Source organism: Chromobacterium amazonense (assembly GCF_001855565.1).
Lineage (GTDB): Bacteria > Pseudomonadota > Gammaproteobacteria > Burkholderiales > Chromobacteriaceae > Chromobacterium > Chromobacterium amazonense.
The window spans coordinates 57,077-172,419 of sequence record NZ_MKCR01000003.1 but is presented as its reverse complement, the minus strand read 5'-3'; the positions used below and the strand labels follow the sequence as shown (position 1 = coordinate 172,419).

Here is a 115,343-nt window from a genome sequence, read left to right as displayed (position 1 = left end):
CACTGCTCCGGCAGCAGCGACTGTCGCTCCTGCAGCCGCGCGTGCTCCTCAGCCAGCTGTCGCAAGCGCCGCTCTGCGGCTTCCGCGGCTTCGCGCGACTGCTGCCTGGCCTCTTCGGCCTGCTGTTGCTGCATGTCGAGCCGGGCCTGCAAGCCGCCGTTTTCGCGCTCGCGCTCCAGCACCCGCTCGCGCCACAGCCCCTCGATCTTGGCCGCATCCTGCCGGGCCTGCTGCAACGCGCTTTCCAGCTTTTGCAATTGTTGCTTCATGTCCTTGCGCTCGTCCTCCACCTGCTGATACAGCCTGACGCGCAAGCCTTCCAGCCGGTCATAGGCCAGCGCTTCTTTCCGCTCGGACTCCTCGCGCGCTTCGCGCAGTTGCTGCTCATGCTTTTCTTGCAGCTCAGCCTCGCGGGCATCGGCCTGTTTGCGGAGGGTCGACAGCTCCTGCCGCAAGGCCTCCTGCGCGCTCAGCAATTGCCGGCGTTCTTCCTGCAGCTTCTCCGCGCGCTGGCGCTCCTGACGCAACTCGCCATCCAGCTCCACTTGCCTGGCTGCGCGCAATTCCAGCTCATGGCGCAGCGATTGCAGCTCCGCCTCCGCCAGTTCCTGCTTTTGCAGCAAGCCATCGCGCTCGGCGCGCAGCGCCGCAGCCTCTTCCGCTACCTCTTGACGCACCGTTTCCAACTGCTGATCAGCCTCGTCGCAAGCTTTTTGCCAAACCTGCTCAAAAGCCTCCGCCAGGCTGGGCGGCCAGTCCGACCGACGCGACGAGACCGCCACTCTGGATAAAAACTCCTGCCGCCATTCCTTCAAGGCGTTATTGATGGTGGTGTTGGAGCCGCTGCCCAAGCGGGCGCGCACGTCGGCCACCGTAGGCCAGGCGCCCTCGCCCACCAGCTCGAACGCCGCCTGGCGAATGCGTGCATAGATATCCGCAGCCATGTGCTGTTTACCTGTTTGATGTCTCCCTCAAAGTGTAGCAAATGTAATGAATAAAATATATTACGTATATCATTATTTATTTAATCATATCTTCATTGTTTTTCCGATAATTGTACTTATCGGAAGTTTAAGGCATGGAATGCCTGCCAACAAGCCAACCAAATGCGGCCCAGCCCACCTGTCCTTAATGCCAAAACACGTCTTGCTCCGCCTGCTAAACCGGTAAGCACTGGCAAGCCTTGACCCGGCCCATCACGCCAGCCCTCCCTCACCCTCTATCAAGGAAGACGACATGAGCGAATCGACCAACCTGTCCGCGCCGCCCTACGGCACCGCTCTACAACAGGCGCAAGGCACTGCCGGCCGCACCCAGGATGCCCTATTCCCTGTCAGCTACATCATCACCACTGGCGCCGCCGGAGCGCAGACCCTGAAGCTGACCTTGCTGGTGAATACCGTGGCGGACACGGTAGTGGGTTTTGCCAAAATCACCCAGGTCGTCGCCACGCAAAATCCGTCCGCCACAGCCTATGACGTGTGGGGACAATACACCTACCTCACCGTGATGCCGCCATCGGACGGCCGCATCCTGATCACCGCCCAAGGAAACCATGGCGGCCCGCACGCCAATTCTCCCATCGGCTTCAAGATCGCGCTGCTGCTTGACCGCACTTGGGCGGAGGGTGTCGCCAACTACAGCTACGACGATGGCCAGACCTGGATCAATGTGGAAAATGCGCCAGCCCATCTGAACCGCTCGCTGGAACGCCTGCCGGTCAACCCCTACCCGGATCCAGTCTATACCCCGCTGTACGCGGTTTCCGTCCAAAACGCCGTCGCCAAGAACGACGCGGCCGAAATCAGCCGGCTGCGCGAATCGGCAACCAATCAGCGAGACAGCCTGCTGGCGGCGGCCAATCTCCTCAAAGAGAAGCTGCAGCGCTAAGCCCCAAACTTTGCGAACACCTTGATCCAACCCTATTTCGGGAGCCTTCCCCATGTCCGAAGAACTATTCCTCGTCCGCCTCGCCACCGCCACCTCGGCTTACGGCGCGCCAATACTGAATCTGAATCTGGTGGTCGATACCGCCAACAAGAAGGTCGCCGGCACGGCGAGCGTGTTCCAAAGCACCAATCCGCCAGTGGACTTCAAGGCCAATGTCTGGGGCTATTTTTCCGTCCTGGGCGACCAAGTGATCCTGGTGCTGGACGGCAGCCCCACCAGCCCGATCAGCAAAGTGGCGGAAACCTTCCATCTGCGCGGACACCTGTCCGCAGACTGGCAAAACGGCACCGTCAGCTACAAGTACTTCTATAACGGCGAGTGGCATAACGTCGTCAATCAGCATTTGGCCGCCACCTCCACCGTGGCGGAAGATATTTCCAATACCAGCGCCAATGCCGGCTCCCACTTCCATACGCTCTACGCTTCGGCGCTGACGGAAGCCAGCCGGGCCGATGTCGGCGAGACCAAGGCGCGGCAACTGCTTGCCGCGGCCGAGGCGCAGATCCGCAGCTTGAACGAAGCCCTGGAAAAGCTGGGCAGCCGCTGACCCGCCGCAGCCGCCCCGGCGAGGGCGGTGAACCGCTAGACAGTCCGGGCTCCATGCCCGGACTTCCCGCCAAGGAACGCCCATGTCCGACAGCCAAGAAAAACGCCCTGCCCGCTATCTCAGCCGAGAAGACTTCGAGCGCTACAACCCGGTTCACGTGGTCTGGGAAATCACCCTGGCCTGCGACCTCAAGTGCCTGCATTGCGGCTCCCGCGCCGGCCACCGCCGCCCCAGCGAACTCTCCACGGCGGAATGCCTGCAGGTGATAGACGCGCTGGCGAAACTGGGCACGCGCGAAATCACGCTGATCGGCGGAGAAGCCTATCTGCGCAAGGATTGGACTCAACTGATCCGCGCCATACGCGGCCATGGCATTTATTGCGCCACCCAAACCGGCGGCCGCAATCTGACCCCGGCCAAGCTGCAGGAGGCGGTAGACGCTGGCCTCAATGGCGTGGGCGTCTCGCTGGACGGGCTGGCGCCGCTGCACGACAAATTGCGCAATGTGCCGGGCTCATTCGACAAAGCCAGCGACGCCTTACGGCGCGCCAAGGCGGCCGGCCTGGCCGTCAGCGTCAACACCCAGATCGGAGCGGCCACCATGCCGGACCTCCCCGAGCTGATGGACCACATCATCGAACTCGGCGCCACGCATTGGCAGATTCAATTGACCGTGGCCATGGGCAACGCAGTCGACAACGATGAAGTCTTGCTGCAGCCATACCGCGTGCTGGAGCTGATGCCGCTGCTCGCTCGCTTGTATCAGGAAGGATTGGAACGCGGCCTCTTGATGACCATAGGCAACAACATCGGCTATTACGGCCCTTACGAACACATCTGGCGCGGCTTTGGCGATGACCGCGTGCACTGGGCCGGCTGCGGCGCGGGGCAAACAGTGATGGCGCTGGAAGCGGACGGCACCGTCAAGGGTTGCCCATCTCTGGCCACCGTGGGATTTGCCGGCGGCAATGTCCGCGACATGGCCTTGGAGGACATCTGGCGGCACAGTGAGGGCATTCACTTCGGCCGGCTGCGCTCGGTGGACGATCTGTGGGGCTATTGCCGCGGCTGCTATTACAACGATGTCTGTCGCGGCGGCTGCACCTGGACGTCTCACTCGCTCCTGGGCAAGCCCGGCAACAATCCCTACTGCCACTACCGGGCGCTGGACTTGCAACAGCGCGGCCTGCGCGAACGCATCGTCAAGCTGCAAGACGCCGCGCAGGATTCCTTCGCCGTCGGCCGTTTCGATCTGATCACCGAAGAAATCGCCAGCGGCAAGGTGGTGAGCCAGATCAGCCGCAGCGGCCAAGTCATAGAACTCAGCTGGAAAAACCGCGGCAAGAAAGCGCCGGAAACCGGCCGTCCGCCGGCAAGGCTGACGCTATGCCGCAATTGCAGGCAATACATCCATCAGCACGAAACCACCTGTCCGCACTGCAAGGGTGACGTCATCGCCGCGGAACGCTTGCACCGCCAGAAAATGGCCGAGCGCGATGAAGCCATCCAGCGGCTGCGCAGCCTGCTGGGAGAAGCTTCCTGACGCCATGGCCGGGCGGCGCCCCGCCCGGCGAGCGCCATCCTCTCCGCCACGGCTTGCATTTTCCGGCCGATGCCCTACCATGGCTCGCCATGCTGCCCGACACGTTTCATCCTCCCGTCCCCGGCCCGGCGCAACTGATCCAGGCCCAATCCGACACCCAGGCCGTGCTGACCTGGCTGGCCGAGCACGCCGACAAACCCGCCACGCTAGCTGGCTATCGCAAGGAGGCGGAACGCCTGCTGCTCTGGCTGAATCAGCGCCGGCAAACGCTAGCCCAAATGAAGCGGGAGGACGTGCAGGACTATCGGCGGTTCTTGGCCTCGCCGCATCCGGCCGAACAATGGATAGGCCCGGCCCGGCCGCGCAGCCACCCCCAATGGAAGCCGTTCACCAGGCCGCTGTCGCCGCAGAGCGTCAACCACAGCCTGACCGTGCTGGGCGCGATGTTCTCCTACCTCAACGACGCCGGCTACCTCAACGGCAATCCGTTCAAGCTGCTGCGCCGCCGCGGCGGCAAGAATCAGCGCCAGGAAGTTGAGCGCTTTCTTGATGCCGCGTGCTGGCAGCATCTGCAAGACACGCTGGACGCGCTGCCGCGCAATACGGATAAAGAGACTCGCCATGCCGAGCGCGCGCGCTGGCTGTTCACCCTGCTGTATCTGACCGGCGCGCGCCGCGCCGAAGCAGCCGCGGCGCGCGCCTCGGACTTGGCCAAGCGCCACGGCAACTGGTGGTGGAACGTGCTGGGAAAGGGCGATGTCGCCGCGCGCATCCCCTTATCGGACGAACTGATGACGGCCTTGGCGCGTTATCGGCGCAGCCTGGGCCTGCCGGCGGAGCCGACAAGCGGCGACGACACGCCGCTGGTCTGCCGCATCGGCGCAAAAGGCAGGAGGGAACCCTTGTCGGACAAGGCCATTTATCTGATCTGCAAGGAAATCTTCGCCCAAGCCTTGCGCAGCGCGCCCAGCGAAGAATTGAAAAACCAACTACGCCGCACCTCCACCCACTGGCTGCGGCATACCGCCGCCAGCCATCAGCTGGAAGCCGGCGTCCCGCTGCTCTTGGTCAGCCAAAACCTGCGCCACGCCAGCATCCAAACCACCCGCCGCTACCTGCACAGCGAGGAAGACGCCCGCCACCAGGCAAGCCAGCTGCACAAGCTGCGCCGCCGCGACAAGTAATCCATCCGCATACCCTTCCCTTTCTCCGTCATTCCGCGTACCATCCCGCCTCTTTTATTTTCAAGGAGATGCCCGAATGACGATCCAAACCGCTTCCCGCGCCTGCGGCATCGACTTTGGCACCTCCAATTCCACCGTTGGCTGGCTGCGGCCGGGCCATGACGCCCTGCTGCCTTTGGAAGACGGCAAGATCACGCTGCCGTCGGTGGTGTTTTTCAATTACGAGGAAGATCACGCCTGCTTTGGCCGCGCCGCGCTGGCCGAATACATGGAAGGCTATGAAGGCCGGCTGATGCGTTCGCTGAAAAGCCTGCTCGGCTCCAGCCTGATAGACAGCCAGACCGAAGTGCAAGGCAAGGCCCTGCCGTTCCGCTATCTGCTCAAGCTGTTCATCGCCGAGCTGAAGGCGCGCGCCGAATCCGGTGCCGGCCGCGCTTTCGATCATGTGGTGCTGGGGCGTCCGGTCTATTTTGTCGACGACAACCCTCAAGCGGACAAGCTGGCCGAAGACACGCTGGCCGACATCGCGCGCGAGGTGGGCTTCAAGGACATTTCCTTCCAGCTGGAGCCGATTGCGGCGGCCTTCGACTATGAGTCCACCATCGAGAAAGAAGAACTGGTGCTGATCGTGGACATCGGCGGTGGCACCTCTGACTTCACTTTGATCCGGCTGTCGCCGCAGCGCCGCCACCACGACGAGCGCCGCGGCGACATCCTGGCCACCGGCGGCGTGCATATCGGCGGCACGGACTTCGACCGCCAACTGAGCCTACACGGCGTGATGCCGCTGTTCGGCTTCAAGACCCGGCTGCGCAACAACGCGGAAATGCCGTCCAGCCAGTACTTCAACCTGGCCACCTGGCACACCATCAACTTCGCCTACACCCGCAAGGCCTGGATGGACCTGCAGGACGTGCACCGCGACGCGGCAGATCCGCAAAAGCTGGACCGGCTGTTCAAGCTGATCCAGGAGCGCGCCGGCCACTGGCTGGCGATGGAAGTGGAAGCCGCCAAGATCGCGCTGTCCGACAACGATGCCCATCGTCTGTCGCTGGAGCCGATCGAACGCGGCCTGCATTGCGACCTGGCGCGCGCAGACTTTGAAACCAGCATAGACGCGCTGCTGGACCGCGTCTCCACCACCGTATGCAAGCTCTTGGCCGATGCGGGCCTGACGGCCGAGCAAGTGGACACGGTGTTCTTCACCGGCGGTTCCAGCGGCGTGCCCGCGCTGCTGCCCAATGCCCACCATGTGGAGGGCAATCTGTTCGGCAGCATCGGCAGCGGCCTCGCCATCGAGGCGAAAAAGCGCTACGGCTAAGCCCCCACGCAGACCGGCCAGGCGCGACGGGTTTGGAGTGAACGCCGCCAAGACCGCCCCGGCTGACTAGACGGGGCGGTTTCGCTATACTGCGCGGATACCAACAAGCTTCCGCCCAAGCAAGCGGAATCATCGACGACAGCGCCGGCCATGCCTGAGGCGGCTGATCGAACAATGTGGAAAGAAGCGCGGGATGCCCATTCTCGTTTCTGAAATTTGATTTCAAATCATGGTGTTGTATCGTCAAATGAAAAGAAATGGAGTCCAAGCAACCATGAGTGAATCCACGTTGGAACAAGACGGCGCCGCGCGCCGCCAGCTGCTGCGCGGCGCGGCGCTGGCCGGACTGGCCGCCCTGCTGGCCGCCTGCGGCACCGCGCCCGTCAAAACCAGCCAGCGCCCGCCCTATCGCCCGGGCAAACCTTCGGGCGACACCTCGCTGTCTGGCCTCAGCGCCGATGGCGACGGCCGCGAGATCCTGCTGTACACCATAGGCCTGCTCGATGGCGGCTACCGCTTTGGCGGCAAAAACCCCGAAGCCGGCCTCGACTGCAGCGGCATGGTCAGCTACATCTACCAGAACGCCATAGGCATCAAACTGCCGCACAATGCCGCGCAAATCGCCAATATGGCCAAGCCGATTCCGGACAGCCAGCGCCAGGTTGGCGATCTGGTGTTCTTCAATACGATGAACCGGCCGTTCTCGCACATGGGCATCTATATCGGCGACGGCAAATTCGTCCACGCCCCGCGCACCAACAGCACCATACGCGTAGCCCGGCTGGACAACGTCTATTTCGCTCCGCGCTACGAAGGCGCGCGCACCGTATTGCGCGCCTGACGCGTCTAACGCGCCGCCAGCTGGCGGCGCGCCTCCATTCCCGATGTATATCGGCCGGGGCTATGCTAATCTGCGCTATCCCGCATCACGCAGCGCAGATATCGGCTCATGAAACTGAAATTCAGCAAAATGCACGGCCTGGGCAATGACTTCATGGTCATTGACGGCGTGCGCCAGAACGTCTCCCTCTCGCCCGAACAGATTCGCCGGCTTGGCCACCGCCAGCTGGGCATAGGCTTCGACCAGTTGCTGCTGGTGGAGCCGCCGCGCGAGGCGGGCCATGATTTTCGCTACCGCATCTTCAACAACGACGGCGGCGAGGTGGAGCAATGCGGCAACGGCTCGCGCTGCTTCGTCAAATTCGTCCGCGACGCCGGCCTGACCGACAAGTCCCGCATCACGGTGGAAACCGCGCGCGGCGTGATCGCGCCGGAATATCTGGGCGACGGCCTGGCGCGCGTGGACATGGGCGTGCCGCGCTTCGCCCCTGCCGACCTGCCCTTCCTGGCCGAAGCCGAAGCGCCGACCTACTCGCTGCCGCTGGCCGGCCGCGCCTGCGAAATCGGCATCGTCTCAATGGGCAATCCGCATGCCGTGCAAAGGGTTGATGACGTGGACAGCGCGCCGGTGGCCGAAATCGGCCCGCTGGTGGAAGGCCACTCGTGGTTCCCGCAGCGGGTCAATGCCGGCTTCATGCAGATACTCAATCGCCAGGCCATCAAGTTGCGCGTCTACGAGCGCGGCGCCGGCGAGACCTTGGCCTGCGGCACCGGCGCCTGCGCGGCGGCGGTGTTCGGCATCCGCCAGGGCTGGCTGGACGCGCGCGTCACCGTGCACGCGCGCGGCGGCGATATCGTCATCGAATGGGCCGGCGCAGGCCATCCGGTGATCATGACCGGGCCGGCGGTAACGGTTTTCCAAGGCGAAATCGAACTTTAAGTCCAGCAAAGACACCAATTCATTTCTGCATCACTCAAGGAAAGGGCAAGACAGATGCACAGCGAACAGGTCCTGGCTTTTCTCGACGAACATCCCGAGCTGCTGGCGCAATTGGCCGCGCGTTACGGCCTGCAGCCGGCGCCGCAAAACGGCGAGCGCGTGGTGGTGTCCTTCGCCGAGCGGCAGCTGTTGGAACTGAAAGACCGCAACCGCCAACTGGAGGCGCAGCTGCAACAGCTGATCGAGCGCGGGCATGACAACGACCGCCTGCTGGCAAGGCTACACCGGCTGACGCTGGCGCAACTGGCCGCGCGCGGCGCCAAGGAACGCATCGCCGCGCTGAAGCGCGCGCTGGCGGAAGAATTCCAGCTGGACCGCGTCGCGCTGAAACTGTGGCACCCGGCCGCCGAAGGCGACGACGAGCACTACAATGCGCGCAACGAGGTGCAAGGGTTGGCGCGCAATCTGAATGCTCCGTATTGCGGCCCTTACGTCAACGACGAGGTGATGGGCTGGTTCCCGGCCAAGCCGGTACTGCAATCGTTCGCCCAGGTGGCGCTGCGCGGCGCAGACGGCCAGGCCTTCGGCATCCTGGTGCTGGCCAGCGACGATGCGCAGCGCTTCACCTTCGACATGCATACGCAGTACCTGGCCCAGATCGGAGAATTGGCCTCCGCCGCGCTGCTGTCCGCGCTGGAGGCGGCATGACGGCTACGGCAGGCGGCCTGCTGCTGCTTTGCATCGTCATCCTGTTTTTCCTGCACCTGCTATGGCGGCTGGGCACCAGCCGCAGCGGCAGCGCGCTGGCCTGCTTTGCCGCCGCCTACCTGATCCTGGTTGCCCTGTTGCGGCAGCAAGTCGATACCGCTCTGGTTTCCCCTCTGCTGCTGCCCTTCGTCTATGCCTATGCCTGGTTGGGCGTGACGGCCGTGATGTGGGCCGCGGCGCATATGCGGGTGGACGGACGCGTGCTGAGTTTCCCCGGGCAAGACCGGCGGCTGGCCGCGCTGCTGTGCAGCCAGTTGGCGCTGCATATCGGCGTGCTTGGGCTGTCGCCTTTGCTGAGCCAGCAGCCGCGCGCCATTTATCTGCTGGCGCCGCCGCTGACCATCATAGTCAGCTATCTGGCTTACCGGCTGCAGCTGCTGGCGATGCGCAGGCAGCCGGTGTGCGGCACCAGCTGGATCAGCTGGGGCGCGCTATGCCTGATGATCCCCTTGCTGATGACCTGGCTGAAGGACTGGGCCGTGCCGCTGTTGCTGCACATGACCTAAAGCCATAGCCAGACTTCCACATAGGCATAAAAAAGCGGCGCCGTTCTCACGGCGCCGCTACAGCCCTGCGTTGCAGATCGTTCCAATAACGGTTTTTTTGCGGGTGCATAAACAAAAATAGGCAACGCAAACCGGCTGCTAATGTCATCAGCTTACCACGGCTGACTCGCTAGCGGAAAATCACGATTCCCGCGGGCGCAAGGCCGGCGCAGCAGATGGGTCCGTCCGCGCCCGGGTCAAGGAACTCAACGCAATCCCGCCAAAAATGGCGGCCAAACCGGCCGCATGATACCAGTGCAGCTCCTCGCCAAGCAAAACAATGGACTGTAGCGCGCCAAAGGCCGGCATCAAATACAAAAAGCTGGCCGCCTTGGCGGTGCCGACCATGGCGATGGCACGGTTGTACATCAGATAAGCCACCACCGACGGCAAGGCGCCCAGATACAACAGGCTGGCCCAGCCGGCGCCGTCCAGAGTCGGCAAGCCGCGTTGCGCCAGCTCCATGCCGAACAAGGGCAGCAATACCGCTTCCCCGACCAGCAGCAGCACCGCCATCTGCACCATGGCATCGATCCCCGGCTTCAGCTTGCGCAGGCCCAAGGTATAGATCGCCCAGCACAAGCCGCCGGCCAAGACCAGCAAGTCCCCCGCGCCGAAATGAAACGAGCCTATGGCCAGCAGCTTGCCTTTCAGCACGATCAGCAAGGCGCCGCACAGCGCCAGCGTCATGCCCAGCCACTGCCGGCTGCTCAAGCGCTGGCGGAAATACAGCGAGCCCAGCAGCAGCACCATCACCGGCGTGGCGCTATTCAAAATGACGGCATTGGTGGCTGTGGTGGTTTGCACCGCCCAGTAGACCAAGGTATTGGTCAGGCCGATGCCGAACAGGCCCAGCAGCAGCAAAAGCGGCCATTGTTGGCGCAGCTTGTCCCAGTTGCGCCGCAAGCGGGGCAAGGCGAAGGGCAGCACGCAGCACAGCGCGATGGCCCAGCGCGCGAAGGCCAGGGTGAATGGCCCCACTTGTTGATGCAAGGCGCGGGCGATGATGAAATTGGTAGACCACATCAACATGGTCAGCACCAATAGCAGATAGGCGTTTCGATTGTTTGTTGCGTTGTTCATGGCAATCACTGGAATAAACTGCCAAAATTATACTGAAACAGCGCAACACTATAATTTAATCAAATCCAGACTTGCGATAGTAAATTTCAGAAAATACAGCGGGACTCGTAATTTATTTCATAAAAATTTTCCATCATGAAATATCACGCCCTCGACGCCGCCTTCCGCTGTGCCAACCAATCCATGATGAAGCGCGCGACCGCGCTGGGATCGTTCAGGTCCAGCACCAGGCAAGGCGCATCCAAAGCGCCATCGCTTGCCACGGCGATGATGGAAGGATCGGACTCAAACAGCGGCGGCTTGCCCAGCGCGGGACGATGGATTTCCAGCTTGGGCACCGGCTGCGCCTTATGCCCCTCCAGCAAAACCAGATCGCACGGCGACAGGCGGGATAATTGCTGATCCAGCGTCAGCTCGGCGGCGGTCTCGGCAAACAAGCCGAAGCGATGCGGCGACACCACCATCACTTCGCCAGCGCCCGCCTGGCGATGGCGAAAGCTATCCTTGCCCGGCGTATCCAACTGCAGATCATGGTGGCTGTGCTTGATGACCGACACGGCCAACCCAGCCTCGCGCAGCTTGGGCAGCACCGCCTCCAGCAAGGTGGTCTTGCCGCTGCCGGACGTGCCGCAAATACCCAAAACAATAGAATGATTCGCGCTCATCGTACCGGCTGCTCCCGCAATGGCGCCGCCATGTCAAGGGACAGGCCATCCAGCAGCGTCCGCAGGGCGGACAACAAGGTTGGCGCGTCGGCAGCCGTCACCGGCTGCGCACGGCTGAAGCTGCCGCCCGCCAACACCTTGCCATCCGCTGCATTCTGCAACTGCCACACCGCTTCCAGCGTCACCTGCCGCCCCGGCTGCAGGCTCAGGCGGCGCACATCGAGCACATAGCGCAGTTCGCCGCCGTCCATGCCCGGCTGCGGATACGCATAGACGCTGGCCAGCCCGCTGTGCCGGGACACGCCCAGCGCCAGGTTCTGCGCCAGCAAGCGGTCGAGCGGCGCGCTCCAGCGCGCGAACTCCTGCAGGCTCAGCTCGCCCGCGCCGTTGTCCAGCACCAGCTGCGGCCTATCCAGCGCCGCCGGCAGCGTCACCGGCCCCAGCAGCACGCGCTGTCCCAGCCGCGATGGCGCGGCAGGACCGGACATGGCGTCCAGTCCGTAAAAACGGGCCGGCGGCGTGGCGCAGCCGCCCAATGCCGCCGCCAATAGCGCGGCGAGTATCCAGTTCTTCATCATGGCTGCGCCTCCTTGCCGCGCACCAGTGCCTCGGGATGGCGATCCAGATAATCGGCCAGCGCGCGGAAGCTGCGCGCCGTTTCCTTGACTTCCTGCGCGGCGGAGCGCACGTCCTGCTGCAGCGGCGAGTCGGCCTTCATGGTCTTCTGCGTGGCGTCCAGCGTCTGCTGCAGCTGTTGCAGCGTCTTGTTCAACTGCGGCAGGGTTTCGTTATTCGCCCCTTCGCTCAGCTTCTTCACGCTGTCCAAGGTTTGCCGCATGGCTTTCAGCGACGCTTCCGTCTCCTTGCCGATGCTGTCGAACGGCACCGCGTCTATCTTCTTGACAATGCGTTGCAACACGCGCTGCAGCTCGTCCAGGTCTCCAGGAATGGTGGGCAGCTCGGCCACGCCCCTCCGCACCACCAGCTGGGCCGGCGGCGCGTCGCGGAAGAAGTCCAGCGCCACGTACAGCTGGCCGGTGATCAGATTGCCCGAGCGCAGTTGAGCGCGCACGCCATTGGCCACCAGTTGCTGCGGTGACAGCTTGCCGGACACCCGGCCCCCGTGCGACAGGCTATCCAGCCGGCTCGGATAGATGCGGATGTCAACCGTCATGTCGAAGTCCTTGCGCTCTCGCATGTATTCGACGCCGATGGCGGTGACTTCGCCTATGGTGATGCCGCGGAAGTCGACCGGCGCGCCCACGCTGAGGCCGCGCAGCGATTGATGGAAGCGCAGGCGGAACGGCTGCATTTCGCGATCCGGGTTTTGCAGCGCTTTTTCCCGGCTATCGTGCAGGATGAAATTGCGGTCGGACAAAGGCACGCCGCCATTGTCAGCCAGCGGCGTTTCAAAAGCGATGCCGCCCAGCGCGATGGCCGCCAGCGACTGGGTGCTGACGTTCAAGCCATTGGCGCTGATCGACACATCTACGCCGCTGGCGTGCCAGAAGCGGCTGTTGGCGGTAACGAAGCGGTCATATGGCGCGTTGACGAAAATACCGACTCGGACGAAGCCGCCCTTAGGGTCCAGCTCATACCCCACCACCTGGCCCACCGGCACGCGGCGGAAATACACCGGCGAGCCGGTGTTGAGCGACCCCAGATTGTCGGCGCGCAGATAGAAGGCTTGCCCCGGCAAATCGGCATTGATGATAGGCGGCGTTTCCAGCCCGACAAATTCGTTTTTGCGCACCGCACTCTTGCCGATGTCCATGCCGATATAGGAGCCGGACAGCACCGTGCCAAGGCCGGATACGCTGCCGCCGGATATCCGCGGCCGCACCACCCAGAAGCGGCTGTCTTCAGCCAGATAGTCGGCCGCCTCCTTGCTCAACTGCGCCGTGGCGACGATAGCCTGCCGGTTCGGGCTGAGTTTGACCGACGTCACCTCGCCGATTTCGACATCCTTGTATTTGATGCGGGTCTTGCCGGCTTCTATGCCTTCGGCGTTCTGGAAAGAGATGGTGATGGTCGGGCCGCGCGACAGGATGGCGTGCACCGCCAGCCAGCCGCCTATCAGCGCCGCCACCACGGGAATGAGCCAGATCAGCGACGGCGCCCAGCGATGTCGCTTGACCGGCACCGCCTGCGGCAGTTCCGGCTCGGGAAGGTTTTGCGGATTGTCACTGCTCATCGTATTCCTCTATCGGATCCCAGATCATTCTGGGGTCGAAACTCATCGCCGCCAGCATGGTCAGCACCACCACCGCGCCGAAGGCGATCGCCCCCGGCCCGGCCTTGATGCTGGCCAGCGACTGCCATTGCACCAGCGCCACCATCAGCGCCACCACAAAAATATCCAACATCGACCAGGGGCCGATCAGCTCGATCATGCGATACAGCAGGGTGCGCTGACGCGGCGCCCAGCGCCAGCGCCATTGCACGCTGCACAGCAGCAGCAGCAGCGCCAAAATCTTCAGCAGGGGCACCAGCACGCTGGCGGTGAACACCACCAGCGCCAACGGCCAGGAGTCGTTGTTCCACAAGTAAACCACGCCGCTCATGATGGTGTCGCGCTGCACGCCGGTCAGCGCCGTGGTTTCCATGATGGGCAAGAGATTGGCCGGCAGATAGCAAATCATCGCCGCCAGCAGCAAGGCCCAGCAACGCTGCAAGGCAGAAGGACGGCGCAGATGCAGCGGCGCGCCGCAGCGCGGACAGGCGCTGTCCTGCCCCGGCTTGACCCGGCACAACAGACCGCAGCCATGGCACAGGCAGAGATTGCGCTCGGCCGCGCTGTTCACTCCGTAGCGGCGCATGCCTGATAACGCTCCCATAAGCGATAGGGACGAAAACGGACGGCGCTGGCCGTCATCAATACGATCAGGCCGAAGAAGGCCCACAGGCCTATGCCGGGATGCACATTGGCCAAATGCACCAGTTTGACCAGCGAAACCAGCACCCCCAACAAAAAGACCTCCACCATGCACCAGGGACGCGCCATGCCGTACAAGCGCATGATGACGGCGAAGCCCGGCGGCGCCTTGCCCAGCAGCAAGGGAAGCTGCAGGTACAGCATGCTGCACAGGGCCAGGGCCGGCATGACGATGCCGGTGAACAGCACCAGCAATGCCACCTCCGGCATGTTCTGCCCGTGCAGCGCCAGCGCGGTTTGCCATAGCGTGGCCGCGTTGCGGTTGCCGGCCACCTCCAGCATCAGCACCGGATAGCAGTTAGCGATGGCAAACGCCACCACGCCGGCCAGCAGCAAGGCGCAAGAGGTGGACGGCGCATCCGTGCCCTGCTCGTACAAAGCCGCGCCGCAGCGCGGGCAGCGTATGGTGGCGCGCCCCTCCCCGGCAGGCGGCAGCCGGAGCAGCAGATCGCAATCGTGACATGCGGTCAGGCGCGGCGCGCGAGGAATCATAGCCGCCATTTTTGCTTGCGTTCCGCCGTGAAGCTCCACCAGCTGCGCGCATCGCCGGTTGCCATGTAGTGGCTCAGCGAAATCAGCACATCGAGCACGCAAGGATCCTGGCGCTGGCCTGTGGCGTCGCACAACTGCAGGTACATTTGGTAAGGGTCGCGCCCGAGCAGGTCGGCCGGCGTCTGGATGCCGAGCCGCCGCAGGTCGGCGGCGGTACGCGCGCCGACATTGGGCAGCTGCAGCAACTCCTGCGCCGCGGCAGGCGGCGGACAACGGGATGGATGCATGGAGTGCGGCCGTGGCGTAGTCATTGAGACTACATGATAAAGGAGCGCCCGCCATAGTTCAAAACCGCGAGCGCCTTGACGCGCCGTTTTATGCCGTCAGCCGTGCAAAATGTCCCAGGCCAGCTTGCAGATCAGCACGCTGGTCAGCACCAGGAACAGGATGCGGACGAAACCGGCCCCCTTCTTCATGGCCAGGCGGGTGCCCACCACGGCTCCGGCCATATTCGCGGCGGCCATCGGCAGAGCGTAAGCGAACAGGATATGGCCGCCGATGGCGAACGAAAGCAGCGCCGCCACATTGGTGGTCAGGTTGACCACCTTGGCCGCGGCCGACGCATGCAGAAAATCGAAGGCGAAGAAGCGGATGAACAGAAACATCAGGAAGCTGCCGGTGCCGGGGCCGAACAGGCCGTCGTAGAAGCCGATGGCGCCGCCTATGACCATGCCGACCAGCATCTCGCGCCGACCGATGGCCACCGGCTTGTGCAATTTGCCAAAATCCTTCTTCCACAGCGTGTAAACAGCCATGATCAGCAACAGCGCCAGCACCAGCGGACGGATGATGTCCTTCGGTATCAGCGTCACCACCTGGGCCCCGGCGAAGGCAAACACAAAGGCGGCGGCCGCCGCCGGCAACACCAGGTTCCAAGGCAGGCGGACTCGCCGCAGGTAAGACCGCGCCGCCGACAGCGTGCCGACCGCCGAGGCCAGCTTGTTGGTGCCGAAAATCGTGGCTGGCGCCGCATTCGGCAAGGCGCTGAACAGACCAGGAATCTGGATCAAGCCCCCGCCGCCCACCGCGGCATCGACCAGGCCGGCGAAAAAGGCGACCACGCACAAAAAACTCAAGCTCAACAACATCGTCATTTCTCCTTGGCGCCCATTCTACTCCCGACAATTTCCTCATGCTTGCAATACAATATTGCAATAATCGCAAACTTGAGATCGCCATGAGAACGCTATGGAATTTGCGGGTTTTCTGCGCCGTGGTGGAAGAGAAAAGTTTCGTCGCCGCCGCGCGCCGGCTGGGCACGTCTCCCAGCAGCGCCACGCGCGCGCTGCAAACCCTGGAAGATGAGCTGGGAACTATGCTGCTGGCTCGCTCAAGCAAGCTGGTGGAGCTGACCATGGCCGGCGAAGCGTATTACCCGCTGGCGCGGCAGATGCTGGACCTGCAGCGGCAGGCGGAGGAGGAGCTGAGCCAGCAGGCCAGCTCGCCGCGCGGCCTGCTGCGATTCTCCGCGCCGGAATCGCTGGGCCGCGAGATATTGCCGCGCACGCTGGCCAAGCTGGCCGAAGCGCACCCCGGCCTGCGCTTCGAAGTGCTGTACAGCGACGCGATACTGGAGCCGATACGCGACAAATTGGATTTTTCCATACGCGGCGCCTTCCCTGCGGCCAGCGAGTTGATCGGCTATCCGCTATGGCGCTACCGGCGCCATCTTTATGCCAGTCCGGAATATATTGCGCGTCACGGCGCGCCCAGCCACCCGCGCGAGCTGCCGCAACACCGGGTGCTGATGCACAGCGCGCCGCGCGTGCTCAAGGCGTGGAATTTTGTCTGCGGCGATGAAACGGTCAGCCTGAACCTCAACGCCTGGCACCGCAGCAATTCCGGCAATGGCGTGCTGGACGCCGCGCGCGGAGGCCTGGGCATTGCCCGGCTCGGCGACTGGCTGGCCGAGCCGCTGGTGGCGCGCGGCGAGCTCATCCGGCTCTGCCCGGCCTTCCGCATCGTCTCAAGCCAGGGCGACGATCCGCAGATGCACGCCGTCTTCGCCAGCCGCAACATGCCGCGCAAGGCCAGGCTGCTGCTGGAAGCGCTGCGCGCCGAAGCGACTGCGGCCGGCCTGAGCCGCCCGCCTTCGTTCTGGAAATAAAAAAGCCCCGCCGGAAGCGTAATGCCGTTCACTTAAGGATTTTCGGGCGACTTTTCTGGCCTTGAGAGCACAGGAATCCACAAAAAAAGCACCGCTTCCCATGCATGGAGACGGTGCTTTTCTCTTAAGTGAACGGCATTACCGCCGGAAGCGGGGCTTACTGCTTGCAAAGTGCGGTCAGTTGCTGTCGCTCAGCGACTGCTTGCCAGCAGTGACCGGATACTTCTCGCGCAGGGTCTTCAAATAAGCGCCCAGTTGACCATCGGCGCTGACCTGGCCCAGCTGGCCGCCCAGCTGGGCGCGCTCGGCATCGCTGATAGCCGGCGCGGCAATCACCTTGTTTACGCGATAGATCACATACTCGCCGGTATCGTGGCGCACGCCGGCAAAGCCGGGCAGCTTGGCCGCGCCCACCGCGAATACGGCGCGCATATCGGCCTGCGGCAGGCTGGGCGCGCGGCGGGACACCGTTTGCGCCGGCGTCCATTGCTGCGCGTCGATGTTCTTGCCGGCCTTCAGCTCGGCCAGCAGGGCCTGGCCCTTCTTGTCGGCCAGCTTGGCGCCGTCGCGGGCGATCAACTCGCCCTTGATCTGGTCGCGGACTTCCGATATCGGCAACTGACGCTCCGGCTGATGTTCGGCGACGCGCGCCACCACCAGACGGCCGCCGCCGACATCCACCACCTCGCTGTTATGCTTCTTCTTAAGCACGTCGTCGCTGAACACGGCCTGCAGCAGCTTGGGATTGCCCAGCAGATCGTCCTGAGCGGGCTGATTGCGCTGAATCCAGCCGGAATGCTTGACCTCCAGCTTCAACGCGTCCACCACGCCCTTCAGCGAATCCGCCTGCTGGTAGGAAACCTCGTTCAGCTTGTCGGATTGCTCGCGGAACAGCGCGGCCGCCTTCTGCTTCTGCAGCTTGTCGATGATGGCGCCCTTCACCTGATCCAGCGTCTGGCTTTTGACCTCGTCCAGCTTGATGATGTGGAAGCCGTACTCGGTTTCCACCAGATCGCTGATCTGCCCCGGCTTCATGGCGAATACCGCGTCATCGAACGGCTTGACCATCACGCCGCGGGCATTGAAGCCGAGGTCGCCGCCCTTCTCGGCCGAACCCGGATCCTGCGATTTGGCCTTGGCGATTTCGGCAAACTTGGACGGGTTGGCGCGCACTTCCTTCAGGATGGCTTCCGCCTCGGCCTTGATCTTGGCCTTCTGTTCCGGCTTGGCGCTCTTATCCACCGCCAACAGGATGTGCGAGGCGCGGCGCTGTTCGCCGGCCAAGTCCGCCTTGTGCTGGTCGTAATACTTCTGCACGTCGGCATCGCTGATCTTGATGCCCTGCGCCACGGCGTCCTGCGACAACAACACGTAGTCCAGCTTCACCTGCTCGGCGCTGCGGAAGCGCTTGGCATTGGCGTCGTAGAAGGCCTTGATCGCGGCGTCATCGGTCTTCACCTCGGCGGCGAAGTCGGACGGCTTGATCAGCAAGGCCTGCAGCTCGCGGCCTTCGCCCAGCAGAGCGGCCACATGGTTGACGACGACGTCGGGAACGAACTGGGTGCCGGCAACGCTGTCCAGTTGACTGCGCACCAGCAGGTCGCGGCTGATTTCCGCCTCGAAGGCCTCGGCCGACGGGTAGCGGCTCTTCAGGAATTCGCTATAGCGGCTCGGACTGAACTGGCCGTTTTCCTGGAAGATGGGGATGGCCGCGATGAATTTGCGCAACTGATCCGGGCTGATGGTGCCGCCATGATCGCGCGCGTCGGCCAGCAGCAGTTCGCGGCGAATCATGTTTTCCAGCATGGCCTGGCGGGTAGCCGGATCGCTGGCTTGACCCTCGAGCGCGCGATCGAGGTCGCGCTTGTAGATCTTGGTGCTGCCCACTTTGACCAGATAAGGGTCATCGGTCGCGCCGGTGTAGCTGCTGACGCCGAAGCCGACGAAGGTCAGGGCCACGGCGCCCAGGATCACTTGAATAACGGTTTTGTTGTTCTGGACAAACTCGAACATGGCAATTGGCTCTAGCCATCCCTTAAAAAAAAAGGTGAACGGGCTGAACCGGTTCACCTTCTTCGTGTATTTGGCGGAGCGGACGGGACTCGAACCCGCGACCCCCGGCGTGACAGGCCGGTATTCTAACCAACTGAACTACCGCTCCGAGCTTTGGTGGGCGTTGACGGAGTCGAACCGCCGACATTCTGCTTGTAAGGCAGACGCTCTACCAACTGAGCTAAACGCCCTTACTTCGCCACCGCCTCAAGACGACGGCGAAGCCGCGATTATAGCGCGTCTTTCAGTGCCTTGCCAGCACGAAACTTCGGAGAACGTGCAGCCGGGATCTTGATGGTTTCGCCGGTCTTCGGATTGCGGCCGCTGCGCTCGGCGCGCTCGCCCACATAGAAGGTGCCAAAGCCCACCAGAGTCACGGTATCGCCCTTCTTCAAGGCATCGGTAACGGCAGCAACCATGCCGTCCAGTGCCTTGGCGGCAGCAGCCTTGGAAATGTCGGCCTCTGCGGCGATGGCGTCAATCAGTTCAGACTTGTTCACGTAAGTCCCCTTTCGTCGTTCTTCGGTCTACGTAATTCGGATAAAAACGCTTGCTTTATAGCAAGCCGGAAATCCTTGTGTCAAGCGGCTTCCACGGGTGTTTTGCTATTCAGCAAGTCCATTTGCAAGTTGCGAAATCCGAGGATATTCACAGCCTCGCTAAGGTCATGATTCTTAATGCTTCAAAACCGAGAGTCCGCCGCTGGCGTCCTGTGCCGGGGGAATCTCGCCAGATTGTTCCTCTTGCGACAATTCTTCCGGTTGACGCTCCAATGCCAGCGCGAGAACCTCGTCAATCCACTTGACAGGGTGGATTTCCAGCTTCTGCTTGATGTTAGCCGGAATCTCCGCCAAGTCTTTTTCGTTGCCTTTGGGAATCAGCACGTGGCGAATGCCGCCGCGATGAGCCGCCAACAACTTCTCCTTCAAACCGCCGATCGGCAGCACCTCGCCGCGCAGCGTGATTTCGCCCGTCATCGCCACATCGGCGCGCACCGGAATGCCGGTCAACACCGAAACGATGGCCGTCGTCATCGCAATGCCCGCGCTTGGGCCATCCTTGGGCGTCGCGCCTTCCGGCACGTGGATGTGCATGTCGCACTTCTCGTAGAAGTCCGGCTTGACGCCCAGGCTGCGCGCCCTGCTGCGCACTACGCTCATCGCCGCCGTAATCGACTCCTGCATCACCTCGCCCAGCTGGCCGGTGCGCACGATGCTGCCTTTACCCGGCAGCGATACCGCCTCGATGGTCAGCAATTCGCCGCCCACTTCGGTCCAGGCCAGGCCGGTCACTTGGCCGATGCGGTTTTCCTCTTCGGCCAAGCCGTAGTCGAAACGCTTCACGCCCAGATACTTGTCCAGATTCTTGGCCGACACCGTAACCTTGCCAGTCTTGCCCGGCTTGAGCAAGGCCCCCGTCACCACCTTGCGGCAGATCTTGGCGATTTCGCGATCCAGACTGCGCACGCCGGCCTCACGGGTATAGTAGCGCACGATGTCGCGGATGGCAGACTCCTGCACCAGCAACTCGCCTTCGCGCACGCCGTTGGCCTCGATCTGCTTCGGCAGCAGGTACTTCAGCGCGATATTGACCTTCTCGTCTTCTGTGTAGCCTGACAAGCGGATGATTTCCATCCGATCCAGCAAGGCGGGCGGAATGTTCAGCGAGTTGGCGGTGGCGACGAACATCACGTCGGACAGGTCGAACTCGACTTCGGCGTAATGGTCGATAAACGCGTGGTTCTGCTCCGGATCCAGCACTTCCAGCAGCGCCGAGGACGGATCGCCGCGGAAGTCCGCGCCCATCTTGTCCACTTCGTCCAACAGGAACAGCGGGTTCTTGACGCCGACCTTGGACATATTCTGCAACACCTTGCCCGGCATGGAGCCGATATAGGTGCGGCGGTGGCCACGGATCTCGGATTCGTCGCGCACGCCGCCTAGCGCCATGCGCACGAATTTGCGATTGGTGGCGCGGGCCAAAGACTGCCCCAGCGAGGTCTTGCCGACGCCCGGAGGACCGACCAGGCAAAGGATGGGCGCCTTCAGGCGATCGACGCGCTGCTGCACCGCCAGATACTCCAGAATGCGCTCCTTGACCTTCTCCAGGCCGAAGTGATCCTCATCCAGCACTTCCTCGGCCTTGGCCACGTCTTTGCTGATCTTGGTCTTCTTCTTCCACGGCAGCTCGAGCAGCGTGTCGATGTAGTTGCGGACCACGGTGGCCTCGGCCGACATCGGCGACATCATTTTCAGCTTTTTCAGCTCGGACTGCGCTTTTTCGCGCCCTTCCTTGCTCATGCCGGCCACTTTGATGCGGCGCTCCAGCTCGTCCAGGTCGCTGGCCTCGTCCATTTCGCCCAGCTCTTTCTGGATGGCCTTGACCTGCTCGTTCAGGTAGTACTCGCGCTGGCTCTTTTCCATCTGGCGCTTCACGCGGCCGCGGATGCGTTTCTCCACCTGCAGGATGTCGATTTCGCCTTCCAGCTGCGACATCAGGTGCTCGAGGCGGGTCTGCACATCGAACATCTCCAGCACTTCCTGCTTCTGCTCCAGCTTCAGCGGCAGGTGGGCGATGATGCTGTCGGCCATGCGGCCGGCGCGATCGATCCCAGCCAGCGAGTTCAGCACCTCCGGCGGGATCTTTTTGTTCAGCTTGACGTACTGTTCGAACTGGGCGAGCAGGGCGCGGCGCATCGCCTCGGTCTCGTTGGTTTCCTCCAGCTCGCTGGACAGCGGCGTGAATTCTGCGACGAAGCAGCCGTCCTCCTCGCCCACCTGCTTGATGGTGGCGCGCTGACGGCCTTCGACCAGCACCTTGACGGTGCCGTCGGGCAGTTTGAGCATCTGCAGCACCGCTGCGATGGTGCCCACGCTATATAGATCTTCGGCTGACGGTTCGTCCTTGGACGCCGAGCGCTGGGCCACCAGCAGGATCTGCTTGCCCTCGTCCATCGCCAGCTCCAGCGCGCGAATGGACTTGGCTCGACCGACGAACAGCGGGATGACCATGTGCGGGAAGACCACCACATCGCGCAAGGGCAGCAGCGGCAGCGTGGTCTCTTCTCTGATTTCTGCGGGTTGCGGCATATCACCTAACCTTAGCTTGGGAATACAATGCTTGGGAAATGGGGCTCGATACCAAAATATCAACACCCCATACTAAAACAGATTACGACGGTGGCAAATAAAAAACCGCCCTGCCGGGCGGTTCAGTCATTCAGGCCAGGCCCTCAGGCGGATTGTGCCACACCGCCGCCCTCGCGGTAGATGAAAAGCGGCTTGTCGCCCTTTTCGATCACCTTCTCGTCGACGACGACTTTTTCCACGTCCTGCATGGACGGCAGCTCGTACATCGTATCCAGCAACGCGCGCTCCAGAATGGAACGCAGGCCGCGTGCGCCGGTCTTGCGAGCGAGCGCCTGCTTGGCGATGACGCGCAGCGCGGACGGACGGACTTCCAGGTCCACCGATTCCAGCGAGAACAGCTTCTGATACTGCTTGATCAGCGCGTTTTTCGGCTGGGTCAGAATGGAAACCAGCGCCTCCTCGTCCAGCTCCTCCAGCGTGGCGACCACCGGCAGACGGCCGATCAGCTCGGGAATCAGGCCGAAACGGATGATGTCCTGCGGCTCCACCTCCTGGAACACCTTGGTCAGGCTCTTGCCATCGTCCTTGGAGGAGACTTCGGCGCCGAAGCCGATGCCGCCCTTCTCGGAGCGCTGGCGGATGATCTTGTCCAGACCATCGAAAGCCCCGCCGCAGATGAACAGGATGTTGGTGGTGTCCACCTGGATGAATTCCTGGTTTGGATGCTTGCGGCCGCCTTGCGGCGGAACCGAGGCCACCGTGCCCTCGATCAGCTTCAGCAGCGCCTGCTGCACGCCCTCGCCCGATACGTCGCGGGTAATGGACGGGTTTTCCGACTTGCGAGAGATCTTGTCGATCTCGTCGATGTAGACGATGCCGCGCTGGGCCTTATCTACGTCATAGTCGCACTTCTGCAGCAGCTTCTGGATGATGTGCTCGACATCCTCGCCCACATAGCCCGCCTCGGTCAGCGTGGTGGCGTCGGCGATGACGAAAGGCACATCCAACAGGCGCGCCAGCGATTGGGCCAGCAGGGTCTTGCCCGAGCCGGTCGGACCGATCAAGAGGATATTGCTCTTGGCCAGCTCGACGTCGTCCTTGCCGCCCTTGTTGTAGAGACGCTTGTAGTGGTTGTACACCGCCACCGACAGAGTCTTCTTGGCGAAGTCCTGCCCGATGATGTACTGGTCCAGGTCCGCGCGAATCTCCTGCGGCGTCGGCAGCGGACGCTCGGCGGAAGCTCCGCCCAGCGTCTCTATGCTGCCGCCCTTTTCCAGCTCCTCGCGGATGATGTCGTTGCACAGCTCGACGCATTCATTGCAAATGAACACCTGCGGTCCGGCGATCAGCCGTTGCACCTCGTGCTGGCTCTTTCCGCAGAAAGAGCAGTAGAGGAGCTTTTCGTTGCTGTTTTTGTCAGCCATTAGCCCATTCCACTACTTAGGCCGTCACATCCCGACGGGAAGACAGCACTTTATCGATCATGCCGTAGGCGCGAGCCTCTTCCGCCGACATGAAATTGTCGCGTTCGGTGTCGGACTGCACGCGTTCCAGCGTCTGGCCGGAGTGCTTGGCCAGCAACTCGTTCATTTTGGCCTTCACCTTGACCAGCTCGCGGGCATGGATCTCGATGTCGGTCACCTGGCCGGACAGGCCGCCGCCGTACAGCAGCGGCTGATGGATCATCACCCGGCTGTTTTCCAGCGCGAAACGCTTGCCATGGGTGCCCGCGGCAAGCAGGAAGGCGCCCATGCTGGCCGCCTGCCCGATGCACAGGGTGGAAACATCCGGCTTGATGAAGTTCATCGTATCGTAGATCGACATGCCGGCGGTAATGGAGCCGCCCGGCGAGTTGATGTAGAAGTGAATGTCCTTGTCCGGATTCTCCGATTCCAGGAACAGCATCTGCGCCACAACCAGGTTGGCCGACTCGTCGGTGACGGGGCCGACCAGGAAGACGATACGCTCTTTCAGGAGGCGCGAGTAGATGTCATAGGCGCGCTCGCCGCGACCACTCTGCTCCACCACCATGGGCACCAGGCCCAGACCTTGCGGTTCCATCATTGATTTCATCGGCCACTCCACTTGGTTATCAGGCTTGGCTGCCCATCAGTTCGTCGAAGGACAGCTCCTTCGATACTACATTGGCCTGAGACAGCACAAATTCAACCACGTTGTCTTCCAGAACCATGGAAGTCGGGCCTTCCAGGCGGTCTGCGCTCTCATAGTACCAGGCCAGCACGTCTTCCGGCTGCTCGTAGCTGTCGGCGAACTCGGTGATCATGGCGCGAACTTGCTCCGGCTTGGCTTCCAGCTTGTTGGCTTCCACCATTTCGGACAGGATCAGGCCCAGCTTGACGCGACGCTCGGCCTGGGCGGCGAACAGTTCCGGCGGGAACGGCATATCCTTGACGTTCATGCCGCGCTGTTGCATGTCGCGACGGGCCTGCTCGACCAGTCGGCCGATTTCCAGGCTCACCAGCGCCTTGGGCAGCTCGATTTCGGTCGCGTCGATCAGGGCCTGCATCACGTTTTCCTTGGTGCGAGCCTGCAGACGGCGCTTCACTTCGCGCTCGACGTTCTTGCGGATTTCGGCGCGCATCTTTTCCACGTCGCCTTCGGCGATGCCCAGCGCTTTGGCGAAGTCGGCGTCCACTTCCGGCAGCACGGCTTCGGCGACGTTCTTCACCAGGATTTCGAACACGGCGGTTTTGCCAGCCACGTCCTTGCCGTGGTAGTCAGCCGGGAAGCTCACTTCCACGCTCTTGATGTCGCCTTCCTTGGCGCCGATCACGCCGGCTTCGAACTCGGCCAGCATCTGGCCTTGGCCCAGCACGAACGGGAAGTTCTCGGCGGAGCCGCCTTCGAAGGCCACGCCATCGATGACGCCCTTGAAGTCGATGATCACGCGGTCGCCGTTGGCGGCTTCACGCTCTACGCGGTTGAAGCGGGTGCGCTGCTTGCGCAGGATGTCGATGGTCTTTTCGATTTCGGCATCGCCCACGGTGACGGTCGGCTTTTCGATTTCCTTGCCGGCCAGCTCGCCTACCTTCACTTCCGGGTAGACTTCAAAAGTGGCGGCGAACTTGAAGTTTTCCTTGTCTTCGCCAGCGGCAACCGGCTCGAAGCGCGGATAGCCGGCCACGCGCAGTTTCTGCTCGGTCACGGCTTGGTAGAAGCCTTGCTGCACCTGCTCACCCATCACTTCTTCACGCACCTGGGCGCCGTAGTTCATTTCCACGATCTTCAGCGGAGCCTTGCCCGGGCGGAAACCTTGGATCTTGGCGCCGCGAGCCACGCGCTTCAGGCGTTCGGCCACTTGCGTTTCGATGGCGGCCATCGGCAGGGCGATGTTCATGCGGCGCTCAAGATTGCTCAGAGTTTCCAGCTGTACTTGCATGTTGATTCCTTAGAGTGTGACAGGTTGTAGTCATCTGGGACGGTACGACGCCCAGCCAAGCTCGCTTCCGGCGCGGCCGGCAAGCGTGGACTCGGGCGCTGCGTGGAGTTACACCACGCACCCAACGAAACGGACAGTATATCACGCGTCGCGGGCTTGTCTGCTGCTTCACGGGCAGAGCCTGCCCGGATTGGCCTTTAACGCGCAGGACTGGGATTCTTTCCGCCAAGCAATGTTTTGCGGTTGCCGATTGATATTGCAAGGGATTTTTCTAGCGCTGCGCGATGGCCGGCAGCGTCTGATATCATGGGCAGGCATGCAGATTGCCATTTTCATCGGTAAAAATATTCTTAAGGAATGGCAACAATACTCGGCGGGCAATGTCTCCGCCGCCCATCTTGAAAGCTCAGGCCATGAAAATACTCGCGCGCGCCGCGCTGACCGTCGCCCTTTTCATCCATGCCGTCGGCGCGGCTGCCGGCGTCGTCACTTTCAGTCCGCAGGGCGAAGTGAAGGAAGTCAGCCAGATCCGGGCCACCTTTTCTTCCAGCATGATCGCGCTGGGCAATAGCGCGGCGCCGGCGCCGTTTGCCTGGAGCTGCGGCCTGAGAGGCAAAGGCCACTGGGTAGACGACAAGACCTGGGCGCTGGACCTCCCGGAAACCCCGCCCGCCAATACCGACTGCCGTTTCTCGCTGAAACCCGGCCTCAAGGATCAGCGAGGCGATCCCGTCAGCGGGCCGGCCTTCCGCTTCTTCACCGGGCCAGCGGTCATCAACCAAAGCTGGCCGGACAACGGACGCATTGAAGAAGACCAGGCTTTTGTGCTGCGCTTCAACGCGCCCGATGCGCAGCCGTCCTCGCTGTACTGCCAATCCTCCAGCCTGCCGGAACGCATCCCGGCTCGGCCGCTTTCCGCGCCGGACCGCGCAGCGCTGCTCAAGCACCTGAAACTGGAAAAAGACGCGGCGCGCATCCTGACCGTGCGCTGCGGCCAACGCCTGGCGCCGGACAGCAAACTGTCTCTGATCCATCTTCGCGGCGCCGGCAAGCCGGACAAACTGGACTTTCAGGTCCGCCCAGCCTTCAGCGCCGGCATGCGCTGCCAGCGCGAAAACGCCAAAGGCCCTTGCATCCCGTTCAAGGCCATCGAGCTGAACTTCAGCTCGCCGGTTCCGGAAAAGCTGGCCATGGCCGTGCGGCTGTCCGGCGGCGGCGCCGAGCGCGCGCCGCTGGCGCAAGAGAGCGGCAAGGGCGAGCCGGTGGACAGCATCCGCTTCGCGCCGCCCTTCCCGCCGCTGAAAACGCTGACGCTGACCTTGCCCAAGGACTTCCGCGACGAAATCGGCCGGCCGCTGCTCAACGCCGGCCGCTTCCCGCTGGCGATCAAGCTCGGCGATTATCCGCCGCTGGCCAAGTTCGCCGCCGCGCCGTTCGGCATCATCGAATCCGGCGCGGACGCCGCGCTGCCGATCACCCTGCGCGGCGTGGAGCCGAACCTGGGCATCAAGGCCGTGCAACTGGGCGGCCAGGCGCTGCGGCTCTCTCGCGACGCGGACATCATGAGCTGGCTGGCCAAGGTGCAACGCTACCATGAAAGCTATCTGCCTGCCGGCAAGGACAAGACGATAGAAAGCCGTCGCGTGTCGCTATTGAATAAGAACCGCGACGCCGCGCCGCTGAAACTGCCGGCGCAGCCGGACAAGAACGGCAAATGGCCATTCGAGGTGGTGGGCATTCCGCTGCCCAAGCCCGGCCTCTACGTGGTGGAAGTGTCGTCCCGCCTGCTGGGCAAGTCGCTGCTGGGCGCCGACAAGCCGATGTATGTGCGCACCGCCGCCCTCGTCACCAATATGGCGGTGCACCTGAAGCGATCCAGCGAGAACGCCTCGGTGTGGGTCACCACGCTGGACAAGGGCAAGCCGGTGCCGGACGCCAAAATCAGCGTCTACGACTGCAAGGGCGAGGCGCTGTGGTCCGGCAAGACCGACAAGAACGGCATCGCCAGCATCGGCAAGCAGCTGAACGGCGGCGAATGCTCGTCCGACGAAGAGCTGTCCGGCCTGTTCGTCACCGCGCGCGCCAAGGATGCGCAGGGCAACGAGGACGTGTCCTTCGTCCGTTCCGGCTGGAACCGCGGCATCGAATCCTGGCGCTTCCCCTTCCCCACGCAATGGAACGACAGCCCATCCATCCTGGCCCACACCATCCTGGACCGCCCGCTGTTCCGCGCCGGCGAAACGGTGTCGATGAAGCATCTGCTGCGGGTGCAGGCCGGCAAGGGCCTGGCCCAGCTGAAGCCCAACCAGCTGCCGCAACAGCTGCGCATCGTCCACGACGGCAGCGGCGATGAAGTCAATCTGCCGCTGACCTGGCGCAACGGCCGCTACGCCGAAAGCAGTTTCGCGCTGCCGAAAGAAGCCAAGCTCGGCGAATACACGCTGTACCTGGAACGCAAAGGCGCCCGCGGCCCGGACGACAAGGCCAAGCCGTCCAGTCCCGAGCTGGACGGCTACTCGCTGCGCAGCGGCAGTTTCCGCGTCGAGGAATTCCGTCTGCCGGTGATGACTGGCCGCATCTTCACCGCCAAGGGCGCCAACATCGGCGCCAAGCAGGTGCCGCTGAACGTGTCGATGTCCTGGGGCAACGGCGGTCCGGCCAAGGACTGGCCGGTGGAAGTCAGCGCGATGCTGGCCGACGCCTACACCCGCATCAAGGCCTACGACGGCTTCAGCTTCTCGCCGCCGCAGCGCAGCCGCGAAAACAGCGAGGGCTCGCTGGACGGCAAGGTGGTGCTGGACAAGGCTGCGCTGAAGCTGGACGCCAACGGCAACGGCAAGGTGGCCGTCGACAAGCTGCCCAGGCTGGACCGCCGCTACGACCTGGCGACCGAAGCCGCCTACCGCGACCCCAACGGCGAAACCCAGACCATCACCCGCCGCATCCCGCTGTGGCCGGCGGCGCTGCAGGTGGGCGTCAGCGTGGACAGCTGGATCACCGCCGGCCGCGCGCTGCAGCTGAAGGCTGTGGTGCTAGACACCGCCGGCAAGCCCATCGCCAACAAGGACGTCAAGGTCACGCTGCGCGAGCACCGCTATCTGTCCAGCCGCAAGCGGCTGGTCGGCGGCTTTTACGCCTGGGACCACAACGAGGAAACCGACGACAAGGGCAAGGTGTGCAGCGGCGCCACCGACGCCCGCGGCCTGGTGTTCTGCGACATCAATCTCAAGGACGCTGGCGACATGGAGCTGATCGCGGAGGCCAAGGATGACCAGGGCAACGTCGCCCAGGCCGCGCAATCGGTTTGGGTGAGCAAGCACGACGAGCTGTGGTTCGACGTCGACAACAACGACCGCATCGACATCCTGCCGGAGAAAACCAGCTACCTGCCCGGCGAAACCGCCCGCTTCCAGGTGCGCATGCCCTTCCGCAAGGTCACCGCCTGGCTGGCCATCGAGCGCGAGGGCATTCTGGAAACCCGCGTGGTGGAACTGGAAGGCAAGGACCCGACGGTAGAGCTGAAAATCGGCCCCGACTGGACGCCCAACGTCTACGTGTCGGTGCTGGCCGTGCGCGGCCGCGTGCGCGACGTGCCGTGGTACTCGTTCTTCACCTGGGGCTGGAAGAGCCCGTCGGAATGGTGGGACGCCTACTGGAACGAAGGCGGCGACTACGCGCCGCCGACCGCGATGGTGGACCTGTCGCGCCCGGCCTTCAAATACGGCATCGCCGAAATACAAGTTGGCGACGCCGCCAAGCGGCTGAGCGTCGAAGTGACGCCGGCCAAGAAGAGCTACGGCATCCGCGAGACCGCCGAAGTCACCGTCAAGGTCAAGCTGCCCAACGGCAAACCGGCGCCGGCCGGCACCGAAGTAGCCTTCGCCGCCGTCGACGAAGCGCTGCTGGAGTTGCAGCCCAACCATAGCTGGGAGCTGATGCAGGCGATGTACCAACGCCACAGCTACGGCGTGGAAACCGCCACCGCCCAACTGGAAGTCGTGGGCAAGCGCCATTACGGCCGCAAATCGCTGCCGCCGGGCGGCGGCGGCGGCAAGGCGCCGACGCGCGAGCTGCTGGACACCCTGCTGCTGTGGCAGCCCGGCGTGAAGCTGGACGCCAACGGCAGCGCCCGGATCAAGGTGCCGATCAACGACGCCCTAACCCGCTTCCGCCTGGTGGCGGTGGCCGATGTCGGCAATGACATGTTCGGCACCGGCGAAGCCGGCTTCAACGTGACGCAAGACCTGCAGCTGAGCTCCGGCATTCCGCCGCTGGCGCGCGAGGGCGACCAATTCCAGGCCGGCGTCACCGTGCGCAACGGCGGCGAAAAGCCGCTGAAGGTCAAGGTATCCGCCGCCGCGTCCGGCTTCCCGGCGCTGCCGGCCAGGGAGGTCAGCCTGCCGGTGGGCGAGGCCCGGCTGGTCAGCTGGAACGTGACGGTGCCGGAAGGCCTGAAAGAGGCCCAATGGACCTTCGCCGCCCAGCAGGTGGACGGCAAGGCCGCCGACAAGCTGGCGGTCAAGCAACAGATCGACCCGGCGGTGCCGGTGACGGTGGAACAAGCCACGCTGCAACGCGTGTCGCCCGAGCTGGCCATCCCGGTGGCGCCGCCGCCGGGCGCGCTGCCGGGCCGCGGCGGCATCCGCGTCAGCCTGCAGGCCAAGCTGGGCAACAGCCTGCCCGGCGTGCGCCGCTGGTTCGAGGACTATCCCTACGCCTGCCTGGAACAGCGCAGCTCCATCGCCATCGGCCTGTCCGACCGCAAGCGCTGGGACCAACTGATGAGCGAACTGCCGCTGTATCTGGACGGCAACGGCCTGGCCGCCTACTTCCCCCTGGGCGAAGGCGCGCCGGACCGCGGCAGCGACGTGCTGACCAGCTATCTGCTGTCCGTCGCCAGCGAGGCCGGCATGACGATCCCGGAAGCGCCGCGCGGCAAGATGCTGGACGGCCTGTCAGCCTTCGTCGAAGGCAAGCTGAAGCGCGACCTGCCCAGCAGCCGCCAGGACGCCGACGCGCGCCGCCTCGCTGCGATGGACGCGCTGTCGCGCTACGGCCGCTTCCGCCCGGCGATGCTGGACGTGCTGGACCTGAACCCGCAGAAAATGGGCACCGCGATGCTGGTGGACTGGCTGTCTCTGCTGAACCGCGCGGCGGACATCCCGCAGCGCGCCGGTCGCATTTCCGAGGCCTCCAATCTGCTGCGCGCCCGCCTGACCTATCAGGGCACCAAGATGGGCTTCAGCACGGAGGCCAACGACAACGCCTGGTGGCTGATGGGCAACAGCGACGTCAACGCCGCCAAGCTGCTGCTGGCCGCCCGCAAGCTGCCGGACTGGCAGGCCGACATGCCGCGCCTGCTGACCGGCCTGCTCGCCCGCCAGCAGAAGGGCCACTGGGGCACCACCACCGCCAACCTGTGGGGCTCGCTGGCCACCGCGCAGTTCTCGCGCCAGTTCGAAACCGCGCCGGTGACGGGCCAGACCCGCGCCGTCCTCGGCAAGGCCAGCCTGAACCTGTCTTGGCCGCAGGAAGGCGTCAAGCAACTGGGCCTGCTGCCATGGCTGTCTTCCGCCGGCAGCTTGCAGCTCAAGCACGCCGGCTCCGGCTCGCCATGGGCCACCATCCAGGCCGAAGCCGCCATCCCGCTGAAAACCGCGCGCTACGCCGGCTACAGCATCAAGAAGACGTTGACGCCGGTAAGTCAGAAGGTGAACGGCCAATACCAGCCCGGCGACGTGGCCAAGGTGACGCTGACGATCCAGGCGCAGAGCGATATGAGCTGGGTGGTGGTGGACGACCCGATCCCGGCCGGCGCCACCATACAAGGCAGCGGCCTGGGCCGCGACTCCGCCATCGACGCCAAGTCCGGCAACGGCGGCGACTACGCCGACTACATCGAACGCCGCTTCGCCGGCTACCGCGCTTATTACAGCTATGTGCCGCGCGGCGAGCTGAAGGTGGAATACACCATGCGCCTGAACAACCCGGGCGTCTTCAAGCTGCCGCCGACACGCGTCGAGGCGATGTATGCGCCTGAGGTGTTCGGCATGCTGCCGAATCCGCCGTTCAAAGTCGTGGATGATGGGAAATGATGCCGCGCCCCACCTCTCTCTATCTGTGGGGGCCGCGTCTTCAGCCTAATAAGCCGGGCCTGCTTTCAGCCCTGCCCGGTTTGGGACGGACGGGCATGCAGGAAGGCATTTTGCCAAATTGCTAGGAGCTGTTGACGTTTACTGAGCGGTCGCGCCGGGATGCATTTTGCGCCGAATCGAGGCGTTTCGCGCGCCTCTGCCAGCGCGGAACTACGAAGAGTCGGCGCGAAGGGCGCCCAGCCCTTCAGGTTTGCTTTAAAACGAATTGAAATTGCAATATGGATTTTGCAAAATGTCCTAACAGCCACTACTGGCCTGGCGGCATGGGGAGATCATCCGCAAGCCAGAGGGCTCAAGGCAGACAGGAAACGCCGGCGTTTTATCGTTAACCACCATTATGGATTTGCTGCTGCCGCTCAGCCGCCCCGACCATGCCGCACCGCCTCACAAGATCGCCGCTCTGCCGCTTGCTCAACCTTACCGCTTGTGCGGCATGCGCGTTCCTGACTGCTTTATCCGCTCACGGAGCGAACGAATCGACGCTAAGATGCGCGCCATCCGGCGCGCTCTACGACTACCGCTGGGCCTTGCTGAAATTAGCGCTGGATCATACCCGGCCCACGGGCAGCCCCTATCAGATCGACCAGGTGGACAGCTCGCGGACTACGCAATCTCGCCTGATGGCGATGATGCAGGCCGGGGCGCTGGATGTGATGGCCTTGCCGCCCAACCCGGAGCGGGAAGCGAATATGCGGCCGATCCGCGTCGACATCCTGCGCGGCATGCTGGGCTATCGCGTATTGCTGATCCGCAAGTCCGACGCGGCATGGTTCCAACGCCTGCAGCCGGTCGATCTGAAAGGAAAAATCAAGCTCGGCTTCAACAGCCAGTGGGCGGATCTGGCCATTCTGCAGGCCAATGGCTTCCAGGTGGTGGCCAGCCCCGGTTACGAGGGCTTGTTCGCCATGCTGGATGCCCGCCGCTTCGATGCCTTTCCGCGCGGCCTCAATGAATTCTCCAAAGAGTTGACGCAGTACGGCTCGCGCTATCCCGAGCTGGCCGTGGACAAAACCTATGCCTTCTTCACGCCCTATCCGGTGTATTTCTGGGTGCGCCGCGGCAATGAGGCCTTGGCTAGGCAAATAGAAAACGGTCTGAACCTGGCGCTGCGCGATGGCTCTTTCAAGAAACTCTTCATCCAATACCATCAGCAGGAAATAGGCCTGCTGAAGCGAGAAAATCGCCGCGTGCTGTTCCTGAACAATCCCATGCTGCCGCGCCAGGGGGCGGATCAAGATTACAGCTGGTGGCTGCCTAAATCCGTCAAGATAGAGCGTTTGCCTTAACAACCGGCCCTTTCAGCGCGTCTTGGCCCAGGTTTTATACGCAGGGTCAAGGATTTGTCAGCCGGCATCCCGCCGCATCCCGTATCATGCCAAGCACACCTTAATCTCTGCGTTAGGCATGGCACGTTCATACCCTTGCTGGCTTCAGCCGCTGCGCCCAAGCCGGGCGTCGCTTTTTTCCTTGGCTATTGGCGCCTCGCCGCGTCCATGGCCTATCTGCGCGCTTTGCCTGGCGCTGCTGTCCGCGCCCGCCTGGAGCCAACCGTCCTTCAAGGAGGTCAAGGCCGCTTGGCAGCCATCCGATGTCGTGCTGCTTGACCGCCATGGCCAAACGCTTCAGCGCTTGCGCGTCGACAAACAGGCGCGGCGCCAGGACTGGGTCAGCCTGGCCGACACCTCGCCGGCGTTCCGCCAGGCGCTGGTGATGTCCGAAGACAAGCGTTTCTACCAACACAGCGGGGTGGACTGGTCCGGTGCGGCGGCGGCGGCCTGGACCAATCTGTGGAACACCCGCACCCGCGGCGCCTCCACCCTGACCATGCAACTGGCCGGCCTGCTGGACGACGATCTGAAGGTGAGCAAGGGTGGCCGCAGCCTGTGGCAGAAAATGGGCCAAACCTGGTCCGCAGCCTGGCTGGAGCGGCACTGGACCAAGGCGGAAATCCTGGAGGCGTATCTGAATCTGGTGGGCTTTCGCGGCGAGCTGGTGGGACTATCCGCCCTGTCGTCCACGCTATTCGGCAAACTGCCCGTCGGGCTGAATCTGGAAGAGTCGGCCATTGCGGTGGCGCTGATCCGCGCGCCGAATGCCGCCTCGGACCGGGTGGCGGCGCGCGCCTGCCGCATTCTGCAAGACATGGGCCGCAAGCCGGACTGCAACGTGGTAACCGTGCGCGCCGCCCAGGCGCTGGCCAAGAGCCGCGCCGCCAATCCGCTGGCGGAACAGGACGCGCCGCACTTTGCGCGCAAGCTGCTGCAGACGCGGGGCTACGCCGCAGGCAGCCGCATCGCGACCACGCTGGACCTGCCCTTGCAGCGCTTCGCCGCCGCCGCGCTGCGCCGCCATCTGGCGGCGTTGTCGCAGCGCAATGTGCAGGACGGCGCTCTGGTGGTGCTGGACAACCGCAGCGGCGACATCCTGGCCTGGGTCGGCTCCAGCGGACGCGGCCTGTCCAACGCATCCGAGGTGGACGGCGTGACCGCGCTGCGCCAGGCCGGCTCCACGCTGAAACCCTTCCTGTATCAGCTGGCGCTGGAAAAGCATTACCTGACCGCCGCCTCGCTGCTGGACGACAGCCCGCTGGACCTGCAGACCGGCGCGGGGCTGTACGCGCCGCAAAATTATTCCAAGGACTTCAAGGGCCTGGTGCCGGTGCGCAGCGCGCTGGCGTCATCGCTGAACATCCCGGCGGTGCGGACGATTGAGATGGTCACGCCTAACGCCGCGCGCGACCGGCTGGTGAAGCTGGGCTTCTCCACCCTGACCGAGGACGGCGACTACTACGGCTACAGCCTGGCGCTGGGCGCGGCCGACATCCGCCTGTTGGACCTGGCCAATGCCTACCGAACGCTGGCCAACCAGGGCCTGGCCAGCCCGCCGCGCTGGACCTTGGCCGACGCCAAAGCCAAGCCGGTCCGACAATTGGATGCCGCCAGCAGCTTCATCATTGCCGACATCCTGTCCGACCGCGCCGCGCGCGCGTTGACTTTCGGCCTGGAAAGCGCTTTGTCGACGCGCTACTGGAGCGCGGTGAAAACCGGCACCAGCAAGGACATGCGCGACAACTGGGCCGTGGGTTTCTCGCGCCGCTTCACCGTTGCGGCATGGGTGGGCAACGCCAGCGGCGAGCCGATGTGGGATGTTTCCGGCATGCATGGCGCGGCGCCGGTGTGGCAGGCGGTGCTGGACCGCGCCCAGCAATCGGCCCCGGCATCCGCGCCGCCGGCCGCGCCGCCAGGCTTGGTCCAGCAACGCGTGCGCTATCAGGGCGAGGTGGCGGCCAGCCGACTGGAATGGTTCCTCGCCGGGACCGAACGCTCGCTGATCGTGCCGCAGCGCGGCAGCGTAGCCAACCTGGCGCCCGGCATCGTCGCGCCGGTGGAGGGCAGCGTCTTCGCGCTCGATCCGGACATCCCGCCGGCCAATCAGCGCATGGTGCTGCGCGCGCGCGGCGTCAGCAATCCGCAATGGTGGCTGGACGGCAAGCGGCTGGGCAAGGGCACGGCTTTGCCGTGGTTCCCGTGGCCGGGCCGCCACCGGCTGGAATTGCGCGGCGGCGACGGCAAAATGGTGGAGACGGTGAGGTTTGAAGTGCGCGGCGCCTCCTTGCGGCCCAAACCGCGCTGAGGCGCCACGGATTACGGTTTGGCCTTGCGTTGCCGCAGCGCCTGCATCAGTTGATCGGCGCGCAGGGCCGCGGCCGTCTTCTGCTGCTCGGTCAACGCCTGGTAATCCTTGGTTTTCAGGAACCAGTCGGCGCTGAGCGCATCGCCGGCGCGCCGCGCCACCACATTCCAGGCGGCGGCTTCTTCCGGCTGTTTTTCCAGCAAATAGCTTTCCGAGATCATCGCCGCGGCATGCGCGTTGCCAGCCGCATAGGCTTGCTGCAAGACCTCTCTGGCCTCCTCTCGATAATGGAAGCCAGACTCGTAGTCCGGCTCGCGCGGATGGCCATCGAGTTGGAACAGATAGCGCTCCGCCAGGTGGGTCAGCGCTTGCGGATCGCCATGGCGCGCCTGCTCGCGCAGCTCGGCCAGCGACATGCGGTAATAGCGTGCATCGATCTGATAACCGAGCTTGCGCAGCTGCTGCTTGCGCGCCTTTTCCTCCGCGCTTTCCTGCGCCGCGGCGGGACGCTGTCCGGCTGATGGCATCGCGGGATCGCCGCCCACCGCGAAGCTGAAACCGTCCGCCGCAGACTTGGCGTCGCCCTGGCCTGCCGCCCCCGCCGTCCCGTTCCGCAGCTCGGCGCCGGCATGCGCCGCCAGGGCCGGCTGGCCGCCGGCCCCTGCGGAGTGAACGGGCAGCCAGAACCATGCCGCCGCGGCCGCTGTCCCGGCGGCCGCAATCAACAGTAAGGTTGCCCTTTTCATCGTCAGATCCGCGTCATGCAGCTATTGAAGCCATTGGCGTAGCCATAGCGGGAGTAGTAGTCGCGCTGCGACGGGGTGCCATGCTCCTGGTAATCCGCCGCATCGCGCGCCGAGGCCACCGCGTTCTCGATGAAGCTGGGGTAGCGCAGGCTGGTTTCGGCATATTTGGCGAAAGTGCCGCCCACGTAATCGGCCTGCAGCTCCTGCATCGGCGGCCGGCGTTCTATCCCGCGAGTGAATTGAACCGAATGGCCCCACTCATGCGCCAGGATGAACTTGGCCACGTAATTGCCGTAGCTGTTTTCCTGCTGCTGCAGGAAGCCAGTGCCAACGCTGATGGTATACGGGCCGCAGGCCATGGCGCTGCTCTCCGGCTCGCCGCAAGCATTTTGGTCCACATACACCGTGGGCCTGGCGTAACTACCCAGAAAACCGCGAATCTCGCCGGCGCTGGCCTGGATGTAGCTGTTGTTCACCGGCATCGCCTGCGCGCCTTGGCCTGCCAGAGCCGCCCCGAGAACGAACAGTCGGATGAATCGATGGGTCATGATCTCTTTCTCCTTGTTGTGTGGTGCCACGGAGATTTATTTATGCAATATGGATATTGAAATTTGAAAGAATCAATTCTGCTAAACACCCAAATTTATATTCATATAGCATATATTGGCCTTATCGCCTTCTCCCCCTCGGAGCCTACCCGGAAATCGCCACCCAAAAACCAGAGCGAGCCTCCTCACGGCGCTCGCTTTGTTTGTCCACACCGGGCCGCAGGCTCAGGAGGCTTGGCCAGTGGCTGCCAGCACGATCTCGCGGATGCACACCCGTTGCGGCTGGCCGTAAGCGTAGGCAATGGCCTGGGCGACATCGTCTGCCGCCAGCACGCCGCCCATCTGCCGCTTCCACTCCTGATAACCGGCCTTGATCGCCTCGTCGGTGGTATGGCCCAGCAGCTCGGTCTCCACCGCGCCCGGCGCGATGGTGATGACCCGAACGCCCTGCCCGGATACTTCCTCGCGCAGGTTTTCCGAGATCGCATGCACGGCGAATTTGGTGCCGCAATAGGCTACGTGGCTGGGAAAGGTCTTGCGGCCGGCAATCGAGCTGATATTGATGATGGTGCCGCGGCCGCGCGCCTGCATGCCGGCCAGCACCGCATGGATGCCGTTGAGCAGGCCCTTGACGTTGACGTCCAGCATGCGCTGCCATTCGTCCGGATCCTGCTGCGCCATCGCGCCCAGCAACATCACGCCTGCATTGTTGACGATGGCGTCTACCGGACCGTACTTGGCCTCCGCCTCCGCCAACGCTCGCCGCATGGCCGCGCGGTCAGTCACGTCCACCTGGCGGCACAGGGCATTCGGCAGCGCCAAGGCTTCGAGCCGCTCCACGCGGCGGGCCAACAGCAACAGCGGATGCCCTGCCTGAGCGAACAGTTTGGCAGTAGCGGCGCCGATGCCGGAGCTGGCGCCGGTGATCACGATCAGGGGTTTGGTCATGGATGGTCTCCTTCCATAAAAAAAAACGATGCAGAGTTAATGAACGGCAGTATAGTGAGCCTATATCGCCCTGAAAAATGATAAAAACCACTATCAGCCATCGTATTTTTCTATGGATATTCGCCAACTGAAGGCTTTTGTCGCCGTATTCGAAGAGCGCAGCATCACATTGGCGGCGCAACGGCTATTCGTCACCCAGCCCACGCTATCGGTCACCATCCGCCAGCTGGAAGAGGAACTGGGAACCGCATTGTTTGAGCGCCTGCCTCGCGGCGTTGCCGTCAGCGAGCATGCCAGGCTGCTGTACCCGCAAGCGCGGCGGATGCTGGCGCAAGCCGACGCCTTATCGAGAATGTTCCGCCAGACGCGAGACTGCCTGCCCTTGCGCGTGGGCATCGATCCAGACATCAGCCGCAGCCAGCTGGAAAGCTTGCTCGCGCGAATCGCCGCGGCGAAACCGGGGATTCTGGCCGAGGTGGTGGAAGGCTGCGATGGAGACGTCAGGCTGGCCGCGGAGGATGGCCGTTGCGAAGACGAGCTTTTCCAGCCGCTATGGGAAGAGGATTTCGTGCTGGCAGTGCCGCCTGGGCACGTCTTGGCTGCCTGCGCCGAAGCAGACCCGGCGCTGCTGAATGAGCCGGACTGGATCATCTGCCCCGGCCACCCCAGCCATCAACGGTTGCTGGACTTGCACACCGCCGCCGCGCCATCCCTGGCGGCGGCGGCCCGCGCCGGCAGCCTGAGACTGGCCGCTCACATGGCGGCCGCGGGGATGGGCGTGGCGCTGCTGCCCGCCTCGCTGGCGGCAGACCATCCCGGCCTGCGAGCGCTGCCGCTGGCCGGCGCGCGGCCTACGCGGCGAGTCGGCCTATGCTACCCGGCGCAAGCGCTGGAGCTGCCCGCGCTGCAGGCATTGCAGGAAAATTTGGAGGCTTACAGCGGCAGCGGCGAGGCGAGGCCGTAGTTATAGATCAGCATCGAGGCGGTGAACAGCATGACGAAACCGATCAGGCAATCCAGCACGCGCCAGCTGACCGGTTTTTCGAACAACGGCGCCAGCTTGCCGGCAAACAGGCCGATGATGCCGAACCACAGCACGGAGGCGCACAGGCTGCCCAGCAGGAAGGACAGATTGGCCTCTTCGCCGTAAACCGTGGATACGCCGCCGATCAGGACAACGGTATCCAGCCAGACATAAGGATTCAGCAGCGTCACCACCAGGATGGTGCGAATGGCGCGTTTGCGGTCGCGCTCCACGCTGCCCGCCAGCGACATGCCGCCGGCGCCGTAAGCGGCGCGAAAGGATTTGAAGCCCAGCCAGAGGATGAAGGCCGCGCCGCCCCAGGTCACCACGCTGAGAAAGCCCGGGATGCCGGCCACCACCTTGCCCATGCCCAGCACGCCGCTGGCAATCAAGAGAATATCCGCGACAATGCAGATGGCGATGATGGGCAGCACATGGCTTCGCCCTATGCCTTGGCGCAGCACGTAGGCGTTTTGCGGGCCGATGCCGACGATCTGGCTGAAAGAGATGCCCAGCGCGGAGAGAAAAACACTGAAATTGAACATAGCCTGCTCCTGAAACATTTGCAGGCAGATTAACCGCAGACAGATAATTAAGTAAAACTAATAAAAATCATGATACATAAGCAGGATTAATATTGTGCACATCCATGCCGCACAGATTCCAGTCTCGCACCCACCCCGGCAACTCATGTGCCGCCAAAGGCGGCGAAATGCCGTAGCCCTGCCCGTCATGGCAGCCTATCTCCTGTAGCCGTTGCCAGATGGCCCGGCTCTCCACGCCCTCCACCACCAGCTTGCGGCCGGTATAGTGCGCGAATGACAGCATGCTGCGGATGATGGCTTCATTGCCGGGCATGTCCAGCAGCAGGCGGACGAAACGCTGGTCAATCTTGATGGTGTCGAAGGGCAGTTGCTGCAAATGCACCAGCGACGACGCGCCGGTGCCGAAATCGTCCAAGGCGATGGACAGGCCCAGATCGCGGCACCGCTCCAGCTTGGCCGTGATTTGCTCCGCCTCCTGCTGGGTGACGCTTTCCAGCACCTCCAGCTCCAGAAAACCATCGGGCAGAGGATGGCTTTCCAGCAGCGCGTTGAGTAGAGGCAGAAAGTCGTCGTGCTTCAGCGTGGCGGCGGAAAGATTGACGCTGACCGGTATCGACTGCCCCTGGCTGCGCCACTCGCTGGCCTGGCGCACGGCTTCGCGCAGCACCCACCAGTCCAGCTCCCGCATCAAACCGCTGTTCTCGATGGCCGGGAAGAATTCGCCGGGCAACACGAAGCGGCCATCGCGCACCCAGCGCACCAGCGCTTCCGCGCCTTCGATGCGGTTGGTCTGCAAATTGATCTTGGGTTGGAAGTAAAGCCTTAGCTCGCCGCGCGGCACCGCCATGGCGAAGGCGCTGCGCATGGCGTGCAGGCGGTGGATTTCCTCGTCCAGCGCCGCGTCGTAGTGGCGGCAATGTCCGCCGCCCTGCTCCTTGGCGCGATTCAGCGCCAGATTGGCCCGCCGCAGCAGAGTGGCGGGATCGCACGGCCCGGCCGGGCTGACCGCCACCCCGACGCTGCAACGCGCCTCCACCGTCACGCCCATGACTTCTGCAGGCAGCGGCAGCTGCCGCAACACCGCGTCCACCAGCGCCTGGACGCGGTCTACGCGCTCGGTGCAGGCCATGAAGCGAGACGCCCCCACGCGGCCAACGTGTCCGAATGGATAGATGGCGTCGCGCAGCCTGCGCGCCATCTCGCACAGCACCATGTCGCCGCCGTCGTAGCCTAGCCTGGCGTTGATATCGTGAAAGCCCTCCACCGCGACCGCCAGCACCGCTACCTGGCTGCCGCCATGCCTGGCGCCCAGGAGACGGCCGATCAGATCCTGCATCTGGTTGCGGTTGGGCAGCCCGGTCAAGGCATCATGGCGGCTGAGAAAATCGAGTTCGGTTTCGATGCGCTGGCTGCGCTCCAGCGCTTCATGCCGCTCCAGCGCGCGGCCGATCTCACGCGCCATCACGTCGAACAGGGCGAGTCGGGTTTGATCGAAGAAACCACAGCGCCGGGAATGCAGCGCCAATACGCCGATGACCTGCTGCCGCGCCAGCAGCGGCGCCACCAGCAAACTGCCCTCGTCCAGACCGCCAAGCCCATCGCGCCAGCCATTCAGGCCGGGATCATTCCTCACATCGTTGCTGACTTGCAGCGCGCGGCTGCGAACAGCCCGGACCGCGGGATTCGCTTCATGCCCGGCATCCAGCCGGACAAAAGAGAACATTTCCTCGCCTGGCGTGCTCCAGCCTTGGTGCGCCAGAGCGGTCATCTGCAACTCGCCCCCATCCAGCATGCCCACCCAGGCGATATTGAAGGACGATTCCTGCACGCATACATCGCATACCGACTGAAGCATCACTCGGCGATCCACGCTGTCGGCCAGCGCCAGCGTGACGCCGCTCAAGGTGGAATACAAGGCCGATATCGACTGCAGATGCTGCTGGCAGGAAGCCGATTCTTGCTGGATGCCCCGCTGGTAACCATGAGTTTTCAGCATCTGATCCAGCAGGATGCGCTTGCGCAACAGCCTGGCGGCCTCGGCGGAGGCCTCGGCGGGCAGCGGCGCTTGCGCCAGGCTGGCGAGCAGATGGGCCTGCACCCGCTCATACAGGCCGGACAGCCAATCCAGGCCGATGCCCAGCCGGCAGTACGCTTCGCCGGCCTGGCTGAGCTGGCGGGCCCGCGCTTCGTCCAAAGGATGGCGCAGCAGCTTTTCCCAATCCTGCAATAAGCGCTCCACCGCCGCATCCAGGCAGCCTGCCTGTTGCAGCAGCAGCTCCGACTCGCGCTCGCTCTTCAGCAGATGCCAATACAGTTCCTTGGCCAGCAAGGGCCGTCGCGCCAGGCAAAGCTCGGCGTAGCGCGGCAATTGCGCCAGGTGTTCGGCCCGGATGCCGATAAAACGGCACATCCCCGCCAGGAGTGCCTTGTCGTCCGTCTGCATCTTCACATTCCGCGCCTGATTTGCATCAGGTCCGCCCTTGCCCGCATCCATCGCTGCAATCATGACAACCCGCCCATGAGCGAGCTTTTTCTTGTATTGTGTTGCGGCGTCCCGATTCTGCGGCAGGCGGCAAGCCCATGGCGCGCAATCGAGATGCCGAAACCGGAACATGCCACGGCGCTGGCTTTTAAGCAAGTCCAGCGGCATTGTTAAGCGGTATTATTAATCGGATTTTTTCTCATACCTCTTAGATGAGCGACCCTTGCTAGATCCAAGACAACTGCAGACCCTGGCGGCGGTGGCGGAAACCGGCGGATTCGACAAGGCTGCGAAAAAGCTGTTCCTGACCCAATCCGCCGTGTCGCAACGCATACGCCAGCTAGAAGAACTGCTGGGGCAACCCGTTCTCACCCGCACAGTGCCGGCGGAAGCGACCGAAACCGGCCGCCAGCTGCTGCAGCATTATCAGCAGCTGCTGCTGATGGAAGACCAGCTGTTGCAAAAACTCAACCCCGCCACCCGCCAGCGCGAATTCACCACGCTGGCGGTGGGCGTCAATGCCGACAGCCTGGCCACCTGGTATATGCAGGCGGTGGCGCCGGTATTGTCGGAGCGGGACCTGCTGCTCGACATCGTGGTGGACGACCAGGACCACACCCACGAATTGATGCGCACCGGCCACGTGATAGGCTGCGTCGGCACGCGCCCGGTGCCCATCCAGGGCGGCATCCAACATTATCTGGGCGCGATGCGCTACCTATGCCTGGCTACGCCGTCCTTCGCCGCCCGCTACTTCCCCGACGGCGTCGACCATGCCGCGCTGGCGCGCGCGCCCTCCATCCTGTTCAGCCGCAAGGACGCGGTGCAGGGCCAGTTTCTCCGCCAAGCGGCCGGCTACGATGGCAGCTTCCCCAGCTTCACCATCCCATCGGCGCAAGGCTTCGTGGAGCTGACGCGCCAAGGTCTGGCCTATTGCCTGCTGCCGGAGCTGCTGCTGGAAGACGACTTGGCCAGCGGCAAACTGATAGACCTGTTCCCAGGCCAATACATAGACATTCCGCTGTATTGGCATCACTGGCGCGTGGAGTCGCAGCTGTCGCACGCCCTGACCGAAGCGATGCTGGACTATTGCGGACAATACTTGCGCCAAGACAAAGTGAAACAAGCCGAGCAATAGCAGAATCCATTCGACAACACGCTTGGAATTGGCGCGGCACGCTTGCATTGACAAGGCCTCCGCCCTGTCGCATCATCCGACGCCGACCTGGTTTTATGGAGGCAGCATGACCAGCAATCAGCATGTACCCAGCAATGAACAGTGGGCAGAACTGGAAATGGCAGCGCGTCTGGCCGCGAAACAGGCTTACGCGCCCTACAGCAAGTTCTCCGTCGGCGCCGCCATCCTCGATGGCAACGGCAAAATCCACATCGGCTGCAATGTGGAAAACGCCTCCTACGGCCTGACCAATTGCGCAGAACGCACCGCCGTTTACGCCGCGCGCGCCAATCAAGGCATGCAGGAAGTGGCTGCCGTGTGCATCTACACGCCTACCGACACGCCCACTCCGCCCTGCGGCGCCTGCCGCCAGGTGCTGAACGAATTCGGCCCGACCATGCGGGTGCGCGCCATCTGCGATGGCGACGAGATGATAGACACCACGCTGGACCTGCTGCTGCCAGGCGCCTTCGGCCCCAAGAACCTGCAGGAGCCGGCAGCCTGACTATCAAACGGCCGCGTCGCTCGCAAAACAAAACGGAAACCCGAAGGTTTCCGTTTTTTCTTTCATGCTTAGCGCCCCGACAGCATGGCCTGGGCCACCGCCTCGGCGATCTTGATACCGTCCACGCCCGCCGACAGAATGCCGCCGGCGTAGCCGGCGCCCTCGCCTGCCGGAAACAGCCCCTTGACGTTGAGGCTCTGGTAATCGTCGCCGCGCGTGATGCGCAGCGGCGAGCTGGTGCGGGTCTCCAGACCGGTCAGCACCGCATCGTACAGATCATAACCGCGGATCTGGCGCGCGAAATGCGGAATCGCCTCGCGCATGGCCTCCACGCAGAAATCCGGCAGAATGCGCGACAGATCCGTCATGGTCACGCCCGGCTTGTACGACGGCTCCACCTCGCCGAGCTTGGTGGACGGCTTGCCGGCCATGAAGTCGCCCAATAGCTGCGCCGGCGCGAAGTAGTCGCCGCCGCCCAGGTCGTAGGCCTTGCTCTCCAACTCGCGCTGGAAATCCAGACCGGCGAGAGGGCCGCCCGGGTAATCGACTTCCGGCGAGATGCTGACCACGAAGCCGGAATTGGCGTTGCGCTCGTTGCGCGAATACTGGCTCATGCCGTTGGTCACCACGCGTTTCTCTTCCGAGGTGGCCGCCACCACGGTGCCGCCCGGGCACATGCAGAAGCTGTACACCGCGCGGCCGTTGCTGGCGTGGTGCACCAGCTTGTAGTCGGCGGCGCCCAGAATCGGATGGCCGGCATACTTGCCCCAGCGCGCCTGGTCTATCAGCGATTGCGGGTGTTCTATGCGCACACCGATGGAAAACGGCTTGGCTTCCATATACACACCTCGCTTTTCCAGCATCTGGAAGGTGTCGCGCGCGCTGTGGCCCAGGGCCAGCACCACGTAATCGCTGAGCACCTCGCCGCCATCGGCCAGCTTCACGCCGCGGATGCGGCCGTTTTCCAGAATCACGTCGTCGACGCGCTGCTCGAAGCGGATTTCGCCGCCCAGGGCGATGATCTCGGCGCGCATGTTCTCCACCATGCTGACCAAGCGGAAGGTGCCGATATGCGGACGGGCCAAATAAAGGATCTCTTCCGGCGCGCCGGCCTTGACGAACTCGGCCAACACCTTGCGGCCCAGGTGGCGCGGGTCTTTGATCTGGCTGTACAGCTTGCCGTCGGAGAAAGTGCCGGCGCCGCCTTCGCCGTATTGCACGTTGGATTCGGTATTGAGCTGGCTCTTGCGCCACAAACCCCAGGTATCTTTGGTGCGCTGGCGCACTTCCTTGCCGCGCTCCAGCACGATGGGCTTGAAGCCCATTTTGGCCAGGATCAGCGCGGCGAAAATGCCGCAGGGGCCGAAGCCGACCACCACCGGACGCTGCTTCAGATCGGCCGGCGCCTGGCCGACATAGTAGTAGTTGGTGTCAGGCGTGGGCGCCACGCGGCGGTCGCCCTTGAAGCGGGCGAACAGCTTGTCCTCATTGGCCACATCGACATCGATGATGTAGACCAGGCTCATCACGCCCTTGCGCGCGTCGTAGCTGCGCTTGAACACGGTAAAACCGCGAACGTCCTCGGCCACCACTTTCAGAAAATCCGCTACGGCTGCGGCCAGCTCCTCCGGGGTATGATCCAGCGGCAGTTTCAGTTCGGAAATACGCAACATAAAAATCCAGTACCAGGTTGGTGTCTATTCAACGAGGCGCCATTGTAGCGGCAAACGGACGCGGCGGCACGACTCAGGTCAAGCCGCCGATTGCAATGCGTTCGGATGTCGACTATAGCCTTCTGTATAGTTCCGCCGTTCGCCTATGGACTCCTGAAGACAGCCGACGGCCCGCACCACCCTTCCCCGCCCGCCTCCGCTCCGCGCCAAAGACGCGGCAGGCCTGCATGGGCGCAACGAAGTTTTTGGCGCATCAGGAGCAAGACCATGAATCTGGAAATGCTGACGCAACCTATCGTCCGATCAGCAATACAGGCATTGCAACAGGGAGACCACTCCGCGTGGCTGGCTCAATTCAGCCCGGACCTCACCTTCACCGATGAGGGCCTGCCCGCCAACTTCCTCAAGTTCAGCGAACACGCCATGGGACATGAGCGCTTCACGCGCATAGACCGCGTGGAGAATCAGGGCTTGGACATCTATGGAGCCTTCCACAGCGACCGCTGGGGAGATTTCGAGACCTTCTTCAAGTTCCAGCTGGGCGGCGACGGCAAGATCCGCCAACTGGACATCGGCCAAGTCAGCCCTATGGGCTAACCCCGATCAGACATATGCAAGCGGCGCCTTCTCGGTGCCGCAAGCCTTGCACGCCGGCTCAAGCCACCCGCGCCAGCCTGCCGCCATCCTCGTCCGGCGATTCGAAGCGTTTCCAGTCCACGATCATCACTTGGCTCAGGCCGCAGTCGCGCGCCAGCTGCGCTTCTATCTCTTCCAAGACCATATGCCCATGAATCACGCCGTTGATGACGACTTCGGCGCGGCGCATCACGCTATCGTCCGCGCTGACAAACCAGATGCAGTAACGACTCATCGGCAATCCTCCGGCTGGTGGTGCTGCGACACTGATGGAGATGTAAATATGGTCTGAATTGCCACTGCGCCGCAAGCCCGAATGCGCGCGATGCCGTTTTCCGCCGCGGCGGCATGGCAAACGCGCCACGCCTTGCGCCTTATCCCGCCAGCGCCTCACGCAAAACAGACCAAGCGTGTGCCTTGGCATCGAACGGCAAGGTGTGCGCAGGACTGGACGACGGCAGATCGATCAGCAGCAGATCGCCCCCGCAAGGCTTCAATTGCCGCCGGCCGATTTTGGCCGCCGTTCCGCCGTTGAACGCCACGGCGCGCAGCGCCGGCAGCTCGCCCAGCAAGTCAAGCAGCGCGTTATGTTTCTGATTGCGGATGGCGGCGTCCAGGCTACCCTTGCGCTCGGCTTGCGCGATGACGTCCCACAAGCCCACGCCATGGGCCAACAACGATTCCAGTCTCGCTGGATAGGGCAGCGCGCGCAGGTCGACGCCAATGACCGCGCCCAGCAGCTCCCAGAATTTATTATGGGGATAAGCGTAATACTGCCCGGCGGCCAAAGAGGCGTCGCCGGGCAGCGAACCCAGGATTAGCAAACGGGTATGGCTGTTTACCACCGGGGCGAAGCAGCGCTTGTCGCCACGCATATTCAGAACAACTGGCCTTGCTGCCGCGCCAGCCAGGCCTTGACCGGGCCAAAGGTCTTGCGATGCGCCTGCAGGACGCCGTGGGATTCGATCGCCGCCAGGTGCTCCGCCGTGGGATAGCCCTTGTGGCGCGCGAAACCATACTGCGGATGCAAGGCGTCCAGGGCCACCAGCTCGGCGTCGCGCGCGGTCTTGGCCAGGATGGACGCGGCAGAAATGGCCGCCACCTTGGCGTCGCCCTTGACGATGGCCTCTGCCGGCACCGGCAGCTGCTTGGGCACGCGGTTGCCGTCTATCTGGGCGAGAGCAGGCCTCACCGACAAGCCCTCCACCGCGCGTGTCATCGCCAGCATGGTCGCCTGCAGGATATTGAGCTTGTCGATCTCGTCCACGCTGGCGCTGGCGACGCACCAGGCCAGCGCGTCGCGCTTGATCCATTCGGCCAGCGCGTCGCGTTTGGCCTCGCTCAGCACCTTGGAATCGGCCAGGCCGTCAATGGGCTTGGCCGGGTCCAAAATGACGGCGGCGGCGAATACCGCGCCAGCCAGCGGACCGCGGCCGGCTTCATCGACGCCGCAGATCAATTGCATCGCGCCACATCCAGCACCGCGCGCGCCGCGCGGTTGGCAGTATCTTGGCGCAGCGTCAGCTGCAGCTCGGTGAAAGTCTTGACCATGTCGGCCCGCGCCGCGGTATCGGTATACAGCCGCTGCATCTCCTCGGCCAGCTTTTCCGGCGTAGCCTGCTTCTGCAACAGCTCCGGCACCACGAAGCGGCCGCACAGGATATTGGGCAAGCCCACATACGGCAGCTTGATTTTGCGTTTGACCAATCGATACGTCAGGGCCGACAGCTTGTAGCTGATGACCATAGGCCGTTTGGTCAGCGCCACTTCCAGGGTGGCGGTGCCGCTGGTGACCAGCACCACGTCGCTGGCGATCATCGCCATCTGCGCATGGCCGAACAGTTTGCGGATGGGCAGATCGCGCGCCTTCAACTGATACAGCATGCGCTCGAACTGCTCCATCGTGGCGCGGGTGGCCAAGGGCACCAGGAACTGCGCATCCGGATATTGCCTGAGCAGCAGCCTGGCCGTATCCAGGTACACCGGCACCATGTATTCCAGCTCGCTCTGCCGGCTGCCCGGCATCAGGGTGAAGACCGGCACATCCGGCGGCAGGCCCAGTTGATCGCGCATCGCCTGCTGGTCCGGTTCCAGCGGGATCTCGCTGGCCAGCGGATGGCCGACGTAAGTCACCGGAATGCCAGCCTGACGATACAACGGCGGCTCCATCGGGAACAGGCACAACACATGGTTGGCCGCGCGGCCGATTTTCTGGATGCGCTCCGGCCGCCAGGCCCATATCGATGGGCTGACATAGTGCACGGTTTGCACGCCGCCCTTCTTCAACGCGGCCTCCAACCCCAGATTGAAGTCGGGGGCGTCGATGCCGATGAAGACGTCGGGCCGTTCCATCAGCAACTGCTCGCGCAGCTGGCGGCGGATGCGCAGTAGTTCCGGAAGGCTTTTCAGCACCTCGGAATAACCACGCACGGCCAGCTTCTCCTGCGGCACCACGCTGTGAAAGCCGCGAGACTCCATGCGCGGGCCGCCGATGCCGGCGAATTCGATATCGCTGCGGTGCGCTCGCAGCGCATCCATCAGATGAGCGCCCAACAGGTCGCCCGAGGCCTCGCCGGCCACCATGGCCACCTTCAGGGCGCCTTTGCGCTTGAACAGGTGATCGCTCATAAGCTCAGCGGATGATTCCTCGCGCCGATTGACCAAAGAAACGCACGAACGGCTCCAGCTCGGCGTGGCCTTCGCCAGCCTCGGCCAGAATGGCGGCCTTGGCCTCGTCGTAGCTCAAACCCTGGCGGTACAGGGTTTTGTAGGCGTTGCGCACGCGGCGGATCTGCTCCGGCGTGAAGCCGCGGCGCTTCATGCCTTCCGCATTGATGCCGGAAGGCACGGCGCGGTTGCCGTGCGCGGTCACGTAGGCCGGGATGTCCTGCGCCACCGCGCTGGCGAACGCCGTCATCGCGTGTTCGCCCACGATGACAAACTGGTGCACGCTGGTGAAGCCGCCCAGGAAAACCCAGTCTCCCAGATGCACATGCCCCGCCAGCGTGGCGTTGTTGGCCAGGATGATATGGCTGCCGACCTGGCAATCATGGGCGATGTGCACATAGGCCATGATCCAGTTATCGTTGCCGATGCGGGTGACGCCGCCATCCTGCACCGTGCCGGTGTTGAAGGTGCAGAACTCGCGGATGGTATTGTTGTCGCCGATTTCCAGCCGCGTCGGTTCGCCAGCGTATTTCAGGTCCTGCGGCATGGCCCCCAGCGAGCAGAACTGGAACACGCGGTTGTTCTTGCCGATGCGGGTATGACCCTCGATCACCACGTGCGGGCCGATCCAGCTGCCGCTGTCTATGCTGACATTCGGGCCGATGATGGAATAGGCGCCGATTTCCACGTCGTCGGCGATCTGCGCCTTCGGGTCAACGATGGCGGTCGGATGAATGGTCATATCACACCTCGCGTTTGGCGCACATGATTTCCGCTTCGCACGCCACCTGGCCGTCCACCAGCGCGCGGGCAGAGTACTTGCCGATGCCGCGCTTCAGCGCCATCTGCTCCACCTCGAATACCAGCTGGTCGCCCGGCACGACCTGGCGCTTGAAGCGGGCGTTGTCGATGCCGACGAAGAAATACAGTTCGTTTTCGGCGCGTTCGCCCTGGCTCTTGATGGCCAGAATGCCGGCGGCCTGCGCCATCGCCTCGATGATCAGCACGCCCGGCATCACCGGATACTGTTCAAAATGGCCTGCGAAGAAGGGCTCATTGATGGTCACGTTCTTCAAGGCCTTGATGCGCGTATTGGCTTCGAACTCGGTGACGCGGTCTACCAGCAGGAACGGATAGCGATGCGGCAGGTAGCGCATGATCTCGCGGACGTCGATCGAGACAGCGTGTTCACTCATGAGGTTCTTCCTTCGAATTTTTCAGTGTTTCCAGTTCTCGCTCAAGCTGCTTGATGCGCTTGGCGAAATCATCCAGATGGCGGACATGGACGGCATTGGCCAGCCAGTCCTTCATGCTTTGCAGGGGGTAGGACGAGGCGTAAGTGCCCGCTTCCTTGATCGATTTGGACACCAGGGTGCCGCCGCCGATATGGGTGCGGTCCGCCACGTCGATGTGGCCGACGAACATCGCCGCGCCGCCCACCGTGCAGCGCGCGCCGATCTTGGTGCTGCCGGCGATGCCGACGCAACCGGCGATGGCGGTATGCTCGCCGATTACCACGTTATGGGCGATCTGCACCAGATTGTCTATCTTGGCGCCCTTGCGGATCACCGTGTCCACCAGCGCGCCGCGGTCCACCGTGGTATTGGCGCCGATTTCCACGTCGTCTTCCAACACTACGCGGCCAGTCTGCGGAATCTTGAACCAGTGGTCCTTGTCCCAGGCCAGGCCGAAGCCGTCGCCGCCGATCACGCTGCCGGAATGCACGCCGACGCGGTTGCCGATCACGCAGCCATGATAAACCGTGACATTGGGGTACAGCGTGACGTCGTCGCCAAGCACGCAGCCGTCGCCGACCACCACGCCGGGCATCAGCCGGCAGCGCTCGCCGATGACGACATCGTCACCGATGGTGACATTGGCGGCGATCTCGCTGCTCTGGCCAATCCGGCAGCCCTCGCCCACCACCGCGCGCGGATGAATGCCGGCGCGCGGCGCTTTGGGCGGATGAAACAAAGTGGCCAGCCGCGCAAAATACAGATAAGGATCCGCGGTGACGATCAGCGAGCGGCCATCCAGCTCGGCGGCGAGCGCCTCGGTGACGATCAGCGCGCCGGCCGCGCTGGCCAGCATCTGGCGGCGGAACTTGGCGCTGGCGACAAAGGCCACTTCGCCGGCGACGGCGCTTTCCAGCGGCGCCAGCCGCTCGACAGCCAGATCCGGGCCGCGCAGCACGCCGCCCAGTTGTTCAACGATGTATGCGAGTGTGTAGGACATCAAAAACAAAGCCGACCGCGGGTCGGCTTACTCCGGTGACGGTTTAAACGATTACTTGTCCAGTTCTTTGAGCACTTGCGGCGTGAGATCGAACTTGGGGTTGATGTACACCGCGTCCTGCAGGATCAGGTCGTAGTTCTCGCGCTGGGCGATCTCCTTGACCACGCGGTTGGCCCGTTCGGTCACGCCGGCGAACTCTTCGTTGCGCCGCTGGTTGTAATCCTCGGCCAGCTCGCGCGACTTGGCGCGGTAATCGCGGTCCAGGCTGGCGTATTCGCGCTCAAAACGCTTGCGATCATCCTGCGACAGGCTATTGCCTCCGAGCTGGGACTCCAAATCCTTGGCCCGCGTTTCCATCTTTTTCAACTCTTCGCGTCGATCCGAGAACTCTTTGTCGAGCTTCTTGTAGATGGCTATGGACGCGCCGGCCTCGCGGTAAATCCGCTCGACGTTGATGTAGCCGAGCTTGAAGTCGGCGGCATGCACCGGCATGGCCGCAACGCTCAACATAGCCAGCCACCATTTCCATGCTTTCATGATTGCGTCCTCGGATAGCGTTTAGAAGGTGGTGCCCATTTGGAACTGGAAGCGCTGAAGCTTGTCGTTCGGCTCCTTCTTCAGCGGATTGGCAAGACTGAACTTCATCGGTCCCATCGGCGACAGCCAAGTCAGCGCCAAACCGGCGGAGTAACGCAGGCCATCGCTCACCGAGCTGTGAATCCCCGCGGCGTTCTGCTGGCTGGTCAGATTGGTGTTCCACAGCGTGCCGACGTCGACGAAGGCGCTCAGACGCACGGATTTATTATCCTTCAAGCCAGGCATCGGGAACAGGATTTCCGCATTGGCCACCGCCTTGCGGTTGCCGCCCAGATAGGAATTGGCTACGGAATCATACGGTCCGATACTGCTGGTATCATAGCCGCGCACCGAACCCAGGCCGCCCATGTAGAAGTTCTGGAAGAACGGCAGCACCTTGGTCTTGCCGTAACCGTCGGCATAGCCCAGCTCGCCGTTCAGCATCAGCGTGAAGTCCTTGGACAGCGGGAAGTACCAGGTCTGCTGGTGCGTCAGACGGTAATATTGCAGCGAACCGCCCGGCAGACCGGCATCGGCATTGACGCGGATGGTAGCGCCGCGTGTCGGCCACAAGGCGCTGTCGCGGGTGTCGCGGCTCCAGCCCACCGTGCCGAGTATGGTGTAATTGCTGCTGCCATACTGGTTGACGAAGTCGATGTACTGCTGCGGGCTGTTGCTGTAGGTGGTGATGTCGGTCTTTTCCGCGCCCAACGTGAAGTTGATGCGGTCGTACTCGGTGATCGGCACCCCAAAGCGCACATCGGCGCCTATCGTGCCGGTCTTGTATGCCGAGATAGAGGTCGCGTCCGGGTTGTAGACGCGGTCGTACACGTCATAGCCCAGGCTGACGCCATCCGGCGTGAAGTACGGATCGGTGAACGACAGCGAGTAGTTCTTGTTGACCTTGCCGGTGGACATGCCCAGCGACATGTATTTGCCGGAACCGAAGATATTGCTTTGCGAGATGTTGGCGCCGATCACCAGGCCTTCGCCCTGCACGTAACCCAGGCTGCCGGAGATGCTGCCGGTGGAGCGTTCCTTCAGGCTGATGTTCATGTCCACCTGATCCGGCGCGTCCGGCACGGCAGGCGTTTCCACGTTCACATCTTCGAAGTAGCCCAGGCCGTCCAGGCGCTCCTTGCTGCGCTTGACGTCGGCGGCGTTGTACGGCGCGCCTTCCATCTGGCGCAATTCGCGGCGAATCACTTCATCGCGCGTCTTGTTGTTGCCGGCCACATTGACGCGGCGGACATAGGTCTTGCGGCCCGGATCGACGAAGAAGGTGAAGCCGGCGGTCTGCTTGTCGTGATCGATATCCGGCAGCACATTTACGTTGGCGAAGGCGTAACCGGCCTCGCCAAGGCGGTCGCTGATCGCCTTGACCGCCTCAGTCACTTTCTCATTATTGAAAGTGTCGCCGTTCTTGATGCTGATCAGCTTGCGCAGCTCCGGCTCCGCCACTTTCAGATCGCCGGCCAGGCGCACGTCGGACACGGTGAACTTCTTGCCCTCATGCACATTGATGATCAAGTACATGCTCTGCTTGTCCGGGCTGATCGAAACTTGCGACGAGTCGATGCCGAACTCCATATAGCCCTGGTTCTGGTAGAAGGCCTTGAGCTTCTCCAGATCGCCTGTCAGTTTCTGCTTGGAATACTGATCGTCCTTCGTGATCCATGACAACCAGCCGCCAGTGGTCAGGCTGAACTCATCCAGCAGCTTGGACTGCGAGAAAGCGTTGGCGCCGACGATGCGGATTTCCTTGATGCGCGCGGTCACGCCCTCGTTGATGTCCAGCGTCACCGACACACGGTTGCGCTCCAACTTGGTGACGGACGGCGTGATCTCCACCGAATACTTGCCGCGGCTGTAATACTGGCGCTTCAATTCCTGCACCGCGCCATCCAGCAAGGCCTGGTCAAAGATCAGCGACTCGGCGAAACCGTTGTCCTTCAGCGCCTTTTTCAGTTGATCCTTGCTGAATTCCTTGGCGCCGTTGATGTTGAGCTGAGTGATCACCGGGCGCTCCGCCACGGTGACGATCAGGGTGGCGCCGCGGCTTTCCACGCGCACGTCGTTGAAGAAACCGGTGTTGAACAGCGCCTTGATCGATTCCTGCGCCTTGGCATCGGTAAAGGTGTCGCCCACCTTGACCGGCAGATAGTTGAAGACCGTGCCCGGCTCGGTACGCTGCAGGCCCTCAACACGAATATCCTTGATGACGAAAGGATCAGCAGCCATCGCAGTGGAGGCCATGGATAGGCCCAGCACGGCCGCTGAAAGTAGCTTCAATTTCATAGGTACGTTTTAACCCCCAAATAGGCGGCTGAAATCATTCAGCATGGCAAACGCCATCAAAGACGCCAGCAATATGAAACCAATTTTTTGTCCGAGCATTTGCGCCCGTTCGCTGACGGGCTTACCTCTTACCAGCTCCGCGACATAATACATTAAGTGGCCGCCATCCAGAACCGGTATGGGCAGCAGATTGAGTATGCCGATGCTGATGCTGATCAGCGCCAGAAATTCCAGATACGGCGTCAGCCCCTCGCGCGCCGTCTGCCCGGCCACATTGGCGATGGTCAACGGACCGGACAGGTTGTTCAAAGAAGCGTGGCCAATCAACATATTGCCGAGAAACTTCAGGCTCATCCAGGCGGTGTCGCCCGTTTTCACCGCAGCCTGCTGCAAGGCGCCGAACACGCCATAATGCACCATGAAGCTCAGCTTGTCGTTCCAAGCCGCATCCGGCAACGGCGCGACGCCAATGCGGCCCACCATTTCATCATCCTGTCTCACGGCCTGCGGCCGCAGGCTCAACTGCATCGGTTTGCCATCGCGCTCGATGCGGATTTGCAAATCCGTGCCTGGGCTATTGCGCACCAGCTGCACCCAAGCCTCCCAGCTCGGCAACGGCTGGCCGCCGACCGACAACAGCTTGTCGCCGGGCTTCAAGCCAGCCTTGGCCGCCACGCTGCCCGGCTCCACGACGCCCACGGCCGGCAGAAAGCGCGCAGGAGAAAAGCCGGGATCGCCCTGCTGCAAGGCCTGCACCGCCTTGTCGCCAAAGCGGGCGGCATCGATGCGCCGCTCCGCCGCAGCGCCGGAGGCGTTCTGCACCCGCACGGAGATGACGTCGCCTGACATGGCGGCATCGACCAAGGCCAAGCGGATTTCCTGCCAGCTGGACACCGCGCGTCCAGCCACGCTGACCACCCGGTCGCCATCGCGAAATCCCGCCGCGGCCGCCGGCGTCTGCGCCACCACGGTGCCGATCAGCGGCTTCAGCTGCGGCACGCCCTGGGCAATCACGCCCCAGTACAACAAGACGGCCAGCAGCAGATTCGCCAGCGGACCCGCCGCAACGATGGCGATGCGCTTGAGCACATGCTGGTTGTTGAAGGCGCGGGACCGTTCCTCCGGATCGACATAGCCTTCACGCTCATCCAGCATCTTGACGTAGCCGCCCAGCGGAATCGGGCAGATCACCCACTCGGTCTCGCGCGGCTTGAAGCGGAACAGCGGACTGCCGAAGCCGATGGAAAAACGCAATACGCGCACGCCGCACAGCTTGGCTACCCAATAGTGGCCAAGCTCGTGAAACGTCACCAACACGCCTATCGCCAGCAGGAACGCGAATACGGTCAACATAAGGCCACCCTCTGCTCCGCGTAGCGCCTGGCCTCGGCATCGCGCGCCAGCAATCCGGCCAGCGAATCGCTGGCTGCAGCCGGGACGCCGGACAAGGTGTCAGCCACGACGCGCGGGATGTCGATAAAACGAATCCGCCCTTCCAGGAAGGCGGCCACCGCCACCTCATTGGCGGCATTCAACACGGCAGGCGCGTCGCCGCCGGATTCCAGCGCATCGAAAGCAAGTTGGAGACACGGGAAACGCCGCATATCAGGTTTCTCGAAGGTCAGATCGCCCATGGCGAAGAAATCCAACGACTCCACGCCGGCGTCTATGCGCTCCGGCCACGCCAATGCGCACGCGATGGGCGTTCGCATATCGGGAGAGCCCAGTTGCGCCATGACCGAACCATCCCGATATTGCACCATGGAGTGGATCACGCTCTGCGGATGCACCACCACGTCGATGCGGCTCGGCGGCACATTGAACAGCCAGCGAGCCTCTATGACTTCCAGACCCTTGTTCATCAAGGTGGCGGAGTCGACCGAAATCTTGCGCCCCATGCTCCAGTTGGGATGGCGGCAGGCATCATCGGGTGAGACATCCAACAGCTCGGCGGCGGACTTGTTGCGGAACGGGCCGCCAGAGGCGGTGAGAATGATCTTGCGGACGCCGGCGGCATCGGGCTGGCCGGCATATCCCGCCGGCAGCGACTGGAAAATCGCGCTGTGCTCGCTATCCACCGGCAGCAAGCTCGCGCCGCTGCCATGGACCGCATCCATGAACAGACGGCCAGCCACCACCAGCGATTCCTTGTTCGCCAGCAGAATCCGCTTGCCGGCGCGCGCCGCCGCCAGCGCCGACGGCAAGCCGGCCGCGCCGACGATGGCGGCCATCACAGCGTCGACTTCCGGCAGGACCGCCACCTGCTCCAAGGCCTGAGCGCCAAACAGCACCTCGCCCGCCAAGCCGGCATCGGCCAGGCGCAGACGCAATTGCGCAGCGGATTCGGCATCGGCCACTACCAGATAATCTGGATGAAAACGACTTGCCTGCTCGAACAGTTTGTCGAGCTGGCGATGAGCGGTCAGCGCCACCACCCGGTAGCGCTCGGGATGACGGGCGATCACGTCCAGCGTGCTGCAGCCCACGCTGCCGGTCGCCCCCAGTACGGCAATACCCTGAGGTTTGCTCATGTGAACCTTCCAGAATTACATGCCGCCCAGCGCGCGCAGGGCGTTGCTGACCGCCAGCACGGCGATCAGACTGTCGATACGATCGTACACGCCGCCATGCCCAGGCAGCAGCGCGCTGCTGTCCTTGATGCCGGCCGAACGCTTGAACCAGGATTCCAGCAAATCGCCGCACACGCTGACCGCTGTCAGCGGCAAGGCCAGCAACAACAGCCCCCACAAAGGCAGATGGATGTCCAGCCAGCCAAAGTGATCGACCAGCGCCACATACAAGGCCACGCACGCCACAGCGCCGTAAACGCCTTCCCAGCTCTTGCCGGGACTGATCGCCGGCGCCAGCTTGCGCCGGCCAAAGGCCTTGCCGGAGAAGTAGGCGGCCACATCGGCCACCCAAACCAGCCCCATCACGGCCAACAAGGCCAGCGCATCATGCCGCGTCGGCTCCGGCCGCCACTCCATGAAGGCGAACCAGGCAGGCAGCATCAAGGCCCAGCCGAGCAGCCAAGCCGCTGCGCCCGAGGGTATCGGCCAACGCTTGACCAGCCAGGCCGGCACCAGAACCAGCCAGAACGCCAGCGCCAGGCCATGCACGGCGGCATGCGTATGCCAATGCCCAAACCAGGCGATCACCGCCAGCAGCGAAGACAAGGCCAAATAGGCGGCTTGCTCCGGCAGGCGCATCTTGACCATGCGGGAGAACTCCCACAGGGCCAGAATGACGATCAACCAGGAAAAGCCGCCCCAGGCGGCGGCGGGAAACAGGAAAAGCGCCGCCAGCATCAGCGGAAGCAGCACCAGCGCAGTCAGGATACGCGTTTTGAGCATGAAAGGTCAGGGTCGGTCGCGGCGCAGATGTTCCGGCAGTTGCTCGCTGGTGCGACCAAAGCGCCGTTCACGCTGCCAGTAGGAAGAAATGGCCTGCTCCAGCGCCGCGCGATCGAAATCGGGCCACAGCAGATCGGTGAAGTACAACTCGGAATACGCCAGCTGCCATAGCAGGAAGTTGCTAATGCGCTGCTCGCCGCCGGTGCGGATGAACAAATCCGGCTCCGGCGCCCAGGACATCGTCAACTGGCGGCTCAAGGCCTCCTCGGTGATTTCGACCGCGCCCTGCCGCACTAGCTGATTGGCTGCCTGCACGATATCCCAGCGGCCGCCGTAATCGGCGGCGATGCTGAGCACCAAGCCGTCGTTGCCGGCCGTTTTCTGCTCCGCGCGATCGATGCGCTCGCACAGCTCGGCGCTGAACCGTTCGCGCGAGCCCAGCACCTTCAGACGGATATTGTTGCCGTGCAGACGCTCCACCTCATTGTCCAGCGCGCGCAGAAACAGCTCCATCAGGAAGCTGACTTCCTCTTGCGGCCGGCGCCAGTTTTCCGTAGAGAACGCGAACAGCGTCAGATAGCCGACGCCCAGCTCCTTGCAGGCCTTGACGATCTCGCGGACTGCGTCCAATCCGCGCTTGTGGCCAGCCACGCGCGGCAGGAAACGCTTCTTGGCCCAACGGCCATTGCCATCCATGATGATGGCGATATGCCGGGGCGGCTCGCGCCTCTCCGGCGTATCCTTCCAGGATGCGGGAAACAAGAGCGACCCCTTACACAGCCATCAGATCGGCTTCTTTGGCGGCCAGCAGCTTGTCGATTTCTGCGGTGTACTTGTCGGTCAGCTTCTGGATTTCGTCCTGGCCGCGGCGCTCGTCGTCCTCGGTGATGGTCTTGTCCTTCAGCAGGTTCTTGAACTCGGTATTGGAGTCGCGGCGGATATTGCGCACGGCCACGCGCGCGCCCTCAGCCTCGCCGCGCACCACCTTGATCAGGTCCTTGCGGCGCTCTTCGGTCAGCATCGGCATCGGCACGCGGATGATTTCGCCCATGGACGCCGGATTCAGGCCCAGATCGGAATCACGGATGGCCTTCTCGATTTTGGCCAGCATCGGCTTTTCCCACGGCTGCACGCCGATGGTGCGGGCGTCGATCAGCGTGACGTTGGCCACCTGATTCACCGGCACATCGCTGCCGTAGTAGTCAACCATGACATGATCCAGAATACCGGTGTGGGCGCGGCCGGTACGAACCTTGGCCAAGTCGTTCTTGAACGCCTCCAGCGATTTCTGCATTTTTTGTTCGGCCGATTTCTTGATCTCGTTAATCATGTCGCACTCCCAATCGAAACTTCAAATAACAAGGCGAAAACGGCCATTGCCGTTTTCGCCTTCAGCAATTTTCAAACTCAGCAGTGTACCAGCGTGCCTTCGTCTTCGCCAAGCACGACCCGGCGCAGCGCGCCGTTCTTGAAGATGCTGAATACCTTGATATTCAGCTGCTGGTCGCGGCACAGCGCAAAGGCAGTGGCGTCCATCACCTTCAGATTGCGCGAAATGGCTTCGTCGAAGGTCAGGGTCTGGTAGCGCACCGCGTCCGGGTTCTTTTTCGGATCGTCGGTATACACGCCATCCACCTTGGTGGCCTTCAGCATGATGTCGACGTTCATTTCCATGCCGCGCAGCGCGGCGGCGGTATCAGTGGTGAAGAAGGGGTTGCCGGTGCCGGCGGCGAAGATCACGACCTTGCCCTCTTCCAGGTACTGCATGGCCTTACCGCGCACATACGGCTCGGCGATCTGCTGCATGGTCAGCGCGGACTGCACGCGGGCGATCAGCCCCGTCTTGGTCATGGCATCCTTCAGCGCCAGCGCGTTCATCACGGTGGCCATCATGCCCATGTAGTCCGCGGTGGCGCGATCCATGCCGGCCGCCGCCGGGGCCACGCCGCGGAAGATGTTGCCGCCGCCGATGACGATACCCACCTCTACACCAAGCTCCACCACTTCCTTGATCTGGCCGACGATCTGCTCGATCGTGGCGCGGTTGATACCATAGCTGTCATCGCCCATCAGGGCTTCGCCGGAAAGTTTCAGCAGAATGCGTTTATAGGCAGGAACTTGGCTCATGATGTCCTCGGTGTTGGCGGTTTATGGTATTTCAGTTTGCAAAACGGCACCCTGCATGCAGGGTGCCGTCGGTACAGCGGTAGCGCCAGGCTTACAGCTTGGCGGCGGCAGCCACTTCAGCGGCGTAATCCACTACCTTCTTCTCGATGCCTTCGCCCACCACGAACATGGCGAACGCCTTCACCGAGGCCTTTTGTTCGGCCAGCAGCTTTTCAACGGTCTGATCCGGGTTCTTGACGAAGGGCTGACCCAGCAGGGTCACTTCGGCCAGGAACTTGTTCACGCGGCCTTCCACCATCTTGGCGACGATGTCGGCCGGCTTGCCGGATTCGGCAGCCTGAGCGGTGTAGATCTTGCGCTCTTGCTCCAGAGTCTCGGCCGGAACCTGATCCTTGGATACGCACAGCGGCTTGGAAGCGGCGATGTGCATGGCCACGTCCTTGCCCACTTGCTCGGCGCCGGCGTAGTCGACGATCACGCCGATCTTCGCGCCGTGCAGATAGGTGGCGATCGCGCCTTCGGTCTGGTAGCGAACAAAGCGACGGATGGTCATGTTCTCGCCCAGCTTGGCGATGGCGGCCTTGCGGATTTCTTCCACTTGCACGCCGTCCACTTCAACCGCGCCCAGCGCGTCCACATCGGCCGGATTGGCGATGGCCACAGCCTTGGCTGCGGCGGTAGCCAGGGCGACGAAGGTCGGGTCCTTGGCCACGAAGTCGGTTTCGCAGTTCACTTCAACCAGCGCGCCCACGCCGCCTTCGACGTAGGAACCGATGATGCCTTCGGCAGCCAGGCGACCGGCCATCTTGGAGGCCTTGTTGCCGGACTTGATGCGCAGGATTTCTTCTGCCTTGGCGAAGTCGCCTTCAGCTTCAACCAGAGCCTTCTTGCATTCCATCATGCCCAGACCGGTGGCCACGCGCAGATCCGAAACCATTTTTGCGGTGATTTCCGCCATGCTTCACTCCTAATGTTGGATTACGTAAACAATCGGGTCCAAAAAAAGGGGCTTGCGCCCCTTTTGGTCCGCTTACTCGGCCTGAGCCGTTTCAGCGGCGGCGACGATCTCTTGCAGAGAGTGCGCGCGACCTTCCAGTACCGCGTCGGCGATGCCGCGAGCGTACAGACGGATGGCGCGGCTGGAGTCGTCGTTACCCGGGATCACGTAATCGATGCCGTCCGGGGAGTTGTTGGTGTCAACAACGCCGATCACCGGAATGCCCAGCTTCTTGGCTTCGACGATGGTACCCTTCTGGTAGCCGGTGTCGATAACGAAGATGGCGTCCGGCAGGCCCTTCATATCCTTGATACCGCCCAGCGAACGCTCGAGCTTTTCAACTTCGCGCTGCAGGTCCAGCAGTTCTTTCTTGTTGTAACCGGTTTCGCCGGCGGACTCCAGGATGGCGCGCTTTTCTTCAAGACGCTTGATGGACTGCTTCACGGTCTTGTAGTTGGTCAGCATGCCGCCCAGCCAGCGGTGGTCGACAAACGGCATGCCGCAACGGGCAGCTTCTTCACGTACGATCTCACGCGCTTGACGCTTGGTGCCCACGAACATCACGGTGCCCTTGTTGGCGGCCAGACGACGCACATACTCCTGGGACTCCACGAACAGCGGCAGGGTCTTTTCCAGGTTGATGATGTGGATCTTGTTGCGGCTGCCAAAGATGTACTTAGCCATCTTCGGGTTCCAGAAGCGGGTTTGGTGGCCGAAGTGAACGCCGGCCTCAAGCATTTGACGCATGGTAACGTTGGTGGACATGCAAAAACTCCTAAAAGGGTTAAGCCTCCATCCGCACAGACAACCCGTTCTGGAAACTGGTTCCGCCGGGCACCCTTTGGCGCGGATGTGCGTAGTTTTGATTAAAATCCCAGCCAATATGGCAAGGACGCAAGATTCTAGCACCGGAAAGCCTTCCGCCTCAAGCTTTCCGTCCCTGTTCCCGCTCCGCACGGCGGCGGCGCAGCTTGTTGCGTATCACCCATGCGACAAACCAGGTTGGCAGCACGCCCAGAAAGAAGAAAACCGCCGCGCCGCCCACAATGCTGGACTGGCCTACGGACAACATCAATACCACATACAGCCAAGCCATCAGAACTATCAGCGTCATAATTAAAACAACCGTTTGAATTCTGGAACGAAAACGTCAACAATAAGGCTTCATTGTAAACCAGCCATCCGCCGCCATCATGCACACCGCCATCACCCGTCTGCTTGGGATTGAACGCCCGCTACTCTGCCCCGGCATGAGCTATATCGCCACGCCGGAACTGGTCGCCGCCGTCGGCAACGCCGGCGGCCTGGGCATTCTCGCCACTGGGCCGCTAACCCCAGACCAGACGCGCGCCGCCATCCGCCGCATCCGCGAGTTGACTGACAAGCCCTTCGGCGTCGGCTGCACCTTGATGATGCCGGGCGCGGCCGACAATGCCAGGGTCGCGCTGGAAGAACAAGCGCCAGTGATCAACTATTCGCTAGGCAAGGGCGACTGGATCGCCGAGGCGGCGCACCGCTACGGCGGCAAAGTACTGGCGACGGTGGTCACGGAGAAGCACGCCGTCTCGGCGGAAAAATGCGGCGCCGACGCCTTGCTGGTGACCGGGCACGAGGCTGCGGCGCACGGCGGCAGCGCCACCTCGCTGGTGCTGGTGCCGGCGATCCGGCGCGCCAGCTCGCTGCCCATCGTCGCCGCCGGCGGCTTTGCCGGCGGCGAAGGTCTCATCGCGGCGCTGGCGCTGGGCGCGGACGCCGTCGCCATGGGCACCCGGCTCGCCATGACGCGGGAAAGCCCGGTGCATGCCAACACTAAGGACATGGTGCTGCAGCGCGGCGTAGCCGACACCCTGTATTCGAAAAACTTCGACGGCCTATGGTGCCGAATGATGGACACCCCCGCCGCGCGCCGCGCCAGCCGCAAGCCGCTGGGACTCATTCCCGCCGCATTCCGCGCCAGCGCGGTCGCCCGGCGCATGGGAATGCCGGTGCTGAAGGTGGCGATAGGCGGCATGCTCAGCCAGCCGCAAGCCTTGCGCCAACTGGCCCTGTTCGGCGCCGCGACGGAGTCCATCCGCCTGGCCATCCAGGATGGCGACCATAAAAAGGGCGTGCAGTTGATAGGCCAGGCCCAAGGCCTGATCGACGACGTGCCGACGGTGGCCGAGCTGTTCGCCCGCGTCATGGACGAAGCGCAAGCCTGCCGCGCGCGGCTGGCCCAGTTGTGACTGGAAAAGACGCGACTACGGCTATAGCACCGACATCGCCCCCCTCGCCGCTCGCGACTGAAGCGGATCAATATCGCGATGGCCAATGCCACCAAGCCGGCGACTATGGCCATCGCCAGCCCATAGTCGCCGCCATGGGTCTTGGCCATGCGCGCCAGCAGCGGACTATTGACTGATGCCAGCTGATAGACCAGCCTGGGAAAGGAGGCCCGCACCGCCAGCGGCGAGATTTCGTTCAGACACCCCGGCCGCCAGCATCAGCTGCGTGAATGAATCAAGCACCCGCGACAAGCAAGCACGTTTCGCCATGCATTCAACATCGCTTTTGACTAGTCTGAAAACACCGGCCGCCATCGGCCAAACCGCGAAGGGGAAATGCAATGAAGGCTCAAGCTGCATGGTTTTGGCTGGGATGCTGCTTCATGCTGGCATCCTGTGGCGGCGGCGGTGGCGGCGGTAGCAGCTCAGGATCGAGCAGCCTGTCCGGAACCGTGGCGGTAGGTGCCCCGATGCAGAATGCCACGCTGACGGTGTTGGGCGCCAATGGCCAGACCGCCAGCGTCAGCGTCAATAGCGACGGCAGCTACAGCAACCTGGACGTCAGCGCGCTGACCGCGCCCTTCCGACTGCAGGCCTGCGGCCTGGTCAACGCGGTCTACACCTGTCATTACGCCGTGGCGCAAAGCGCAGGCACCGCCAATGTCACGTCACTGACCACCGCCTTGGTCACGCTGGCCAGCGGCAGCGACGCCGCCAACATCATGACCGCCGGCGCGCCGTCCGCCAGCGCGCTCAGCAGCAGCCAGCAAACCCTGCAGAGCGCTTTATCGCAAGTCCTGGCCGCATCCGGCCTCAATAGCGGCGCCGACCTCACCACCACTGCCTTCAGCGCCAATCGCACCGGGATGGACAAGGTGCTGGACGCCATCGCCGCCAATACCGGGACCAATAATGGCCATACCTTCGTACAGCTGGAGGGGCGCTTTGGCAGCAGCAACTTCTACGTGGACAATAGCGGCAGCCAATCCGGCAGCCTGAGCGACAGCACCTTGCTCAACGGGTTGGGCTTGGACCTGACCAGCATCAGCCAGATATTTTCGGCACTGAATAGCGCCGCCAGCAGCAGCAGCGCCGGCGCCTGCGCCACCGTGCTGAACAACAACGCCGGCCTGCTGGATCCGCAGTTCACGCTCAGCATCAACCAGCAGTCCCTCAATGCCAGCAATTTCGCTTCATCCATCTGCGGCTTCCTGTCGCAAGACGGCTTGCTGGGCGGCAGCGTCGCCAACCCCACGCTGCGCGATTGCGACTTCTCCGGCAGCGACAAAATCTGCACCGTCGGCTTCGACGTCATCAACGGCAGCACGGTGCAGGAAGGCGCGGAAATGGCGGTGGTGCTGCGCAACGGCGCAACGGCGTGGAAACTGCTGGGCCAGGCATCGCCCTATGAAATCCACGTCAACGCCAATGTGCAGCGCACGCTGCGAGTAGGCGTCAGCAATCCGCAACCGAGCTATTACCGTGCGATTTCGTTTGATATCAGCACCAGCGCCAATGGCGTCAGCAACGCCGTTCAATCCGCCAAGGTCTATCAACGCAACGCTGCCGGCACCGGCTGGGACAGCGCGCCCATCGCCACGCTCAGCAATGCCGGCTGCGCCAGCCAACCCAGACTGACCATGCAAGGCAGCAGTTGCGGCAGCACCTGGCTGGGCCTGGACGGCTTCAATAATGGCAACCTGGCATCCGGCGACGCGCTGATCTCCGCCTTCTTCCAACGCGGACGGCAAGTGAAGATCGACCTGTACTCCGACAATGCCTTCGGCAGCCTGATCACCAGCGTCTTCACTCGCGTGGATGGCGTGCCGCCGCAATCGTCTCAGCTGGCGGCACTGCCTTGGCTGACGCTTGACAGCGCCAGCCAGAGCGCCTTGGCCAACTACGCCAGCGCCCAAGGAGGCGCCTTGAGCTTCTCCTGGACCGGCAGCAATAGCGTCGTCCCGCATGACGCCTCATTCTGCAACAGCGGCAGCTGCAACAATCCCGTCCACATCGACCTGGGCGGCAAATTGGGCAGCGCCGGCAGCGCCAGCTTCAACCTGTCCGGCCTGACGCTGGCCGCCAGCGACTACAAGATGCTCGCTCTGTACGGACGAGACCGCAGCAACCTCGGCTTCGAGAGCAATTACGTCAGCTGCGTCAGCGGCAGCAACAACTGCCCCTGATCAAGCGCGCAGCTTGATCAACCGCTGATTATCCGATCCTCTCCAGGGCTTGCTGGTCGGCAAGCCCTGGCGGTAGCGGCCATCGATCAGTACATCGACATAGCGCAGAATATCCAACTCAGCCACCTCCTCATGCTGGTAGCCGGTCCATAGCCAGATATCCTTGTCCGGATAGCGCGCCTTGAAGCGCCGGCACAAGTCCAGAATCTCGCCGCGATTGGCCGGGTGCAGCGGATCGCCGCCAGACAAGCTCAAGCCGTCGTGCTTGGCGCAATGCGCCAGCAACTGCTCGCGCACCTCTGGCGTGAATGGCCGGCCGGCCTTGCGATCCCAGGTTGACGGGTTGTGGCAGCCCAAGCAGGCATGCGGGCAGCCGGTGACGAACAGCGTCACCCTTACCCCTTCGCCGTTGAGCAGATCGCAGGTGTAGTAGCGGTCGTAATTCATGGCCGCCTCAATGCTCGCCGCCATAATGCTTGACGCGCCGCATCACTTCCTTCTGTTTGCCCGCATTGAACGGACGCGAGTTGGGACTGCCCAGATAGCCGCATACCCGGCGCGTCACCGACAGCGAGGCGCTGTCGCGGTTGCCGCACTGCGGGCAGCAGAACCCCGCCGCGTCGGCCACGGCCTCTCCCATGAAGCCGCACTGGCCGCAGGAGTCCACCGGGGTATTGCTGCCGAAGTACGGCACGCGCTGCAAGGCGTAATCCCAGATCGCCTCCAGCGCCTTCAGATTGTGCTGCATGTTCGGCAGCTCGACATAGGTGATATGGCCGCCGTTGGCCAGCTCGGCGAAGCCGGTTTCGAAGTCTATCTTCTCAAACGGGTTGACCTTGCGGAATACGTCCAGATGGAAGGAGTTGGTGTAGTAGCCCTTGTCCGTGACATCGGGAATATTGCCAAACTTCTCCTTATCCAGCTTGCAGAAACGGTGGCACAAGGACTCGCTGGGCGTGGAGTACAAGGAGAAGGCAAAGCCGGTTTCGCGCCGCCATTGCGCGGCGGCTTCCTTCATCCGCGCCACCACCTGGCGCTGGAATGCCTGAGCCTCGCGGCTATCAGCCGGATGCTTGCCGAACAGCAGCACGCCCACCTCATGCAGGCCGATGTAACCTAGGGAAATGGAGGCGCGCCCGCCCTCGAACAGGCGCATGATGTCTTCGTCCGGCCGCAGCCGCATGCCGAAGGCGCCTTCGGTGTACAGAATCGGCGCCACATTGGCCTTAACCCCGCGCAGCCGCTCGATGCGCAGCATCAGCGCGCGGAAACACAGCTGCAGACGCGGCTCCAGCAAGCGCCAAAACGCCTCGGCATCGCCGCGCGCCTCGATGGCGATGCGCGGCAGATTCAGGCTGACCACGCCCAGATTGTTGCGGCCATCCAGCACCTCCCGGCCCAACGCGTCGCGCCACACCGACAGGAAACTGCGGCACCCCATGGGCGAAACCGGCACCGAAGAGCCGGTGGTCTGGCGGATCAAGGCGGCGGAAATGATGTCCGGATACATGCGCTTGGACGTGCATCCCAGCGCCAGCTGCTTGATATCGTAATTGGGATCGCCCGGCTTCAGATTGACCCCATCGTCGATGAACATCACCAGCTTGGGGAATACCGGCGTGATGCCTTCCTTGCCCAGGCCTTTGATGCGCACGCGCAGGATGGACTGCTGAATGATGCGCTCCTCCCAAGCCGTGCCCATGCCGAAGGAGAAAGTCACGAACGGCTGCTGGCCGTTGGAGCTGAACAGGGTGTTGATCTCATACTCGCAAGCCTGAATGCCATCGTAACATTCCTTCTCCGTCCGCTCCCGGGCGTAACGATCAGGATCGGGGATGGCGTATTGCCTGGCCACATCCAGATTCTTGCGATAGCTCTTCAGCACATACGGCGCCAGCGTCTGATCGATATTCGGGATGGTGGTGCCGCCGTACTGGTGGCTGGCCACCTGCGCGATGATCTGCGCGGTGACGGCGCACGCCACGCCTATCGACTTGGGACTCTCGATCTGGGCATTGCCCAGGCGGAAACCCTGCTCCAGCATGCCCTTCAAATCCACCAGGCAGCAATTGGTGAACGGCAGGAACGGCGAGTAGTCCAGATCATGAAAATGGATGTCTCCATCATCATGCGCTGCCAGGATATCCTTGGGCAGGAAGTTGCCGGCGAACTGCTTGGACACGATGCCCGCCATCAGGTCGCGCATCACCGGAAACACATTGGCGTCCTTGTTGGCGTTCTCGGTGGTGGCCTCCTCGTCGGTCTTGTGCACCAGACCCATCAGTTTGGCGTGCAATTCGGAACCGCGGGCGCGCACGGTGTCGCGATCATGGCGGTACTCGATATAGACCCGCGCCACCTCCGGATAACGCCGCATCAGCGCATCCTCCACCCGCTTCTGGATGGCCGGAATGTCCAGACGGCCATCCCGCGCCAATTCGCGGCACTCGCGCTCCACTTGCGCAGCGATTTCCAACGCCAGGCCGGCCGGTTCCGCATGGCCGGCCGCCGCCGCCGCCCGCCGGCAAGCATTGGCAATCTTGCCGATGTCGAATTCCACCACCGCGCCATCGCGCTTGCGCACCTGAAGCATCGTCGCCCCTCCACAGTTCTATCGTCGGAAAGCGGAGCTGGCGCGCGCCGGCTCCGCAACGGACGTTATTGTGGCGAAATTCACCAGGCGCTGCCCGGCTTTTTATTCAAAATATGGGATAGGAGTTTGCCATCGATCAATATATTGTGATTTCAGCCGTGAACATACGCCGATTGGCGCAAAGGCGGCGCCCAAAACAAACCCCGCTGGCGCGGGGTTTGTTTCATGCCGATCCATCAATCTGGATCAGTTGCTTTCGATCTTGGCCATCTTGCGGCGCTCATGCTCTTGCAGGTAGCGCTTGCGGATGCGGATAGATTTCGGCGTGATTTCCACCAGCTCGTCGTCGTCGATGAACTCCACGGCAGATTCCAGGGTCAGCTTGATCGGGGTGGTCAGGCGCACGGCTTCGTCGGTGCCGGAGGCGCGCACGTTGGTCAGCTGCTTGCCCTTGACCGGGTTCACCACCAGATCGTTGTCGCGGCTGTGAATGCCGATGATCATGCCTTCGTACAGCTTGTCGCCCGGGGACACGAACATGCGGCCGCGATCTTCCAGCTTCCACAGCGCGTAGGCGACAGCTTCGCCGTTTTCCTGCGAGATCAGCACGCCGTTGTGGCGGCCCGGCAGGTCCGGCTTCACCGGCGCGTAGTCGTCGAACACGTGGCTCATCAGGCCGGTGCCGCGGGTCATGGTCATGAAGTCCGACTGGAAGCCGATCAGACCGCGCGCCGGAATATGGTATTCCAAGCGAGTGCGGCCCATGCCGTCGGATTCCATATTGGTCAGCTCGCCGCGGCGACGGCCGATTTCTTCCATCACGCCGCCCTGGTGATCGTCTTCCAGGTCGATGGTCAGGTTTTCATACGGCTCGCACTTCTGGCCGTTGATTTCCTTGTAAACCACGCGCGGCTTGGCCACAGCCATTTCGAAGCCTTCGCGGCGCATGTTTTCCAGCAGGATGGTCAGGTGCAGCTCGCCGCGGCCAGACACGCGGAACACGTCGGCGTCGCCGGTGTCTTCCACGCGCAGCGCCACGTTGGTCAGCAGCTCTTTGTTCAGACGGTCGCGGATCTGGCGCGAGGTCACGAACTTGCCTTCAGTGCCGGCCAGCGGCGAGGTGTTCACCATGAAGTCCATGGTCAGGGTCGGCTCGTCCACGGACAGCACCGGCAGGCCAACCGGCTGGTCCTTGTCGCAGATGGTCACGCCGATGCCGATATCCTCGATGCCGGAGATGATCACGATGTCGCCGGCTTCAGCTTCCGCAACTTCCACGCGCTCCAGCCCCTTGAAGCCCAGCACCTGGTTGATGCGACCAGTGGCCACCTGTTCTTCGTGGTTCATCACCACCACTTGCTGGCCCGGCTTGATGCGGCCGTTCAGCACGCGACCCAGGCCCAGGCGGCCGGTATAGGTGGAGTAGTCCAGCGCGGAGATCTGCAGCTGCAGCGGCGCGTCGGCGCTGCCGGCCGGGGTCGGCACGTGGGACAGCACGGTATCGAACAGCGGACGCATGTCGCTGGATTCCTGATCCAGCTCATGCTTGGCGAAGCCGGACAGGCCCGATGCGTAGATGATCGGGAAGTCCAGTTGTTCGTCGGTGGCGCCCAGCTTGTCGAACAGGTCGAAAGTCTGGTCAACCACCCAGTCCGGACGCGAGCCCGGACGGTCGATCTTGTTGATCACCACGATGGGACGCAGGCCCAGAGCCAGCGCCTTCTTGGTCACGAAGCGCGTTTGCGGCATCGGGCCTTCCACGGCGTCGACCAGCAGCACCACGCCGTCCACCATGCCCAGCACCCGCTCCACCTCGCCGCCGAAGTCGGCGTGTCCCGGGGTGTCGACGATGTTGATGTGCACGCCTTCGTAGTTGATGGCGGTATTTTTGGCGAGAATGGTAATGCCGCGCTCTTTTTCAAGATCGTTGCTGTCCATTACGCGTTCGTCGACATGCTGGTTTTCGCGGAAGGTGCCGCTTTGTTTCAGCAATTGGTCAACCAGGGTGGTCTTGCCATGGTCCACGTGGGCGATGATGGCGATGTTGCGGATTTGTCGGGTCATGTTTAGCGTTTCGGCTGGAATTCTGAAAACAGAAAAATCGAAAGATTATAGCATGCTAGCCCAGCCCCAAGAAAATTTCGGTAAAAACAAATGATAGTTTTATAGTTTCTCCATTAATAAACGGCGGCGGCAAAAACTTGAGGCCGAAAGCTCGGCCGACTCGTCGCCACCGGCTTTTGGCGCTACACTGCCGCCCATCCGGCAACACCAAGGACTCCCGACATGTACGACTGGAACGCGCTGTGGCATGAGCGCGAAGCCTACCGCACCGGCTTCGACATCCACCATAACGACGCCAACGAGCTGGCCGACGCGCTGCGCGCCAAGCTGATCCATCCGGCCGCCCAGCCCGAAGAAGTGGCCGTTTATGAAAACGACGATCGCTACATCCTGGCCGGCCACGCCGGCGGCCTGCAACTATTGGAAGTATTGAAGCACGGCCTGTTCGACATCACCCTGCGCTTCGTCACCGAGGACGAGGGGCAGAACGCGCCGCTGCCGTATGTGGAAATCCACGTCGACAATCTGGCTACCGAAGAACAGGCCGTCTGGCGCGGAGAAGCCCGGCTGGACGATGAGGGCCGCATCTGGGTGGGCAAGCGCACGCTGGATGAAAACGTGCTGCCGGCCATGCCCTTCGACGAGCTGTCCTTCACCGACCGCGCAGAATTCCGCGAGGCGCTGGCCCGCGTCTGGCATGAGGACTTGCCGCAGCTGCGTCCGTTGATCGAGGCCTGGTTCCATCACGGCGGGGCGGCGCCGGCGCACGAGGAGCCGGCCCACTACGGCGACGCCGACCGCGTGCAGCAGATCTGCGACCGCTACGCCGAAATCGTCCGCCGCGAGCAAGCGCTGCTGTCGCGCCTGTTCAGCGACGACGAACTGCGCCTGATCGCCGGCGTCATCGCCGGCATCCACTTCGACAGCGCGGCCTCCTGCCGCGGCGTGTGGCTGGCGGTGGAGGCCCGCATCATCGACGACGAGCTGGATCAGCAGTTCCAGATCAACAGCGAGGCCTTGCTCGGCAAGCTGAAGAATCTGAGCTACGCCCAGGAAGTGGCGCTGATCGAGGCGCTGTCGCCGCTGCAAGCGTGACAGGCCGGCGGCAGAGCCCGCCGCCGCGTCGAAATGGCGCGCATGAGAAGCCGTTTCGGGTATCATGCACGCCATTTTCGAGCAATCACACTAAAACACTCGCAACATGCCCGCCACGAGCGCGGCAAGTCGCCATTCATCAGGAAAGATCGATCACATGACCGAAGCCACCGCCCTGCGCACACTCCCGCAACACACCCTCTTCCGTCCCGGCGACGTATTCGTCCTGTTCGGCGAATTATTCGGCCGCGGCTACGCCAACGGCCTGATCAACGAGGCGCGCAAGGCCGGCATGGAAATCATCGGCATGACCGTGGGCCGCCGCGACGAGAATAACCAGCTGCGCCCGCTGAACGAACAAGAGCTGGCGGAAGCGGAAGCCAATCTGGGCGGCAAGATCATCAATGTGCCGCTGATGGCCGGTTTCGACCAGGATGCGCCGGCAGGCGAAGCGACGCCCACCCAATTGCTGGGCGCGCTGAGCCTGAAAACCTGGCAGGAAGACAAGCTGGACTGGGAACATATCGAGAAATGCCGCCAGATTGGCGTCGCGCGTTTCCAAACCAGCGTGGCGCAAGCCATGGCGCAGCTGGACGGCATGATAGCCGATGGCCGCAATGTATTCTTCGCCCACACCATGGCGGGCGGCATTCCCAAGGCCAAGGTATTCCTCGCCATCGCCAACCGCGTCTACAAAGGCCGCGGCGAGCGCTTCCTGTCCACCGAAGCGCTGCTGGGCAGCGACCTAGGCAAGCTGATTCTGCAGAACTTCGACGAAGTCACCGCCAACACTTTCCAGCACCTTATAGACGGCAGCGCCACGCTGCGCCAGCGACTGGAATCCTCCGGCGGCCAAGTGCGCTATACCGCCTACGGCTATCATGGCACCGAGATTCTGATCAACGGCGAATACCAGTGGCAGACCTACACCAACTACACCCAGGGCTACGCCAAGATGCGGCTGGAAAACATCGCCCGCGCGGCCTGGCAAAACGGCGTCAAAGCCACGGTGTTCAATTGTCCGGAAATCCGCACCAATTCATCCGACATCTTCGTCGGCGTGGAGCTGCCGCTGCTGGCGCTGCTGCGCGCCTTGAAGCGCGAGCAAGCCGGCGCTTGGGCGGACGCGCAATGGCAGGCCTGCGCCGCCTTGCTGCAGGACGGCTGCGCGCTGGAGGATGTGCTGGGCAAGCTTGACGCGCTGAATAATGACGAAGTGATGCGCGGCTTCCGCGATTTCGCGGCCTGGCCCATGCCGAACAGCCCGGAACTGGCGGAAGTGATGATAGGCGCTTCCGAATCCATCGTCGCCATGCACCGCGATCCCAAGGCGCTGATCACCGACCACCTCAGCAGCCTGGTGATCGAAGCCAGCGGCGCGCTGATGTTCGGCGAAGCCGCGCAGCCGGCCGCCCCGGTGCTATGGCTGAACCACGACATCATCGCCCGCCAACTGAACCAGGCCCACGGCTAAGCCATACCCGCTCAGGCCTCCCCGGCCTGGGCGGGAAACATCGTCAGCACCACCTTGCCCAGGTTGCGGTTTTCCGCCATATACTGATGCGCGTCCGCCACCTGGGTCCAGGGATAGCTGCTGTCCACCACGGCGCGCAGCCGGCCGTCGAGAATCGCCGGCAGAATGCGCTCGCGCAGCGCCGCCGCCAGCCGGGCCTTCACCGCCAAGGGCTGTGGCCGCAACGTGGAGCCTATCAAGCTGAGCCGCTTCATCAGCAGCCGGCCGAAATCCAGCTCCGCCTTCAAGCCGCCCATCAGGCCGATGTTCACTAAACGGCCATCCGGATTCAGCGCCTGCAGGTTCTCCGCCAGATAGCTGGCGCCCACCGGGTCCAGCGCCACATCCGCCCCGCCCCAGCTTTTGACCAGATCGCCAAACGCCGCCGTTTCGCGATAGTTGAAGGCTTGCCGCGCGCCCATCTCGCGGCAGAACGCCAGCTTTTGCTCGCTGCCCGCGCTGGCGAACGCCTCCGCCCCCAGCATGCCAGCCAGTTGGATCGCCGCCGCGCCGACGCCGCTGGCGCCGGCATGGACCAATACGCGCTCGCCGGCTTGCAACTGGGCCTTTTCTACCAGATTGAACCAGGCCGTCATCCAGGCCTCCGGCAGACTGGCGGCCTCGACCCAGGACAATTCGTCCGGCTTGGCGATGGCCAAAGCCTCCTCCATCAGCACGTACTCGGCATAGCCGCCGCCCTCCACCAGGCCGAATACCGCGTCGCCCGGCTGGAACGCCGAACCGTCCGCCGCCTCTTCCACCCAGCCTGCCACTTCCAGGCCCATCAGCGGGCTGGCGCCAGGCGGCGGCGGATAGCGGCCTTCGCGCTGCACCAGGTCGGCGCGGTTGACTCCGGCAGCCATCACCCGCACCAGCAACTTGCCCGCGGCCAATTGCGGGCGCGGCCACTCGCCTATATCCATCGTTTCCACGCCGCCGGGCGTGCGCTGCACAACTGCCTGCATCATGATTCCCATCCTTTCGCTAGCTTGCGCTCAATGACGGACAAATGCGGCCAATGCCGGACAATGCAAGCGCCGCGACTGGACAGCCTATGAGCTGGATCAAGCAATCCGGGCCAGCATTGATTACAATCCCTCGTCATGAGCGAGAACTGTTTCCATTGCGGCCTGCCCGTCCCCGCCGGCGCCCGCTTCCCCATCCGCTACCGCCAGCAAGAAGAGGCGGCCTGTTGCGCCGGCTGCCAGGCGGTGGCCAACACCATCATCCAGTCCGGCCTGGCCGACTACTACCAGCACCGGACCGAGGGAGCGGCCCGCGCCGAGGCGCTGCCGTCCGCCGTGCTGGAGCAGATCAAGCTGTATGACGCGGAAGAGCTGCAACAAAGCTTCGTCCACCGGGGCAATGGCGAGGAGCGCGAAGCGGCGCTGATGCTGGAAGGCATCACCTGCGCCGCCTGCATCTGGCTGAACGAGCAGCATCTGCGCCGATTGCCCGGCGTGCTGGCGGTAGACATCAATTACAGCACTCAGCGCGCCCGCGTGCGTTGGGACAACAGCCGCATCCAGCTGTCGGCCATTTTGCAGGCGGTGGCGGACATAGGCTATCGCGCCCATCCCTACGACGCCGAGCGCCAGGAGAAACTGCAGCAGAAAGAACGCAAGCAGGCCTTGACCCGGCTGTGGGTGGCCGGACTATCGATGATGCAGGTGATGATGTACGCGGTGCCGGTCTACCTGGCGCCGGACGGCGACATCGCGCCGGACTTCCTCTGGCTGCTGCACTGGGCCAGCTTTATCTTGACCTTGCCGGTGCTGCTGTATTCGGCCCTGCCGTTTTACCGCAACACCTGGCGCGACCTGAAAACCGGCCGCGTCGGCATGGACACCCCGGTCACCATCGGCATTGTCACGGCATTCCTCGCCAGCCTCTGGGCGCTGATCCACAAGTACGAGCACGGCATCTATTTCGACTCGGTGTCGATGTTCGTGTTTCTGCTGCTTGGCGGCCGCTATCTGGAAGGCATCGCCCGGCGCAAGGCCGGCGCCGCCAGCGAAAGCCTGGTCAAGCTGGTGCCGGCCTTCGCCCACCGCCTGGCGAACTGGCCAGACAGCCGCGACAGCCGCGAGGCCACCGTCGCCAGCCTGCGCCCCGGCGACGTCATCCTGATCAAACCCGGCGAAACCATCCCGGCCGACGGCATTGTGCTGGACGGCGAGAGCGCCAGCAATGAATCGCTGCTGACCGGCGAAAGCCGGCCCATCGCCAAGCACGCCGGCGACACGCTGATCGCCGGCAGCGTCAACACCGCCAGCCCGCTGGTGATGCGAGTGGAGCAGGTCGGCCCCGCCACTCGGCTGGCTGGCATCGTGCGCTTGCTGGACAAGGCTCTGTCCGAAAAACCCAGACTGGCGGTGCTGGCGGACCGTTTCGCCAGCTGGTTCGTCGCGCTGCTGCTATTGGCCTCGGCGGCCACCTATCTCGGCTGGCATGCCGTCGATCCGGATAGGGCGCTGTGGATCATGGTGGCGGTGCTGGTGATCTCCTGCCCCTGCGCGCTGTCGCTGGCCACCCCGGCAGCCTTGACCGCCGCCAGCGGCAACCTCGCCGCGCAAGGCGTGCTCACCACGCGCGGCCATGCCTTGGAGGCGATGGCGAAAATCACCGACGTGGTGTTCGACAAGACCGGCACGCTGACGCACGGCCAGATGCGGCTGCGCGGCGCTCAAGGCCCCTTGCCCCACGCGCAGGCCCTAGCGCTGGCCGCGGCGCTGGAACAGGCTTCCGAACACCCGCTGGCGCAAGCCATCGTCGCCGCGGCGGAGGGCCTCGCGCTGCCCACGCTGCAATCCGCGGCCAATCATCCGGGGCACGGCGTCGCCGGGAGGATTGACGGCGAGGAATGGCGATTGGGATCGGCGCCGTTCATTGCCGCCTGGCTGAACCAGCCGGTAACGGAACAGACAAACTGGCACCCAGACTGCAGCCAGGTGTTGCTGGCCAATCGTGACGGGATACAGGCCCGCTTCACCATCGGCGACAGTTGCCGCGAGAATGCCGCCGCGCTGGTGCGCAAGCTGCGCGCGCGCGGCCTGGCCGTGCATCTGCTCAGCGGCGATGGCGAAACCGCCGTCGCCAGCTTGGCTGAAGAACTGGGCATCGCAGATTGGCGCGCTCGCGCCGCGCCGGAGGACAAACTGGCCTTCGTTTCCCAACTGCAGACCCAGGGCCGGCGCGTGCTGATGGTGGGCGACGGCATCAACGACGCGCCGGTGCTGGCGCGCGCCGACGTTTCCATTGCCATGGGAGGCGGCACCGATGTCGCCCGCGCCAGCGGCGACATGGTGTTGATCGCCGACCAGCTGCTGCTGATAGACCAGGCCATAGCCATGGGTCGGCGGGCGCTGACGGTGATTCGGCAAAACCTGCTTTGGGCGGCGGGGTATAATGTGGTGGCGCTGCCCTTGGCCATCGCTGGCCATGTCACGCCGTGGCTGGCCAGCCTGGGCATGGCGCTCAGCTCCCTGCTGGTGGTCGGCAACGCCCTGCGCCTTACCCAACGGAAACCTTGATGGAAAGCCTTTATCTGCTCATTCCGCTCAGCCTGGTGCTGGCCTTCGTCATCGGCGCGATTTTCTGGTGGGCCACCCGCGCCGGCCAGTTCGACGACATGGAAGGCCCGGCCCACCGCATCCTGATGGACGACGACTCGCCACATAGCGATGACAAGCCGGAATGACGATGCGCTACCCATCCGGGTAAAATGCGCCGCCATCGACCGCCGCCCTTTATGGCCGGCGGTTTCTTGCTGTAGAATGCCGCGTCTTTAAGCATTAGCAAATCATTATCCTGCTAGTTTTAAAGGCGTCTCCGTGAATACCATACAAGCCCTGGCCGGCATGCTGCTCCTTGTCGGCACAGCCTTCGCTTTCTCCACCAATCGCCGCGCCATTCACTGGCGCACCGCGCTGATCGGCCTGGCCATTCCCAGCGGCCTGTTCCTGGCGATCAACTACCTGCCCGCGGTCAACGCCGCCTTTGCCGCTTTCGGCAGCGGCTTCGCCAAGGTATTGAGCTTCTCCGGCGACGGCGCGCGCTTCATTTTCGGCGATCTATCGCATCCAGGCGGCAAGCTCGGCTTCCTGTTCGCCTTCACCGTGCTGCCGGTCATCATCTTTTTCTCCGCCTTCAGCGCCTTGCTATACCACTTCGGCATCCTGCAGAAAGTGGTCAACAGCCTGGCTTGGCTGATGAAGCGCAGCCTGCGCCTGTCCGGCCCGGAGAGCGTAGTGACGGCGGCCAATATCTTCCTGGGCCAGACCGAGGCCCCGCTGCTCGCTCGCCCCTATATTCAACATATGACCCGCTCCGAGCTGGCCTGCATGATGATTGCCGGCATGTCTACGCTGTCCGGCGGCGTGATGGCCGCTTATGTGGCCTTTTTAGGCGGCACGGATCCGGCCGAGCAGGCCCGCTTCGCCACTTATCTGCTGACCGCTTCCTGTATGAACGCGGCCGGCGCCGCCACTTTCTGCAAGATCATGTTCCCGGAAACCAGCCCGGGGGAGATTTCCAGCAACAAGCTCACGGCCGAGCAGGAAAAGACCGGCGGCAACTTCGTCAGCGCCGTGGTGTCCGGCGCGCTGGACGGCATGAAGATGGCCGCCGCCGTGGCCACCATTCTGCTGGCCATCGTATCGCTAATCGCACTGGCCAATTACGTGGTGAAGGACGGCCTGGGCGAACTGCTGGGCGTCAACGGCGCCATCCGCGCTGCCACCGGCGGCATGTTCGACGGCCTGACGCTGCAGTATCTGGCCGGCCAGGCTTTCCGCGTCTGCGCCTTCCTGATGGGCATAGGCTGGCATGAAACGCTGGGCGTCGGCAGCCTGCTGGGCCAGAAGATCGTGCTGAACGAGTTCATCGCCTATCTGGACCTGGCCAAGATGAAGGCGGCCGGCTCGCTGTCGCCCAGCACGGTGATGATCTCCACCTTCGCGCTGGCCAGCTTTTCCAACTTTTCCTCGGTGGGCATCTGCGTGGCCGGCATCGGCGCGTTGGCCCCGTCAAGACAGCAGGAGCTGGCCGACATCGGCATGCGCGCGCTGCTGGCTTCGATCCTGACCGGCTTCATGACCGCATCCACGGCCGGCCTGTGGCTGTCGCTGGCTTAAACCGGCGCCACTGACAAGCAGGCGGGAATCCGTTAGCATGCGGGTCCCGCCTTTTTCATGAACGGCTCCATGAAATCCGAATTCTCCTTCTTCGCCACCCGGCGCTTCCTGCCGCTGTTCGGCACCCAGTTTCTGGGCGCCTTCAACGACAATATGCTGAAAACCGCCATTGTGGTGCTGATCAGCTTTCACGGCCTGACTACCGCCGGGCTGCCGCCGGAGCAACTGGTCAACCTGGCCGCCGGCATTTTCATTCTGCCGTTCTTTCTGTTCTCGGCCAGCGCGGGCAAGCTGTCCGAACGCTTCGACAAAGCGCGCATCGCCCGACTGATCAAGCTGGCGGAAATCGCCATCATGCTGCTGGCCGGCGCCGGCTTTCTGCTGCAATCGGCAGCCATCTTGCTGGGCGCCTTGTTCCTGATGGGCACCCACTCGGCTTTCTTCGGCCCGCTGAAATATTCGGTGCTGCCGCAATACCTGAAAGAGCATGAGCTGGTGGGCGGAACCGGCCTGATCGAGATGGGCACCTTCCTCGCCATTTTGCTTGGGCAGTTGCTGGGCAGCGTGCTCACGCATAGCGGCGCTTTGATGATCATCTCCGCCCTGCTCCTGACCGCTGCGCTGGGATATTTCAGCAGCGCGCGCATGCCCTCGGTGCCGGCCGGCGCGCCGCAGCTGAAGCTGTCGTGGAACTTCATCGGCGACTCGGTGCAACTAGTAGGGCAAGCCTGGAAAATCCACGATGTGCGCGGCGCCATCCTCGGCATCTCGTGGTTCTGGCTGATGGGCGCTATCTACACCACCCAGCTGCCCACCTTCACCCGGCTGCACCTCGGCGGAAACGCCGATGTCTACACCCTGCTGCTGGCTTTGTTCTCCATCGGCATCGGCATCGGCTCCATGGCCTGCGCCAAGGTATCGCACGGCAAGCTGCAACTGGGCATCGTGCTGCTGGGCAGCGCCGGCATGACGGTATTCGGCGGCGACCTGGCCCTGGGCGCCATGCCGCACTACCAGGGCCAGCTGGCCACGCTGACGGAATACCTGTCGCGCCCCGGCAGCTGGCGCAGCATCGTCGATGTAGCCTTGCTGGGCTTCTTCGGCGGCTTCTTCACCGTGCCGCTGTACACCTGGCTGCAAACCGGCAGCCCGGACGCATTCCGCTCGCAAGCGGTAGCCGCAAACAATATCATCAACGGCTTCTACATGGTGGCGGCGGCCATCGGCAGCGCGCTGATGCTGAAGTGGTACGACAGCATCTCCATGCTGCTGCTGGCGGCTGCCTTGCTCAATGTGCTGGCCACCGCGCACCTGGCCTGGCGCGCGCCAGTGATCTGGCGCCAACGCTTCAGCTGGATACGGCCGCTGCTGGACCGCTCATAAATGACAACGGGGGCCAAAGCCCCCGTTTCTGTATCCGCGCCAAGGCGGACCTCCCCCATCAAGCCAGCTTGGCCAACGCGTCGCGCAAGGCGGTGCGCAGTCCTTCTTCTATCACCGGATGGTAGAACGGCATGTCCAGCATCTGGGCGACAGTCAGTTGCTGCTGATGGCTCCAAGCCAGCAGATGGGCGAGGTTTTCGGCCCGCGGGCCTATCATCTCGGCACCGAGGAAGCGGCCGCTTGCCTGGTCCGCATACACATGCAGCAAGCCCTTGTTGAGGCCCATCACCCGGCTGCGGCCCTGGTCCTCGAAGCTGACTTCGCCCACCACGATGCCGCCCTCCGGCAGATCGGCGAAACGGCGGCCGACCATCATCATCTGCGGGTCCGAGAACACCACGGCGATGGGCGAGCGGCGCAGGCCCGGCGTCACGTTGGGATAACGCGCCGCGTTGAAACCGGCGGTCCTGCCCTCGTCGGCCGCTTCGTGCAGCAGCGGCAGGATATTGTTGGCGTCGCCGGCGATGAACACCGGGGCGCCGACGCACAACAGCGTTTCCGGATCAAACACCGGCGCGCCGCGCGCATCCAGCTGCACGCTGGTATTTTCCAGCCCCAGGCCGCGCACGTTCGGCGTGCGGCCGGTAGCCGCCAGCACGTAGTCGAAGCGCTCCTCGACCTCTTCTCCGTCCAGATTCACGTAACGGATGAGCGCGGCGTCGCCGTCATTGGCCATTTCCAGCACCTGGGCGCTCGGATCGAGGTAGAACTGATCCTGCAAGGCCTGGCGGGCGTAATCGCGCACCGCCGGATCGGACAAGGGACCGACGCCGCCGCCCACGCCGAACACGCGCACCCGCACGCCCAGCCGGGACAAGGCCTGGCCCAGTTCCAGGCCGATCACGCCCGGGCCGAACACCGCCACGCTTTGCGGCAAGTCTTCCCAATCGAAAACGTCGTCGTTGACGATCAGCCTATCGCCAAAAGCCTGGAACGGCGCCGGAATGGCCGGCGACGAGCCGGTGGCGATCACCACGCGTTTGGCCTGGACGATGGCGTGGTCGTCTACCTGCAAGGTGATGTTGTCGATGAAGCGGGCATAGCCGCGCAGCTTGTCTTCGGACGGAATGCCATCCACGCCGCGCACCACAAAGCCGACAAAGCGGTCGCGCTCGCTGCGCACCCGGGCCATCACCTCGCGGCCGTCGATGCGGACCTCGCCATCGACATGCACGCCGAACCTGTCCGTGTGGCGGGCGTGATGGGCCGCTTCTGCGGCGGCGATCAACAGCTTGGACGGCATGCAGCCGACGCGGGCGCAAGTGGTGCCGTAGGGGCCGCCTTCGATGATCAGGGCGGAAGCGCCCTCCGCCTTGGCGGCGCGGTAGGCGGCGAGGCCGGCAGTGCCGGCGCCGATGACGGCAACGTCGATATGGATGGTTTTCATGGTCTGTATCCTCTTATCTGGCGGGGATGCGGCACGACACGCCGCGCATGCCGTCCCGCATCCCGGCGAAAAAACGGCCGGCAGGAGTACCGGCCCAAAGATTGCCGATGGCGTCAGGGCCCGAAACCATCGGCGACGAACGTCTTATTTGGCGAAGCGCTTTTCCACTTCGTCGGCGGAGCCGATCAGCTGGCCGTTGATGAACACTTGCGGGGCGGTCATCTTGCCGGACACGGCGCCCAGCACCTTGCCGCGAATCTTGTTGTCCAGCGGCACTTCGACGAAGTCGTAGCCGTTTTCAGCCAGCACGGCCTTGGCGCGGGCGCAATGGGGGCAACCGACCTTGGTGAACACCACCACTTGATCCGGCTTCTTGGCCGTCGGGTTGATGTAGTTCAGCAGGGTGTCGGCATCGGACACCTTGAACGGATCGCCCGGCTCTTGCGGCTCGATGAACATCTTGTCCACCACGCCGTTCTTCACCAGCATGGAGTAGCGCCAGCTGCGCTTGCCGAAACCCAGGTCAGCCTTATCCACCAGCATGCCCATGCCTTCGGTGAAATCGCCATTGCCGTCCGGAATCATCACCAGATTGCTGGCTTCCTGATCCTTGGCCCATTCGTTCATCACGAAGGTATCGTTGACCGATACGCACAGGATGGCATCCACGCCGTTGGCGAAGAAGGCAGGTGCCAGTTCGTTGAAACGCGGCAAGTGGGTGGACGAGCAGGTGGGGGTGAATGCGCCCGGCAGCGAGAACACGGCGACGGTCTTGCCATCGAACAGTTCTGAGGTGGTAATATTCTTCCATTCGTTGTTTTCGCGGATGCGGAAAGTCACGTTCGGTACGCGTTGGCCTTCACGGTTTTGCAGCATGGCTATCTCCTTAGCGGGGTGATGCGGTTGTTAACTATCGACGGGTGCATTTTGATAGCCATTATCAAATTTATCCAATTGATTGTAACAAGTATTTTGATTGTCTTTTCCAATGACCATTCTCCCCGCTGGGCAGCCCGCCCGCCGCGACGCTAAAATGGCGGCATCCGGCAACAGCCAGCCTCAACAGCCATGCATATCACCGGCTTGCACCACGTCGCCATCATCGCTTCCGACTACGCGCGCTCGCGCGACTTCTACTGCCGCATCCTCGGCCTGAAGGTGATCGCCGAGAATTGGCGTGCCGACAGACAATCCTGGAAGCTGGACCTGGCGCTGCCCGGCGGCGGCCAAATCGAACTGTTCAGCTTCCCCGCGCCCCCGCCTCGCCCTACCCGGCCGGAAGCCTGCGGCTTGCGCCACCTGGCGCTGGCCACAGCGGACGCGGGAGCCGCGCGCGCCCATCTGCGGGATTGCGGCGTGAGCGTGGAGGCGTTGAGAATGGATGAATACACCGGCGCGCGCTTTTTCTTCTGCGCCGATCCGGACGGTTTGCCGATCGAGTTCTACCAGGCCGCGCCAGCGGCCTGAAAACGCGGGCCATGAAAGCGAGCGTTCTGCGCCGTGGCCTGTCATATTGAAATAAACATCGCGCGCGCGGGACATCCCGCCGCCGCCGCGCCGCCCAGCTGCGCGGAGACTCCAACAGACGGAACGAAAATGAAAGCTTTGACCACCCCCATCCGCCTGGCGGGCCTGACCCTGGCCCTGGGCGCCGCCCTGCCCGCCTTCGCCGGCCCGGACGACACCCTGCTCTCCGCCCGCGACGCCTTCCGCGCCAACGATCTGGCCAAGCTGGCCGCCATCGGCGACAAGCTGCCGGACGCCTATCCGCTGAAGGACTACCCCGATTACTGGCTGACCTGGAAGGCGCTGGACCGCAACGACGACGCCCAGGTGAGGCGCTTCCTGTCCCGCGTGCAGGAAGGCCTGATGCCGGAGCGGATACGCAACGAATGGGTGAAGAAGCTGGGCCAGCGCGAGGACTGGACCGCCTTCGCCGAGGAATGGAAGAAGCTGCCGGCGGAGGGCCGCGATGAGGAATCGAACTGCTATGGCCAATTGATGCAGCTGCGCCAAGGCCAGAAGCCCGACAATCTGGACCGCTTCCTCGACAGCAAACCAGCGCCTGACGGCTGCAACCGGCTGATCGACATGGCCTACGCCCGCGGCGCGCTGAGCCAGGACTGGCTGTGGCGGCGTGCGCGCCTGCTGCTGGCCGGCAACTTCCTGACCCAAGCCCGGCAACTGGCCTCCGACACCCAATTGCCGCTCGACAACGCGGCGCTGAACAAGCCGGCCAACGCCAGCCCGGCCACGCCGGGCGGCCAGGAGGCCATCCTGTACGACATCGTGCGCAAGGCCAAGAGCGATCTGGATGGTGGCGCATCCTACCTGGCGCGGGTGGAAAAAGACCTGACGCCGGACCGCGCCGGCTTCGGCTGGGGTCAGCTGGCGCGGCTGTCCGCCCGCAAACAGCAAGCCGGCCAGGCGCTGCAATGGTTTGAAAAGGCCGACCCGCGCCAGCTGACCACGGACCAGTGGGAATGGTGGGCGCGCTCGGCACTGCGGCTGGAACAATGGAGCCAGCTGGACGGCATCATCCGCCGCATGCCGCAGGAAGTGGCCGGCAAGCCGTCCTGGCGCTACTGGCTGGCCCATTCGCTGAAACAGCAGGGCAAGCCGGCCGAGGCCCTACCGCTGCTCAGCCAGGCCAGCGTGGGCCACAACTACTACGCGCTGCTGTCGCTGGAAGAACTGGGCAACAGCCTATCCGCATCCGCCAGCAAAACCACGCCCAGCAGCGCGGATGTGGACAAAATGAAAGCCGATCCGGCGATTCGCCGCTCGCTGGCGCTGCTGAACGTGGCCGAAATCTACACCAAGCCTGAATTCCGCACCGACGCGCAACGCGAATGGCGCTGGGCGATGCGCGGCCGCAACGACATGGAGCTGCTGGCCGCCGCCGAGATCGCCCGCAAGGAAGGCTTTTACGACATGGCCATCTACAGCGCGGAGCGCACCAAGGAAGAGCACGATTTTTCGCTGCGCTATCTGACGCCCTACCGCGAAGTCACGCAAAAGTACGCCCGCCAGCTGGACATCGACGACGCCTGGGTTTACGGCCTGATCCGCCAGGAAAGCCGCTTCATCACCATGGCGCGCTCCGGCGTGGGCGCCTCCGGCCTGATGCAGCTGATGCCGGCCACCGCCAAGTGGGCGGCCAAGAAGATCGGCCTCACCCACTTCGCGGTCAACGACATCGAAACCAACGTCCAGCTCGGCACCTGGTATCTGCGCTATGTGCTGGACAATCTGTCCGGCAACCAGGTGATGGCCACCGCCGCCTACAACGCCGGCCCTGGCCGCGCCCGCAACTGGCAGGCGGACCGCCCGCTGGACGGCACTATCTACGCAGAAACCATACCGTTCAGCGAGACCCGCGACTATGTGCAAAAAGTCATGGCCAACGCAGCCTATTATTCCAGCACTTTCGGTCACGCCAACATCTCGCTGAAAAACCGGATGGGCATGATCCCGGCGCGCTAAGCGCAGCCCGGGCAACGCAACACGGGAGCCAACATGTCTAGAATCTGTCTGATAGGCGGCAGCGGCTTCATCGGCCTGCATATCGCCACAGTGCTGGTCCAACAAGGACATCGACTGACGGTAGCCACCCGCAAGGCGGCGCTGCCGGCGTTCAGCGTGCTGCCGTCGGTCGAGCTGGCATCGGCCGATGTCCACGACCCTGCCCGCTTGGCCGAGCTGATCGCCGGCCACGACGCCGTCGTCAGCATGGTGGGCATCCTGCACGGCAGCCGCGCCCAGTTCGAGAAAGCGCATGTCCAGCTGGTGGAAAAGATCATCGCCGCCTGCAAGCAAACGGGCGTGCGCCGCCTGGTGCACATCAGCGCCTTGGGCGCGGCGCAGGATGCGCCCAGCGATTATCAGCAGACCAAGGCCTTGGGCGAGCTGGCGGTGGAAAACAGCGGGCTGGCCTGGACCATACTGCGTCCATCGGTGGTATTCGGCCAGGATGACGCCTTTATCAATCTGTTCGCCGACCTGCAAAAACGGCTGCCGCTGCTGCCCCTGGCCGGCGCACGCTGCCGGATGGCCCCGGTATGGGTGGAGGATGTGGCCGGCGCGGTCAGCGCCTGCCTGGCGCGGCAGGAAACCGTGGGATCCCGGCTGGATCTGGCCGGGCCGGAAATCTATACCTTGGCCGAACTGGCGCAGCTGGCCGGCAGGCTCAGCGGCCATCCACGCCCAGTGATCGGGCTGCCTGACAGCCTGGCCATGTTGCAAGGCGCGCTGATGGAGCGCCTGCCCGGCCCCACGCTGATGAGTCGCGACAATGTGCGCTCCCTGCAATGGGATAATGTCAGCGATCAGCCCTTCCCTTCCGCGCTGCTGGGCTTCGAGCCCACCGCGCTATCCGCGCTGGCGCCGGACTGGCTGGCCGGTCGCGACAGCAATTTCATCGCCTCCTGCTATCGAGAAAAGGCCGGACGTTGAGCATGGAAATCTACACCGTGGGCGGGGCCGTTCGCGACCGCCTGTTGAATCTGCCGGTCAAGGATAGAGACTGGGTGGTGGTGGGCGCCACGCCCGAGCAAATGCTGGAACTGGGCTTCCGCCCGGTGGGCAAGGACTTCCCGGTCTTCCTGCATCCGGAAACCCAGGAGGAATACGCGCTGGCGCGCACCGAGCGCAAAGTCGGCAAAGGCTACCACGGCTTCACCTTCCACACCTCGCCGGACGTGACGCTGGAAGAAGATCTGGCGCGGCGCGACCTCACCATCAACGCCATCGCCGAGTCCGCCGACGGCAGCCTGACCGATCCATACGGCGGGCAGGCAGACCTGAAGGCGCGCCTGCTGCGCCACGTCAGTCCGGCTTTCGCCGAAGATCCGGTGCGCATCCTGCGGCTGGCGCGCTTCGCCGCCCGCTTCGACTTCGCCGTCGCGCCGGAAACCATGGCGCTGATGCGACAGATGGTGGACGACGGCGAGGCAGACGCGCTGGTGGCGGAGCGGGTATGGCAGGAGCTGGCCAAGGGCCTGATGGAGGACAAGCCATCGCGGATGCTGCTGGTGCTGCGCGAATGCGGCGCGCTGGCGCGCACTCTGCCGGAGGTGGACGCGCTGTTCGGCGTGCCGCAGCGCGCCGACTATCACCCGGAAATCGACTGCGGCGACCATACGCTGCGCGTGCTGGACTACGCCGCTTCGCAAAAACAGCCGTTGACGGTGCGTTTTGCCGCGCTGGGGCACGATCTGGGCAAGGCATTGACGCCGCCCGACGTGCTGCCGCGACACATCGGCCATGAGATGCGCGGCATCGCGCCCTTGGCGGAACTCTGTCGCCGGCTGCGCGTGCCGAGCGACTGCCGCGACCTGGCCCACATTACCTTGGTTCATCACACCAAGGTGCACAAGGCCCTCGAATTACGACCGGAAACGGTGCTGCGGCTGTTCAAGGAATGCGATGCCTTGCGCCGGCCGGAACGCTTCCGCCTGATGCTGGACGCCTGCCTGGCCGACGCCCGCGGCCGGCTGAACTTCGAGGACGCGCCCTACCCTCAGCAGGCCTATCTGCTAACGCTGCTTGAAGCCGCCTTGCAGATAGACGCCGGCGCCATCGCCGCCGGCTGCGCGGACAAGGCCGCCATCCCGACCTCCATAGACGCCGCGCGCGTGGCCGTCATCGCGGCCGGCAAGCGAGAATGGCAGCGGCGCGAGGCAGGCGAACCGTCAGGCGGATAAGCGGCTCGCCCTGCGGCTCAAGGCTGCAGCTGTCTCACCCGCTCGAACAGGCATACCGTGGCCGCCATCGCCACATTCAACGATTCGGCGTGGCCTGGCATGGGAATGCGGATGCGGTCGTCAGCCAGTTGCAACAAGGCTTGGCTGACGCCGGCGCCCTCGTTGCCGAATACAAAGGCCACCGCGCCGGTGAGATCATGACCGTACAGCGAACGGGAACCTTCCAGATAGGTCACCAGCTTGCGGCCGGCGAAGCGGCGCAGCTCCTCCGCCAGGTCCGCCTGCTCATGGATGCGCAGCGCGAAGTGCGCGCCCATCCCGGCGCGCAGCACCTTGGGCGAGAACACGTCGACGCAGCCCTTGGACAAAAACACATCGTAGACGCCGGCAGCGGCGGCGCTGCGCAGAATGGTGCCCAGATTGCCCGGATCCTGGATGTCTTCCAGCAGGACGCGCGGCGCGTCGGCATGCGGCGCGGGCGGCAGCGGCCGATCGCACAAGGCCAAAAGCTCGCACGCGCTGGACAGCGCCGTCGCCTTCGCCATCACCGGCTCCGGCAAGGTGACCACCACCGTGTCCGCCGGCAGGCCATTCAGCAGAGAGATCACTTCCGGCTTGGCCGCGGCCGCTTCGTTCAGATACACCCGCGCCAGCCGGCCTCCTGCTTGCAGGCAGGATTCGACCAGATGGATGCCTTCCAGCACCATCACGCCCTCCTTGCGGCGGTCGCGGCTGTGCTGGACCAGACGGGCCAGCGCCTTGACTTCGTCGTTATGCGGAGAGGTGATGGATTTGGCGATGTAAGGCATGGGATATTCTTGTCTGGCTGCACAAAAGCGAAGGGGCAGAGTTTACCCGCCCCGCCGCCTTCTTGCATCATTGCGGCATCATCGTCAGCCGGGTGACCAAGTCCTTGAAGCGATGATAGGTCGTATCGTCTATCGAGCGGCCGCTGACCGCATTGTCGACATAGAACACGCCGCTGAGTTTTTGGCCGCCAAACAGGGTCATCAAGGCGAATTCCTGATCCCCGACATGGCGGAAAAACTCGTCGTCGTAGCGCCGCGTCAACTGCTGCCGCACCGCGGCCGGCGCATGGAAGCTTTGCGGCTTGCTGGTGAATACGCCGAAGAAGCTGCCCGGCTCCAACTCCAGCGGCAGCTTGCGCAGTGGGCTTTCGGACGGCACCCCGACCTGGTAGCGCAACTTGAGCAGATGGCCGTCATGTTCATAGTGGTAATACAGCACACGCTCGAATTTCAAGTCATTGGCCAAAAAGCGGATGGATTCGCGAATGGCGTTTTCCAGCTGATCTCCGCTGGACAGCGCCGCCGCTTTTTTCATCTCCATCTTCTTGCTTTCCGTCGGCAGCAATAGCAAGGCGCGGGCGGGGAAGGTATAGCCGGCGACATGCGGATGCCGGGCCACATTCAATACTGCATGCACTACGGATTGATAGGCCAGCTCCGGCGTGCAGTTGATCAGCTTGGCGGCGGTATCCACACCCACCAGCCAGGTGCTGCGGGTCACGCCATGCTCCAGAGAGTTAGCGGTGGCGATGGCCAGCTTCAGCAATTGCCGCCGCTTGCTTGGCGCGCCTGGGCCCAGCAGCTGATTGAAGCCTGCCGGCAGCGGCATGGCCTTGATGAAAGCGGCCAGAATTTTGGCGTAATCGGCATCGAAGACCTCCGACATTTCCTGCAGCAGCGGTTTGTCCGGCAGGCTGTTGCGCTGGATCATGTAGATGCAGCCAGGCAAGTTGTACAGCAGCGCCGAGACAAAGCAATCCTCGACTTTCAGATCGCCCATGATGGACAGCCACTCCTTCACCAGCAGCGCCGCCACGCGGCTGCGCCCCATCCAGTCGCCCACCGCTTCATAAACTTCGGCGTCCAGCTTGCCCGAAGCCGCTTCCAGGGCTTCCAGGCGATTAAAACGCGTGACCACCGCTTCCAGGCCCATCAGCAGCAGCGTCGGCTCCACGGCGGGGATGGACTCGTTGCGCTGCAAGGCGCGCGAATTGCCTACCACCCGGAACAGGTCCAGCAACAGAAACGGATCAGACAGGCAGAGATTGGCCAGGTAGGTGAAGTTGATCAGATCGCTGTGCCGGGCGCAGGCATCACGCACCTCGGCCAGCGTTTCGGGGAGAATCGGCCATCGCTGCTCGGCAATGGTCTTCGTCCAGTTATTCAGATCCATGTGGGTGGCGCCAGATTAGAAGTTCTTTTTGTAGGGGTCCATCAAGCGGCAGGCGTTCGTCTGGCTCGATGTCCGGCACGGAGAACGTATTGCTGATGAGCAGGCTGCCTGGCCGGCCCTCATCCAGAAACTTGCGCCAGACCCGAGGCATAGGCGCCGGCGACAAAAAAACGTAGATCGCATCATGATTCCCCCAGTTTTCTTTCCAAAAGCTGCGGCAACCTATGTCTAGCCCGGCAGGCTTCCCGGCGCTCCACCAGCGCAAGCGCGCCAGCGACCAAGCGCCTACCGCGTTTTCCAGCGCCAGCACGCGCAAATCCGGACGCAGGGCGGCAAGACGAACCGCCAGCCGGCCATCGCCGCACCCCGCCTCCAGCAGCCGGCTTTGCGGTGCCAGCGCGTCGCCCAGCCGCTGCGCGACCAGCGCGCCGGAGCGATATAGCGGCACTCGCTCAAACAGCGCATTGCGCCCCAACGCCAATGTCGCCAGCAAGGCCGCCAGATACCAGACCGGCGCGATATCCAGCTGCCTCATCAATACCACAGCCGGCACGAACAAGCCATGGGCCAGCCGCTGCCAGCCCGGCTGGCGCAATGCGATGGACGATAAGGCGGCCAGCAGCCCCTGCAACAGCGCCCAAGCTTCCAAGTGCAGCCCGGGCGCGATGAACACCCAGGCGGCCAGGCCGGCCAACAGCTGCTGCGATACGTGGCGCAATCGCCTCATGCCGCGCGCCTCACGGCGAAGCCGATGGCTGGCTTCCGGCAGGCTGGCCGTCTGCCGGGCCGCCTATCACTTCCTGATTCATCTGCGGTTTGAAACCGTCGTTGAGAATGGAAGTTTCAGCTTCCTTGTTCAGCACGACAATGGTGATGCGGCGGTTTTCTGGGCTGAACACATTGCTTTTGATCAGCGGTATGGCCGAAGCCAGCCCAACCACCCGTATGACCTTGCTCTCGCTGAGCCCGCCGGCGATCAGCTCGCGGCGCGCGGTATTGGCGCGATCCGCCGACAGCTCCCAGTTGCTGTAGCCGCCTTGCCCGCCGGAGAAGGGCGTGGCATCGGTATGGCCGGAGATGCTGATCCTGTTGGGCAGCTGGTTCAAGTCCGTCGCCAGCTGCTGCAGCAAGGCCCGGGTATGCGGCAACATGCGGGAGCTGCCGGAATCGAACATGGGCCGGTTTTGCTCGTCCACGATCTGAATCTTCAGACCTTCCGGCGTCATTTCCAGCTTCAGCTGGTTCTTGTACTCCTTCAGCAGCACGCTGTTGTCTATCGTTTGCTGGATCTTCTGCTGCAGCTCATTCAACCTTGCCTGCTCCTGCTGCTTCTGCATGATCTCCACCTGCCTGGCGCCAGCCCTGTTGACCTGCCCGGTCTGCTTGGTGATGTCGTTGCCGCCGCCCTTGATCACCGAAGTGGCGTCGCCGGCGCCCGCTCCGCCAGCCAGCGCCACTTTCAGCGGCGTTTTGAAGTATTCGGAAATGCCGTTCAGGGTGCCCTGCGAAGCGGAACCCAACAGCCACATCAGCAGGAAGAACGCCATCATCGCCGTCACGAAGTCGGCGTAGGCGATCTTCCAGGCACCACCGTGATGGCCGTGCCCGCCTTTCTTGATTTTCTTGACGACTATGGGTCGTTGCGATTCGTCCGTCATCTCTGCCCCTTGCCCGGCTTATTTTTTGGTCAACTTGACGTGGTCTTCCAGTTCCTTGAAGGACGGGCGGTCCATCGACGACAGCGCCTTGCGGCCGAACTCCACCGCCACCTGCGGCGCGTAGCCGTTCAGGCTGGCCAGCAATGTCACCTTGATGGTCTGGTAGACGCGGGTGCCTTCATTCAGTTTGTGTTCCAGAATGGTGCCCAAGGGGCCGACAAAGCCATAGGCCAGCAAGATACCGAGGAAGGTGCCCACCAGCGCATGGGCGATCAGCATGCCCAGCTCGGCCGGCGGCGCGCCCACCGATTCCATGGTGTGCACCACGCCCATCACCGCTGCGACGATACCGAAGGCCGGCAGGCCGTCGCCCAGGCTCTTGACCGCCGCCACCGGCACTTCGCCCTCGTGGTGATGAGTCTCGATTTCCACGTCCATCAGGTTTTCGATTTCGAAGGCGTTCAGATTGCCGCCCACCATCAGCCGCAGGTAGTCGCAGATGAACTCTACGACATGATGGTCATGCAGAATACTGGGATATTTGCCAAACACTGGGCTGGCTTCCGGATTTTCGACATCGGCCTCGATCGACATCAGGCCTTCCTTGCGCACCTTGGTCAGGATCTCGAACAGCAGGGAAAACAGATCCATGTAGAAGGCCTTGCCGTACGGGCTGCCTTTGAACACGGTGGGGAGCGCCTTCATGGTGGCCTTCAACGGCGCGCCGCCATTGGCGACGACGAATGCGCCGGCAGCCGCCCCGCCGATCATCACGAATTCCAGCGGCTGGATAAGTGCGGCGACATGGCCCCCTGCGGCGATGAAGCCTCCGAGCACCGAACCCAGAATGATGATGTACCCGATTCCGACGAACATGCGTCAAGTCCCTATTTGTTTTGTAGCCGAATGCCGTTGTTTGTATTACAGCATGCCTTTTTGCAATTCATTATAGAAATAATAGAAAAAGCGGGTGGAATTGTACCAACCCGCCTCATTCGCTGCAAAACCGGGGAGCGTCGCAAAAAATGCCGCCCGCCCCCGCAGCATAGCCGCTATCAAACCAATCCGCGCGCCTTGATCGTCTGCTCGAACTCTTCCAGGCAGCGGGCCGCCACCGCCAGCATTTCATCCACCTCGCCGCGCGTCATCACCAGCGGCGGCGAGGAGACGATATGGTCGCCGCAGGCGCGCATGATCAGGTTGTTGCGGAAGAAGATATCGCGGCACAGCGTGCCGACCTCGCCAAAGTCCGGGAACAGCTCGCGCTTGGCCTTGTTCTTGACCAGGGTGAACGCCCCCAGCATGCCGACGCCGCGCACATCGTCCACATGCTCGAAACGGCTGAAGGTTTCGCGCCAGCGCTGCTGGAGGTAAGGGCCGATATCATCCTTGACGCGCTGAACGATGCCCTCATCGCGCAACGCCACCACATTGGCGTGCGCGACGGCGGCGCAGACCGGGTGGCCCGAATAGGTGAAGCCATGGTTGAAGTCGCCGCCGGCGATCAGCCCTTCGGCCACTCGCTTGCCGACAAAAACGGCGCCGATGGGCAGGTAGCCCGAGGACAAGCCCTTGGCCGTGGTGAAGATGTCCGGCTGGAAGCCCAAGCGCTGATGGCCAAACCATTCGCCGGTACGCCCGAAGCCGCAGATGACTTCGTCGGCGACGATCAATACATCGTATTTGCGGCAGATGCGTTCGATTTCCGGCCAGTAGCTGGCCGGCGGGATGATCACGCCGCCTGCGCCCTGGATGGGTTCGCCGACAAACGCCGCCACCTTTTCCGGGCCGATTTCGAGAATCTTCTCTTCCAGCCAGCGGGCGGCCACCAGGCCGAATTCGTCCGGCGTCATGTCCTTGCCGAACTTGTACCACCACGGCTGCTCGATGTGGGCCATGCCGGGAATCGGCAGATCGCCCTGCTCGTGCATGTACTTCATGCCGCCCAGGCTGGCACCGCCTATGGTGGAGCCGTGGTAGCCGTTCCAGCGGCCAATCAGCGTCTTCTTCTCCGGCTTGCCCTGAACATCCCAGTAGCGGCGCACCATGCGGATCATCGTATCCACCGACTCCGAGCCGGAGTTGGTGTAGAACACGTGATCAAATCCGGCCGGCGTCACTTCGCACAGCAAGGCGGACAGCTCCACCACAGCCGGGTGGGTCGTCTTGAAGAAGGTATTGTAGAACGGCAGTTCTTCCATCTGGCGCCGCGCCACTTCGGCGAAATCCTTGCGGCCATAGCCGACATTGACGCACCAAAGGCCGGCCATGCCGTCGATGATCTTGTTGCCTTCGGAATCCCACAGATACACGCCCTCGCCGCGCGTCATCACCCGTGCGCCGGCCTGGTTGAGGGATGCGGTATCGGTGAATGGATGCAGGTGGTGGGCGGCATCCAGTTCGCGCAATTGGCTGGTGGTACGTTGGTTCTGCATAACACTTCCTTCCTGTTTTCTCCGACAAGGCGAACCAGCGGTCCGCCTCTCCTGCGCCTGGGGCGTCGTTTTATTCATTTGTCCTGTCCATCACTGCGATTCTAACCGTACCGTGACGGTTCCCGCATCACACGTGCAGCAGCAGGAACTTGCGCTCCCACGGGCTGATGACGCGGAAGTATTCGGAGAACTCCTTCTCCTTCATGCCGACGTACATCTTGACGAAGCGCGGCCCCAGCACCTCGGCGATCTCCTGGCAGCGCGCGAGCTGCTGCAGGGACTCTTCGGAACTGTTGGGAAATTGGTAGGGCAACTCGTAGGCGTCGGTCTGGCGCGGCTCAGACGGCTTGAGTTTGCCGGTCATGCCCAGATAGCCGCAGGCCAGCGTGGCGGCGATGGCGATATACGGGTTGACGTCGACGCCCGGCACCCGATTTTCGATGCGGCGCGCGGCCGGCGACGAATGCGGAATGCGCAGGCCTACGGTGCGGTTGTCGTAACCCCATTCGACATTGGTCGGCGCCGCGGTATAGCGAGACAAACGACGGAATGAGTTCACATATGGAGCGAACAGCGGCATGGTTTGCGGAATGTATTTCTGCATGCCGGCGATGAAGTGGAAGAACAAATCCGACGGGCTGCCGTCGTCATTGGAGAACACGTTGCGGCCGGTATTCTTGTCCACCACGCTCTGGTGAATGTGCATGGCGCTGCCCGGCTCGTTCTCCATCGGCTTGGCCATGAAGGTGGCGTACATATTGTGGCGGAACGCCGCCTCGCGCACGGTGCGCTTGAACAGGAAAACCTGATCGGCCAGCTCCAGCGGATTGCCGTGCAGGAAATTGATTTCCATCTGGGCGGTGCCGATCTCGTGGATCAGCGTATCCACCTCCAGGTTCTGGGCATGGCAGTAGTCGTAGATGTCCTCGAACAGCGGGTCGAACTCGTTGACCGCGTCGATGGAGTAAGAGCGGCGGCCAAACTCGGCCCGTCCGGTACGTCCCACCGGCGCAGCCAGCGGAATGTCCGGGTCCGGGTTCGGCGACAACAGATAGAACTCCATCTCCGGCGCCAGCACCGGCTCCAGGCCCATCTCGTCGTACAGCCCCAGCACGCGCTTCAGCACATTGCGCGGGGCCACGTCCACCGGGGTGCCGTCGGCGCGGAAACAGTCGTAGATCAGCTGCGCCGTTGGGTCCACCGCCCACGGCACATAGCGCAGCGTGTTCGGGTCCGGCTCCAGCACCATGTCGGGATCGGTCAAATCCAGCATGCTGTCGTCCGGGTAATCGCCGGTGACCGTCTGGATCAGCACCGCTTCCGGCAGGCGCATTTCCGGGTCGGATACGAATTTGTCCTTCGGAACGATCTTGCCTCGCGCCACGCCGGTCATGTCCGGCACGATGCATTCCACCTCGGTGATACGGTGCTCTCGCAACCACTCATTGATCTGGTGATTCATAATGCTTCCTCTGTAGACTCCCCGGCCGCTGACTGCGGCTCTGGATCGGGAGGTGCTTCTTATGAGTCATCAAAACGCGCGCGGGGTTCATCGGCCCGCGCGCGATTACTGCCCCATCACTTGCTTCGTTGCGCTCTCCTGGCTCGACAGGCCTCGCCAAAGGCGTGGAATATCGCCTGCGACAGCGGATTTTCCCAATAGCGCCATTCCGGATGCCATTGCACGGCGAAGGCGAAGGCCTTGGCGTCTCGGATGCGGTAGGCTTCCACCAGGCCGTCCTCGGCGTGCGCCTCGGCATCCAGGCCCGGCGCCAAGCGCTTGATGCCCTGCTGATGCAAGGAATTCACCTGCGCGCCGCGCTGGCCAGTCCACCCGGCAAGCAAGCCGCCCTCGACAAAGCTGACGGTGTGCGCCGGGGCGTACATCTCGGCCACGTCGTCGCTTTCCGCCTCGCGGTGGTCATTCAGGCCGGGCTGCTCCTGCACATGCTGGTGCAGCTCCCCGCCCAGCGCCACATTGATTTCCTGAAAGCCGCGGCAGATGCCCAACAACGGAATGCCCTGCTCCAGCACCATGCGGATCAGCGGCAGCGTGGTGGCGTCGCGGTTGGGATCATGCAGCGTGCCTTCGCGGCTGGCCGGGCCGCCGTAGTGGTGTGGCTCCACATTGGACGGCGAGCCTGGCAACAGCACGCCGTCCAGCGTTTGCAGCGTAGCCCGCAGCAAGCCCTCGTCGCCGAGCGCGGGAATCAGCAGCGGCAAGCCTCCAGCGCCGCCGGCCGCAGCCGTGATGTATTTGTCGCCCACCGCGTGGAAGGGCAACAGGCCTATGGTCTTGAGATCGCAGGGAATACCGATAATGGCTTGCGACATGGCAGTGCGGCTCCTGTTCAGCTAGCAGCCTTGATGGCTTCTATCGGATCGACGTAGGCGTGGCCCAGATCCCGCGCCACCGCCTGGTAGGTAACCCGCCCGCGGCAGACGTTGAGCCCGTTGCGCAGGTGGGCGTTGTCCAGCAGCGCCTGGCGCCAGCCCTTGTTGGCCAGCTCCAGCGTATACGGCAGCGTGGCGTTGGTCAGCGCCTGGGTGGAGGTGCGCGCCACGCCGCCCGGCATATTGGCCACGCAATAGTGCACGATGCCGTCGACGGTGTAGATCGGGTCTTGATGGGTGGTGGGCCGGCTGGTTTCGAAACAGCCGCCCTGATCGATGGCGACGTCCACCAGCACCGCGCCGGGCTTCATCGTCTTCAGCATCGCGCGCGTCACCAACTTCGGCGCGGCCGCGCCGGGGATCAGCACCGCGCCGATGACCAGATCGGCGTCGCGGATGCTTTCGTCGATATTGGCGCCGTTGGACATCAGCGTCTTGATGCGGCCGCCGAACACCATGTCTATCTCTTTCAGGCGAGCCAACGACTTGTCGAGAATGGTGACGTCGGCGCCGGCGCCCATCGCCATGCGCGCGGCGTTCAATCCCACCACGCCGCCGCCTATCACCACCACCTTGGCCGGGGCGACGCCCGGCACGCCGCCCAGCAGCACACCGCGGCCGCCCTGGGCTTTTTCCAACGCGTGGGCGCCGGCCTGGATAGCCATGCGGCCGGCCACCTCGGACATCGGAGCCAACAGCGGCAGGCCGCCGCGCTCGTCGGTCACTGTTTCATAAGCGATGGCAATGGCGTCAGACTCGATCAGCAGCTTGGTCTGATCGGGATCCGGCGCCAGATGCAGATAAGTGAACAGCACCTGTCCGGGACGCAGCATGCGGCACTCCACCGGCTGCGGCTCCTTGACCTTGACGATCATTTCAGAACGCTCGAACACTTCCTCCGCATTGGAGGCGATGGAGGCGCCGGCTTGAATGTACTGCTCGTCGGTAAATCCAATGGCCAAGCTAGCGTGGGTCTGCACCAGTACCTTGTGCCCATTCGCAACCAACTCGCGGACACCGGACGGGGTCAGACCCACCCGATACTCGTGGTTTTTGATTTCCTTCGGAACGCCGATCAACATAGTCGCCTCCAAATTCATTTGGTTCATGGGCAAACTGGCAACAGCCGTTTAAGAAAATTCACATCGCGCTTGCCCTTTCAAACTGATTCTGACTATAAAACCTCACCCTTGCAAAGATATTTGATTTTGCGACGCAGCAAGCAGGTTTCCCCGTCGGTGCGGTACAATGCCGCATAATGTCTAAAATTATTAACATACTGATGGAGCAGGAAGAATGGATGTCGGCGCGCGCTTGAGAATGGTCAGGACAAGGTTCGGCTTGTCGCAAAGAGAGCTGGCCAAACGAGCCGGCGTCACCAACGGCACCATCTCGCTGATCGAGCAAAACCGGGTAAGCCCTTCGGTCAGTTCCCTCAAGAAGGTGCTGGAAGGATTGCCGATCACGCTGGCAGAATTCTTCACTTTCGACGCCGAGCCGGCGCAGCCGCGCGTGTTCTACCAGGCGGACGAGCTGCCCAACCTCGGCAACGAGGACATCAATCTGATGCTGGTGGGCACCGCCCACGACAAGCGCGACATCGCCATCCTGCGCGAACGCTACGTCCCCGGCGCCGATACCGGCCCGGACATGCTGACGCACGAAGGCCAGGAAGGCGGCGTCGTCATCCGCGGCAGCATAGAAGTCACCGTAGGCGCAGACAGCCGCGTATTGGGGCCGGGCGATGCCTATTACTTCGACAGCAAGCTGCCGCACCGTTTCCGCAATGTCGGCGACGACATCTGCGAAGTGGTGAGCGCCAGCTCGCCGCCCACTTTCTAACCCCCTCCGCCGCCACGCGCGGCCGCAGCACCCTATACATCAAGAGGAGATTGCCATGGCCCGTAGTCACGCAGAATGGAAGCAACTTGCCGCAGAACTCAATATCGAGGGACGCGCCTTCATTGACGGCGCCTACCGCGAAGCCGCAGACGGCAAACGCTTCGATTGCGTCAATCCCGCCACCGGCGCCAAGCTGGCCGATATCAGCCATTGCGGCGAAGCCGAGGTGGAAGCGGCAGTCAAGGCGGCGCGCCGCGCCTTCGACTCCGGCACCTGGTCCGGCCTGGCGCCGCGCCAGCGCGGCGGCATTCTGAAACGATTCGCCGCACTGATCCGCCAACATGCCGACGAATTGGCGCTGCTGGAAACCCTGGATGCCGGCAAACCCATAGGCGACACCACCACGGTGGATGTGCCTGGCGCGGCCTATTGTGTGGAGTGGTTCGCCGAGGCGATAGACAAGATCGGCGGCGAAGTGGCGCCGGTCGATCCCAAGCTGCTGGGTCTGGTGACGCGCGAACCCATAGGCGTGGTGGCCGCCATTGTGCCGTGGAATTTCCCGATTCTGATGGCCAGCTGGAAGTTCGGGCCGGCGCTGGCCGCCGGCAACGCCGTCATCGTCAAACCGTCGGAAAAATCGCCGCTGACCGCCATCCGCGTCGCGGGGCTGGCCAAGCAGGCCGGCATCCCGGACGGCATCTTCCAGGTGCTGCCCGGCGCCGGCGATGTCGGCCGCCTACTGGCGCTGCATATGGACGTGGACTGCGTGGCCTTCACCGGCTCCACCGCTGTCGGCAAATTGATCGCCGGCTATGCCGCGCAATCGAATCTGAAACGGGCCTGGCTGGAGCTGGGCGGCAAGTCGCCCAACATCATCCTGCCGGATTGCCCGGACCTGGCCCGCGCCGCGCGCGCCGCGGCAGGCGCCATCTACTACAATATGGGCGAAATGTGCACCGCCGGCTCCCGCGTGCTGGTGCATCGCGATATCAAGACGCGCTTCTTGGAGGAGTTCAAAAAGGCCGCCGCCGGCTACTATCCGGCCGATCCGCTGGACCCGGCCACTTCGATGGGCGCCATCGTAGACGATATCCAGTACCGCAAGGTGCTGAGTTATATCGACAAAGGCCTGAGCGAAGGCGCCAGCCTGTTGCTGGGGGGCAAAGCCGCCCACACCGACAAGGGCCTGTTCATCGAGCCGACGGCCTTCGACTGCCCAAGCGACAGCCTGACCATCTGCCGCGAGGAAATCTTCGGCCCGGTGCTGTCGGTCATCACCTTCGATGATGTCGAGGAAGCCATCCGCATCGCCAACGACACCGAATACGGCCTGGGGGCCGCGGTATGGACTGCCGACGTCAGCACCGCCCACCAAGTGTCGCGCCGCCTGCGCGCCGGCACGGTTTGGGTCAACTGCTATGACGAGGGCGGCGACATGAACTTCCCGTTCGGCGGCTACAAGCAATCCGGCAACGGGCGCGACAAATCGCTGCATGCGCTGGAAAAATACACCGAACTGAAGAGCACCCTGATCAAGCTGTAAGCCGTTCGCCGGCCAGGCTCAGTCCTGGCCGGCAGCCTGCCTCGCCAACCAACGGCGTATCGTCTGCTCCTCCGCCACCGACAAACCTTCCAGCATGCGCGCCTCCAGCTCGCGCACCCGCGCCTTGCTTTGCGTCAGCAAATCCTCCCCCTTAGCGCTCAACTGCAATTGCACGATGCGGCCATGGCTGGCATGCGGCCTGGCCTCCACCAGACTGGCTTTTTTCAGATTCGCCACAATGACGCTGACGGTTTGCGGCGTCAGCAAAGCCAGCCGCGCCAAATCGGCGTTGGAATGTCCAGGATAGGCCGCCAGCATCGTCAACACCACGAACTGTGGCGGCGTCACGCCCAAATCCGCCAATGCGCGCTCCATCCGCAAATGTTGGCCCGCAGCGGCCTGGCGCAATAGATAGCCTATATGTCCACCTTCGCCGCGCATGCCCTCGCCCGGCTGCGGCAACGCCGCGCCTGATGACTTGATCATAATATCAAAGCTCTGATATGTTGCATAATGTAAGAACTCTGATATTAACCACGATACCGACTAGACACCAGCCATGCGTCTTGAAATCCGCGACATCGACACCGCAGAAACCGTCCGCGCCAGCTTTGCGCTGATGCGCCAATTCCGTCCCCACCTCCTGAACGCCGATGAACTGGTCGCGCGCTGGGAGCGTCAGGCCCATCAAGGCTACCGGCTGCTTGGGCTGTACCGCGACGGCGAACTGGCCGCCCTGGCCGGCTGGCGACCCATGGAAAACCTGGTGCATGGCCGGCACATGTACGTGGACGATCTCGTCACCGATGAACGCTGCCGCGGCCAGCGCCTGGGGGAAACCCTGATGAACCATTTGAAACAGCTGGCCCGCAGCCATGGTTGCGCCAAGCTGCTGCTGGACACGCCGATGTCCAACACCCTGGGCCATCGCTTTTATTATCGCCAGGGTCTGGTCGCCACCGCCTTGCGCTTTACGCAGCCGCTGAGCGAGGACTGAGCATGCCAAGCATTCTGCACGTCAACGCCAGCCCCAATGGCGGCGACTCTCATAGCCTCCAGGCCGGCAAGCTGCTAGCCGCGCGGCTGGCGCAGGCCGGACCGCCCGCCCTTTTCGAGCGCGATCTCTCTTTGCTGCCGCCCCATGCCATCAACCGGGAGTTTGTCGAAGCCAGTCTAATGCGCGAAGACGCGCGCAGCCATGCGCAACGGCAGGCGCTCGCACTATCAGAACAGCTGATTGCCGAACTGGAGGCCTGCGACTGCTTGATCCTGTCCACGCCCATGCACAATTTTACCGTGCCGGCCGCGCTGAAAGTCTGGCTGGACTTGGTGATGCGCCCCGGCCGGACCTTCCGCGGCGGACCGGATGGCAAAAACGGCCTGCTGGACAACCGGCCGGTTTTCGTCATCGTGGCCAGCGGCGGGCCGATGCTGTCCAAGCCCGATTGGCAGCCCGACTTTTTGACACCGTATCTGCGCTGCGCGCTGGCCACCATAGGCTTGAACGATGTATCCGTCTTGCAGCTGGAATCGCTGAAACGCGGCGACAAGGCTTTGCTAGCGGCAGCCCACGCGACGGAACAATGGGTGGAGCGGCAATCCAGGCGCTACGCCGCAGCTGCGGCTTATCGCGCGACAGCGTAATCGGCTTGACTATAATCAGCGAGGAATAACAACGCGGCATCGCCGTGCCCGCAACCCATGGGCACGGAACAGATCACCGCACAGGTTCGGGACTCATGCACGCCATCGCCTCGCTGAATCGCATTCGCTCTCACCTTGCCTTGTCGTGGCTGGCCGCGTGCCTGGCCCTCGCCAGCCACGCAGCGCCCAATCCGGCCTGCCCCAATGGCCCGCTACGCGTTGGGTTCTACAAGTTCGGCGTCGCCTATCGCGACGGCAACGGCTACGACGTAGACATGGTGCGCGAGCTGGCCCGGCGGCTGCATTGCCCGATAGCCAGCGAAACAGAGCTGCCGCGGCTGCGCGCGCTGAAGATGCTGGAAAGCGGCCAGATCGACCTTGGCACTTCCACCCTGGCCACGCCGGATCGACTGGTCTACGCCTGGATCTTTCCATACAACCACACCCGAAACATGGTGCTGCTGCATCCGTCCATCCATGCCCGCGCGCTGCCGGAACTATTGCGCGACCCGGCCTTGCGCTGGGGCGCCATACGCGGCTACCGGCACAGTGCGCAGCAGGATCAATTGCTGGCGCAGATGAAGGCAGAAAACAAACTGGTGATAGCGAATGACGAAGACGAATTGTTCCGCATGCTAGACGACGGCATCGTGACCGCCGCCTTCTCGCTACCCACCAGCTACGGACCTTGGCTGCGCGCCCCGCAGGTCGCCAAACGCATTCTCGTAGTGGATTTGTTTCCGTCCGGAGAGACCATCGCCAGCGGCCTGGCCCTGAGCAAGGCAAGGTTTTCGCAAGAAGCGGCCGAGCGTTGGCATTTGGAACTGAAGAAAATGTATCAGGATGACAGCCTGCTCAACATCCTGCGGCGCTATCTCAGCGAAGGGGCCGCCAAGCAAATGATGCAGTTGCCGCTAGACTGAACAGAACGGCAACGTCATCGCCTCTACACGGAGTAATCGATGAAACTGATTGCAGGCTGCGCGTTTTCGCTTTGGCTGGCTACCGCTCAATCGGCTCCCAACCCCGCCTGCCCCAACGGTCCGCTGACTGTCGCCTATTACAACTTCGGCGTAGCTTATCACTCGGGCAAGGGTTACGATCCGGACATTATTCACGAACTATCCCGCAGGCTGAATTGCCCCATCCAGAGCGAAGGAGACTATCCGCGGCTGCGCGTATTGAAGCTGCTGGAGATAGGCCAGGCCGACATCGGCACCTCCACCACCGTGACGCCTGAGCGGCAACGCTATTTGTGGATGGCGGTCTACCATCACAGCAAGAATCTGGTGCTGCTGCACCGCGGCGTGAATGTCTCCACGCTGGATGCGCTGCTCAAGCTGCCTGACCTGCGCTGGGGCATGGTGCGCGGCTACCGCCACAGCCCGGCCGAAGACAAGTTTCTGGATGAATTGGCGCAACAGCATAAGATCGTCATCGCCGCCAACGAGGACGATCTGTATAAAATGGTCTGCAGCGGCGTGGTGACGGCCTCTTTCGGCCATCCCATCAGCTTCGATCCTTGGCTGCAAAGCCATCAGGCCGCCCAACAGGTGACGGTGCACGACTTTTTCCCGGACAGCGAAATCACCGCGGGCAGCATCGTGCTGAGCAAGGCGCGCTTCAGCCAGCAAGCCGCCGCGCTGTGGCAGGACGAGCTGCGCAAGATGTACCGCGACGGCACCCTGCGCGCCATCATGCGGCGCTACCTGACCGAACCCAGCGTGGATCAGGCGCTGAAGCTGCCATTGGATTAACACTCTCCAGACGCAATCAGGCCCGGCTGCAATGCGCCGGGCCTGGTTTGCATTGGCTGTTACAGCGCCAGCTTGGCGATGGCTTCCTTCGCCAGGTGGATAGACGTGTCGCGCTTGTCCTGGCCCATGCCGATGGCCTCGGCGCGGATGATTTCGACGTCGCTCACGCCCAGGAAACCCAATACCTTCACCAGATAATCTTCCTGGAAGTCCATCAGGCTGCCCTGCTCTCCGCTGTGCACGCCGCCGCGGGCGGACACCACAATCACCTTCTTGTTGGGCACCAGGCCCACCGCGCCGTTCTCGGTGTACTTAAAGGTGCGGCCGGCGGCGGCCACGCGGTCGATCCAGCTCTTCAACTGAGTCGGAATGGAAAAGTTGTACATCGGCGCGCCGATCACCAGCACATCGGCTGCGACGAACTCCTCGATCAGTTGATCGGTCAAGGCAGCCTCGCTGCGCTGCAGCGGCGTCCAGTCCGTCTGAGGCGCGAAACGCGCGCCGACGATTTCGCCGGACAGGTGAGCGATCGGATTGGCCGCCAGATCGCGGTAGATGGTTTCGACATTGGCGTGACGCTGACGCAGCGTGTTGGCCACTACGGCGGACAATTCGCGGGTAACCGAGTTGTCGGCCAGGATGCTGGAATCGAGATGCAGCAGTTTCATGTTCGGGTCTTTCGCGGTGCAGTGGAGATGTGTGCATGATAAGAACCAGCAACAATCCGGACTAGACTGCTAAAATCGGAAACATTGTTCCACCAGTGAGACAATCATGCGAGACCTGAACGATCTGATGTACTTCGCCAAAGTGGTGGAGCACGGCGGCTTCATGGCGGCCTCCCGGGTGCTGGGCATCCCCAAGTCCACGCTGTCGCGGCGGGTGGCGGAACTGGAAAGCCGCCTGGGCGTGCGCCTGCTGCAACGGACTACGCGCCGCCTGTCGCTGACGGAAATCGGCAGCCAGTATTATCAACGCTGCCAGGCCATGCTGGCCGAAGCCGAAGCCGCCGATGAGACCATTCTGCAAAGCAGCGCCGAACCGCGCGGCCTGATACGGGTCAGCTGCCCGGAACTGCTGGCCAAGACCATGCTCAGCGCCGCGCTGCCGCGCTTCCTGGCGCGCCACCCTCAAGTGCGGGTAGCACTGGAGGCCACCAACCGCAGGGTGGACCTGATCGAAGAAGGGGTGGACGTGGCGCTCCGGGTACGCAACGTGATCGAAGACAGCGCCAGCCTGGTCGTACGCACCTTGGGCAAGAGCCGGGTCATCCTGGTGGCCAGCCCCGCCTTCCTCGAAAAGCACGGCGAACCGCAAGCGCCGGAGCGGCTGGCCGCGCTGCCCGCGCTGACGATGAGCCGGCCGGACGGCCGCGGCCAGTGGGTGCTGCTGGACAATGTCGGCCAGACCTACACCATTCACATCGACGCGCCCAGACTGATGACCGACGACATGATCGTGCTGCTGCAGGCCGCCATCGCCGGCATCGGCATCGCCGCGCTGCCCACCAATGTCTGCCACCACGCGCTGGCCGATGGACGGCTTAGCCATATCCTGCCGCAATACGACTTTCCCTGGGGCATCCTGCATGCAGCCTTCCCTACCCGCCGCGGCCTGTCGCCTGCCGTCCGCGCGTTTCTGGACTTCATCGCGGAAGACTTGATCAGCGAGGAAATGGCCGGCGACTGGGGACGGCCCCATCTCCACCAGGCATGACGCTTGCTTCATGAGGGTCTCGCCCCCTGAAGAAACCTTCCCATGTTCACACTGCGACCCTTAACCGAATCCGATTCGATAGAACAATTGACCGATCTGCTGCACCACGCCTACGCCCAACTGGCCGCGATGGGGCTGCGCTACACCCCGGTGGATCAAAGCCCCGACGTGACCCGCCGCCGCATCAAGGGCGGCCACTGCCTGCTGGCTTGGCACCAAAACCAGCTGGCCGGCACCGTCACGGTGCATCGCGCCCGGCTCAACTCGCCTTGCCTGCAATTCCGACAACCCGACGGCGCCGTGCTGTCGCAACTGGCCGTCGCGCCGGAATGGCAAGGTCACGGCCTGGGCGAACGACTATTGGACGCGGCGGAAAACTGGGCGCGCAGCCAAGGCTGCGCGGCCATCCGCCTGGATACCGCCCAGGACGCCGTCCATCTGGTCCGCCGCTATCAACGCCGCGGCTACCGCGTGGAAGCCCCGCTGCAATGGCCGGACAAAGCCTATCGCAGCGTAGTGATGATCAAATCGCTGGAAACTCTGTCGCCGTCCGCCGCTCGAAACGATAGTTGCAGTGCAACAAGCTGATGGCTGCGCGCCACACATCGCCTCAAGACCATTCGCATTTATTGCATTGCAGCAGATAACGAGTACAGTGGCAGCCAAGGCCGTTGCCTTGGCCGCACACCGTTTCCACTCATCAAAACGCAAGGGGTTGCAATGTGGTCAACTACTGCAGTTCGAGACGGGAAAATCCCGTTTGCCCAACCGTTGTTTGATTACTGGCTGGACGCCTGCCAGCGCGGCGTTCTGTACTGGGACACGCTGTATCAGCGCGGCGCCACCTATCTGGAACATTGTGAAAGCGGCAAGCCGCCGGTGCTGGTGTTCGACTACACCATCATCATGGATGCGCGCGAGCTGCCCGATCCGGCCAACTACGCGCTGGCCGCCATCAAACCGCCATCCAACTGCCCAGCCACCGATCCGGCCAAGCGCCCCTTCGTGGTCATAGACCCGCGCGCTGGCCACGGCCCCGGCATTGGCGGCTTCAAGATGGACAGTGAAATCGGCATCGCGCTGCAGCAGGGACATCCCTGCTACTTCGTGATGTTCTTCCCGCAGCCCGTGCCGGGCCAGACAATAGAAAGCGTGGCCAAGGCCGAAGGCCATTTCCTCAAACGCGTCAACGAACTGCACCCAAATAGCGACGGCAAGCCCTTCGTCATCGGCAACTGCCAGGGCGGCTGGGCGCTGGCCATGTTGGCTTCGGTAGCGCCCGACCTGGTCGGCCCTATCCTGCTGGCCGGCTCGCCGCTGTCCTACTGGGCCGGCGTGCGCGGCAAGAACCCCATGCGTTACGCCGGCGGCCTGAACGGCGGCACCTGGAGCGCCTCGCTGGCCGGAGACCTGGGCAATGGCCACTTCGATGGCGCCCATCTGGTGGAAAACTTCGAGAAGCTGGATCCGGCCAACACCCTATGGAAGAAGTCCTACAATCTGTATTCCAAGGTGGATACCGAGCCGCAACGCTATCTCGATTTCGAACGCTGGTGGGGCGGCCACTACCTGCTGAACAAGGTGGAGATGGAGTGGATCACCCAAAAGCTGTTCGTCGGCAACGATTTGGTCCATGGCAAGATCACCAGCCATGACGGCACGATGCGCGTGGACATGCGCAACATCCGCTCGCCCATCATGGTGTTCGCCTCCTGGGGCGACAACATCACCCCGCCGCAGCAGGCGCTGAACTGGATCGCGGACCTGTACGACAGCGTCGAGGGCATCCGCAACAACGAGCAGACCATCGTCTACTGCCTGCACAACAAGGTGGGCCACCTGGGCATTTTTGTGTCATCCGGCGTGGCCAACAAGGAGCACAGCGAGTTCGCCAGCGCGTTGGACCTGATAGACGTTTTGGCCCCGGGATTGTACGAGGCCGTCATCGAAGACATCGCCCCGGACGCGCCGGGCCAGGAATACATCGAAGGCCGCTACATCATCCGCTTCGAAGCCCGCGATGTATCGGACATCCTGGCGCTGGACGACGGCCGCGACGACGAACAGGCTTTCGAAGTGGTGAAACGCGTCTCCGAAATCAACCAGGGCGTGTACGACCGCTATCTGTCCCCCGTGGTGCGCGCCTTCAGCAACGAGGCCAGCGCCCGCCTGCTGCGCGAGCTGCATCCCGCCCGCTTCGAACGCACGCTGATCTCGCCGAAGAACCCCTGGCTGTGGTGGCTGCCCGGACTCGCCGCCAAAGTGCGCGAACAGCGCCGCCCGGTTTCCGCGGACAATCCGCTGTGGCAGTGGCAGGAACGGATGTCTGATTTCATCGTCCAGTCGCTGGATCATTACCGCGACCTGCGCGACGCCGCGCAGGAACAGCTATTCCGCGGGATTTACGAGTCGCCGCAACTGGCCACGCTGGTCGGCGTGCAGCCCGCCGGCGAAGAGCGCAAGCAAGCCCTCACCTGGGAAAGCCGCGAGCTGGCGCGCCTGAAGCGCGAAGCGCTGGACCCGAGCTTCGAGCAAGGCACGCTGGCTGATGGCTTCATCCGGCTGCTGATCTATGTCGGCATCGGCATGGGCGTCATCGATGAACGGCCGTTCAACGCCATCCGCCGCACCATGCGCGGCGTGCAGCGAGAATATCCGCTGACGCTGATGCAGCTGAAGGATACCGTCCGCAAGCAGGTCGCCCTGGTGCGCGCCGATCCTCAGCGGGCGCTTAACGGCTTGAGCACGCTGCTGCCCGACCAGCACATCCGCCACCAGGCCTGGATGCTGGTGCGCGACCTGCTGCTGGTGAATCGACACGACATTCCCGCGGAGCAACAGCAACGGTTGGAACAGGCGGCCAATGTGCTTGGCCTTTCCGAACAAGACCGCAAGGCCATTCTGGACAAGGCCGTGATTCAGTCGGCCGCCCCTCGCGCGGCGGAAACGGTTGCAGCCAAGCCGGCACCGGCTCCGGTCCCTGCCGCCAAGCCCATCGTCCGTGCGGCCAAGGCTGAAACCCAGCCGGCGCCGACCAAGACCGCCGCCACGCGCAAAACGGCGACAAAGCCTGCGCCAGCCCGCAAGGCCGCTGCCAAGGCCAACGGCCAAGCGCCGGCCGCAGCCAAAACCGTCAAGCCGGCTGCCGCCGCCAAACCGCAGAAGGACTCCTGACGCGCCACGCCGGAGCGCCGACAGGCGCTCCGGTTTTATCGCCAACACACCTCAAACCCTTTCGCGGCTTGGCTAGCGTCGCTTCGTACTGATTTCCATCCCCTCCCCGCCATCCCTCCACCGCAATTGCTCCATGCAGAAAAATAATCATCAATAGGTTCTGAATATTGACTATTCAAACAGCAATGGCTAATATTTGACGCGCTGCGGGAGAGAGGGGCGCCGCCCCCGCCGAAGACGCAAACTCCCATAATCGCTCAGGCAAGCAGTACCGCAGTGCACCATTGATTCAAGCCGATTGGAGAGAGGCCGCCGCGAGCGGTCCACCGAAGGGGCAAGTGGCCGCCGGCCATGCAACTCTCAGGTAAAAGGACAAGGGGAGAGGCTGTTCCGCAACCCGGAATCCACCCAGGAGACTGCCTTGTCCGCACCCGCCATCGGCCGCGCGCTTTTGCCCGCGCCAGTAGACATTCTTTTCCCTTTTTCATGCCCATCCGCCGCCGTCGCGCGCGGGAGCTTGCCATGCTGAGCCTGATCTATCTGATCGCCATCACCGCGGAAGCGATGACTGGCGCGCTGGCTGCGGGCCGCCGACACATGGACATCTTCGGCGTCACCGTCATCGCCTTCCTCACCGCGCTGGGCGGCGGCACCGTGCGCGACATCGTGCTCGGCCGTTACCCGATAGGCTGGACGCAACACCCTGAGTACGTGTTGCTGGTGGTGGCCGGCGGCATCGCCGCCGTGCTGGCCGCGCGCTTCATGCGCCATCTGAACCGGCTGTTCCTGGTGCTGGACGCGCTGGGCCTGGTGGCTTTCACCATCATCGGCTGCGATGTGGCGTTAGGCATGGGCTATCACCCGGTCATCGTAGTCATGGCCGGCATGATCACCGGCATCGCCGGCGGCATTCTGCGCGACGTCCTGTGCAATCGCGTGCCCATCGTGTTCCGCCGCGAGCTGTACGCCAGCGTGTCGCTATTGGTGGCCATCCTCTACTTGGGATTGAACGCGCTGGAGATTCCGCACGACTGGAACATCGCCGCCAGCTTCGCCTTCGGCCTGGTGCTGCGCATGACCGCGCTGTGGCGCGAGTGGCAGTTGCCGGTTTTCGCCTACCGCCACGATCATCACTGACACCCCCACCCCGCTTAGGCGGGGTGGTTTGCGTCACGCATAGCAAGCCATGGCTTAACGGGGACATCGATGCGCGCCGCACCATGGCGCATGATTCGCGCCTCACGGCTTGGCATAGCCATACGCTCGCCAGATCTTCTCCGATTCGGGACTAAAAAGATAATCGAACAATTGCCGGGCCTCCGGGTGGCCAGCCGCCGGCGTCAGCAACGCCACCGTCTGCCGAATAGGCGGATAACTATCCCGCGGTATCTCCACCCAATGCCCCTTGCCCAGGCGTGAGCGATCCAGCACCTGAGATTTGGATACAAAAGCGCCCGCCACCTTGCCGGACGCCACCAGCGCCGCGGCATGCGCCACATCCGGCGCCCTGACAAAGCGCGGACGCAGGCGTTCTGCCAGTTGGTAATGGTTCAAGCTGTATAGAACTGTCTGGCCGTAGATGCTGGACTCGGGATCCGGCAGCGCGATCTTGCCTTTGCCCTGGCGCAGCCACTCCAGCCAGCCGCTCTCTTGAAAATCCGCATCCAGCGACCACAGCACCAAAGTGCCTAAACCAAAGATGCGAGGCTCATCCAAACAGCGCCCCTGTAACTTCAGCCTACGGGTGTATGCGTCGCTGGACGAAATATAAATCTCGAACGCCGCGCCATTGGCGATCTGAGAAGCCAGCGCCACCGCGGGGCCATAAGTCACCTTCACCGTTACGCCTGTCTTCGCCGTGAAATTTCTGACGATATCGTTCAACGCCGGCTCGGTATTGCTGGCGGCGGCCAGCAATACCGGCGAGGCATGGGCAATGGCCAATGCGCAAGCCAGCAAGCACGCCGCCAATATCTTCGACATGATGGGCTCCCTGAAACCACACGATTCAGCATAGGGCATGCGATGCGAACAAAAAACGGCCCATCATTGCCAAAACCTGCGCTGCCGCGGCAGACTCATGCCGCTTGCGACTCGCGAATGCGGGCGCGCCGGCCATGCTGGCCGCCCCGTCTGCCCAGACGCAAACCCTTGCTGCTGGCCGTCAGTGCTTTATGCGCGCTGCTGACGCGGCCCTGACGCTGACCGCACTGCTGGCGCTGGGCAGCCCCGCCGGCTTCCTGCGGGTCATGGAGGCCTTGCCGCGCGGCCCGCCTGCTGGCGTTGCCTGGCTTCAAAGAAGAAGCCATAGACTGAAGGCTTGAGCGTCCTGGAAAAGCGACCAGCCCGCCGATCGCGGGCTGGCTCGCATGAAAGACTGGCTACTTGGGGATGAAGCTATCCGGCACCCGCTCGTACACCTTGAACCGCGCGATCAGCCAAGGATAGACATCGCCGCGACGCCACTTGGCGTAAGCCGCGGCAAACTGCTTGGCCAACTGCGGCCCGTCGCCTTTGTTGCGGAAGGCGATGTACATGGGGTTGCCGCTGAACACCGCGCCCGTCACCGGCGCCACATGCGCAGCCACGTCTGGCATTTCCGGCTCCACCAGCTGCAGCGCCAGTTTCTCGGCAACCGCCACGTCGATGCGATGCGCCACCAGCATCCCGAACAATTGCGCCTGATTCTGTGCATGCTGATCCAGGGGCAGCCCCGCCGCCACCGCGTCGGAGATCTCTTGCCCTAGGAAATAGCCGTGCGGCGCGCCGAAGCGCCAGCGCTTCATCATGCTGGTGACTGGCGGCATGTAGCGAATGCGCGCGGCATCTGATCTGCTCCCCTCAGCTCCTACCAATCAAAAGTAGAGAGAAGTCTGTCACTTGAAGGAAAATGACGGATATGAAGAAGAGCAGATACACCGAAGAGCAGATCATCGGCTTTCTCAAGCAGGCCGAACTCGGCATGGCCATCAAGGAGGTCTGCCGCCAGGGAGGCTTCTCTGAAGCCACCTTCTACAAATGGCGAAGCAAATACGGCGGCATGAACGTCGCGGAATTGCAGCGCGCTCGCGATCTGGAAGCCGAGAATGCCCGGCTCAAGAAGCTGCTGGCCGAAGCCCACCTCGATATCGAAGCTCTCAAGGTCGCCTTCGGGATAAAGCGCTAGCCCCGCAAGCCAAGCGGCAGGCCATCCGCATCATGCTAAGCAGCGGACTGGCATTGTCGGAACGCCGCGCTTGCCGGCTTGTGGGGCTTTCTCGAGACGCCTGGCGACATCCGCCGCAAACCGATGCATTCACGCATCGGCTGACCGCCCGCATCATCGATATCGCCCACACGCGCCGCCGCTTTGGCTATCGGCGAGTGTATGACCTGTTGCGCGCAGAGTTTCCGGGCATCAACCACAAGCGGGTGTACCGCTTGTATCGCGAACAAGGTCTGGCGGTTAGACGACGTAACCGTCGGCGTAAGCTGACCGGCGTGCGCACGCCGCTGCAAGCCGCTACACAGTGGAATGAGGTGTGGAGCATGGATTTTGTCAGCGACCAGTTAGCCAGTGGTCGGCGCTTGAAATGCCTGACGGTCGCCGATGACTTCAGCCACGAAGCGGTGCAGATTGCGGTGGATTTCTCGATGTCCGGTCAATACGTCACGCGGATGTTGGATCAGGCGGCGCAATTTCGCGGCTATCCGTCAGCGATCCGGACGGACAATGGGCCGGAGTTCACCAGTCGGGCATTCATGGGCTGGGCGCAAAGCCGCGGCATCCGCCACATCCTGATTCAACCAGGCCGGCCGATGCAGAATGGTTACATCGAAAGCTTCAATGCCAGACTCCGCGACGAATGCCTGAACGAGCATGTCTTTGATTCGCTGGCGGAGGCCAGGCAGATCATCTCCGCGTGGCGGGACGATTACAATCAAGTCCGTCCCCATGGATCGATTGGCCGGATACCGCCAGCGGAATTTGCGGCACGCCATCGCCAGGCACAATTAGCAAGCCAAAGATCAGCAGGTTCCACCACCATGCAAACCTAGGACTTCTCTCCTGATTGCTGGTATGGCTAGCGGGGGCAGATCACATCCTCCCTGCGCACAAACAAGGTGACGCGCTCGACATCAAGCTGATTGCCATCCAGAAAAACCGCGTATTTCATTCTTTCCGCGGTTTTACCCATATAGGTGACGGCATCCACCTTGCCATTGGCCAGCGATAATTGCGCCCTCCCCCACGGCATGCGCAGGAAGGACACCTCCCATCCCAGTGCCTTGGCCACAGCGCGAACGATCTCGGTATGAAAACCCGTCAGATTGCCCTGATCGTCCAGGTATTCGAATGGCCGGTTATCTGCTTCTTCCATCGCTACCAGCAGGGTCTGGGCAGGCACTGGCAAAGCCAGACTCCACAGCACTGCCAGCCATAGCTGCCTTCTCATGCGAGCGCTCCCTAGACATGCTCTCTTGGATATAGCCGCTTGACTGTAAAATATCTTGTTCGCAAAAGCGGGGAGGATTGCCGGACAAGCGCCGAATCTCCAATCCGTTCGCGGAAGACCCGATACCAGATGACGAGCGGGCAGGCCCTCGCCGTCGCGCACGATGGGCAGGATAAGCCTGACCGCACTGAGCATGGCTTGGGCGCGGCCGCGCCATGCCAGGCGTTTAATCTTCTGACCATGCCTTGCCAAGCGCCGCCACAGACGTTTTAATGAGCGTTCACTATCTGTTTTCAAGCGAAAAATCCATGCTGCCTATCGCTCACGCCTCTCCTGTCTCGCCGCAACGCGGCCAGGCGGCCCCTGCCGCGCGCAGCGTCGTGAAGATTATTATCCCGCTGAATATCAGCCAGGGATAAGGCCGCTCATTTGCATTTAGCCGACGTCCCTGGCGAGGGACCGGTCTAAATGTCCCTCCTTCTCCAGGTCCGCCGGCATCACCATCCGGAGACTTTCATGCTTTCCCGCAATCACACCGCCGCCTTGGGCATGATGGTGTTTGCCCTCTTCCTAGGCGCCGGCAACGTCATTTTTCCGCCTATGGCAGGCTATTTGGCCGGAGAGGCCTGGCCCATCGCGGCGCTGGGCTTCATGCTGACCGGCGTGGGCCTGCCTTTTCTGACCCTGCTGACGGTGGCCGGTCTGGGACGCGGCGAGGCGCTGTCACGCGATCTGCCACCCTGGGCCGCAACCGTATTCTGGAGCTTGCTGTATCTGATTCTGGGGCCTTTGTTTGCGATGCCGAGGGTGGCCAATGTCGCCTACGAGATGGGCTGGCTGCCGCTGGGATTCGCCCATTCGCCCTGGGGCAGCGTCTTGTTCGCGCTGGCGTTCAATGGAATCGGGCTGTATTTCATGCTCAAGCCCGGCCAGATGATAGACAGCGTCGGCCGCTTGATGACGCCCGTGCTGTTGCTGCTGCTGTCGGCCGTGGCGCTCGGCGTCATGCTGAAGCCGCTGGCCGGCGTGGGCGCAACCAGCGCCGACTATGTCGACGGCGCCTTTGTCGAAGGCCTGCTGAGTGGTTACCAAACGATGGACGTGTTGTCGGCCATGGCGTTTGGCGGCCTGGTTGCGCGCGCGCTGAGCAGCAAGGGCATCACGCAGCCCAGAATGGTTCGCCTGCTGACCTTCAAGGCCGGCCTGATCTCGGTGGCGCTGCTGTCCTTGCTGTATCTGTGTCTGTTCTATCTGGGCGCCACCAGCGCCCCCGTCGCGGCGGGCGCGAGCAATGGCGGACAAATCCTGATGCGTTACGTCGCCTGGCTGTTTGGCGACGCAGGCAGCTGGCTGATGGCGGGCATCGTGCTGCTGGCCTGCCTGACCACCGTGGTGGGGCTCGGCAGCACCTGCGCGGATTACTTCGCCAAGCAAACGGGGCGATTGGCTTATCCTTACTGGCTGGCGCTGATTTCCGCGGCATCGACCCTGATCGCCAACTTTGGCCTGGATGCGCTGATCCGCGTCACCGTGCCCGCCCTGTATCTGATTTACCCAAGCGCGATCTGCCTGGTGCTACTGCAAGCGCTGCGCAGCCGTTTGCCGAATCTGCCCCTCAGTTATGGCCTGACGCTGGGCGTCGTGTCCCTGATCAGCCTGGGCGACGCCCTGAAGGCGGCCGGCCTGCTTCCCGCCGCGCTGCTGGATGGTCTGGAACAATTGCCCTTGTTCTCGCTAAGCCTGGGGTGGCTGCTGCCGGGCCTGCTGGCCTTGGCCGTCAGCATGATGCTGGGCCGCCTGCCTTGGCTGGCAAGCGAGCAGCCCTCGCGCCCATGAGTCTGACGCCATGCCTGCCGCGGTTGGCTGCCCCCCACAGGCCGCCGCGCAGGCATGCTCCCCCTGGCCGCCTTGCGCAATCTACATCACGCGCTGACGCCCGCCCCGCCACTCCGCCGGTTTCCAGCAGCAGGCAAATTACCGTAAGATCAGGCGTAATGAATTCTCGCGCCGCACAAAATCAGGGCGGTGCCGCACCCAAAGCAGCGGCATGCGCCAAATGGCGGCGCAGTTCCTTGCCCACCCCTGGCGGCCACGCTCATGGACAAGCCACCAGCCACGCCGCGGGAAGCACATTAAAAATCAATAGATTGGGCAAATTATGTTACTGATGATCGACAACTATGACTCCTTCACGTACAACCTGGTGCAGTACTTCGGCGAACTGGGCCAGGACGTGAAGGTGTTTCGCAATGATGAGATCACGCTGCCGCAGATCGAGGCGCTGAAACCGCAATACCTGGTGATCTCTCCCGGCCCCTGCACCCCGAACGAGGCCGGCGTGTCGGTGCCGGCCATCCTGCACTTCGCCGGCAAACTGCCCATCATGGGCGTATGCCTGGGCCACCAGGGCATAGGTCAGGCCTTCGGCGGCAAGGTGGTGCACGCCAAACAGCTGATGCACGGCAAAGTGTCGCCGGTCAGCCATCTGGACAAGGGCATGTTCCGCGGCCTGCCCAATCCGGTCACCTGCACCCGTTACCACTCGCTGGTGATCGAGCGCGAAACGCTGCCGGATTGCCTGGAAGTCACCGCTTGGACCGATGACGGCGAGATCATGGGCGTGCGCCACAAAACCCTGCCCATCGAGGGCGTGCAATTTCACCCGGAATCCATCCTGACCGAGCACGGCCACCGCATGCTGGACAACTTCCTGAAGGAATTCGCCTGATGCGCTTGCCGCTGCCGCTGATCGCCGCCTTGTTGTCGACGCAGGCCTGGGCGGGCGCGCTGGATGACTGCACGCAAAGCCAGCCGGACACGCCGGCCATCGCCGCCTGCCTGCAGCAGCGGCACACCGACATCCGCAAGCAGCTGCAAGCCCAGGAAGACAAAACCCTGGACGCGATGCGCAAGCTGGATGCCGCCACCGATGGCCGCTTCCACGCCGCGCGCGAATTGCGCCGCGCCCGCCAGGCTTACGAGGCCTATCGCCGCCAGCACTGCGGCTGGGTGGAAGCCAGCTACGCCAGCGGCAACGGCGCCGGGCGCGCCCGCCTCGCCTGTGAAATCGACCTCGACACGCAAAGGCTGGCCGAGCTGGGCCGGCAAAGCTGATAGGAATCCCGCCATGATTACCCCGCAAGCCGCGCTGAACCGGCTGATCGACGGCAATGAATTGTTTTACGACGAAATGCTGGCGCTGATGCGCCAGATCATGCGCGGCGAGCTGACGCCGGCCCAGACGGCGGCCATCCTGATCGGCCTGCGCGTCAAGGTGGAATCGGTCTCGGAAATCGCCGCCGCCGCCACCGTGATGCGCGAATTCGCCACGCATGTGCCGCTAGCCGACCGCCGCCACCTGGTGGATACCTGCGGCACCGGCGGCGACAAATCGCACACCTTCAATATCTCTACTACCGCGGCCTTTGTCGCCGCCGCCGCCGGCGCGCGCGTGGCCAAGCACGGCGGGCGCTCGGTCTCGTCCAGCTCCGGCAGCGCCGACGTGCTGGAATCGCTGGGCGTCAATCTGCAACTGACGCCGCAGCAGGTGGGCCAATGCCTGGATCAGATCGGCCTGGGCTTCATGTTCGCCCCCAACCACCACAGCGCGATGAAGCATGTGGCGCCGATCCGCAAGGAGCTGGGCGCGCGCACCATCTTCAACATTCTGGGGCCGCTGACCAACCCAGCCGATGCCGACAACCAGCTGATGGGCGTGTTCCACCCGGACCTGGTGGGCATCCAGTCGCGCGTCTTGAAGCAACTGGGCAGCAAGCACGTGATGATCGTGCACGGCTGCGACGGCCTGGATGAGCTGACGCTGTCCGGCCCCAGCCAGGTGGCGGAGCTGAAGAACGGCGAGATTCTGGAATACGAGCTGGAGCCGGGCGAGTTCGGCCTGATGCATTGCGAGCTGAAAGACCTGCGCGCCACCACGGCCGAACAGTCGCGCGAGCGGCTGTTGTCCGTGCTGAACGGCGAGCCCGGCCCGGCGCGCGACATCGTGCTCTTCAACGCCGGCGCGGCGATTTACACCGCCGACATCGCCCCAAGCCTGGCCGATGGTGTTACCATGGCGCGCGAAGCCTTGGACAGCGGCAAGGCTCGCCAGAAACTGAATGAACTGATCGCGATGACCCAACAGTTCGGTCATTGAATCCCGGATGCAACGGCCCCAAGACGAGGCGCCGCTTTACGCTCCACATAACACATGGACCGTGTCAGAACATCATGAACAAACTATCCAAAGACATTTTCAAGGCCTATGACATCCGCGGCATCGTCGGCAAGACGCTGACCGCCGCCGTGGCCCAGCAAATCGGCCAGGCCATCGGCTCCGAAGCCAAGGCCCGCAAGGTCAAGGCCATCGTCATCGGCCGCGACGGCCGCTTGTCCGGCCCCGAACTCAGCGAATCGCTGGCGGCCGGCATCCGCGGCGCCGGCGTAGACGTGATCGACGTGGGCCGCGTGGCCACTCCGATGCTGTATTTCGCCGCCCATCAGCTGGGCACGCTGTCCGGCGTCATGGTGACCGGCAGCCACAATCCGCCGGACTACAACGGCTTCAAGATGATGCTGGGCGGCGACACGCTAGCCGGCGAAGACATCCAGAAGCTCTATCAACGCATCGTGGACGGCAATCTGGCCGAAGGCGAAGGCAGCTACCGCACCGAAGACATCGCCGAAGCCTACTTCGAGCGCATCACCTCCGACATCAAGCTGGAACGTCCGCTTAACATCGTGGTGGACAGCGGCAACGGCGTGGCCGGCGCTTTCGCCCCGCTGCTGTACCGCCGCCTGGGCTGCAAGGTCCGCGAACTGTTCTGCGACGTGGACGGCAACTTCCCGAACCACCATCCGGACCCGGCCAAGCCAGAAAACCTGAAGGATGTGATCGAGGCGCTGCAAAAAACCGACGCTGAACTCGGCCTGGCCTTCGACGGCGACGGCGACCGCCTGGGCGTGGTCACCAAGGACGGCAACATCATCTGGCCGGACCGTCAGCTGATGCTGTACGCCGCCGACGTGCTGGAGCGCAACCCCAAGGCCAAGGTGATTTTCGACGTCAAATCCACTCGCCTGCTCAAGCCCTGGATCAAAAAGAACGGCGGCGTGCCGGTGATGGCGCGGACCGGCCACAGTTTCATCAAGGCCAAGATCAAGGAAACCGGCGCCCTGCTGGCCGGCGAAATGAGCGGCCATGTATTCTTCAAGGAGCGCTGGTACGGCTTCGACGACGGCATCTACACCGGCGCCCGCCTGCTGGAAGTGCTGTCGCGCGTGGAAGACCCGAGCGAACTGTTGAACGCGC

General features: G+C 63.2%; 104 protein-coding genes, 2 tRNA genes and 2 riboswitches (2 of these 108 running past the window's edge). Of the genes, 45 read left to right on the top strand and 61 right to left on the bottom strand.

The window, feature by feature from the left end:
- Positions 1–944 carry the 5' portion of a DNA-binding protein gene (locus BI343_RS02725; RefSeq protein ID WP_071108555.1) on the bottom strand. The gene continues 91 nt to the left of window position 1, outside the view, so only the first 944 of its 1,035 coding nucleotides appear in the window; the start codon lies at positions 942–944; the stop codon falls past the left edge of the window.
- 292 nt (positions 945–1,236) lie between these two features.
- On the opposite strand from BI343_RS02725, the gene BI343_RS02720 reads away from it, so the two are divergent.
- The 9 genes from BI343_RS02720 (at position 1,237) to BI343_RS02680 (ending at position 9,599) form a co-directional block, all read left to right on the top strand.
- A complete protein-coding gene (locus BI343_RS02720) occupies positions 1,237–1,890 on the top strand; it encodes a DUF1842 domain-containing protein (RefSeq protein WP_083340763.1) in 654 nt (217 codons plus the stop codon).
- A gap of 52 nt (positions 1,891–1,942) precedes the next feature.
- Positions 1,943–2,497: a DUF1842 domain-containing protein gene (locus tag BI343_RS02715; RefSeq protein ID WP_071108554.1), complete on the top strand. Its 555-nt coding sequence runs from the start codon at positions 1,943–1,945 to the stop codon at positions 2,495–2,497.
- 82 nt (positions 2,498–2,579) lie between these two features.
- The gene (locus BI343_RS02710) at positions 2,580–4,040 is read left to right on the top strand and encodes a GDL motif peptide-associated radical SAM/SPASM maturase (RefSeq protein ID WP_071108553.1); all 1,461 of its coding nucleotides are present in this window, start codon (positions 2,580–2,582) and stop codon (positions 4,038–4,040) included.
- 89 nt (positions 4,041–4,129) lie between these two features.
- Positions 4,130–5,224: a tyrosine-type recombinase/integrase gene (locus BI343_RS02705; RefSeq protein ID WP_071108552.1), complete on the top strand. Its 1,095-nt coding sequence runs from the start codon at positions 4,130–4,132 to the stop codon at positions 5,222–5,224.
- 76 nt (positions 5,225–5,300) lie between these two features.
- Positions 5,301–6,545: an Hsp70 family protein gene (locus BI343_RS02700; protein ID WP_071108551.1), complete on the top strand. Its 1,245-nt coding sequence runs from the start codon at positions 5,301–5,303 to the stop codon at positions 6,543–6,545.
- Between the two features lie 274 nt (positions 6,546–6,819).
- A complete protein-coding gene (locus BI343_RS02695) occupies positions 6,820–7,386 on the top strand; it encodes a C40 family peptidase (protein WP_083340762.1) in 567 nt (188 codons plus the stop codon).
- A 108-nt stretch (positions 7,387–7,494) separates the two neighbouring features.
- On the top strand, positions 7,495–8,325 hold the full coding sequence (gene dapF / locus BI343_RS02690; protein ID WP_071108550.1) for a diaminopimelate epimerase: 831 nt from the start codon (positions 7,495–7,497) through the stop codon (positions 8,323–8,325).
- Between the two features lie 54 nt (positions 8,326–8,379).
- Complete coding sequence (locus tag BI343_RS02685; protein ID WP_071108549.1) at positions 8,380–9,033, top strand: DUF484 family protein; 654 nt, start codon at positions 8,380–8,382, stop codon at positions 9,031–9,033.
- Positions 9,030–9,599, top strand: a complete 570-nt coding sequence (locus tag BI343_RS02680; protein WP_071108548.1) for a hypothetical protein — start codon at positions 9,030–9,032, stop codon at positions 9,597–9,599. Before BI343_RS02685 ends, BI343_RS02680 begins: the two co-directional genes overlap by 4 nt.
- Positions 9,600–9,779: 180 nt before the next feature.
- On the opposite strand, the gene BI343_RS02675 is transcribed toward BI343_RS02680, so the two are convergent.
- The 8 genes from BI343_RS02675 to BI343_RS02640 form a co-directional block, all read right to left on the bottom strand.
- Positions 9,780–10,721, bottom strand: a complete 942-nt coding sequence (locus tag BI343_RS02675) for a DMT family transporter (RefSeq protein ID WP_071108547.1) — start codon at positions 10,719–10,721, stop codon at positions 9,780–9,782.
- Positions 10,722–10,864: 143 nt separating this feature from the next.
- The gene (gene mobB, locus BI343_RS02670; RefSeq protein WP_071108546.1) at positions 10,865–11,386 is read right to left on the bottom strand and encodes a molybdopterin-guanine dinucleotide biosynthesis protein B; all 522 of its coding nucleotides are present in this window, start codon (positions 11,384–11,386) and stop codon (positions 10,865–10,867) included.
- Entirely contained in the window at positions 11,383–11,964 is a 582-nt protein-coding gene (locus BI343_RS02665; RefSeq protein WP_071108545.1) for a PqiC family protein, read from the bottom strand. Before BI343_RS02665 ends, mobB begins: the two co-directional genes overlap by 4 nt.
- Positions 11,961–13,580 (bottom strand): PqiB family protein, encoded by a 1,620-nt coding sequence (locus BI343_RS02660; RefSeq protein WP_043628629.1) that lies wholly within the window; start codon positions 13,578–13,580, stop codon positions 11,961–11,963. Before BI343_RS02660 ends, BI343_RS02665 begins: the two co-directional genes overlap by 4 nt.
- Positions 13,570–14,205 (bottom strand): paraquat-inducible protein A, encoded by a 636-nt coding sequence (locus tag BI343_RS02655; RefSeq protein WP_071108544.1) that lies wholly within the window; start codon positions 14,203–14,205, stop codon positions 13,570–13,572. Before BI343_RS02655 ends, BI343_RS02660 begins: the two co-directional genes overlap by 11 nt.
- Complete coding sequence (locus BI343_RS02650; RefSeq protein ID WP_043628633.1) at positions 14,187–14,813, bottom strand: paraquat-inducible protein A; 627 nt, start codon at positions 14,811–14,813, stop codon at positions 14,187–14,189. Before BI343_RS02650 ends, BI343_RS02655 begins: the two co-directional genes overlap by 19 nt.
- Positions 14,810–15,100: a helix-hairpin-helix domain-containing protein gene (locus BI343_RS02645; RefSeq protein ID WP_071108543.1), complete on the bottom strand. Its 291-nt coding sequence runs from the start codon at positions 15,098–15,100 to the stop codon at positions 14,810–14,812. The genes BI343_RS02650 and BI343_RS02645 overlap by 4 nt, the downstream gene beginning before the upstream one ends.
- A gap of 96 nt (positions 15,101–15,196) precedes the next feature.
- Complete coding sequence (locus BI343_RS02640) at positions 15,197–15,961, bottom strand: sulfite exporter TauE/SafE family protein (RefSeq protein ID WP_211269372.1); 765 nt, start codon at positions 15,959–15,961, stop codon at positions 15,197–15,199.
- Between the two features lie 89 nt (positions 15,962–16,050).
- Here BI343_RS02640 and BI343_RS02635 point away from each other — a divergent pair, with 89 nt between their 5' ends.
- Positions 16,051–16,980: a LysR family transcriptional regulator gene (locus tag BI343_RS02635; RefSeq protein WP_211269371.1), complete on the top strand. Its 930-nt coding sequence runs from the start codon at positions 16,051–16,053 to the stop codon at positions 16,978–16,980.
- A gap of 177 nt (positions 16,981–17,157) precedes the next feature.
- On the opposite strand, the gene BI343_RS02630 is transcribed toward BI343_RS02635, so the two are convergent.
- The 8 genes from BI343_RS02630 to tig form a co-directional block, all read right to left on the bottom strand.
- Positions 17,158–18,993: a SurA N-terminal domain-containing protein gene (locus BI343_RS02630; RefSeq protein WP_071108542.1), complete on the bottom strand. Its 1,836-nt coding sequence runs from the start codon at positions 18,991–18,993 to the stop codon at positions 17,158–17,160.
- 71 nt (positions 18,994–19,064) lie between these two features.
- Positions 19,065–19,141 (bottom strand) — tRNA-Asp (locus BI343_RS02625).
- Positions 19,142–19,147: 6 nt separating this feature from the next.
- Positions 19,148–19,223: transfer RNA gene (locus BI343_RS02620), tRNA-Val, on the bottom strand.
- A gap of 39 nt (positions 19,224–19,262) precedes the next feature.
- On the bottom strand, positions 19,263–19,532 hold the full coding sequence (locus BI343_RS02615; RefSeq protein ID WP_043572292.1) for an HU family DNA-binding protein: 270 nt from the start codon (positions 19,530–19,532) through the stop codon (positions 19,263–19,265).
- Positions 19,533–19,706: 174 nt separating this feature from the next.
- Positions 19,707–22,121, bottom strand: a complete 2,415-nt coding sequence (lon, locus tag BI343_RS02610; protein ID WP_071108541.1) for an endopeptidase La — start codon at positions 22,119–22,121, stop codon at positions 19,707–19,709.
- Positions 22,122–22,264: 143 nt separating this feature from the next.
- On the bottom strand, positions 22,265–23,545 hold the full coding sequence (gene clpX, locus BI343_RS02605; RefSeq protein WP_043628641.1) for an ATP-dependent Clp protease ATP-binding subunit ClpX: 1,281 nt from the start codon (positions 23,543–23,545) through the stop codon (positions 22,265–22,267).
- A 16-nt stretch (positions 23,546–23,561) separates the two neighbouring features.
- A complete protein-coding gene (gene clpP / locus BI343_RS02600) occupies positions 23,562–24,194 on the bottom strand; it encodes an ATP-dependent Clp endopeptidase proteolytic subunit ClpP (RefSeq protein WP_011136105.1) in 633 nt (210 codons plus the stop codon).
- Positions 24,195–24,213: 19 nt separating this feature from the next.
- Positions 24,214–25,521 (bottom strand): trigger factor, encoded by a 1,308-nt coding sequence (gene tig / locus BI343_RS02595; RefSeq protein ID WP_071108540.1) that lies wholly within the window; start codon positions 25,519–25,521, stop codon positions 24,214–24,216.
- A 413-nt stretch (positions 25,522–25,934) separates the two neighbouring features.
- On the opposite strand from tig, the gene BI343_RS02590 reads away from it, so the two are divergent.
- The 3 genes from BI343_RS02590 to pbpC all read left to right on the top strand — a co-directional run bounded on the left by BI343_RS02590 (position 25,935) and on the right by pbpC (position 35,309).
- The gene (locus tag BI343_RS02590) at positions 25,935–31,616 is read left to right on the top strand and encodes an alpha-2-macroglobulin family protein (RefSeq protein ID WP_211269370.1); all 5,682 of its coding nucleotides are present in this window, start codon (positions 25,935–25,937) and stop codon (positions 31,614–31,616) included.
- Between the two features lie 587 nt (positions 31,617–32,203).
- Positions 32,204–32,962: a substrate-binding periplasmic protein gene (locus BI343_RS02585; protein ID WP_211269369.1), complete on the top strand. Its 759-nt coding sequence runs from the start codon at positions 32,204–32,206 to the stop codon at positions 32,960–32,962.
- A gap of 181 nt (positions 32,963–33,143) precedes the next feature.
- Entirely contained in the window at positions 33,144–35,309 is a 2,166-nt protein-coding gene (gene pbpC / locus BI343_RS02580; protein WP_071108538.1) for a penicillin-binding protein 1C, read from the top strand.
- An 11-nt stretch (positions 35,310–35,320) separates the two neighbouring features.
- Here the strand turns inward: pbpC and BI343_RS02575 are convergent, their stop codons facing one another.
- The 3 genes from BI343_RS02575 to BI343_RS02565 all read right to left on the bottom strand — a co-directional run bounded on the left by BI343_RS02575 (position 35,321) and on the right by BI343_RS02565 (position 37,551).
- Positions 35,321–36,055, bottom strand: a complete 735-nt coding sequence (locus BI343_RS02575) for a hypothetical protein (RefSeq protein WP_139165617.1) — start codon at positions 36,053–36,055, stop codon at positions 35,321–35,323.
- 2 nt (positions 36,056–36,057) lie between these two features.
- On the bottom strand, positions 36,058–36,603 hold the full coding sequence (locus tag BI343_RS02570; protein ID WP_071108536.1) for a neutral zinc metallopeptidase: 546 nt from the start codon (positions 36,601–36,603) through the stop codon (positions 36,058–36,060).
- A gap of 225 nt (positions 36,604–36,828) precedes the next feature.
- A complete protein-coding gene (locus BI343_RS02565) occupies positions 36,829–37,551 on the bottom strand; it encodes an SDR family oxidoreductase (protein ID WP_071108535.1) in 723 nt (240 codons plus the stop codon).
- Between the two features lie 112 nt (positions 37,552–37,663).
- Here BI343_RS02565 and BI343_RS02560 point away from each other — a divergent pair, with 112 nt between their 5' ends.
- Complete coding sequence (locus BI343_RS02560; protein WP_071108534.1) at positions 37,664–38,515, top strand: LysR family transcriptional regulator; 852 nt, start codon at positions 37,664–37,666, stop codon at positions 38,513–38,515.
- Here BI343_RS02560 and BI343_RS02555 read toward each other — a convergent pair.
- Positions 38,485–39,120, bottom strand: coding sequence for a LysE/ArgO family amino acid transporter (locus tag BI343_RS02555; protein ID WP_071108533.1), 636 nt, complete (start codon positions 39,118–39,120; stop codon positions 38,485–38,487). The genes BI343_RS02560 and BI343_RS02555 overlap by 31 nt on opposite strands.
- A 67-nt stretch (positions 39,121–39,187) precedes the next feature.
- Positions 39,188–41,563, bottom strand: coding sequence for an EAL domain-containing protein (locus BI343_RS02550; protein WP_223253446.1), 2,376 nt, complete (start codon positions 41,561–41,563; stop codon positions 39,188–39,190).
- 262 nt (positions 41,564–41,825) lie between these two features.
- Here BI343_RS02550 and BI343_RS02545 point away from each other — a divergent pair, with 262 nt between their 5' ends.
- Both BI343_RS02545 and BI343_RS02540 read left to right on the top strand, forming a co-directional pair.
- Positions 41,826–42,740: a LysR family transcriptional regulator ArgP gene (locus BI343_RS02545; RefSeq protein ID WP_043624932.1), complete on the top strand. Its 915-nt coding sequence runs from the start codon at positions 41,826–41,828 to the stop codon at positions 42,738–42,740.
- A 106-nt stretch (positions 42,741–42,846) separates the two neighbouring features.
- Positions 42,847–43,284, top strand: coding sequence for a cytidine deaminase (locus BI343_RS02540; RefSeq protein ID WP_052246756.1), 438 nt, complete (start codon positions 42,847–42,849; stop codon positions 43,282–43,284).
- A gap of 68 nt (positions 43,285–43,352) precedes the next feature.
- Here the strand turns inward: BI343_RS02540 and BI343_RS02535 are convergent, their stop codons facing one another.
- Positions 43,353–44,957: an NAD(P)/FAD-dependent oxidoreductase gene (locus tag BI343_RS02535; RefSeq protein ID WP_071108531.1), complete on the bottom strand. Its 1,605-nt coding sequence runs from the start codon at positions 44,955–44,957 to the stop codon at positions 43,353–43,355.
- Positions 44,958–45,224: 267 nt separating this feature from the next.
- On the opposite strand from BI343_RS02535, the gene BI343_RS02530 reads away from it, so the two are divergent.
- Positions 45,225–45,554 carry a nuclear transport factor 2-like protein gene (locus BI343_RS02530; RefSeq protein ID WP_043624938.1) on the top strand — a complete coding sequence of 110 codons (330 nt, stop codon included), beginning with the start codon at positions 45,225–45,227 and terminating at the stop codon, positions 45,552–45,554.
- Between the two features lie 58 nt (positions 45,555–45,612).
- Here the strand turns inward: BI343_RS02530 and BI343_RS02525 are convergent, their stop codons facing one another.
- The 18 genes from BI343_RS02525 to BI343_RS02440 all read right to left on the bottom strand — a co-directional run bounded on the left by BI343_RS02525 (position 45,613) and on the right by BI343_RS02440 (position 60,960).
- A complete protein-coding gene (locus tag BI343_RS02525) occupies positions 45,613–45,828 on the bottom strand; it encodes a hypothetical protein (protein WP_071108530.1) in 216 nt (71 codons plus the stop codon).
- Positions 45,829–45,967: 139 nt separating this feature from the next.
- On the bottom strand, positions 45,968–46,468 hold the full coding sequence (locus BI343_RS02520) for a DNA-deoxyinosine glycosylase (protein WP_071108529.1): 501 nt from the start codon (positions 46,466–46,468) through the stop codon (positions 45,968–45,970).
- Between the two features lie 2 nt (positions 46,469–46,470).
- The gene (gene rnhB, locus BI343_RS02515) at positions 46,471–47,058 is read right to left on the bottom strand and encodes a ribonuclease HII (protein WP_200886244.1); all 588 of its coding nucleotides are present in this window, start codon (positions 47,056–47,058) and stop codon (positions 46,471–46,473) included.
- Positions 47,049–48,221 (bottom strand): lipid-A-disaccharide synthase, encoded by a 1,173-nt coding sequence (gene lpxB / locus BI343_RS02510; RefSeq protein WP_071108528.1) that lies wholly within the window; start codon positions 48,219–48,221, stop codon positions 47,049–47,051. The genes rnhB and lpxB overlap by 10 nt, the downstream gene beginning before the upstream one ends.
- Before the next feature lie 4 nt (positions 48,222–48,225).
- Positions 48,226–49,002, bottom strand: a complete 777-nt coding sequence (gene lpxA, locus BI343_RS02505) for an acyl-ACP--UDP-N-acetylglucosamine O-acyltransferase (RefSeq protein WP_043624950.1) — start codon at positions 49,000–49,002, stop codon at positions 48,226–48,228.
- 1 nt (position 49,003) lies between these two features.
- Complete coding sequence (gene fabZ, locus BI343_RS02500; RefSeq protein WP_043624953.1) at positions 49,004–49,456, bottom strand: 3-hydroxyacyl-ACP dehydratase FabZ; 453 nt, start codon at positions 49,454–49,456, stop codon at positions 49,004–49,006.
- Positions 49,449–50,495 carry a UDP-3-O-(3-hydroxymyristoyl)glucosamine N-acyltransferase gene (gene lpxD / locus BI343_RS02495; RefSeq protein ID WP_071108527.1) on the bottom strand — a complete coding sequence of 349 codons (1,047 nt, stop codon included), beginning with the start codon at positions 50,493–50,495 and terminating at the stop codon, positions 49,449–49,451. Before lpxD ends, fabZ begins: the two co-directional genes overlap by 8 nt.
- 51 nt (positions 50,496–50,546) lie before the next feature.
- A complete protein-coding gene (locus tag BI343_RS02490) occupies positions 50,547–51,032 on the bottom strand; it encodes an OmpH/Skp family outer membrane protein (protein ID WP_043624959.1) in 486 nt (161 codons plus the stop codon).
- A 21-nt stretch (positions 51,033–51,053) separates the two neighbouring features.
- The gene (bamA, locus tag BI343_RS02485; protein ID WP_071108526.1) at positions 51,054–53,369 is read right to left on the bottom strand and encodes an outer membrane protein assembly factor BamA; all 2,316 of its coding nucleotides are present in this window, start codon (positions 53,367–53,369) and stop codon (positions 51,054–51,056) included.
- A gap of 9 nt (positions 53,370–53,378) precedes the next feature.
- Positions 53,379–54,722 (bottom strand): RIP metalloprotease RseP, encoded by a 1,344-nt coding sequence (gene rseP, locus BI343_RS02480; protein WP_071108525.1) that lies wholly within the window; start codon positions 54,720–54,722, stop codon positions 53,379–53,381.
- Positions 54,716–55,900 (bottom strand): 1-deoxy-D-xylulose-5-phosphate reductoisomerase, encoded by a 1,185-nt coding sequence (gene ispC / locus BI343_RS02475; RefSeq protein WP_071108524.1) that lies wholly within the window; start codon positions 55,898–55,900, stop codon positions 54,716–54,718. Before ispC ends, rseP begins: the two co-directional genes overlap by 7 nt.
- A gap of 15 nt (positions 55,901–55,915) precedes the next feature.
- Positions 55,916–56,722 carry a phosphatidate cytidylyltransferase gene (locus BI343_RS02470; RefSeq protein ID WP_071108523.1) on the bottom strand — a complete coding sequence of 269 codons (807 nt, stop codon included), beginning with the start codon at positions 56,720–56,722 and terminating at the stop codon, positions 55,916–55,918.
- A 6-nt stretch (positions 56,723–56,728) separates the two neighbouring features.
- Complete coding sequence (locus BI343_RS02465; RefSeq protein ID WP_071108522.1) at positions 56,729–57,484, bottom strand: undecaprenyl pyrophosphate synthase; 756 nt, start codon at positions 57,482–57,484, stop codon at positions 56,729–56,731.
- Between the two features lie 10 nt (positions 57,485–57,494).
- On the bottom strand, positions 57,495–58,052 hold the full coding sequence (gene frr, locus BI343_RS02460; RefSeq protein ID WP_043624975.1) for a ribosome recycling factor: 558 nt from the start codon (positions 58,050–58,052) through the stop codon (positions 57,495–57,497).
- Between the two features lie 77 nt (positions 58,053–58,129).
- Positions 58,130–58,849, bottom strand: coding sequence for a UMP kinase (gene pyrH / locus BI343_RS02455; RefSeq protein ID WP_071108521.1), 720 nt, complete (start codon positions 58,847–58,849; stop codon positions 58,130–58,132).
- A gap of 91 nt (positions 58,850–58,940) precedes the next feature.
- Positions 58,941–59,807, bottom strand: a complete 867-nt coding sequence (tsf, locus tag BI343_RS02450; RefSeq protein WP_043624982.1) for a translation elongation factor Ts — start codon at positions 59,805–59,807, stop codon at positions 58,941–58,943.
- 72 nt (positions 59,808–59,879) lie between these two features.
- Positions 59,880–60,611, bottom strand: a complete 732-nt coding sequence (rpsB, locus tag BI343_RS02445; protein WP_043624984.1) for a 30S ribosomal protein S2 — start codon at positions 60,609–60,611, stop codon at positions 59,880–59,882.
- Between the two features lie 160 nt (positions 60,612–60,771).
- On the bottom strand, positions 60,772–60,960 hold the full coding sequence (locus BI343_RS02440; protein ID WP_071108520.1) for a hypothetical protein: 189 nt from the start codon (positions 60,958–60,960) through the stop codon (positions 60,772–60,774).
- Positions 60,961–61,012: 52 nt separating this feature from the next.
- Between BI343_RS02440 and BI343_RS02435 the strand changes: the two genes are divergently transcribed.
- Positions 61,013–62,071 (top strand): NAD(P)H-dependent flavin oxidoreductase, encoded by a 1,059-nt coding sequence (locus BI343_RS02435; RefSeq protein ID WP_339375036.1) that lies wholly within the window; start codon positions 61,013–61,015, stop codon positions 62,069–62,071.
- A gap of 422 nt (positions 62,072–62,493) precedes the next feature.
- Positions 62,494–64,296, top strand: coding sequence for a hypothetical protein (locus BI343_RS02430; RefSeq protein ID WP_139165615.1), 1,803 nt, complete (start codon positions 62,494–62,496; stop codon positions 64,294–64,296).
- On the opposite strand, the gene nrdG is transcribed toward BI343_RS02430, so the two are convergent.
- The 3 genes from nrdG to typA form a co-directional block, all read right to left on the bottom strand.
- Entirely contained in the window at positions 64,297–64,743 is a 447-nt protein-coding gene (gene nrdG, locus BI343_RS02425; RefSeq protein ID WP_071108613.1) for an anaerobic ribonucleoside-triphosphate reductase activating protein, read from the bottom strand.
- 7 nt (positions 64,744–64,750) lie between these two features.
- Positions 64,751–66,889 carry an anaerobic ribonucleoside-triphosphate reductase gene (nrdD, locus tag BI343_RS02420; protein ID WP_071108517.1) on the bottom strand — a complete coding sequence of 713 codons (2,139 nt, stop codon included), beginning with the start codon at positions 66,887–66,889 and terminating at the stop codon, positions 64,751–64,753.
- Between the two features lie 246 nt (positions 66,890–67,135).
- Positions 67,136–68,953, bottom strand: coding sequence for a translational GTPase TypA (gene typA, locus BI343_RS02415; RefSeq protein ID WP_043629285.1), 1,818 nt, complete (start codon positions 68,951–68,953; stop codon positions 67,136–67,138).
- Between the two features lie 222 nt (positions 68,954–69,175).
- On the opposite strand from typA, the gene BI343_RS02410 reads away from it, so the two are divergent.
- Together BI343_RS02410 and BI343_RS02405 are read left to right on the top strand one after the other, a co-directional pair.
- Positions 69,176–70,048, top strand: coding sequence for a hypothetical protein (locus BI343_RS02410; RefSeq protein WP_071108516.1), 873 nt, complete (start codon positions 69,176–69,178; stop codon positions 70,046–70,048).
- A 157-nt stretch (positions 70,049–70,205) separates the two neighbouring features.
- Positions 70,206–71,522: an enoyl ACP reductase FabMG family protein gene (locus BI343_RS02405; RefSeq protein ID WP_071108515.1), complete on the top strand. Its 1,317-nt coding sequence runs from the start codon at positions 70,206–70,208 to the stop codon at positions 71,520–71,522.
- An 11-nt stretch (positions 71,523–71,533) separates the two neighbouring features.
- On the opposite strand, the gene BI343_RS02400 is transcribed toward BI343_RS02405, so the two are convergent.
- Positions 71,534–72,529 carry an NAD(P)H-quinone oxidoreductase gene (locus BI343_RS02400; RefSeq protein ID WP_244886555.1) on the bottom strand — a complete coding sequence of 332 codons (996 nt, stop codon included), beginning with the start codon at positions 72,527–72,529 and terminating at the stop codon, positions 71,534–71,536.
- Positions 72,530–72,664: 135 nt separating this feature from the next.
- Here BI343_RS02400 and BI343_RS02395 point away from each other — a divergent pair, with 135 nt between their 5' ends.
- The 4 genes from BI343_RS02395 (at position 72,665) to BI343_RS02380 (ending at position 78,079) form a co-directional block, all read left to right on the top strand.
- Positions 72,665–75,094 (top strand): heavy metal translocating P-type ATPase, encoded by a 2,430-nt coding sequence (locus BI343_RS02395; protein ID WP_071108514.1) that lies wholly within the window; start codon positions 72,665–72,667, stop codon positions 75,092–75,094.
- Positions 75,094–75,261 carry a cbb3-type cytochrome oxidase assembly protein CcoS gene (gene ccoS / locus BI343_RS02390; protein ID WP_043629276.1) on the top strand — a complete coding sequence of 56 codons (168 nt, stop codon included), beginning with the start codon at positions 75,094–75,096 and terminating at the stop codon, positions 75,259–75,261. Before BI343_RS02395 ends, ccoS begins: the two co-directional genes overlap by 1 nt.
- Positions 75,262–75,394: 133 nt before the next feature.
- The gene (locus tag BI343_RS02385) at positions 75,395–76,696 is read left to right on the top strand and encodes a NupC/NupG family nucleoside CNT transporter (RefSeq protein WP_071108513.1); all 1,302 of its coding nucleotides are present in this window, start codon (positions 75,395–75,397) and stop codon (positions 76,694–76,696) included.
- A 69-nt stretch (positions 76,697–76,765) separates the two neighbouring features.
- Positions 76,766–78,079 (top strand): MFS transporter, encoded by a 1,314-nt coding sequence (locus tag BI343_RS02380; RefSeq protein WP_071108512.1) that lies wholly within the window; start codon positions 76,766–76,768, stop codon positions 78,077–78,079.
- Positions 78,080–78,137: 58 nt separating this feature from the next.
- Here BI343_RS02380 and BI343_RS02375 read toward each other — a convergent pair whose 3' ends face one another.
- Positions 78,138–79,526 carry a dihydrolipoyl dehydrogenase gene (locus tag BI343_RS02375; RefSeq protein WP_071108511.1) on the bottom strand — a complete coding sequence of 463 codons (1,389 nt, stop codon included), beginning with the start codon at positions 79,524–79,526 and terminating at the stop codon, positions 78,138–78,140.
- A gap of 144 nt (positions 79,527–79,670) precedes the next feature.
- Positions 79,671–80,402 carry a redoxin family protein gene (locus tag BI343_RS02370; protein ID WP_071108510.1) on the bottom strand — a complete coding sequence of 244 codons (732 nt, stop codon included), beginning with the start codon at positions 80,400–80,402 and terminating at the stop codon, positions 79,671–79,673.
- A 192-nt stretch (positions 80,403–80,594) separates the two neighbouring features.
- Here BI343_RS02370 and gloA2 point away from each other — a divergent pair, with 192 nt between their 5' ends.
- The 4 genes from gloA2 to BI343_RS02350 all read left to right on the top strand — a co-directional run bounded on the left by gloA2 (position 80,595) and on the right by BI343_RS02350 (position 85,231).
- On the top strand, positions 80,595–80,993 hold the full coding sequence (gloA2, locus tag BI343_RS02365) for an SMU1112c/YaeR family gloxylase I-like metalloprotein (protein WP_071108509.1): 399 nt from the start codon (positions 80,595–80,597) through the stop codon (positions 80,991–80,993).
- 129 nt (positions 80,994–81,122) lie between these two features.
- Positions 81,123–83,012, top strand: a complete 1,890-nt coding sequence (locus tag BI343_RS02360; RefSeq protein ID WP_071108508.1) for a lytic transglycosylase domain-containing protein — start codon at positions 81,123–81,125, stop codon at positions 83,010–83,012.
- 33 nt (positions 83,013–83,045) lie between these two features.
- Positions 83,046–83,981, top strand: coding sequence for a complex I NDUFA9 subunit family protein (locus BI343_RS02355; protein ID WP_071108507.1), 936 nt, complete (start codon positions 83,046–83,048; stop codon positions 83,979–83,981).
- Positions 83,982–83,983: 2 nt separating this feature from the next.
- Complete coding sequence (locus BI343_RS02350) at positions 83,984–85,231, top strand: multifunctional CCA addition/repair protein (protein WP_071108506.1); 1,248 nt, start codon at positions 83,984–83,986, stop codon at positions 85,229–85,231.
- Between the two features lie 17 nt (positions 85,232–85,248).
- On the opposite strand, the gene BI343_RS02345 is transcribed toward BI343_RS02350, so the two are convergent.
- The 9 genes from BI343_RS02345 to ald form a co-directional block, all read right to left on the bottom strand.
- Complete coding sequence (locus BI343_RS02345) at positions 85,249–86,040, bottom strand: TrmH family RNA methyltransferase (RefSeq protein ID WP_071108505.1); 792 nt, start codon at positions 86,038–86,040, stop codon at positions 85,249–85,251.
- Positions 86,041–86,107: 67 nt separating this feature from the next.
- On the bottom strand, positions 86,108–87,433 hold the full coding sequence (locus tag BI343_RS02340) for a histidine kinase (RefSeq protein WP_071108504.1): 1,326 nt from the start codon (positions 87,431–87,433) through the stop codon (positions 86,108–86,110).
- The gene (locus tag BI343_RS02335; protein WP_071108503.1) at positions 87,420–88,160 is read right to left on the bottom strand and encodes a class I SAM-dependent methyltransferase; all 741 of its coding nucleotides are present in this window, start codon (positions 88,158–88,160) and stop codon (positions 87,420–87,422) included. The genes BI343_RS02340 and BI343_RS02335 overlap by 14 nt, the downstream gene beginning before the upstream one ends.
- 10 nt (positions 88,161–88,170) lie before the next feature.
- Positions 88,171–89,091, bottom strand: coding sequence for a flagellar motor protein MotB (motB, locus tag BI343_RS02330; protein ID WP_071108502.1), 921 nt, complete (start codon positions 89,089–89,091; stop codon positions 88,171–88,173).
- Between the two features lie 18 nt (positions 89,092–89,109).
- Positions 89,110–89,967, bottom strand: coding sequence for a flagellar motor stator protein MotA (gene motA / locus BI343_RS02325; RefSeq protein WP_071108501.1), 858 nt, complete (start codon positions 89,965–89,967; stop codon positions 89,110–89,112).
- A gap of 179 nt (positions 89,968–90,146) precedes the next feature.
- Positions 90,147–91,526 carry an aspartate aminotransferase family protein gene (locus BI343_RS02320; RefSeq protein ID WP_043629242.1) on the bottom strand — a complete coding sequence of 460 codons (1,380 nt, stop codon included), beginning with the start codon at positions 91,524–91,526 and terminating at the stop codon, positions 90,147–90,149.
- A 127-nt stretch (positions 91,527–91,653) separates the two neighbouring features.
- Entirely contained in the window at positions 91,654–92,988 is a 1,335-nt protein-coding gene (locus tag BI343_RS02315; RefSeq protein ID WP_043629234.1) for a glutamine synthetase family protein, read from the bottom strand.
- A gap of 116 nt (positions 92,989–93,104) precedes the next feature.
- Positions 93,105–93,860, bottom strand: a complete 756-nt coding sequence (locus tag BI343_RS02310; protein WP_071108500.1) for a gamma-glutamyl-gamma-aminobutyrate hydrolase family protein — start codon at positions 93,858–93,860, stop codon at positions 93,105–93,107.
- A 17-nt stretch (positions 93,861–93,877) separates the two neighbouring features.
- Positions 93,878–95,002 (bottom strand): alanine dehydrogenase, encoded by a 1,125-nt coding sequence (ald, locus tag BI343_RS02305; protein ID WP_071108499.1) that lies wholly within the window; start codon positions 95,000–95,002, stop codon positions 93,878–93,880.
- A 214-nt stretch (positions 95,003–95,216) separates the two neighbouring features.
- Between ald and BI343_RS02300 the strand changes: the two genes are divergently transcribed.
- Complete coding sequence (locus BI343_RS02300; protein WP_071108498.1) at positions 95,217–95,762, top strand: cupin domain-containing protein; 546 nt, start codon at positions 95,217–95,219, stop codon at positions 95,760–95,762.
- A gap of 55 nt (positions 95,763–95,817) precedes the next feature.
- Positions 95,818–97,305: an aldehyde dehydrogenase gene (locus BI343_RS02295; protein ID WP_071108497.1), complete on the top strand. Its 1,488-nt coding sequence runs from the start codon at positions 95,818–95,820 to the stop codon at positions 97,303–97,305.
- An 18-nt stretch (positions 97,306–97,323) separates the two neighbouring features.
- Here BI343_RS02295 and BI343_RS02290 read toward each other — a convergent pair whose 3' ends face one another.
- Complete coding sequence (locus BI343_RS02290) at positions 97,324–97,791, bottom strand: MarR family winged helix-turn-helix transcriptional regulator (RefSeq protein WP_052247025.1); 468 nt, start codon at positions 97,789–97,791, stop codon at positions 97,324–97,326.
- A gap of 73 nt (positions 97,792–97,864) precedes the next feature.
- Here BI343_RS02290 and BI343_RS02285 point away from each other — a divergent pair, with 73 nt between their 5' ends.
- From BI343_RS02285 to BI343_RS02270, 4 genes are all read left to right on the top strand, one after another.
- Positions 97,865–98,302: a GNAT family N-acetyltransferase gene (locus BI343_RS02285; protein WP_071108496.1), complete on the top strand. Its 438-nt coding sequence runs from the start codon at positions 97,865–97,867 to the stop codon at positions 98,300–98,302.
- Between the two features lie 2 nt (positions 98,303–98,304).
- The gene (locus BI343_RS02280) at positions 98,305–98,949 is read left to right on the top strand and encodes an FMN-dependent NADH-azoreductase (protein WP_071108495.1); all 645 of its coding nucleotides are present in this window, start codon (positions 98,305–98,307) and stop codon (positions 98,947–98,949) included.
- Between the two features lie 95 nt (positions 98,950–99,044).
- Positions 99,045–99,872 (top strand): substrate-binding periplasmic protein, encoded by an 828-nt coding sequence (locus BI343_RS02275; protein ID WP_071108494.1) that lies wholly within the window; start codon positions 99,045–99,047, stop codon positions 99,870–99,872.
- Positions 99,873–99,911: 39 nt separating this feature from the next.
- Positions 99,912–100,706 (top strand): substrate-binding periplasmic protein, encoded by a 795-nt coding sequence (locus BI343_RS02270; RefSeq protein WP_043629218.1) that lies wholly within the window; start codon positions 99,912–99,914, stop codon positions 100,704–100,706.
- Between the two features lie 59 nt (positions 100,707–100,765).
- Here the strand turns inward: BI343_RS02270 and BI343_RS02265 are convergent, their stop codons facing one another.
- On the bottom strand, positions 100,766–101,374 hold the full coding sequence (locus BI343_RS02265; protein WP_071108493.1) for an FMN-dependent NADH-azoreductase: 609 nt from the start codon (positions 101,372–101,374) through the stop codon (positions 100,766–100,768).
- Between the two features lie 106 nt (positions 101,375–101,480).
- Between BI343_RS02265 and BI343_RS02260 the strand changes: the two genes are divergently transcribed.
- The 4 genes from BI343_RS02260 (at position 101,481) to BI343_RS02245 (ending at position 106,733) form a co-directional block, all read left to right on the top strand.
- Positions 101,481–102,422 (top strand): LysR substrate-binding domain-containing protein, encoded by a 942-nt coding sequence (locus BI343_RS02260; RefSeq protein WP_071108492.1) that lies wholly within the window; start codon positions 101,481–101,483, stop codon positions 102,420–102,422.
- 42 nt (positions 102,423–102,464) lie between these two features.
- Positions 102,465–103,010 (top strand): GNAT family N-acetyltransferase, encoded by a 546-nt coding sequence (locus BI343_RS02255; protein ID WP_071108491.1) that lies wholly within the window; start codon positions 102,465–102,467, stop codon positions 103,008–103,010.
- Between the two features lie 132 nt (positions 103,011–103,142).
- Positions 103,143–105,596: a DUF3141 domain-containing protein gene (locus BI343_RS02250; protein WP_071108490.1), complete on the top strand. Its 2,454-nt coding sequence runs from the start codon at positions 103,143–103,145 to the stop codon at positions 105,594–105,596.
- A 197-nt stretch (positions 105,597–105,793) separates the two neighbouring features.
- Positions 105,794–105,880, top strand: a riboswitch (glycine riboswitch).
- A 4-nt stretch (positions 105,881–105,884) separates the two neighbouring features.
- Positions 105,885–105,982, top strand: a riboswitch (glycine riboswitch).
- A 136-nt stretch (positions 105,983–106,118) separates the two neighbouring features.
- Complete coding sequence (locus tag BI343_RS02245; protein ID WP_071108489.1) at positions 106,119–106,733, top strand: trimeric intracellular cation channel family protein; 615 nt, start codon at positions 106,119–106,121, stop codon at positions 106,731–106,733.
- Between the two features lie 102 nt (positions 106,734–106,835).
- Here the strand turns inward: BI343_RS02245 and modA are convergent, their stop codons facing one another.
- Together modA and BI343_RS02230 are read right to left on the bottom strand one after the other, a co-directional pair.
- Positions 106,836–107,579 carry a molybdate ABC transporter substrate-binding protein gene (gene modA, locus BI343_RS02240; RefSeq protein ID WP_043629205.1) on the bottom strand — a complete coding sequence of 248 codons (744 nt, stop codon included), beginning with the start codon at positions 107,577–107,579 and terminating at the stop codon, positions 106,836–106,838.
- Between the two features lie 398 nt (positions 107,580–107,977).
- Positions 107,978–108,403, bottom strand: coding sequence for an ABC transporter substrate-binding protein (locus tag BI343_RS02230; protein WP_071108487.1), 426 nt, complete (start codon positions 108,401–108,403; stop codon positions 107,978–107,980).
- Positions 108,404–108,495: 92 nt separating this feature from the next.
- Here BI343_RS02230 and BI343_RS02220 point away from each other — a divergent pair.
- Positions 108,496–109,634, top strand: a protein-coding gene (locus BI343_RS02220; RefSeq protein ID WP_422614097.1) for an IS3 family transposase whose coding sequence is annotated in 2 segments (ribosomal slippage) — positions 108,496–108,751 and positions 108,751–109,634 — 1,140 coding nt in all. Because the reading frame shifts where the segments join, the coding sequence is not laid out codon by codon here.
- 26 nt (positions 109,635–109,660) lie between these two features.
- On the opposite strand, the gene BI343_RS02215 is transcribed toward BI343_RS02220, so the two are convergent.
- A complete protein-coding gene (locus BI343_RS02215) occupies positions 109,661–110,329 on the bottom strand; it encodes a substrate-binding periplasmic protein (RefSeq protein ID WP_139165613.1) in 669 nt (222 codons plus the stop codon).
- 219 nt (positions 110,330–110,548) lie between these two features.
- Between BI343_RS02215 and brnQ the strand changes: the two genes are divergently transcribed.
- The 5 genes from brnQ to BI343_RS02190 form a co-directional block, all read left to right on the top strand.
- Positions 110,549–111,868 (top strand): branched-chain amino acid transport system II carrier protein, encoded by a 1,320-nt coding sequence (brnQ, locus tag BI343_RS02210; RefSeq protein ID WP_071108484.1) that lies wholly within the window; start codon positions 110,549–110,551, stop codon positions 111,866–111,868.
- Between the two features lie 322 nt (positions 111,869–112,190).
- Positions 112,191–112,760 carry an aminodeoxychorismate/anthranilate synthase component II gene (locus BI343_RS02205; protein ID WP_071108483.1) on the top strand — a complete coding sequence of 190 codons (570 nt, stop codon included), beginning with the start codon at positions 112,191–112,193 and terminating at the stop codon, positions 112,758–112,760.
- Positions 112,760–113,146, top strand: a complete 387-nt coding sequence (locus tag BI343_RS02200) for a lysozyme inhibitor LprI family protein (RefSeq protein WP_071108482.1) — start codon at positions 112,760–112,762, stop codon at positions 113,144–113,146. Before BI343_RS02205 ends, BI343_RS02200 begins: the two co-directional genes overlap by 1 nt.
- Positions 113,147–113,159: 13 nt before the next feature.
- A complete protein-coding gene (trpD, locus tag BI343_RS02195; RefSeq protein WP_071108481.1) occupies positions 113,160–114,188 on the top strand; it encodes an anthranilate phosphoribosyltransferase in 1,029 nt (342 codons plus the stop codon).
- A gap of 74 nt (positions 114,189–114,262) precedes the next feature.
- On the top strand, positions 114,263–115,343 hold the 5' portion of the coding sequence (locus tag BI343_RS02190) for a phosphomannomutase/phosphoglucomutase (protein ID WP_071108480.1). It continues 296 nt past the right edge of the window; the window shows 1,081 of its 1,377 coding nt (coding positions 1–1,081); the start codon lies at positions 114,263–114,265; its stop codon lies off the right edge, out of view.

Coding starts and splice junctions, on each gene's coding strand:
- BI343_RS02205 (WP_071108483.1), top strand. CDS start 112,191: ATGTTACTGATGATCGACAACTATGACTCCTTCACGTACAACCTGGTG.
- dapF (WP_071108550.1), top strand. CDS start 7,495: ATGAAACTGAAATTCAGCAAAATGCACGGCCTGGGCAATGACTTCATG.
- BI343_RS02665 (WP_071108545.1), bottom strand. CDS start 11,964: ATGATGAAGAACTGGATACTCGCCGCGCTATTGGCGGCGGCATTGGGC.
- tsf (WP_043624982.1), bottom strand. CDS start 59,807: ATGGCGGAAATCACCGCAAAAATGGTTTCGGATCTGCGCGTGGCCACC.
- lpxD (WP_071108527.1), bottom strand. CDS start 50,495: ATGTCCTACACACTCGCATACATCGTTGAACAACTGGGCGGCGTGCTG.
- BI343_RS02340 (WP_071108504.1), bottom strand. CDS start 87,433: ATGGATCTGAATAACTGGACGAAGACCATTGCCGAGCAGCGATGGCCG.
- BI343_RS02355 (WP_071108507.1), top strand. CDS start 83,046: ATGTCTAGAATCTGTCTGATAGGCGGCAGCGGCTTCATCGGCCTGCAT.
- BI343_RS02410 (WP_071108516.1), top strand. CDS start 69,176: ATGTACGACTGGAACGCGCTGTGGCATGAGCGCGAAGCCTACCGCACC.
- BI343_RS02280 (WP_071108495.1), top strand. CDS start 98,305: ATGCCAAGCATTCTGCACGTCAACGCCAGCCCCAATGGCGGCGACTCT.
- BI343_RS02440 (WP_071108520.1), bottom strand. CDS start 60,960: ATGACGCTGATAGTTCTGATGGCTTGGCTGTATGTGGTATTGATGTTG.
- BI343_RS02685 (WP_071108549.1), top strand. CDS start 8,380: ATGCACAGCGAACAGGTCCTGGCTTTTCTCGACGAACATCCCGAGCTG.
- BI343_RS02715 (WP_071108554.1), top strand. CDS start 1,943: ATGTCCGAAGAACTATTCCTCGTCCGCCTCGCCACCGCCACCTCGGCT.
- BI343_RS02470 (WP_071108523.1), bottom strand. CDS start 56,722: ATGCTCAAAACGCGTATCCTGACTGCGCTGGTGCTGCTTCCGCTGATG.
- BI343_RS02630 (WP_071108542.1), bottom strand. CDS start 18,993: ATGTTCGAGTTTGTCCAGAACAACAAAACCGTTATTCAAGTGATCCTG.
- BI343_RS02660 (WP_043628629.1), bottom strand. CDS start 13,580: ATGAGCAGTGACAATCCGCAAAACCTTCCCGAGCCGGAACTGCCGCAG.
- lpxA (WP_043624950.1), bottom strand. CDS start 49,002: ATGACCATTCATCCGACCGCCATCGTTGACCCGAAGGCGCAGATCGCC.
- BI343_RS02490 (WP_043624959.1), bottom strand. CDS start 51,032: ATGAAAGCATGGAAATGGTGGCTGGCTATGTTGAGCGTTGCGGCCATG.
- BI343_RS02710 (WP_071108553.1), top strand. CDS start 2,580: ATGTCCGACAGCCAAGAAAAACGCCCTGCCCGCTATCTCAGCCGAGAA.
- BI343_RS02430 (WP_139165615.1), top strand. CDS start 62,494: ATGCTGGCATCCTGTGGCGGCGGCGGTGGCGGCGGTAGCAGCTCAGGA.
- nrdG (WP_071108613.1), bottom strand. CDS start 64,743: ATGAATTACGACCGCTACTACACCTGCGATCTGCTCAACGGCGAAGGG.
- BI343_RS02310 (WP_071108500.1), bottom strand. CDS start 93,860: ATGTCGCAAGCCATTATCGGTATTCCCTGCGATCTCAAGACCATAGGC.
- BI343_RS02575 (WP_139165617.1), bottom strand. CDS start 36,055: ATGAAAAGGGCAACCTTACTGTTGATTGCGGCCGCCGGGACAGCGGCC.
- trpD (WP_071108481.1), top strand. CDS start 113,160: ATGATTACCCCGCAAGCCGCGCTGAACCGGCTGATCGACGGCAATGAA.
- BI343_RS02530 (WP_043624938.1), top strand. CDS start 45,225: ATGAATCTGGAAATGCTGACGCAACCTATCGTCCGATCAGCAATACAG.
- BI343_RS02635 (WP_211269371.1), top strand. CDS start 16,051: ATGAGAACGCTATGGAATTTGCGGGTTTTCTGCGCCGTGGTGGAAGAG.
- BI343_RS02275 (WP_071108494.1), top strand. CDS start 99,045: ATGCACGCCATCGCCTCGCTGAATCGCATTCGCTCTCACCTTGCCTTG.
- mobB (WP_071108546.1), bottom strand. CDS start 11,386: ATGAGCGCGAATCATTCTATTGTTTTGGGTATTTGCGGCACGTCCGGC.
- BI343_RS02550 (WP_223253446.1), bottom strand. CDS start 41,563: ATGCAGACGGACGACAAGGCACTCCTGGCGGGGATGTGCCGTTTTATC.
- BI343_RS02675 (WP_071108547.1), bottom strand. CDS start 10,721: ATGAACAACGCAACAAACAATCGAAACGCCTATCTGCTATTGGTGCTG.
- BI343_RS02285 (WP_071108496.1), top strand. CDS start 97,865: ATGCGTCTTGAAATCCGCGACATCGACACCGCAGAAACCGTCCGCGCC.
- rseP (WP_071108525.1), bottom strand. CDS start 54,722: ATGTTGACCGTATTCGCGTTCCTGCTGGCGATAGGCGTGTTGGTGACG.
- BI343_RS02540 (WP_052246756.1), top strand. CDS start 42,847: ATGACCAGCAATCAGCATGTACCCAGCAATGAACAGTGGGCAGAACTG.
- BI343_RS02520 (WP_071108529.1), bottom strand. CDS start 46,468: ATGCGTGGCGACAAGCGCTGCTTCGCCCCGGTGGTAAACAGCCATACC.
- nrdD (WP_071108517.1), bottom strand. CDS start 66,889: ATGCTTCAGGTGCGCAAGCGCGATGGCGCGGTGGTGGAATTCGACATC.
- BI343_RS02350 (WP_071108506.1), top strand. CDS start 83,984: ATGGAAATCTACACCGTGGGCGGGGCCGTTCGCGACCGCCTGTTGAAT.
- rpsB (WP_043624984.1), bottom strand. CDS start 60,611: ATGTCCACCAACGTTACCATGCGTCAAATGCTTGAGGCCGGCGTTCAC.
- BI343_RS02345 (WP_071108505.1), bottom strand. CDS start 86,040: ATGCCTTACATCGCCAAATCCATCACCTCTCCGCATAACGACGAAGTC.
- BI343_RS02695 (WP_083340762.1), top strand. CDS start 6,820: ATGAGTGAATCCACGTTGGAACAAGACGGCGCCGCGCGCCGCCAGCTG.
- motB (WP_071108502.1), bottom strand. CDS start 89,091: ATGACGGACGAATCGCAACGACCCATAGTCGTCAAGAAAATCAAGAAA.
- frr (WP_043624975.1), bottom strand. CDS start 58,052: ATGATTAACGAGATCAAGAAATCGGCCGAACAAAAAATGCAGAAATCG.
- BI343_RS02360 (WP_071108508.1), top strand. CDS start 81,123: ATGAAAGCTTTGACCACCCCCATCCGCCTGGCGGGCCTGACCCTGGCC.
- BI343_RS02590 (WP_211269370.1), top strand. CDS start 25,935: ATGAAAATACTCGCGCGCGCCGCGCTGACCGTCGCCCTTTTCATCCAT.
- lon (WP_071108541.1), bottom strand. CDS start 22,121: ATGCCGCAACCCGCAGAAATCAGAGAAGAGACCACGCTGCCGCTGCTG.
- BI343_RS02375 (WP_071108511.1), bottom strand. CDS start 79,526: ATGAAAACCATCCATATCGACGTTGCCGTCATCGGCGCCGGCACTGCC.
- bamA (WP_071108526.1), bottom strand. CDS start 53,369: ATGAAATTGAAGCTACTTTCAGCGGCCGTGCTGGGCCTATCCATGGCC.
- lpxB (WP_071108528.1), bottom strand. CDS start 48,221: ATGAGCGATCACCTGTTCAAGCGCAAAGGCGCCCTGAAGGTGGCCATG.
- BI343_RS02380 (WP_071108512.1), top strand. CDS start 76,766: ATGAAATCCGAATTCTCCTTCTTCGCCACCCGGCGCTTCCTGCCGCTG.
- ald (WP_071108499.1), bottom strand. CDS start 95,002: ATGTTGATCGGCGTTCCGAAGGAAATCAAAAACCACGAGTATCGGGTG.
- pyrH (WP_071108521.1), bottom strand. CDS start 58,849: ATGAGCCAAGTTCCTGCCTATAAACGCATTCTGCTGAAACTTTCCGGC.
- BI343_RS02300 (WP_071108498.1), top strand. CDS start 95,217: ATGGATGTCGGCGCGCGCTTGAGAATGGTCAGGACAAGGTTCGGCTTG.
- ispC (WP_071108524.1), bottom strand. CDS start 55,900: ATGAGCAAACCTCAGGGTATTGCCGTACTGGGGGCGACCGGCAGCGTG.
- BI343_RS02335 (WP_071108503.1), bottom strand. CDS start 88,160: ATGAGGCGATTGCGCCACGTATCGCAGCAGCTGTTGGCCGGCCTGGCC.
- BI343_RS02245 (WP_071108489.1), top strand. CDS start 106,119: ATGCTGAGCCTGATCTATCTGATCGCCATCACCGCGGAAGCGATGACT.
- motA (WP_071108501.1), bottom strand. CDS start 89,967: ATGTTCGTCGGAATCGGGTACATCATCATTCTGGGTTCGGTGCTCGGA.
- BI343_RS02250 (WP_071108490.1), top strand. CDS start 103,143: ATGTGGTCAACTACTGCAGTTCGAGACGGGAAAATCCCGTTTGCCCAA.
- BI343_RS02370 (WP_071108510.1), bottom strand. CDS start 80,402: ATGCTGCAAAACCGTGAAGGCCAACGCGTACCGAACGTGACTTTCCGC.
- BI343_RS02230 (WP_071108487.1), bottom strand. CDS start 108,403: ATGCCGCCAGTCACCAGCATGATGAAGCGCTGGCGCTTCGGCGCGCCG.
- BI343_RS02270 (WP_043629218.1), top strand. CDS start 99,912: ATGAAACTGATTGCAGGCTGCGCGTTTTCGCTTTGGCTGGCTACCGCT.
- BI343_RS02650 (WP_043628633.1), bottom strand. CDS start 14,813: ATGATTCCTCGCGCGCCGCGCCTGACCGCATGTCACGATTGCGATCTG.
- BI343_RS02560 (WP_071108534.1), top strand. CDS start 37,664: ATGGATATTCGCCAACTGAAGGCTTTTGTCGCCGTATTCGAAGAGCGC.
- BI343_RS02720 (WP_083340763.1), top strand. CDS start 1,237: ATGAGCGAATCGACCAACCTGTCCGCGCCGCCCTACGGCACCGCTCTA.
- clpX (WP_043628641.1), bottom strand. CDS start 23,545: ATGGCTGACAAAAACAGCAACGAAAAGCTCCTCTACTGCTCTTTCTGC.
- BI343_RS02525 (WP_071108530.1), bottom strand. CDS start 45,828: ATGAGTCGTTACTGCATCTGGTTTGTCAGCGCGGACGATAGCGTGATG.
- BI343_RS02570 (WP_071108536.1), bottom strand. CDS start 36,603: ATGACCCATCGATTCATCCGACTGTTCGTTCTCGGGGCGGCTCTGGCA.
- clpP (WP_011136105.1), bottom strand. CDS start 24,194: ATGAAATCAATGATGGAACCGCAAGGTCTGGGCCTGGTGCCCATGGTG.
- tig (WP_071108540.1), bottom strand. CDS start 25,521: ATGCAAGTACAGCTGGAAACTCTGAGCAATCTTGAGCGCCGCATGAAC.
- rnhB (WP_200886244.1), bottom strand. CDS start 47,058: ATGCAATTGATCTGCGGCGTCGATGAAGCCGGCCGCGGTCCGCTGGCT.
- BI343_RS02255 (WP_071108491.1), top strand. CDS start 102,465: ATGTTCACACTGCGACCCTTAACCGAATCCGATTCGATAGAACAATTG.
- fabZ (WP_043624953.1), bottom strand. CDS start 49,456: ATGAGTGAACACGCTGTCTCGATCGACGTCCGCGAGATCATGCGCTAC.
- BI343_RS02200 (WP_071108482.1), top strand. CDS start 112,760: ATGCGCTTGCCGCTGCCGCTGATCGCCGCCTTGTTGTCGACGCAGGCC.
- BI343_RS02320 (WP_043629242.1), bottom strand. CDS start 91,526: ATGCAGAACCAACGTACCACCAGCCAATTGCGCGAACTGGATGCCGCC.
- BI343_RS02565 (WP_071108535.1), bottom strand. CDS start 37,551: ATGACCAAACCCCTGATCGTGATCACCGGCGCCAGCTCCGGCATCGGC.
- BI343_RS02555 (WP_071108533.1), bottom strand. CDS start 39,120: ATGTTCAATTTCAGTGTTTTTCTCTCCGCGCTGGGCATCTCTTTCAGC.
- BI343_RS02640 (WP_211269372.1), bottom strand. CDS start 15,961: ATGTTGTTGAGCTTGAGTTTTTTGTGCGTGGTCGCCTTTTTCGCCGGC.
- modA (WP_043629205.1), bottom strand. CDS start 107,579: ATGTCGAAGATATTGGCGGCGTGCTTGCTGGCTTGCGCATTGGCCATT.
- BI343_RS02265 (WP_071108493.1), bottom strand. CDS start 101,374: ATGAAACTGCTGCATCTCGATTCCAGCATCCTGGCCGACAACTCGGTT.
- BI343_RS02535 (WP_071108531.1), bottom strand. CDS start 44,957: ATGTTGCGTATTTCCGAACTGAAACTGCCGCTGGATCATACCCCGGAG.
- typA (WP_043629285.1), bottom strand. CDS start 68,953: ATGACCCGACAAATCCGCAACATCGCCATCATCGCCCACGTGGACCAT.
- BI343_RS02705 (WP_071108552.1), top strand. CDS start 4,130: ATGCTGCCCGACACGTTTCATCCTCCCGTCCCCGGCCCGGCGCAACTG.
- BI343_RS02405 (WP_071108515.1), top strand. CDS start 70,206: ATGACCGAAGCCACCGCCCTGCGCACACTCCCGCAACACACCCTCTTC.
- BI343_RS02290 (WP_052247025.1), bottom strand. CDS start 97,791: ATGATCAAGTCATCAGGCGCGGCGTTGCCGCAGCCGGGCGAGGGCATG.
- BI343_RS02655 (WP_071108544.1), bottom strand. CDS start 14,205: ATGCGCCGCTACGGAGTGAACAGCGCGGCCGAGCGCAATCTCTGCCTG.
- BI343_RS02260 (WP_071108492.1), top strand. CDS start 101,481: ATGCGAGACCTGAACGATCTGATGTACTTCGCCAAAGTGGTGGAGCAC.
- BI343_RS02700 (WP_071108551.1), top strand. CDS start 5,301: ATGACGATCCAAACCGCTTCCCGCGCCTGCGGCATCGACTTTGGCACC.
- BI343_RS02295 (WP_071108497.1), top strand. CDS start 95,818: ATGGCCCGTAGTCACGCAGAATGGAAGCAACTTGCCGCAGAACTCAAT.
- BI343_RS02395 (WP_071108514.1), top strand. CDS start 72,665: ATGAGCGAGAACTGTTTCCATTGCGGCCTGCCCGTCCCCGCCGGCGCC.
- gloA2 (WP_071108509.1), top strand. CDS start 80,595: ATGCATATCACCGGCTTGCACCACGTCGCCATCATCGCTTCCGACTAC.
- ccoS (WP_043629276.1), top strand. CDS start 75,094: ATGGAAAGCCTTTATCTGCTCATTCCGCTCAGCCTGGTGCTGGCCTTC.
- BI343_RS02645 (WP_071108543.1), bottom strand. CDS start 15,100: ATGCATCCATCCCGTTGTCCGCCGCCTGCCGCGGCGCAGGAGTTGCTG.
- brnQ (WP_071108484.1), top strand. CDS start 110,549: ATGCTTTCCCGCAATCACACCGCCGCCTTGGGCATGATGGTGTTTGCC.
- BI343_RS02400 (WP_244886555.1), bottom strand. CDS start 72,529: ATGATGCAGGCAGTTGTGCAGCGCACGCCCGGCGGCGTGGAAACGATG.
- BI343_RS02315 (WP_043629234.1), bottom strand. CDS start 92,988: ATGAATCACCAGATCAATGAGTGGTTGCGAGAGCACCGTATCACCGAG.
- BI343_RS02680 (WP_071108548.1), top strand. CDS start 9,030: ATGACGGCTACGGCAGGCGGCCTGCTGCTGCTTTGCATCGTCATCCTG.